115 protein-coding genes, 3 tRNA genes and 1 pseudogene (1 of these 119 running past the window's edge) are annotated in these 111,878 nt (G+C 62.6%); 35 read left to right on the top strand and 84 right to left on the bottom strand.

From position 1 onward, the window contains the following. The 4 genes from HJA_RS05305 to HJA_RS05290 all read left to right on the top strand — a co-directional run. A protein-coding gene (locus HJA_RS05305) for a F0F1 ATP synthase subunit A (protein WP_035579699.1) crosses the window boundary here: on the top strand, positions 1-588 show its 3' portion. The gene continues 171 nt to the left of window position 1, outside the view; the window shows 588 of its 759 coding nt (coding positions 172-759); its start codon lies off the left edge, out of view; its stop codon occupies positions 586-588. Between the two features lie 119 nt (positions 589-707). After that, positions 708-944, top strand: a complete 237-nt coding sequence (locus HJA_RS05300) for a F0F1 ATP synthase subunit C (RefSeq protein WP_034737903.1) — start codon at positions 708-710, stop codon at positions 942-944. Positions 945-1,030: 86 nt separating this feature from the next. Beyond that, positions 1,031-1,582, top strand: coding sequence for a F0F1 ATP synthase subunit B family protein (locus tag HJA_RS05295; RefSeq protein WP_035579242.1), 552 nt, complete (start codon positions 1,031-1,033; stop codon positions 1,580-1,582). A 4-nt stretch (positions 1,583-1,586) separates the two neighbouring features. Continuing rightward, positions 1,587-2,189, top strand: a complete 603-nt coding sequence (locus HJA_RS05290; protein ID WP_051597394.1) for a F0F1 ATP synthase subunit B family protein — start codon at positions 1,587-1,589, stop codon at positions 2,187-2,189. A gap of 118 nt (positions 2,190-2,307) precedes the next feature. Here HJA_RS05290 and HJA_RS05285 read toward each other — a convergent pair whose 3' ends face one another. The 7 genes from HJA_RS05285 to HJA_RS05255 form a co-directional block, all read right to left on the bottom strand. Further along, positions 2,308-4,029, bottom strand: a complete 1,722-nt coding sequence (locus HJA_RS05285; RefSeq protein ID WP_241764297.1) for an ABC transporter ATP-binding protein — start codon at positions 4,027-4,029, stop codon at positions 2,308-2,310. 40 nt (positions 4,030-4,069) lie between these two features. Further along, entirely contained in the window at positions 4,070-5,188 is a 1,119-nt protein-coding gene (locus tag HJA_RS05280) for an inositol monophosphatase family protein (RefSeq protein ID WP_241764296.1), read from the bottom strand. Continuing rightward, the gene (locus HJA_RS05275; protein ID WP_035579238.1) at positions 5,175-6,521 is read right to left on the bottom strand and encodes a TldD/PmbA family protein; all 1,347 of its coding nucleotides are present in this window, start codon (positions 6,519-6,521) and stop codon (positions 5,175-5,177) included. The genes HJA_RS05280 and HJA_RS05275 overlap by 14 nt, the downstream gene beginning before the upstream one ends. Before the next feature lie 59 nt (positions 6,522-6,580). Then, positions 6,581-6,967: an MAPEG family protein gene (locus HJA_RS05270; RefSeq protein ID WP_035579236.1), complete on the bottom strand. Its 387-nt coding sequence runs from the start codon at positions 6,965-6,967 to the stop codon at positions 6,581-6,583. 82 nt (positions 6,968-7,049) lie between these two features. After that, positions 7,050-7,325 (bottom strand): hypothetical protein, encoded by a 276-nt coding sequence (locus tag HJA_RS05265; RefSeq protein WP_035579235.1) that lies wholly within the window; start codon positions 7,323-7,325, stop codon positions 7,050-7,052. A 122-nt stretch (positions 7,326-7,447) separates the two neighbouring features. Next, positions 7,448-7,777, bottom strand: a complete 330-nt coding sequence (locus HJA_RS05260) for a hypothetical protein (protein ID WP_035579233.1) — start codon at positions 7,775-7,777, stop codon at positions 7,448-7,450. A 76-nt stretch (positions 7,778-7,853) separates the two neighbouring features. Next, positions 7,854-8,573, bottom strand: coding sequence for a fused DSP-PTPase phosphatase/NAD kinase-like protein (locus HJA_RS05255; protein WP_051597393.1), 720 nt, complete (start codon positions 8,571-8,573; stop codon positions 7,854-7,856). Between the two features lie 125 nt (positions 8,574-8,698). Between HJA_RS05255 and HJA_RS05250 the strand changes: the two genes are divergently transcribed. The 5 genes from HJA_RS05250 to HJA_RS05230 all read left to right on the top strand — a co-directional run bounded on the left by HJA_RS05250 (position 8,699) and on the right by HJA_RS05230 (position 11,484). After that, a complete protein-coding gene (locus HJA_RS05250) occupies positions 8,699-9,553 on the top strand; it encodes a COG1361 family protein (protein WP_035579231.1) in 855 nt (284 codons plus the stop codon). 108 nt (positions 9,554-9,661) lie between these two features. Then, positions 9,662-10,036 (top strand): DUF6249 domain-containing protein, encoded by a 375-nt coding sequence (locus HJA_RS18625; protein WP_035579228.1) that lies wholly within the window; start codon positions 9,662-9,664, stop codon positions 10,034-10,036. Continuing rightward, a complete protein-coding gene (locus HJA_RS05240) occupies positions 10,020-10,604 on the top strand; it encodes an RNA polymerase sigma factor (RefSeq protein WP_162177031.1) in 585 nt (194 codons plus the stop codon). Before HJA_RS18625 ends, HJA_RS05240 begins: the two co-directional genes overlap by 17 nt. A 12-nt stretch (positions 10,605-10,616) precedes the next feature. Then, the gene (locus tag HJA_RS05235; protein WP_035579223.1) at positions 10,617-10,964 is read left to right on the top strand and encodes a hypothetical protein; all 348 of its coding nucleotides are present in this window, start codon (positions 10,617-10,619) and stop codon (positions 10,962-10,964) included. 31 nt (positions 10,965-10,995) lie between these two features. Next, positions 10,996-11,484, top strand: a complete 489-nt coding sequence (locus HJA_RS05230) for a GNAT family N-acetyltransferase (RefSeq protein WP_035579220.1) — start codon at positions 10,996-10,998, stop codon at positions 11,482-11,484. A gap of 215 nt (positions 11,485-11,699) precedes the next feature. Here HJA_RS05230 and HJA_RS05225 read toward each other — a convergent pair whose 3' ends face one another. From HJA_RS05225 to HJA_RS05205, 5 genes are all read right to left on the bottom strand, one after another. Beyond that, on the bottom strand, positions 11,700-12,329 hold the full coding sequence (locus tag HJA_RS05225) for a hypothetical protein (protein WP_035579218.1): 630 nt from the start codon (positions 12,327-12,329) through the stop codon (positions 11,700-11,702). A gap of 127 nt (positions 12,330-12,456) precedes the next feature. Next, positions 12,457-14,040: an amidohydrolase gene (locus HJA_RS05220; RefSeq protein ID WP_206741675.1), complete on the bottom strand. Its 1,584-nt coding sequence runs from the start codon at positions 14,038-14,040 to the stop codon at positions 12,457-12,459. 356 nt (positions 14,041-14,396) lie between these two features. Next, positions 14,397-14,984, bottom strand: a complete 588-nt coding sequence (locus HJA_RS05215; protein ID WP_035579213.1) for a Maf family protein — start codon at positions 14,982-14,984, stop codon at positions 14,397-14,399. A 5-nt stretch (positions 14,985-14,989) separates the two neighbouring features. Further along, a complete protein-coding gene (gene infA, locus HJA_RS05210) occupies positions 14,990-15,208 on the bottom strand; it encodes a translation initiation factor IF-1 (protein ID WP_011646371.1) in 219 nt (72 codons plus the stop codon). 201 nt (positions 15,209-15,409) lie between these two features. Beyond that, positions 15,410-15,634, bottom strand: a complete 225-nt coding sequence (locus HJA_RS05205) for a tautomerase family protein (protein WP_035579680.1) — start codon at positions 15,632-15,634, stop codon at positions 15,410-15,412. Positions 15,635-15,740: 106 nt separating this feature from the next. Here HJA_RS05205 and HJA_RS05200 point away from each other — a divergent pair, with 106 nt between their 5' ends. After that, positions 15,741-17,351: a winged helix-turn-helix domain-containing protein gene (locus HJA_RS05200; protein ID WP_206741674.1), complete on the top strand. Its 1,611-nt coding sequence runs from the start codon at positions 15,741-15,743 to the stop codon at positions 17,349-17,351. Positions 17,352-17,368: 17 nt separating this feature from the next. Here HJA_RS05200 and HJA_RS05195 read toward each other — a convergent pair whose 3' ends face one another. From HJA_RS05195 to HJA_RS18675, 7 genes are all read right to left on the bottom strand, one after another. Next, positions 17,369-22,150, bottom strand: coding sequence for a calcium-binding protein (locus HJA_RS05195; RefSeq protein WP_035579208.1), 4,782 nt, complete (start codon positions 22,148-22,150; stop codon positions 17,369-17,371). 150 nt (positions 22,151-22,300) lie between these two features. Then, a complete protein-coding gene (locus HJA_RS05190; RefSeq protein ID WP_035579206.1) occupies positions 22,301-22,789 on the bottom strand; it encodes a UPF0262 family protein in 489 nt (162 codons plus the stop codon). Continuing rightward, entirely contained in the window at positions 22,779-24,089 is a 1,311-nt protein-coding gene (hisD, locus tag HJA_RS05185; RefSeq protein ID WP_035579676.1) for a histidinol dehydrogenase, read from the bottom strand. The genes HJA_RS05190 and hisD overlap by 11 nt, the downstream gene beginning before the upstream one ends. 143 nt (positions 24,090-24,232) lie before the next feature. Then, entirely contained in the window at positions 24,233-24,685 is a 453-nt protein-coding gene (locus tag HJA_RS05180) for a DUF2948 family protein (RefSeq protein ID WP_035579204.1), read from the bottom strand. A 21-nt stretch (positions 24,686-24,706) separates the two neighbouring features. After that, positions 24,707-25,987 (bottom strand): UDP-N-acetylglucosamine 1-carboxyvinyltransferase, encoded by a 1,281-nt coding sequence (gene murA / locus HJA_RS05175; protein WP_035579201.1) that lies wholly within the window; start codon positions 25,985-25,987, stop codon positions 24,707-24,709. 64 nt (positions 25,988-26,051) lie between these two features. Continuing rightward, positions 26,052-27,257, bottom strand: coding sequence for a cytochrome P450 (locus tag HJA_RS05170; protein ID WP_035579198.1), 1,206 nt, complete (start codon positions 27,255-27,257; stop codon positions 26,052-26,054). Next, on the bottom strand, positions 27,254-27,391 hold the full coding sequence (locus HJA_RS18675; protein WP_199285794.1) for a hypothetical protein: 138 nt from the start codon (positions 27,389-27,391) through the stop codon (positions 27,254-27,256). The genes HJA_RS05170 and HJA_RS18675 overlap by 4 nt, the downstream gene beginning before the upstream one ends. Positions 27,392-27,468: 77 nt before the next feature. On the opposite strand from HJA_RS18675, the gene HJA_RS05165 reads away from it, so the two are divergent. Continuing rightward, a tRNA-Thr gene (locus HJA_RS05165) sits at positions 27,469-27,543 on the top strand. A gap of 103 nt (positions 27,544-27,646) precedes the next feature. Then, positions 27,647-29,047, top strand: a complete 1,401-nt coding sequence (locus HJA_RS05160) for a dicarboxylate/amino acid:cation symporter (protein ID WP_051597392.1) — start codon at positions 27,647-27,649, stop codon at positions 29,045-29,047. Positions 29,048-29,061: 14 nt separating this feature from the next. Here HJA_RS05160 and HJA_RS05155 read toward each other — a convergent pair whose 3' ends face one another. After that, complete coding sequence (locus HJA_RS05155; protein WP_035579195.1) at positions 29,062-31,266, bottom strand: M3 family metallopeptidase; 2,205 nt, start codon at positions 31,264-31,266, stop codon at positions 29,062-29,064. A gap of 231 nt (positions 31,267-31,497) precedes the next feature. Continuing rightward, a complete protein-coding gene (locus HJA_RS05150; RefSeq protein WP_035579193.1) occupies positions 31,498-34,494 on the bottom strand; it encodes a TonB-dependent receptor plug domain-containing protein in 2,997 nt (998 codons plus the stop codon). A 301-nt stretch (positions 34,495-34,795) separates the two neighbouring features. Here HJA_RS05150 and HJA_RS05145 point away from each other — a divergent pair, with 301 nt between their 5' ends. Next, positions 34,796-36,817, top strand: coding sequence for an alpha/beta hydrolase family protein (locus HJA_RS05145; protein WP_035579191.1), 2,022 nt, complete (start codon positions 34,796-34,798; stop codon positions 36,815-36,817). 70 nt (positions 36,818-36,887) lie between these two features. Here the strand turns inward: HJA_RS05145 and glpK are convergent, their stop codons facing one another. The 8 genes from glpK to HJA_RS05105 all read right to left on the bottom strand — a co-directional run bounded on the left by glpK (position 36,888) and on the right by HJA_RS05105 (position 43,818). Further along, positions 36,888-38,375 (bottom strand): glycerol kinase GlpK, encoded by a 1,488-nt coding sequence (glpK, locus tag HJA_RS05140; protein ID WP_035579189.1) that lies wholly within the window; start codon positions 38,373-38,375, stop codon positions 36,888-36,890. Between the two features lie 53 nt (positions 38,376-38,428). Then, positions 38,429-38,896 (bottom strand): hypothetical protein, encoded by a 468-nt coding sequence (locus HJA_RS05135; RefSeq protein WP_035579186.1) that lies wholly within the window; start codon positions 38,894-38,896, stop codon positions 38,429-38,431. Further along, positions 38,884-39,303 (bottom strand): D-Ala-D-Ala carboxypeptidase family metallohydrolase, encoded by a 420-nt coding sequence (locus tag HJA_RS05130; protein ID WP_051597390.1) that lies wholly within the window; start codon positions 39,301-39,303, stop codon positions 38,884-38,886. The genes HJA_RS05135 and HJA_RS05130 overlap by 13 nt, the downstream gene beginning before the upstream one ends. 128 nt (positions 39,304-39,431) lie before the next feature. Continuing rightward, positions 39,432-40,427, bottom strand: a complete 996-nt coding sequence (locus HJA_RS05125) for an NAD(P)H-dependent flavin oxidoreductase (RefSeq protein ID WP_035579184.1) — start codon at positions 40,425-40,427, stop codon at positions 39,432-39,434. 132 nt (positions 40,428-40,559) lie between these two features. Then, positions 40,560-41,861 carry a hemolysin family protein gene (locus tag HJA_RS05120; protein WP_035579182.1) on the bottom strand — a complete coding sequence of 434 codons (1,302 nt, stop codon included), beginning with the start codon at positions 41,859-41,861 and terminating at the stop codon, positions 40,560-40,562. A gap of 153 nt (positions 41,862-42,014) precedes the next feature. Next, a complete protein-coding gene (locus tag HJA_RS05115) occupies positions 42,015-42,830 on the bottom strand; it encodes an SDR family NAD(P)-dependent oxidoreductase (RefSeq protein ID WP_035579180.1) in 816 nt (271 codons plus the stop codon). Further along, positions 42,827-43,390 (bottom strand): carboxymuconolactone decarboxylase family protein, encoded by a 564-nt coding sequence (locus HJA_RS05110; RefSeq protein WP_035579177.1) that lies wholly within the window; start codon positions 43,388-43,390, stop codon positions 42,827-42,829. Before HJA_RS05110 ends, HJA_RS05115 begins: the two co-directional genes overlap by 4 nt. Before the next feature lie 74 nt (positions 43,391-43,464). After that, positions 43,465-43,818: a hypothetical protein gene (locus HJA_RS05105; RefSeq protein WP_035579175.1), complete on the bottom strand. Its 354-nt coding sequence runs from the start codon at positions 43,816-43,818 to the stop codon at positions 43,465-43,467. A 133-nt stretch (positions 43,819-43,951) separates the two neighbouring features. Here HJA_RS05105 and HJA_RS05100 point away from each other — a divergent pair, with 133 nt between their 5' ends. The 4 genes from HJA_RS05100 to HJA_RS05080 all read left to right on the top strand — a co-directional run bounded on the left by HJA_RS05100 (position 43,952) and on the right by HJA_RS05080 (position 49,168). Next, positions 43,952-45,862 (top strand): methylmalonyl-CoA mutase family protein, encoded by a 1,911-nt coding sequence (locus HJA_RS05100; RefSeq protein ID WP_035579174.1) that lies wholly within the window; start codon positions 43,952-43,954, stop codon positions 45,860-45,862. A gap of 340 nt (positions 45,863-46,202) precedes the next feature. Next, positions 46,203-48,365 (top strand): methylmalonyl-CoA mutase, encoded by a 2,163-nt coding sequence (scpA, locus tag HJA_RS05090; protein WP_035579170.1) that lies wholly within the window; start codon positions 46,203-46,205, stop codon positions 48,363-48,365. Between the two features lie 81 nt (positions 48,366-48,446). Further along, entirely contained in the window at positions 48,447-48,767 is a 321-nt protein-coding gene (locus HJA_RS05085) for a YbjQ family protein (protein ID WP_035579168.1), read from the top strand. Positions 48,768-48,769: 2 nt separating this feature from the next. Next, a complete protein-coding gene (locus HJA_RS05080) occupies positions 48,770-49,168 on the top strand; it encodes a metallopeptidase family protein (RefSeq protein WP_035579165.1) in 399 nt (132 codons plus the stop codon). 4 nt (positions 49,169-49,172) lie between these two features. Here the strand turns inward: HJA_RS05080 and HJA_RS05075 are convergent, their stop codons facing one another. The 14 genes from HJA_RS05075 to HJA_RS05010 form a co-directional block, all read right to left on the bottom strand. Then, complete coding sequence (locus HJA_RS05075) at positions 49,173-49,568, bottom strand: GFA family protein (protein ID WP_035579162.1); 396 nt, start codon at positions 49,566-49,568, stop codon at positions 49,173-49,175. A 19-nt stretch (positions 49,569-49,587) separates the two neighbouring features. Continuing rightward, complete coding sequence (locus HJA_RS05070) at positions 49,588-51,036, bottom strand: amidase (protein WP_035579159.1); 1,449 nt, start codon at positions 51,034-51,036, stop codon at positions 49,588-49,590. Positions 51,037-51,093: 57 nt separating this feature from the next. Continuing rightward, positions 51,094-51,627 carry a periplasmic heavy metal sensor gene (locus HJA_RS05065; protein WP_035579156.1) on the bottom strand — a complete coding sequence of 178 codons (534 nt, stop codon included), beginning with the start codon at positions 51,625-51,627 and terminating at the stop codon, positions 51,094-51,096. After that, positions 51,624-52,097 (bottom strand): hypothetical protein, encoded by a 474-nt coding sequence (locus HJA_RS05060; protein ID WP_035579153.1) that lies wholly within the window; start codon positions 52,095-52,097, stop codon positions 51,624-51,626. The genes HJA_RS05065 and HJA_RS05060 overlap by 4 nt, the downstream gene beginning before the upstream one ends. Then, positions 52,094-52,636 carry an RNA polymerase sigma factor gene (locus HJA_RS05055; protein WP_035579663.1) on the bottom strand — a complete coding sequence of 181 codons (543 nt, stop codon included), beginning with the start codon at positions 52,634-52,636 and terminating at the stop codon, positions 52,094-52,096. Before HJA_RS05055 ends, HJA_RS05060 begins: the two co-directional genes overlap by 4 nt. Before the next feature lie 100 nt (positions 52,637-52,736). Continuing rightward, positions 52,737-53,342, bottom strand: a complete 606-nt coding sequence (locus HJA_RS05050; protein WP_051597389.1) for an EF-hand domain-containing protein — start codon at positions 53,340-53,342, stop codon at positions 52,737-52,739. A 69-nt stretch (positions 53,343-53,411) separates the two neighbouring features. Further along, complete coding sequence (locus tag HJA_RS05045) at positions 53,412-56,099, bottom strand: bifunctional [glutamine synthetase] adenylyltransferase/[glutamine synthetase]-adenylyl-L-tyrosine phosphorylase (protein WP_035579150.1); 2,688 nt, start codon at positions 56,097-56,099, stop codon at positions 53,412-53,414. Positions 56,100-56,101: 2 nt separating this feature from the next. Continuing rightward, on the bottom strand, positions 56,102-57,502 hold the full coding sequence (locus tag HJA_RS05040) for a sensor histidine kinase (protein WP_035579147.1): 1,401 nt from the start codon (positions 57,500-57,502) through the stop codon (positions 56,102-56,104). A gap of 32 nt (positions 57,503-57,534) precedes the next feature. Then, the gene (locus tag HJA_RS05035) at positions 57,535-58,209 is read right to left on the bottom strand and encodes a response regulator transcription factor (protein WP_035579144.1); all 675 of its coding nucleotides are present in this window, start codon (positions 58,207-58,209) and stop codon (positions 57,535-57,537) included. 38 nt (positions 58,210-58,247) lie between these two features. Continuing rightward, complete coding sequence (locus HJA_RS05030) at positions 58,248-59,783, bottom strand: Do family serine endopeptidase (protein WP_035579141.1); 1,536 nt, start codon at positions 59,781-59,783, stop codon at positions 58,248-58,250. 671 nt (positions 59,784-60,454) lie between these two features. Further along, positions 60,455-62,068: a sulfotransferase family protein gene (locus tag HJA_RS05025; protein WP_035579138.1), complete on the bottom strand. Its 1,614-nt coding sequence runs from the start codon at positions 62,066-62,068 to the stop codon at positions 60,455-60,457. A gap of 118 nt (positions 62,069-62,186) precedes the next feature. Further along, positions 62,187-62,585 (bottom strand): cytochrome c-type biogenesis protein, encoded by a 399-nt coding sequence (locus HJA_RS05020; RefSeq protein ID WP_035579137.1) that lies wholly within the window; start codon positions 62,583-62,585, stop codon positions 62,187-62,189. Further along, positions 62,582-64,462 (bottom strand): heme lyase CcmF/NrfE family subunit, encoded by a 1,881-nt coding sequence (locus HJA_RS05015; protein WP_035579134.1) that lies wholly within the window; start codon positions 64,460-64,462, stop codon positions 62,582-62,584. The genes HJA_RS05020 and HJA_RS05015 overlap by 4 nt, the downstream gene beginning before the upstream one ends. Then, entirely contained in the window at positions 64,459-64,884 is a 426-nt protein-coding gene (locus tag HJA_RS05010; RefSeq protein ID WP_035579131.1) for a cytochrome c maturation protein CcmE, read from the bottom strand. The genes HJA_RS05015 and HJA_RS05010 overlap by 4 nt, the downstream gene beginning before the upstream one ends. Before the next feature lie 115 nt (positions 64,885-64,999). Here HJA_RS05010 and HJA_RS05005 point away from each other — a divergent pair, with 115 nt between their 5' ends. Beyond that, positions 65,000-65,272: a hypothetical protein gene (locus tag HJA_RS05005; protein ID WP_035579128.1), complete on the top strand. Its 273-nt coding sequence runs from the start codon at positions 65,000-65,002 to the stop codon at positions 65,270-65,272. 37 nt (positions 65,273-65,309) lie between these two features. Here HJA_RS05005 and HJA_RS05000 read toward each other — a convergent pair whose 3' ends face one another. The 17 genes from HJA_RS05000 to HJA_RS04920 all read right to left on the bottom strand — a co-directional run bounded on the left by HJA_RS05000 (position 65,310) and on the right by HJA_RS04920 (position 78,423). Next, positions 65,310-65,909 (bottom strand): tetratricopeptide repeat protein, encoded by a 600-nt coding sequence (locus HJA_RS05000; protein WP_051597388.1) that lies wholly within the window; start codon positions 65,907-65,909, stop codon positions 65,310-65,312. Next, entirely contained in the window at positions 65,906-67,333 is a 1,428-nt protein-coding gene (locus tag HJA_RS04995; RefSeq protein WP_035579125.1) for an ATP-binding protein, read from the bottom strand. The genes HJA_RS05000 and HJA_RS04995 overlap by 4 nt, the downstream gene beginning before the upstream one ends. Before the next feature lie 25 nt (positions 67,334-67,358). After that, on the bottom strand, positions 67,359-68,042 hold the full coding sequence (locus HJA_RS04990) for a response regulator transcription factor (RefSeq protein WP_034768792.1): 684 nt from the start codon (positions 68,040-68,042) through the stop codon (positions 67,359-67,361). A gap of 34 nt (positions 68,043-68,076) precedes the next feature. After that, positions 68,077-68,391, bottom strand: coding sequence for a PepSY domain-containing protein (locus HJA_RS17890; protein WP_051597387.1), 315 nt, complete (start codon positions 68,389-68,391; stop codon positions 68,077-68,079). A 111-nt stretch (positions 68,392-68,502) separates the two neighbouring features. Then, a complete protein-coding gene (locus tag HJA_RS04980) occupies positions 68,503-69,141 on the bottom strand; it encodes a hypothetical protein (protein ID WP_035579122.1) in 639 nt (212 codons plus the stop codon). Between the two features lie 4 nt (positions 69,142-69,145). Continuing rightward, complete coding sequence (locus tag HJA_RS04975; RefSeq protein WP_035579118.1) at positions 69,146-69,760, bottom strand: hypothetical protein; 615 nt, start codon at positions 69,758-69,760, stop codon at positions 69,146-69,148. A 102-nt stretch (positions 69,761-69,862) separates the two neighbouring features. Beyond that, complete coding sequence (locus HJA_RS04970) at positions 69,863-70,777, bottom strand: DnaJ C-terminal domain-containing protein (RefSeq protein ID WP_051597386.1); 915 nt, start codon at positions 70,775-70,777, stop codon at positions 69,863-69,865. Positions 70,778-70,791: 14 nt separating this feature from the next. After that, positions 70,792-74,406 (bottom strand): baseplate multidomain protein megatron, encoded by a 3,615-nt coding sequence (locus HJA_RS04965; RefSeq protein WP_051597385.1) that lies wholly within the window; start codon positions 74,404-74,406, stop codon positions 70,792-70,794. A 2-nt stretch (positions 74,407-74,408) separates the two neighbouring features. After that, positions 74,409-74,840, bottom strand: coding sequence for an NlpC/P60 family protein (locus HJA_RS04960; RefSeq protein ID WP_035579115.1), 432 nt, complete (start codon positions 74,838-74,840; stop codon positions 74,409-74,411). Next, positions 74,837-75,484, bottom strand: a complete 648-nt coding sequence (locus HJA_RS04955; RefSeq protein WP_035579113.1) for a DUF2163 domain-containing protein — start codon at positions 75,482-75,484, stop codon at positions 74,837-74,839. The genes HJA_RS04960 and HJA_RS04955 overlap by 4 nt, the downstream gene beginning before the upstream one ends. Before the next feature lie 3 nt (positions 75,485-75,487). Then, positions 75,488-76,105, bottom strand: a complete 618-nt coding sequence (locus HJA_RS04950) for a DUF2460 domain-containing protein (protein WP_035579110.1) — start codon at positions 76,103-76,105, stop codon at positions 75,488-75,490. Further along, the gene (locus HJA_RS04945; protein ID WP_035579107.1) at positions 76,102-76,467 is read right to left on the bottom strand and encodes a phage tail tape measure C-terminal domain-containing protein; all 366 of its coding nucleotides are present in this window, start codon (positions 76,465-76,467) and stop codon (positions 76,102-76,104) included. The genes HJA_RS04950 and HJA_RS04945 overlap by 4 nt, the downstream gene beginning before the upstream one ends. A gap of 70 nt (positions 76,468-76,537) precedes the next feature. After that, entirely contained in the window at positions 76,538-76,759 is a 222-nt protein-coding gene (locus tag HJA_RS04940) for a phage tail assembly chaperone (protein WP_035579105.1), read from the bottom strand. Then, positions 76,759-77,052 (bottom strand): GTA-gp10 family protein, encoded by a 294-nt coding sequence (locus HJA_RS04935; protein ID WP_035579103.1) that lies wholly within the window; start codon positions 77,050-77,052, stop codon positions 76,759-76,761. Before HJA_RS04935 ends, HJA_RS04940 begins: the two co-directional genes overlap by 1 nt. Further along, entirely contained in the window at positions 77,049-77,462 is a 414-nt protein-coding gene (locus tag HJA_RS04930) for a phage major tail protein, TP901-1 family (RefSeq protein WP_035579101.1), read from the bottom strand. Before HJA_RS04930 ends, HJA_RS04935 begins: the two co-directional genes overlap by 4 nt. Continuing rightward, positions 77,462-77,839 carry a DUF3168 domain-containing protein gene (locus tag HJA_RS04925; RefSeq protein WP_155839870.1) on the bottom strand — a complete coding sequence of 126 codons (378 nt, stop codon included), beginning with the start codon at positions 77,837-77,839 and terminating at the stop codon, positions 77,462-77,464. Before HJA_RS04925 ends, HJA_RS04930 begins: the two co-directional genes overlap by 1 nt. A gap of 35 nt (positions 77,840-77,874) precedes the next feature. Beyond that, complete coding sequence (locus tag HJA_RS04920; RefSeq protein ID WP_035579096.1) at positions 77,875-78,423, bottom strand: head-tail connector protein; 549 nt, start codon at positions 78,421-78,423, stop codon at positions 77,875-77,877. A 26-nt stretch (positions 78,424-78,449) separates the two neighbouring features. Here HJA_RS04920 and HJA_RS04915 point away from each other — a divergent pair, with 26 nt between their 5' ends. Continuing rightward, the gene (locus HJA_RS04915; protein ID WP_035579094.1) at positions 78,450-78,665 is read left to right on the top strand and encodes a hypothetical protein; all 216 of its coding nucleotides are present in this window, start codon (positions 78,450-78,452) and stop codon (positions 78,663-78,665) included. Here the strand turns inward: HJA_RS04915 and HJA_RS04910 are convergent. From HJA_RS04910 to HJA_RS04890, 5 genes are all read right to left on the bottom strand, one after another. Beyond that, complete coding sequence (locus HJA_RS04910; protein ID WP_035570668.1) at positions 78,662-78,865, bottom strand: hypothetical protein; 204 nt, start codon at positions 78,863-78,865, stop codon at positions 78,662-78,664. The two genes, HJA_RS04915 and HJA_RS04910, sit on opposite strands and share 4 nt — an antisense overlap. 164 nt (positions 78,866-79,029) lie before the next feature. After that, positions 79,030-80,205, bottom strand: coding sequence for a phage major capsid protein (locus HJA_RS04905; protein ID WP_035579092.1), 1,176 nt, complete (start codon positions 80,203-80,205; stop codon positions 79,030-79,032). A 122-nt stretch (positions 80,206-80,327) separates the two neighbouring features. After that, positions 80,328-80,735, bottom strand: coding sequence for an HK97 family phage prohead protease (locus tag HJA_RS04900; protein WP_035579091.1), 408 nt, complete (start codon positions 80,733-80,735; stop codon positions 80,328-80,330). After that, the gene (locus HJA_RS04895; RefSeq protein ID WP_035579088.1) at positions 80,728-80,958 is read right to left on the bottom strand and encodes a hypothetical protein; all 231 of its coding nucleotides are present in this window, start codon (positions 80,956-80,958) and stop codon (positions 80,728-80,730) included. Before HJA_RS04895 ends, HJA_RS04900 begins: the two co-directional genes overlap by 8 nt. After that, complete coding sequence (locus tag HJA_RS04890; protein ID WP_035579087.1) at positions 80,958-82,079, bottom strand: phage portal protein; 1,122 nt, start codon at positions 82,077-82,079, stop codon at positions 80,958-80,960. The genes HJA_RS04895 and HJA_RS04890 overlap by 1 nt, the downstream gene beginning before the upstream one ends. A gap of 223 nt (positions 82,080-82,302) precedes the next feature. On the opposite strand from HJA_RS04890, the gene HJA_RS04885 reads away from it, so the two are divergent. Then, positions 82,303-83,187: a ParA family protein gene (locus HJA_RS04885; RefSeq protein ID WP_051597384.1), complete on the top strand. Its 885-nt coding sequence runs from the start codon at positions 82,303-82,305 to the stop codon at positions 83,185-83,187. Then, positions 83,184-83,657 (top strand): hypothetical protein, encoded by a 474-nt coding sequence (locus HJA_RS04880; protein ID WP_035579084.1) that lies wholly within the window; start codon positions 83,184-83,186, stop codon positions 83,655-83,657. The genes HJA_RS04885 and HJA_RS04880 overlap by 4 nt, the downstream gene beginning before the upstream one ends. Before the next feature lie 125 nt (positions 83,658-83,782). Here the strand turns inward: HJA_RS04880 and HJA_RS04875 are convergent, their stop codons facing one another. The 5 genes and pseudogenes from HJA_RS04875 to HJA_RS04860 form a co-directional block, all read right to left on the bottom strand. Then, a complete protein-coding gene (locus HJA_RS04875; RefSeq protein ID WP_241764295.1) occupies positions 83,783-85,123 on the bottom strand; it encodes a DNA-packaging protein in 1,341 nt (446 codons plus the stop codon). A 145-nt stretch (positions 85,124-85,268) separates the two neighbouring features. Then, positions 85,269-85,403, bottom strand: a pseudogene (locus tag HJA_RS18860) (helix-turn-helix domain-containing protein); the annotation flags it as partial. A gap of 476 nt (positions 85,404-85,879) precedes the next feature. Continuing rightward, a complete protein-coding gene (locus HJA_RS04870) occupies positions 85,880-87,685 on the bottom strand; it encodes a SulP family inorganic anion transporter (protein WP_035579081.1) in 1,806 nt (601 codons plus the stop codon). 27 nt (positions 87,686-87,712) lie between these two features. Further along, positions 87,713-88,579 carry an MBL fold metallo-hydrolase gene (locus tag HJA_RS04865; RefSeq protein ID WP_035579079.1) on the bottom strand — a complete coding sequence of 289 codons (867 nt, stop codon included), beginning with the start codon at positions 88,577-88,579 and terminating at the stop codon, positions 87,713-87,715. Positions 88,580-88,590: 11 nt separating this feature from the next. Further along, the gene (locus tag HJA_RS04860) at positions 88,591-88,941 is read right to left on the bottom strand and encodes an ArsR/SmtB family transcription factor (RefSeq protein ID WP_081814539.1); all 351 of its coding nucleotides are present in this window, start codon (positions 88,939-88,941) and stop codon (positions 88,591-88,593) included. Positions 88,942-89,227: 286 nt separating this feature from the next. Between HJA_RS04860 and HJA_RS04855 the strand changes: the two genes are divergently transcribed. Both HJA_RS04855 and HJA_RS04850 read left to right on the top strand, forming a co-directional pair. Continuing rightward, positions 89,228-92,026, top strand: a complete 2,799-nt coding sequence (locus tag HJA_RS04855; protein ID WP_035579077.1) for a TonB-dependent receptor — start codon at positions 89,228-89,230, stop codon at positions 92,024-92,026. A gap of 87 nt (positions 92,027-92,113) precedes the next feature. Further along, complete coding sequence (locus HJA_RS04850; RefSeq protein WP_035579075.1) at positions 92,114-93,136, top strand: phytase; 1,023 nt, start codon at positions 92,114-92,116, stop codon at positions 93,134-93,136. On the opposite strand, the gene HJA_RS04845 is transcribed toward HJA_RS04850, so the two are convergent. From HJA_RS04845 to HJA_RS04835, 3 genes are all read right to left on the bottom strand, one after another. Beyond that, positions 93,137-93,787 carry a hypothetical protein gene (locus HJA_RS04845; RefSeq protein ID WP_155839869.1) on the bottom strand — a complete coding sequence of 217 codons (651 nt, stop codon included), beginning with the start codon at positions 93,785-93,787 and terminating at the stop codon, positions 93,137-93,139. Positions 93,788-93,871: 84 nt separating this feature from the next. Further along, on the bottom strand, positions 93,872-94,270 hold the full coding sequence (locus HJA_RS04840; RefSeq protein WP_051597382.1) for a hypothetical protein: 399 nt from the start codon (positions 94,268-94,270) through the stop codon (positions 93,872-93,874). A gap of 2 nt (positions 94,271-94,272) precedes the next feature. Further along, on the bottom strand, positions 94,273-94,584 hold the full coding sequence (locus HJA_RS04835) for an ElaB/YgaM/YqjD family protein (RefSeq protein WP_035579071.1): 312 nt from the start codon (positions 94,582-94,584) through the stop codon (positions 94,273-94,275). A 143-nt stretch (positions 94,585-94,727) separates the two neighbouring features. Between HJA_RS04835 and HJA_RS18510 the strand changes: the two genes are divergently transcribed. After that, positions 94,728-94,868: a hypothetical protein gene (locus tag HJA_RS18510; RefSeq protein WP_155839868.1), complete on the top strand. Its 141-nt coding sequence runs from the start codon at positions 94,728-94,730 to the stop codon at positions 94,866-94,868. A 76-nt stretch (positions 94,869-94,944) separates the two neighbouring features. Here the strand turns inward: HJA_RS18510 and HJA_RS04830 are convergent, their stop codons facing one another. Then, positions 94,945-95,727: a response regulator gene (locus HJA_RS04830; protein ID WP_035579069.1), complete on the bottom strand. Its 783-nt coding sequence runs from the start codon at positions 95,725-95,727 to the stop codon at positions 94,945-94,947. A 172-nt stretch (positions 95,728-95,899) separates the two neighbouring features. Between HJA_RS04830 and HJA_RS04825 the strand changes: the two genes are divergently transcribed. From HJA_RS04825 to HJA_RS17885, 3 genes are read left to right on the top strand one after another with little or no spacing between them, the layout of a single operon-like run. Continuing rightward, positions 95,900-96,091, top strand: coding sequence for a NepR family anti-sigma factor (locus HJA_RS04825; protein ID WP_035579067.1), 192 nt, complete (start codon positions 95,900-95,902; stop codon positions 96,089-96,091). A 9-nt stretch (positions 96,092-96,100) separates the two neighbouring features. Then, a complete protein-coding gene (locus tag HJA_RS04820) occupies positions 96,101-96,703 on the top strand; it encodes a sigma-70 family RNA polymerase sigma factor (RefSeq protein ID WP_035579065.1) in 603 nt (200 codons plus the stop codon). A gap of 6 nt (positions 96,704-96,709) precedes the next feature. After that, positions 96,710-98,380, top strand: coding sequence for a sensor histidine kinase (locus HJA_RS17885; RefSeq protein ID WP_051597381.1), 1,671 nt, complete (start codon positions 96,710-96,712; stop codon positions 98,378-98,380). Positions 98,381-98,437: 57 nt separating this feature from the next. Here HJA_RS17885 and HJA_RS04810 read toward each other — a convergent pair whose 3' ends face one another. From HJA_RS04810 to HJA_RS18350, 5 genes are all read right to left on the bottom strand, one after another. Then, positions 98,438-98,947 (bottom strand): Dps family protein, encoded by a 510-nt coding sequence (locus HJA_RS04810; RefSeq protein WP_035579063.1) that lies wholly within the window; start codon positions 98,945-98,947, stop codon positions 98,438-98,440. Positions 98,948-98,988: 41 nt separating this feature from the next. Continuing rightward, positions 98,989-99,252, bottom strand: a complete 264-nt coding sequence (locus HJA_RS04805; protein WP_035579061.1) for a hypothetical protein — start codon at positions 99,250-99,252, stop codon at positions 98,989-98,991. 35 nt (positions 99,253-99,287) lie between these two features. Then, complete coding sequence (locus tag HJA_RS04800) at positions 99,288-100,091, bottom strand: metallophosphoesterase family protein (RefSeq protein WP_051597380.1); 804 nt, start codon at positions 100,089-100,091, stop codon at positions 99,288-99,290. Further along, positions 100,088-100,954 carry a diacylglycerol/lipid kinase family protein gene (locus tag HJA_RS17880; protein WP_051597379.1) on the bottom strand — a complete coding sequence of 289 codons (867 nt, stop codon included), beginning with the start codon at positions 100,952-100,954 and terminating at the stop codon, positions 100,088-100,090. Before HJA_RS17880 ends, HJA_RS04800 begins: the two co-directional genes overlap by 4 nt. 409 nt (positions 100,955-101,363) lie before the next feature. After that, the gene (locus HJA_RS18350) at positions 101,364-101,525 is read right to left on the bottom strand and encodes an entericidin A/B family lipoprotein (RefSeq protein ID WP_081814537.1); all 162 of its coding nucleotides are present in this window, start codon (positions 101,523-101,525) and stop codon (positions 101,364-101,366) included. 145 nt (positions 101,526-101,670) lie between these two features. On the opposite strand from HJA_RS18350, the gene HJA_RS18345 reads away from it, so the two are divergent. Beyond that, positions 101,671-101,844: a DUF1328 domain-containing protein gene (locus HJA_RS18345; RefSeq protein ID WP_034764149.1), complete on the top strand. Its 174-nt coding sequence runs from the start codon at positions 101,671-101,673 to the stop codon at positions 101,842-101,844. 121 nt (positions 101,845-101,965) lie between these two features. Here HJA_RS18345 and HJA_RS04780 read toward each other — a convergent pair whose 3' ends face one another. Both HJA_RS04780 and HJA_RS04775 read right to left on the bottom strand, forming a co-directional pair. Further along, a complete protein-coding gene (locus HJA_RS04780; RefSeq protein ID WP_155839867.1) occupies positions 101,966-102,412 on the bottom strand; it encodes a hypothetical protein in 447 nt (148 codons plus the stop codon). A 485-nt stretch (positions 102,413-102,897) separates the two neighbouring features. After that, complete coding sequence (locus HJA_RS04775; RefSeq protein ID WP_155839866.1) at positions 102,898-103,206, bottom strand: hypothetical protein; 309 nt, start codon at positions 103,204-103,206, stop codon at positions 102,898-102,900. 140 nt (positions 103,207-103,346) lie between these two features. On the opposite strand from HJA_RS04775, the gene HJA_RS04770 reads away from it, so the two are divergent. Beyond that, entirely contained in the window at positions 103,347-103,538 is a 192-nt protein-coding gene (locus HJA_RS04770; protein WP_035579050.1) for a hypothetical protein, read from the top strand. 149 nt (positions 103,539-103,687) lie between these two features. Further along, on the top strand, positions 103,688-104,014 hold the full coding sequence (locus tag HJA_RS04765; protein WP_035579047.1) for a hypothetical protein: 327 nt from the start codon (positions 103,688-103,690) through the stop codon (positions 104,012-104,014). Between the two features lie 128 nt (positions 104,015-104,142). On the opposite strand, the gene HJA_RS04760 is transcribed toward HJA_RS04765, so the two are convergent. Continuing rightward, positions 104,143-104,216: transfer RNA gene (locus tag HJA_RS04760), tRNA-Gly, on the bottom strand. A gap of 25 nt (positions 104,217-104,241) precedes the next feature. Next, a tRNA-Tyr gene (locus HJA_RS04755) sits at positions 104,242-104,325 on the bottom strand. Positions 104,326-104,433: 108 nt separating this feature from the next. Here HJA_RS04755 and HJA_RS04750 point away from each other — a divergent pair. Further along, positions 104,434-105,270 (top strand): TrmH family RNA methyltransferase, encoded by an 837-nt coding sequence (locus HJA_RS04750; RefSeq protein WP_035579044.1) that lies wholly within the window; start codon positions 104,434-104,436, stop codon positions 105,268-105,270. A 50-nt stretch (positions 105,271-105,320) separates the two neighbouring features. Further along, complete coding sequence (locus tag HJA_RS04745; RefSeq protein WP_035579041.1) at positions 105,321-106,208, top strand: hypothetical protein; 888 nt, start codon at positions 105,321-105,323, stop codon at positions 106,206-106,208. Positions 106,209-106,263: 55 nt separating this feature from the next. Here HJA_RS04745 and HJA_RS04740 read toward each other — a convergent pair whose 3' ends face one another. Then, positions 106,264-107,223: an aspartyl protease family protein gene (locus HJA_RS04740; RefSeq protein WP_035579038.1), complete on the bottom strand. Its 960-nt coding sequence runs from the start codon at positions 107,221-107,223 to the stop codon at positions 106,264-106,266. A gap of 176 nt (positions 107,224-107,399) precedes the next feature. Between HJA_RS04740 and HJA_RS04735 the strand changes: the two genes are divergently transcribed. The 3 genes from HJA_RS04735 (at position 107,400) to HJA_RS04725 (ending at position 111,820) form a co-directional block, all read left to right on the top strand. After that, the gene (locus HJA_RS04735; protein ID WP_035579034.1) at positions 107,400-108,650 is read left to right on the top strand and encodes an acetyl-CoA C-acetyltransferase; all 1,251 of its coding nucleotides are present in this window, start codon (positions 107,400-107,402) and stop codon (positions 108,648-108,650) included. Positions 108,651-108,851: 201 nt separating this feature from the next. After that, a complete protein-coding gene (locus HJA_RS04730) occupies positions 108,852-111,071 on the top strand; it encodes a TonB-dependent receptor (protein ID WP_051597378.1) in 2,220 nt (739 codons plus the stop codon). Between the two features lie 62 nt (positions 111,072-111,133). After that, positions 111,134-111,820 (top strand): Fe2+-dependent dioxygenase, encoded by a 687-nt coding sequence (locus HJA_RS04725; RefSeq protein ID WP_035579031.1) that lies wholly within the window; start codon positions 111,134-111,136, stop codon positions 111,818-111,820. Positions 111,821-111,878 lie beyond the last annotated feature (58 nt).

The raw sequence follows: 111,878 nt of genomic DNA, 5'->3' as shown, positions 1-111,878 counted from the left end.
CCATCCCGCCTGCAGTCGATGGCCGAGATCGGTTACGGCTTCGTGGCCGACATGGTGCGCGGCGCAGCCGGTGAAGAAGGCCTGAAATTCTTCCCGTTCGTCTTCACGCTCTTCTTCTTCATCTTCTTCGCGAACATGATCGGCATGGTGCCATACGCCTTCACCACGACGAGCCACATCATCGTGACTGGCGCCCTTGCTCTGCTCGTGATTTCGATCGTGATCGGCTACGGCTTCTACAAGAACGGCCTGAAGTTCCTGAAACTGTTTGCACCTTCGGGCGCTCCCTGGCCGATCTACATCATTCTGATCCCGATCGAGATCATTTCATTCGTCGCCCGTCCGCTGACCCTTTCGCTGCGTCTGTTCGCCAACATGCTGGCTGGTCACATCATGCTGAAGCTCTTCGCAGGTTTCGCGGTGGTCGGCCTGACGGCAGGCGGCATCGGCTATCTCGTTGCGCCGCTCGCTTTCGGCATGGGCGTCGCACTGAACGCACTGGAACTCCTGGTCGCCGGCCTTCAGGCTTACGTCTTCGCGATCCTGACCTGCGTCTACATCAACGACGCGCTGCACCCGTCACACTAGGACCCTGTTCGCCGGTGCGGCGTCTCAGCCGCACCAAAACCGCTTGACGCCTCCCACCGAACACGCTTCACGGGCGGCAAACTTTAGAAACCTTAAGCATTCCAACAAGGAGACACCCAATGGAAGGCGATATCACCCTCGGCCTCAAATATGTCGGCGCTGGCCTCGCAACGCTCGGCATGATCGGTGCTGCAATCGGTGTGGGCAACATCTTCGGCTCGTTCCTCGACGCCGCGATGCGCAACCCGTCCGCTGCTCCGCAGCAGACCGGCAACCTCTTCATCGGTATGGCCCTCTCCGAGGCTCTCGGCATTCTGTCGTTCCTCGTCGCCATCCTGATCCTGTTCGTCGTCTAATCTAGACTGACGCACATTCTGAACGGGCCGGCGGCATTCATGCCGGCCGGCCCGATCCTGTCGTATTCCGACGCAGAGGTAACCTGATGCTGATCGCATTGCTTGCTGAAGGCGCTGCCCACGGGCACACGCCGGACGACGCACCGCCGGCCTTCCCGCCGTTCGAGACCTGGCACATGCCGGGCCAGCTGTTCTGGCTCGTCATCCTGTTCACGACGCTGTACCTGGCAATGTCGCGCTGGATCCTGCCGAAACTGTCTGACACGCTGGAAAAGCGTTCTGACCGGATCGCTTCGGATCTCGATCAGGCGGCCCGCCTGAACGATCAGGCCACCGAAGCCCAACAGGCCCTCGAACTGCGTGTCGCGCAGGCTCGTAACAAGGCCCGCGAAACCTCGGAAAAAGCCAGCGAGAAGATGGAGGCCGAAATGGCCGCCGAAACCGCTCGCGTCGATGCCGAGATCGCCAAGAAACTCGAAGCTGCCGATGCCCGTATCGCAACGCTTCGGTCCAATGCCATGACGAATGTCGAGCAGATCGCCATCGATACGGCTGAGGCCATGACCGCCCGGTTCGGTCTGAAAGCCTCTGCCGGCGATCTGAAGTCTGCCGTCTCGGCCGCGATGGAGAAGAAGTAAGACCATGAAACGCATTGTCCTCTTCTCCGCCATTGCTGCTTCGGCCCTGCCAGCCTTTGCCGCTGAAACCGAACATGGCGCCGCTGGCGGCCATGGCGGTGGCGGCTTCCTGGGCGGCCTGGCTTATGCCGCGACCGACCCTGTCACCTTCACCGCCTTCCTGGCCCTGTGTGGCTTCATTGCCATTGCCTGGCGCATGGGTGCCTTCAAGACGGTTCTGGGCGGCCTTGATGCCCGCGCAGACGCCATCCGCAAGGAACTGGAAGAAGCGGCCAGCCTGCGCGAACAGGCGGCTGATGCCCTCGCCGCAGCTGAGCGCAAGGCCCAGGATGCCGACAAGGAAGCCGAGGCCATGATCGAACAGGCCAAAGCCGACGCCAAGCGCATCATGGAAGAGACCCGCAAGGACATCGCCGAGCGCCTCGCCCGCCGTGAAGCCCTTGCAGAAGCCCGCATTGCGCGCGCTGAAGCAGAAGCGACTGAAGAAGTCCGCCGCGCCGCTGCGGATGCTGCGACCGAGGCGGCCCGCCGCCTGCTCGCTGGTGACACGGCTGTCGACCAGTTCGAGAAAGCCGCGCGTGAAATCGAGAAGGCCCTGACCAACTAAGGTCCCTTCCGGCAAACGATACAGAAAGCCCCGCGAAGCCTGCTTCGCGGGGCTTTTGTTTGGTGTCTCCTCAATTCCTCCCCTGCGAAACGGGGGAGGATGAAAAGATAGGCCGGTGTCAGCTCAGCTGCAGCTTCACGAGACGGGCATAGGCGCCGTCGGCAGCAAGCAGGTCTTCGTGATTGCCCTGCTCCACCACACGGCCATCCTCGACCACCAGGATGCGGTCAGCGGCGCGGACGGTGGACAGGCGGTGGGCAATGATCAGGACGGTCCGGCCGCGGCTAAAATCGCTGAGTGCCTGCTGCACACGGGCCTCGCTCTCGGCATCGAGGGCGGAGGTGGCTTCATCGAGCAGCAGGATCGGCGCACCCCGCAGGATCGCCCGGGCAAGCGCGATGCGCTGGCGCTGGCCGCCGGAGAGGTTCCGGCCCATCTCGCCGGCAGGCGACTGATAGCCCTGCGGCAGGGCCATGATGAACTCATGCGCAAAGGCTGCGCGGGCAGCCACTTCGATCTCTGCCTTGGTGGCGCCGAGCCGGCCGAGCGCGATGTTGGCTTGCACCGTATCGTCGAACAGGGCGGAATCCTGTGCCACGAGGCCCATATTTGCGCGCAGGCTTTCGCCCGTCATGTCGCGGATGTCCTGATTGTCCACACGGATCGCGCCGCTTTCCGGATCGTAGAGACGCAGGAGCAGGTTGAAGATGGTGGACTTGCCGGCACCGGAGGGGCCGACAATGGCGACCGTTTCGCCCGGCGCCGCCTTGAAGCTCAATCCCTTCAGGGCCGGCGTACCGTCCGGATAGGAGAAGATGACATCGTCGAAGGAGACATCGCCCGACACCTTGCCGAAGCGCCCTGCTCCCGGCTTGTCAGCCATGACCGGTTTTGCCTCGATGATCTCGAACACGCGATCAGCTGCCGCGCCGCCTTCCTGCGCGACCGAATTCAGCGTGCCAAGCGCCCGGATCTCAGGAGAGGCCACGCCGAGGGCGGCAATAAAGGCCAGCAGGTCGCCAAGCGACATCTGCCCCTGGGAAATGCGCCAGGCTGCAAAGCCCAGAATACCTGCCAGCGCAACGCCGCCCGCGATCTCGAGGATCGGATCGACAGCGGCCCGGTCTGCCAGCACTTTCAGGAACAGGCGCGAGCGTTCGGCGAAGCCGCCGCGGGCACGGCCCTTCTGATAGGATTCGAGACCATAGGCCTTGATCACCCGCGCGGACTGAAACCCTTCGGACAGGAGAGAGGTCATCTCGCCGACCTGTTTCTGCGCCTTGCGGGAGCGCTTGCGCACCCGGTTGCCGAGGCTGATGACCGGCGCAAAAGCGATCGGATAGGCAACGAGGATGAGCAGGGTCAGCTGCCAGTCGATCCAGGCCATCACACCGAGACAGCCAATCGTCGTGGCCGTGCTCTTGGTGAAATTGTTGGCAAAGCGCAGGGCCGCGTCGCGGATCGCGTTCACGTCATTGATGAAGCGCGAAACGAAGCCGCCGGAGGCATCTGCCGACAGGCGCGCGAAATCGCCATCGACCAGCGCTTCGAACTCATGCGTCTGCATGGTGACGAGACCGCGCTGGACGCCGGTATTGTTCAGCAGCGTCATCAGATACATCGTCAGCGAGCGCGCCGCCGCGAGGCCGACAATGGCCGCGCCGATATGCAGGATCCAGCTGGAATCGGCATTTCCGGTTTCACCGAAACTGGCCTCCAGCCGGTCGCCCATCAGCTTGAGCACATAGGTATAGGCCATGGCACATACAGATGTGCCCAGCGCCATCAGCGTGCCGCCGACGAACCAGCCGAGGTGCGGCCGGAAATAGGCCGCGAACAATCTCCGCAGGCTCCCCCGCTGCGCCTTCGGGTGTTCCGGATCAGACGTGATGGTGATCCCCTGTCAGCGGATCCAGCAGCTTGTGGGCATGCAGGATGAAATAGCGCATTTCGGCGTGGTCCACCGTGCGCTGCGCCGCCGATTTCCAGGCGTCGTAGGCGTCTTTGTAGTTCGGGAAGGCGCCGATGAAATCGATCTTGGACAGGTCTTCGAATTCGACTCCGGTTACGTCCTTCAGCTCACCGCCAAATACGATGTGCAACAGCTGCTGCTGGCTTTTCGGGGCGTCGCCCATATTCTTTTGCTCCGTGGTTGTGGCGGTGCAGGCCGCCCTTTCCTGTGGGTCAGGTATACCCACAAATTCTGTCCTGCGCACTAACAGAGGGTGAAGCCGGGCGCCAGCCGCGATGACACTGCGTTGTGCCGGGACTTCCTGATTGAACACAAGGGGTTCACCCTTGTGGGTGGTGACCACGCCGCCTGCCTGTTCGACGAGCACTGTCCCTGCGGCAAGGTCCCAGTCGGACTTGCCCGCCAGCGTCACCGTTGCGTCCCATTCCCCGGTCGCGACGAGGGCCATGCGCAGAAGGGTCGAGTTCGGCTTCGGACGGGCGATAACGACCTCCGGCCAGGGTTCCGGCCAGGCCGGGTGATCGATCATGCCTTCATTGGTGATCAGCCGGCAGCCAGACTCTGCCACACAGGCCGACACGCGGATCGCCTGCCCGTTCAGGAAGGCCCCGCCTTCATGCCAGGCTTCGTAGAAGCGGTCCTGCCGCGGCGCGTAGAGTACGCCGGCCACGGCGCGGCCTTCCTCGATCACGGCGAGCGCGACGCACCAGTTCGGATCGTCGCGCATATAGGCACGCGTGCCGTCGATGGGATCGACGACCCAGCAACGCTGCTTCCGGCGCGCATCGAGACTGTCGGTGGTCTCTTCGGAGAGCCAGCCATATTCAGGGCGGGCGCGCTGAAGGTGCGCGGCGCACAGCCGGTTCACTTCGATGTCCGCTTCAGTAACAGGACTGCCGCCCTGCTTGTGCCAGACGCGGTTCTTGTGGCTGCGGACCTGATAGGAGACTGCCAGCTCGCCGGCCTCACGGGCAAGCGCCCGCATCGTGTCCATGTCTTCGAGGAGCGTTCGCTCAGCTGCCCGCAAGACTCATTCCTTCCACCAGAATACTGGGCGCATCGCGCGTCCCTCGGAATTCGAGGTTCGACGCCGGGACGAGCCGCGAGAACATTGACGGCAGGTCGCCTGCGATCGTCACTTCCGACACCGGATAGGCGATCTCGCCGCCCTCGAACCAGAAACCGGCCACGCCGACCGAATAGTCACCCGTGTTCGGATTGATCGACGGGCCGAACATGTCGGTTACCAGCAAGCCTTCGCCGACGCCGGCCATCAGCTCTTCCGGCGTCTTCTCTCCGGCGCGCAGATAGATATTCGATGTGGTCACGCCCGGCGGATCGCCGAAGCCGAGCGAGGAGAAGCCATTCGGCTCCAGCCCCAGCTGTTTGGCCGATGGCGTGTTCAGCAGCCAGGTCGTCAGGCGGCCATCCTCGATCAGGTGCGTTTCGCGCACCGGCAAGCCTTCGCCATCATGGCTGCGCGATCCCATGCCCAGTTCGCGGAACGGGTCATCGGTGATGTAGACGCCCTTGGCGAACACCTGCTCGCCCATCCGGTCTTTCAGATAGGATACGCCGCGCGCAATGGACGGCCCGGAAATCGCGCCCAGCAGCGCACCTACCAGGCTGGCGGACACGCGCCGGTCGTAAATGACAGCGGCCTTGCGCGTGCCGAGCTTGCGGGCGCCAAGGCGGGCGATGGTCCGATCCCCTGCCGTTTTGCCAATGTCTTCCGGAAGCGGCATGTCCTTCGAGAAACGGACGGACCAGGAATCATAGTCCCGCTCCATCTTGCCGTCTTTCTCCGCAACGGCGGACAGGCCGAGGCTGGTGGACGACCCGGTCTTGCAGGCGGAGAAGCCATTCGACGCAGCGACCCAGCGTTTTGAGCGGTTCCAGGAGGCGCCGCACCCGGCCACTGTCTTGATGCCCGGAATGGCCAGCGCAGCGGCTTCAGCCGCCAGCGCGCGCTCTTCCAGTGTCTCGGCCTGCATTTCCGGCTCACCCGACAGATCCATGTCCAGATCGCCCGTGGCGAGCATCGAAGCCTCCGGCAGGCCGCAATACTTGTCTTCCGGCACCGCCTTCGCCATCGCAACGCAGCGTTCGGCCAGCATCTTCAGCCCGTCCGGCGACAGATCCGCGCTGGAAACGTGCGCCTGTCGCTTGCCGTAGAAACAGCGCAGCGCGACGGACACGCTTTCCTCGCGCTCGATGCTTTCCAGCTTGCCGTCGCGCACCGCGACGCCGACGCCGTCGGCTTCGCCGATCCGGGCGTCTGCTGCGTCCGCGCCGGCTTTGCGGCACTGTTCGATAAGTCCGGCGAGGAGGTCTGCCGGTGGAATTCTGAAATCAGCCATGCGCGCTAGATGGCCTGCGGGCCCTGCAGGCGCAATCCCCTCTGTCAGATATGGCCGCGTCAGAAACTGCCCTGCCAGACCAGCAAGCCAGCGATAACCAGCATGGGCACCCAGGTCAGCAGCATGCCCAATGCCCGCGGCCCCATCTTCGAAGCTGACAGGCCAAAGGCGTGCAACAGGCGGCCGAGCGTGAAGCTGGCGCCCAGCGCATGGACCAGAATGGCAGACGTACCCATCGCCGCTGTCATGAACAGGCCCACCATGAAGGCCGGCACGTATTCGCTGGCATTGCCATGCGTGCGGATACGCCGGGAAAGGTCGTCATCTCCGCCATCGCCAAGCGAAACCTGCGCCGAGCGCCGCCGCCCGACGACCCGCACCGCCAGCAACACCAGAAGTGCGAGGTTCAGGCCAACATAAAGCGCGGCCACTTGTGTCGAATTCATCCCGGTCCCTTTCCAGTCAAAAGGCCAAATAAAAGACCGCCAGCGTTGCCGCCGGCGGCCCAATTACCCCCGCAAAGACGGATCAGTCGTCCCGGCGCGCATCCGGCAGCCGGTCGTTGATGTCGTCCCGGATGTCGAGCAGCGTCACGATCAGGCCGCAGATCAGGCTGGCCGCGATCCAGCCGCCCACGGTGAACACCGCGAAATCGGCCACCTGGGCCAGCGTGCCCGTCAGGCCAATGAGTTCGCCCGTGAATTCGCCCTTGTTGTAGATGCCCAGTGCGATTCCCGACACGATGACGGCGATATAGGCCACATAAATCATCGTGCGGAAGCTGTTGATAATAAAGAACTTCATGGTCTTCCCCTTTCTGGAGCAAGTCGGAATCTAAGGGGATTAACCCTGTTCGTCACGTAAATACTCGTCAGAAACGAACCTGTCCCCCGTCAGCTGGTGCAGATTTGCACTATCCTGCGCGCTCAGTCGCCCTCCGTGGCCGACAATTCGCACTTTTCCATCTCCTGCTCGGCCTCGAAAAACTGCATCTTCTCCTCGTCGGAGAGGCTCAGAATATAGTCGCCGACCGGCCGTTTCTCACGGGCGATGGCGACGGCGGAGCGTTTGAACAGGTCTGCGCTGAGCTTCGCTTCCATCGCATCGACGATACAGCTGCAGGTTTCCGGAACCTCGCCTTCCGTAATGCAGGTCCGCACGAGCTGGTCGTGGCCGTCCTTCATGCCGCCGCATCCCGCCAGCAGGCCCGCCCCGGCCGTTGCCAGGGCCCAGCCTGCAAGAGTCATTGCACGCATCGGCGTCTCCCTCACCGTACAGATTGCGGAGCGAAGCATGAATCCCGCATTTGGGGAAGCGGCCTCGCGTGCGCGCCTATTCGCGCTGAAGGATCTTGTCGACCTGGATGCCCTTGCCGAACTCGCGCAGGAAATCCTCTTTGACCTGCATCCGGTCATAGTCTTCGGCGATCCAGTCGAGGAAGGGCTTCCACTCCTCCTCCGGCAGGCCGGCATTGAAGTCGGCATAGGCCTGGAAGAAGGCGTCCAGCATGCCCGTCTTGCCGTGTTTGACGTGCAGATATTTCAGGGAAAGCTGCTCAGTCGCCTGATGGAACGGCACTTTTTCCTTCAGCAGCATATACAGTACAGACATCAGCCCGGCCCGATCCGCGCCGGATTTGCAATGCATCAGCGCCGGATATTCGATCGTCTCGAACAGGTCGCGCGCCGCAAAGATTGCTTCGCGTGTCGGCGTGTCGCGGGAGAAGACCTGGAAGTCGATCAGCGTAATGCCAGCCTGTTCGCAGGCTTCCTTTTCAAGCAGGTAATAGCCCTTGGTGCTTTCGCCACGCAGGTTGAGGATCGTCCGCAGACCCAGTTCCCGGGCGTATTTCATGACCTTGGCCGGAGACGGCTGGTTCGACCGGTACATGTCCGGCGAGATCTGGTGGAGGTTCTGGTAGATCGCGCGCAGGAAACCATGGTCCTGCCACACCATTTCGCGCCGCGCCCGCGCCCGGCCCTCGCGGGTCGAGAGATCGGCGGCGATGTGCTTGCGCTTCTTGCGCTTTGCTTTGGGAGTCAGTTTCACCATGGACCCTCGCGCTTAGCCTTCCCCCCTGTTTCCATCAAGCGCCGGTTCGCAGGGAAATCTAAACCGGGCGGTAAGGTTCTTTTACGATCATGTCATGAATTGCTGGCCCACCGGGAACCTGAGCCATGCCTGCCAAAATGCCATTTCGCACCTTCCTTGCGGCAATCCTGGCCGCCGGGAGCGCTGCGTTCATGGCGGAGGCACAAGGCAGGATCGGGCTTCAGCCCGCCAGCGTGGAACTGGAACTCGATCCCGGCCAGCCCACACGCCAGGTCGTCACCATCGCGAACCTCGATCCCGCGCATCCCGTTTCCGTTTCCCTGGCGCTCGCCGACTGGGCCTATGACGCCGAGGGCGCGCCGGTTTTCACCCCCGCCGGAGAAAGCGACGCCTCCGCCGCCGGCTGGGCCCGTTATGGCGCGCCAACCCTGTCACTCGCGCCTGGCCAGTCGAAACAGGTGGCGGTCAACCTCTCCACGCCAGAACAGCTGGCCCGGACCGGTGACCACCGCGTCGCCCTCCTCGTCTCCTCCGTTCTGAAAGATGAGACTGGCCAGTGGGAGAAACACCAGATCGCGTCACTCTTCAGCCTGACGGCTGGCCAGGCCGCTTCCCGCCCGAGAATTACCGGCAGCCGGCTGACGGTCACCGCCGACGGCGAGCCGGCCATCGAACTGGACCTGACCAATACCGGCAACGCCCATGCCCGCCTGGATGGCGTTATCGAGATCCGCAGCGGCGCAGAAACTGTTCTGACGCAGACACTCCGCGGTGTGATCGTGCCCGATGGGGGGGCGCGTAGCCTGCTGATCCCGCTGGACCAGCCGCTTCCCGGAAGCCCGGAAATCGAAATCCGCCTGACCAACCGGTTCGCCCCGCAGACAACCCGCGGCGAGAAGGCGCTTCCGGCTCACAAGGTGAAGACCGAAGCCGGCACCGAAGTGGCCGTCCTCACCCTCCCGGTCGGTGGGCAGAACTAACCACCTCTAAAAAAAATCACATCGCCTGCATCCATTCAGGCCCTTCACTGCATCTGACAGTCAAACAGCGGCAATTCCGCCGCACGAGTTTGCAAGAAGGAGCCAGAGATGGCCGAAGAGATCTTTGTCCCCGCCATATTGTTCGGGTCTATCGTCGGGATTGTGTGGCTGGTCAGCTATTTCAATTCCCGCAAGCGCAACACGATCCATGAGACGCTGCGCCATGCCATCGACAAGGGACAGGTCCTGTCCGACGACATGATGGTCCGCCTGTCGCTGGCCAATGACCCGGTGCGGGCCGACCTGCGCCGCGGCGTGCTGTTCATTGCGGCCGGTCTTGCCTTTGCCTTCCTTGGTACGATGGTGGGCATGGAAGACGGTGAAGCGATCCGTCCGATGCTGGGCGTTGCCGCCTTCCCGGTTTTCCTGGGTGTTGCATATCTGGGCCTGTGGGTGTCGGGTCGTAATGAACGGAAGGCCTGACCTCTTTCTGGTCACGGACGAAGGACGGGACATGCGCACGGATCCGGACCTGGCTGCAGATGCAGTACGCGGCAACGAGGCGGCTTTCGCTGAACTCGTCCGCCGCCACCAGGCCCGCGTGCGCGGCATGGCCCGGCGCCTGACCGGATCGGCGAGTTCGGGTGACGATATTGCCCAGGCCACCTTCCTGACGGCCTGGCAGAAAATCGCCACCTATGCCGGCGGCACGTTCAGCGCCTGGATCTGCGCCATCTGCTGGCGGGAGTTCCTGCAGGTGCGCCGCAAAACCCGGCCGGAGATCGAGTTTGACGAAACCGCCGAGATCATCCCTTTCGGCGCTCAGGGGTCCCGCCCAAGTGACCAGCAGGACGACCGGATGGATCTCAGCCGGGCGCTGGAGAAACTGACAGAGGCCCAGCGCGTGTGCGTCGTCATGTGCGTCGCCGCCGGCCTCACCCACCGCGAAGCGGCCGAAGCCACCGGTTGGCCGCTTGGCACCGTAAAATCCCATGTGTTGCGAGGCGTCGAAGCCCTCCGCAAACACCTTGCGAAGCCCGAAGTGGCGTGATGGAGTAGAAGCATGCGCGAAGAAGACACCTTCCAGGACCTATCCAGCCTGTTCGCCGCCGAAGACCGAGAGCTTGAGGCCAAGCCCTTCGTGGACGAGGTGATGGGCAAGGTACGCCGCCGCGCCCTCATCCGCCGGGGCGTTCTGCTGGCCGTGGGCGGCATTGGCGCCGTGGTCGCCGCGCTCCAGCTGCCAGGCCTGCTCGGCGAATGGGTGACGCTGGACAGCACCGTGACCAACACGATCTCCTCGGCCCAGCAGCAGGCTGGTCTTCTGGCCAATGCCGATCCGCTCTGGCTGGGCATCGTCGCGGTCGTCGGCCTGTGCGTCGCCGCCGTGACCACGCTGGAACGGACATAGGAACCGGCTGGCCGGTGAGCGAAGGAAACGCATGATACGCCTCCGCCCGATGCTGGCCGGCGAGTTCGCCGACTATCTCGCCTATTTCATCCCCGACTATGCCGCGGAGATTTCCGCGAATTATGGTCAGGATATGGACAGCGCGCTGGCGACCGCACAACAGGATGTCGAGAGCAGTTTTCCGCAAGGCGTCGATACGCCGGGTCAGGACATTTTCTGCATCGTCGGCGATGATGATACCGCGCCCCTCGGCTATCTCTGGTGCAAACCGGACGCGGACGGCCCGTGCATATTCATCAGCGACTTCTGCATTCTCCCAGCCCATCGCGGAAAGGGCCACGCCAAGGCTGCGCTCTCTGCCCTGGAAGACATCTATGCCGGGATGGGACACAGCGAAGTCCGGCTGCGGGTCGCCGCTGACAATGACATCGCCCAGCGACTGTATCTGAGCGCAGGCTTCGCTCCAACCGGCATCAATATGCGCAAGCCCTTTGGCCGTCCGGCAAAGTCGCGGAGCTGAACGAAGCCCGCGCTCGTACTTCGACTTCGCTCAGCATGAGCGCTTCGAATAACGGACTCATCCTAAGCGAAGTCGAAGGATACCCCCGGGACCAACGCCCAACTGGACCCAGAATATTTGCTTTGCAGATTCCGGGATGATGCCGAGGAAGGCCCAGCACCTTTGCCCGGACACGCTGTCGCGCTCCGGCAAGAATTCCAAAATTCAGGAGAAGCTCAGCCCGTGTCGTTCCACGCGACGGCGAGCACATCATTCAGGCGCAAACTGACGGCCCGTCCGTATATTTCGGTCAGGCGGCCGGCGCGAAAGCCGGGGATCACATCGAGGCTGACCGGTGACAGTTCCCCCGCATCGCGCCAGCGCTGCAGCGTGCGGGCCATACGGCGCGCATAGGGTTCCGGGTCTGCAAGGATGGCGTTCAGCGCGATGACCTTGTCGATCAGGCGCCAGGCGGGCACCTCTTCCGGCTCCGGCTTGCGGGGCACATCCGGCATGGCGGGCATCGGCGTATAAGGCGGCGGCGCAAGCGCCAGACGCCAGGGGCGCGGGCCGGACGCCGCCAGAAAGCTGGCGGTCACGTCTTCCACGCCATCCGGCAACGGCGCAGGCGCAGCACGCTTTCGCGGCTTCACCGGCGGCAGCGTGTTCATCATGCCGGCCGCCAGAAGGAAAATCAGCTGACGGATATAATTGATCAGGAAGGTGAGACGCACACGGCACTGCCGCGCCACACCGCGGGGCAACATGCCGGGCCGCAAATGCAGCCCGCCCCGCACCAGCACATCGGCCAGCACGTCCTGCGCAACATTTACCGCCTCAGAAAAGAAATCGCCTGTCTCATCCATGCAGGAAAGGATCAGGGCTGCGTGGGCCTGTCGGATTCGGATGCTTGGATGCGGCATGGCTGTTGGGTTATAGGTGTGGATAGGGCGATCCCTGTCCCCGGCACACGGTCCCCGATATTGCCTTGCCTCAGGCCAGGAAGGTCTGCGTGCCGCCCATCCAGGTTTCCAGCACCTTGATGTTCTTGATTTCGTCTGCAGGCACAGACGAGGGATCGCCATCCAGAATCACATAGTCCGCAAACTTGCCCGCTTCCAGGCTGCCGATTTCATGATCGGACCCCAGTTGCCAGGCAGCTTCTGACGTCATGGCGCGGATCGCGGCTTCGCGGCTGGCGCACTCTTCGGGCGCAAGGACGAAGTCCGGTTCCTTCCATGACTGTCGGGTTACCGCCATTTCGATCATGTGCAGCGGGTTCGGATCGGTCACGAAGAAGTCCGAATGAATTGTGTAGCCGACGCCCGCACGCTCGCAACTGGCGCAGCGGTCAAGAAGGCGCGATTTGTCGGGTCCGAAAATCCTGTCACGCATGGCAACGCCCCAATAATGCACGTGGCCGATAAGGAAACTCGCCGACACGCCGTGGGCCTTCATGCGTTCGATCTGCTCGTCATGAAGGATCGAGCAGTGTTCAATTCGTATACGCAGGGATTTGACATCGATCCCTTCCGAGGCGACCTGTTCGACCGCGTCGAGTATATTGTCGATGGCCTTGTCACCGTTGCCGTGCACGGCGATCTGCCAGCCCTGAGCGGCTCTCTTGCGCATCAGCGCGGTCAGTTCTTCCGGCGCCATATAGGCAATCCCGGTCGAGTCGACTGTGTAGTAAGGCTCGCGCTGAAGGCCCGTGAATCCCTGATTGGATCCATCGGCGATCAGTTTGTAGCCCGCAATCCGCACAAGGTCGTCGCCCTCCCCTGGGCTGAGCCCCGCTTCGTCCCACGCATCATCGAACACATACATCGGGTAAGCCCGAATGCGCTGAGACAAACGCCCCGTTGCGCCTGCCTGTTTCAGGACCTCCCAGTCCCCCGCGCCGCGTAGAAGTCCGCCAAGCCCAAGTTCTGACACGGTCGTCAGGCCGAGCGAGGCAAATCGCTTGCAGGTTTTCAGGACTGCGTCGGCGGGCGCCGAGCCGGCCCCGCTGGGACGCGCGCCGAGCACTTTTGAGAAGGTCGTCTGGTTCCGCATCTCGCCGGTCAGGTTCCCGTTCGCATCCCGCACAAATTCGCCGCCGGCCGGGTTGGCGACATCCTCCGGAATGCCGGCCGCCTGAAACGCAGCCCGATTGGCATAGGCGATGTGGCCGGACGCATTCAGGACCATGATCGGGCGTATACTGGAAATCCTGTCGAGTGAGGAAAACCCCAGCGGTTCCTCAAATGCCTGCAACATCGGGTAGTAGTTGCGACAGACGATCCACTCGTTTTCCGGACGCTCTGAATCCAGGTGCCGGATGTAGCCCAGGATTTCACCCGTTGTAGAAAAACGTGTGATCCCGACATAGTCCATCGCCTGGTCCATCAGGGCACCGATGAGAATGTGGGTATGTGGATCGATCAGGCCGGGCATGACCGTGCGGCCCTTGAGGTCAATAATATCCGCGTCCTCGCCCGCTGCGGCCCGGACGTCTTCGAGGCTGCCGGTTGCCAGGATGCGATTGCCCTTCACCGCCATGGCTTCGGGTTTGGAAAAGCCGGGATCGACCGTCATGACCGTTCCCCTGGTATAAATCCTGGTGCGGGCTTCCAGTTCAGGACCAATCGGGACTTCAGAAAAGAGGCTGCTTCCGCAAGCGGTGGTCGCAACCGTGCCGGCAAGGGCTGACGCCCCGGCCATGAACTGGCGGCGGCCGATTGGAAGAATCCTTATCTCCGCAGCCGTTGCATCGGCAGGATTGTAGGCAAAGAGATTGCCCAATCCTGCCTGGCAACATGGGCACCCATGTTCTTCATGCGCCATTGTCCCGAACCTCCCTCCGATTTTTCTGCGATTACTTTGGCAGAGTTACGGAGCGAAAGCCATTTCCATTCAGGTCAGGGCCGGGGCTTGCCCCGGGCCACCCGTTTTCAGGGAGAGGCCTTCTTCCAGCCCATGCCTTCCAGCAAGGCTTTCGTCTCATACAGCGGCAGGCCGACAATCGCGGTGTAGCTGCCATTGATGCCGGTGACGAAGGCGCCGGCGGCGCCCTGGATGCCGTAGCCGCCGGCCTTGCCCTTCCAGTCGCCGCTGGCGACATAGTCGGCGATGTCGCGGTCGGTGAGGCGTTTGAACTTCACACGGGCAAGCACGGTGCGGGCGCTGAGGCGGCCATCGGGCGCGCGTACGGCAATGCCGGTAAGGCATTGGTGTGCCCGGCCGGAAAGCAGCCGCAGGAAGGCCTCGGCCTCGGCCGCATCTGCCGCCTTCTCGAGGTTCCGGCTGCCCAGCGCGACGACCGTGTCGGCGGCCAGCACATAGCCCTCTTCCGGGCAGGCCAGCGCCTTTTCGCGCGCAAGCCGCTCGGCCAGCGCGCGCGGGCTTTCGTCCTTGCGGCGGGTTTCGTCGATGTCTGTGGGGCAGATGGCGTCCGGCACAATGCCGATCTGGGCGAGCAGGTCCCGCCGCCGGGGGCTTGCGCTGGCAAGGATGAGCCGCGCGGCCCCGGTGGACGCCATGACGCTTACTTGAAGCGGTAGGTGATGCGGCCCTTGGTCAGGTCATAGGGCGTCATCTCGACCATGACTTTGTCGCCGGTCAGCACGCGGATGCGGTTCTTGCGCATCTTGCCCGCGGTGTGGGCGATAATCTCGTGGTCATTTTCGAGTTTCACGCGGAAGGTCGCGTTCGGCAGCAATTCCACTACCGTTCCCTCGAATTCGATCAGTTCTTCCTTCGACATGCAGTCTCCAAAACAGGACGGTCCAACGCGCCGCCATCCGTTAATGTAGGGTGCGCCTTACAGCTTTGCAGGGATTCCGGCAAGGATTCGAGTCATCCGGCGGCCCGGAACGCCGCATCTGCGCCGAAAAACGCAACCGGATGAGAGGCGGGAAACCTCTCATCCGGCGCGGGGGAACTACAGGTGCAGGGACTGGATTTGCTAGGCCGCGTTGGCTGACGCCAATGCGTGAACATCCGCCGCTTTCAGGACCTGGCCGCCAATGGCCCAGTCACCCTGCTCCACTTCCATGATGCGGACCCAGGTCACCGGGCGCATCGCTTCGCCTTCCACAGAGACCATGGCGTCGGTGACGCGCTCGACGAGGTCTTGCTTCTGGGCCGGGGTGAAGACGTCTTTGATGATATCGATCGTAACGAGTGGCATGTTGATTTCCTTTTGTTTTTTGTCTGGAGCCAGGACCATCCCGGCGCCGATGAGAGGAACTTACGGCAGGCCGGCCGGACAGAATTGGAGGGGGTCTGGAGAAATTGTGGAGAAATTCCGGATTCCGTCTAATCTGGCCCGGATGATCTATCGATTTGAAGATTTCGAACTGGATCAGGCCAGGTTCGAGTTGCGGCGCGGTGGGGAAACGCTGCCGACCGAACCTCAGGTATTGTCCCTGCTGCTCCTGCTGGCGGCGAACCATGACCGGCTGGTGAGCAAGGATGAGATCATCGAAAAGATCTGGGACGGACGGGCAATTTCGGACTCGGCCCTTTCCAGCCGGATCAAGTCGGCCCGCAAGCTCCTTAACGATGACGGACGGGCCCAGCGCCTCATCCGCACCATACACGGGGTCGGCTTCCGCTTTGCGCTGGCGCCGGACATCCAGCTCGCAAATACGCCGCTGGCGGTGGTGACGGAAGTCATGGAGGCGCCGCCTGAGCCAACCCCGGCTGCGCCGGTATCCGGGGGCAAACCCGCAATTGCGGTCCTGCCCTTCCGCCTGATTGGCATTGCGGGCGAATACGCCCCGCTGGCTGATGCCCTCCCGCACGAATTGATCACAAGCCTGTCGCGCCTGCGCTGGCTGTTCGTCATCGCGCGCGGATCGACCTTCCGCTTCCGCAGCTCGGAACCGGATGTGCGCAATATCGGCGAAGTACTCGGCGTGGGTTATGTCCTCTCCGGCGCCGTGGAGATTCGTGGATCCCGCCTGCAGGTCACGGTCGAGCTGGCGGAAACGAAGAATGGTGGCGTGCTCTGGGGCGAGCAATATGCCGGCGAGGTTGGCGACGTACATGAGTTTCGGGAACAGATCGTCTCCGCCATCGTGTCAGAACTCGACGTGCACATCCCGCTCAACGAGGCTCGCCTGGCAAGGACCCTGCCCGCCACCAGCCTAGATGCCTGGGCGTCCTACCACCTCGGCCTCAACCACATGTTCCGCTTCACCCAGAAGGACAATGAAATCGCCCAGGGCCTGTTCCAGCAAGCGCTGGAGCGTGCGCCGGACTTCACACGCGCACATGCCGGCATGTCCTTTACCCGGTTCCAGAATGCGTTCCTTCACTATGTTCCGGATACGGATGCAGAGATCGCCGGGGCCCGCGCCGCAGCCGAGAACGCCATGGCCTGCGATCCGATGGACCCGTTCGCCAATCTGGTGATGGGCCGCACCCACTGGATCGAGAAGGACCTCGACGGCTCCTATCACTGGCTGGACCGGGCCGTCTCCCTCAATCCCAATTATGCGCAGGCGGTGTACCTGCGCGCCCTGTCGCAGACCATGTCCGGACGCGGCGCCGAAGGCGAACAAGATGTTGATCTTGCGATCCGCCTCAGCCCACTGGATCCGCTGCACTATGCCATGCTGTCGACACGCGGCCTGACTCACCTTCTCAGGGATCATCACGAAGACGCCACGCTATGGGCCGAACGGGCTGTGCGCACACCAGGCGCACACGTTCATATCACCGTTATCGCCGGTATGGCCCGTAAACTGGCAGGAGACGATGAGGCCGCCGCCCGCTGGATCGAGCTGGCTCGCAAGCGTGATCCGGATATTAGCGTTGACGGCTTCTTCAGAGCGTTCCCATTCAACGACCCCATCCAACGGTCAAAGATCGAAAGTGCTCTTAAATCCCTGGGGCTCTAGGCCGTCGCGCCAACCGATCAGTTGAGGAACCAGCCCGGATCCAGGGGGGTGTCACCCGGCGTGATGACCCAATGATCATGGGCATCCAGTTCGTAATCGACAGTCAGGACGGGGTGAATCGCGACTTGATCTGCCGGCTCAGGCAACCCGTCCGGGAACAGGTCCTCGAACACGACCGGCTTGTCCACGGATTGCGCCTCTGCGGCGGTGTTGGCCGGTTCCGGGAGGGCGATGAAACTGTCGTCAATGTCATCCACGAAGACGAAATGCCCGGCATGCAGGGCCTCGGCGGATGTATCGTACAGGCGGACTTCCAGCCCCTGCCCGGTGATCACCACATCCCGCCCGTCCTGCGTGATGGTCAGATCGTTCATGCCCTGCAGACCGTCGGCGCGGACAATCTCGATATGGTCTTCCCGGAAGTCGAAATCGGAGATCGTGTCCGCAATGCCGTCGGCCGTGAGGACAAAAGTGTCCGCCCCCTTGCCGCCCAGCATCTTGTCGCTGCCGCCGCCGGCAGTCAGCCGGTCCAGCCCGTCCCCACCGAGAATGTGGTCGTTGCCTGTGCCGCCGAACAGGTCGTCATCGCCGGACAGGCCGGTCAAATAGTCATCGCCGGCAAAGCCCCGGATGAAATCGGCCAGGCTTGAGCCATCCAGATGCTCGGCGCCATCGCTGCCATCCAGCCGAGTCATGACGGGTGGCAGGTCGAACGTGTTGACCTGAAATTCGTAACCGGCACCACTGCCGAAAAGGAGCGAGAACGAGGTGTCCGACAGGGCCGTCAGATGCACGTTGCGGGAGGCGTTCCAGTTCGAATACTCTTGGGTTGCTTCCCCCAGCAGCGTGCCATCGCTATCAAAGCGGCTGATCTGGACACCGTCAGGACCGGTCGTGGCCGTGACGATGGTGCCATCCGCCATGCCGAGCACATCAAAATCATAAGTACCTGGCGTACCGCCGACCGTGCCGATCGACACTGGTCCGCCACGAGCAGTGCCATCAAGGTCAAAGAGCTGAAGCTCGTAATGTGTGCCCATGGAGCGTAGGACCGCGAAGCCACCGTTCACCGAGGTAACAACCGCGTCACGATCCGAGAAGCTCAGGTCCGGCCCAGCGAGAACGCCGGGATTTGCCGAACCAGCGGGGTCGATGAAGCTCGTGTGCTGGGTCAGTCCACTTGTCGCCGAACTTTCGATCCAGGTGACAAGGCGCTCGCCGGTTTCCAGCAGGACAAGGGTCGGGTCTGAAACGCTGGCGCCATCAAGAGACGCAACGAGCGTTACGGCCTGGACCGTTCCGCTGCTTGCAACGTCAAGCAGGTAGAGCTGCGCCCCGTCAGGCGTATTGATCCCCGCCGTGATGCCAATCGACCCGTCTGCATTCCGGATAACGCCCAGTTCCTGAGTCAGTCCGCTCTGCGTGCCTGTGATTCCGCCCAGGACGACTGGCTCTCCCGTCTGGGTCCCGCTCTCGTCAAAAAAGGCGGCCATCAATGTCGATGTCGACGTATCGTAGTCGGCGATGATGTAGACAGCGGCAAAACCGCCATCGAAGCTCTGCAGGGAGGAGGCCGTAACATTCGCCCCATCGACCCCCAGTCTGACAGACGAAAGCTGTTGATCCGCCACCGGATCAATAATGCCAACACTCAACTCCAGATCGCCATTGCTTCCCGTGAGGATGAGTGCAGTTGCCAGCAGCCCATCCGGCAACCCTGTTGTGCCGATCGAACCGTAAATCCCCCCTCCGGCATGGATACTTGTGCCATCGCTCGTGGGCAGAGGCGTGCCGTAATCCAGCGGCGTTGCCGTCAGACTGTAGAAGCCCGTATTCGTGTTGCCGCCTTCCACGGCCACATAGTAACGCCCTGCATGGTCAGCGTGCAGGAAGCCGTTTCCGATGAGGTCGTAATTCCCGTCATATTCCGGCCTGCCTGTACCGATAACATTGCCCGCCTCATCATAGAATGTCAGAGTCAAACTGGACGTCCACAGACTATCCTGGTCACCCGTTGCCAGGAAACGGATCGTCTGCGGCCCGGCCACATCGATGGCGAACCAGTCAGAATCTCCCGCGATTTCCAGTTCACCAAGAATGGTTTCGCCGGGCTGGACCAATATGGCGGTCGTGCTGACATCGGCCGGAATGTCATCCAGTTCGGACATCGACACTGTATAGGAGGCATCAAAACCGGGCTCGGAGAAACTCCCATAGAGCCGGAGGAAATACTCGCCCGTTGATGGCACCTCGAACGTGAAATATTGCTCGCCAGTCGCCGGATTGGTCGTGACATTCTGGCCCAGGTAACCCGGTAAATCCACCAAATTCCCGGATGCGTCATAGAGCGCGGGACCATAGCCATCTATAACACTGGAAGACGTATTAAAACTGAACCGGAGCACCTGTCCCTCGACACCGTCAAACCTGATCCAGTCCTTGTCACCTTCGAATGCAAAGGTGCTCTCAAGTGTGTCGCCAAGGGCAATGTGGCCAGTGGTAGAGGTATCGGCAGAAAATTCGTCTTCCAGTATCCGCGCATCGATCGTGTATGCCCGCGAACTGTAAGCACTGAGATCCAGGATATAGTCACCTTCGGGTAGATGCTTGAGAAGGAGGACCTGATTGCCGGTAACGGGGTCGTAAATTGTCTGGAACCGCGTGGTCGAGAGGTTCAGCTCATTTCCTGAAGCATCCCGGATCGTCGTTTCGAGATTACCCTCAGCGGAAATTTCTATTGCGAAATATTCGTCGGCACCGACGGAGAACCGCAACCAGTCGGAATCGGCTGAGCTCTCGATTTCAGACGAGAGCGTCTCCCCCGGGACGATCCAGGCATCCGTGCTGGTATCGCCTGGTATATCCGGTTCAGCGGGCGCCCCGACAAGCTGGTTTTTGGAGAAGTCTTCAGAACTTACGTTCTGTAGACGGATTGAATCGCCATCGGAAAATGACAAGACAATATCATTGCCTTCTATCTGGCGCCCTGAATAAGCAGCATCAATTTCAGCGTCTGAAAACCCACGAAGAATAATAAGATCCCAAAAGGGGTCGAAATTCGTGATCGTATCGTTTCCGTCGCCATGGAAGAACTCGAACCGGTCCATGTCTATGCCACCGGTCAGCAGATCATCTCCCCCGCCACCGCGGATGATGTTGGAATACGAAGTGCCGATGATGGTCTCGTTCGCATCGTCACCAATGATCATAAGGGAATCGCCGGTCGCGCCATAAGGCGTGTAGTTATTCCAGTTGGCATCGAATTGCAGCGCGGACAGGTCCACTGTTGTCTCATCACCCATCAAAACCGTGATGTTGAAGTGCGAGCCATCTGCGTTATGCGCATTCGAACGAATGTTTGAGATCTGATTGGCCTGAAAAAAAGCGGCGTCCAATTGCAGGTTCAGAACCGGAGCCGGCATATTTGCAGAGCTTGTGGCAAAAAAGCCCTCGATGACCTCGAAGCCGACCACGGATGAATTTACGTGAACATAGTCCCCGTTCGCCGGGAAAGCGACAAATTGAGCCGTGTCGACGCCATCACCACCGTCGATAAAATCATCGACCTCGCCATCATCGCCTCCGAAACTGACAATATCGTCGCCGGCTCCTGCATCGATCGTGTTCTGACCAGATCCGTTTTCGATCCGGTCGTTGCCTTCGCCCCCGAAGACCGCGTCATTACCAAAGCCCCCAGACAGGTAATCGTCCCCGGCCCCACCGATCAGAGTGTCATCACCGAGGCCGCCATAAATTGTATCATTGCCGCCCCCGGTATCGATCTCAGCGTTGACCTCGGACCCGATGATGGTTTCCGATGAGTCGTCACCTATGATTTTCAGAGTGTCGCCCACCTCACCATTCGAGGCAAAATCGTTCCAGTTCTCGCTGAACTGTAAAGCGGAGAGATCGAGAAAGACCTCTTCGTCCATATCGATTTCGATACTCACGGATTGTCCCTGAACCTCGTGCTGCCAAGGATCAATCATCGTAATCGAATTGTTCCGGAAAAATTCGGCATCGAATATCAGGCGCTGATCTTGCTGCCCCGCACCGAAAACAATGCTGATCTCCTCAAATCCGCTGATGGAAGAATCGAATGAATAATAGCCAGGGCCTTGCGCGACCCAGACCAACTGAATCCGGTCTGTTCCATCGCCTCCGTCGACCGTGTCCAGGATTTCGCCTTCATTCGACAGGAATGACACGGTGTCATCACCGGCACCTGCATCGATGATGTCCGTGCCCATACCACCAGCGATACGGTCATTTCCTGCGCCGCCGACAAGCGTATCATCACCTGATCCGCCGCCGAGGAAATCGTCGCCGTCACCGCCGCTCAGGTAGTCATCACCGGTCTGGCCGTAGACGGTGTCGTTCCCGTTCGAGCCAACAAATGTGTCATTGCCATTCGCCAGCCAGAATGTTTCGATGCTGGTGAATGTTTCGGTTATCCAATTATGGGATGCGGTGCCCGCTGTGACATCGACAACAATGTCAGAATCCTGACCACCGTCTTCCAAGTCTTCGTAAGCCCCGAAATAGAGGGAATCTGTTCCCTCTCCGCCATCAAACGTATCCGTTCCGGCTCCGCCGAAGAAAATGTCCTGTCCGTCTCCACCGACCAAGGTGTCATCCCCGTCACCGCCAATCAGCACATCGTGACCCGCGTCCCCTTCCAGCAGATCGTTTCCATACCCACCGTCAATCCGGTCATTCCCATCGCCGCCAGAAATTGTGTCATCATCGCTGGTACCGTCCAGCGTATCATTGCCGCTGGTGCCAGTAATCTCGGTCATGAAAAGCGTCCCCGTTGCGCGCCTGGATTCCTGCAGGTTTCATTGCGAATTACAGGCTAGCCAGAAATGGCACGCACAATTTCAGGTCGCAACCCGGTTTCACCCGAGACGCGAAGAAGCTCTGTGAATTCAGGAGGACTTTTCTGCCGCCTAGCCCGCGGCTCTCGCCTGCCCTGCATGGAGGGCGCAGATCAGGGTGAAGAGGCGCCGGGCGGTGAGGAAATCGACTTCCACCTTGCCCTGCAGGCGCTCGGCCAGAAGTTCCGAGCCTTCATTGTGAACCCCGCGCCGGGCCATGTCGATCGCTTCGATCTGGTGCGGTGACTGGGTCCGGATCGCGTCATAATAGCTGTCGCAGATCATGAAATAATCGCGGATCACGCCCCGGAACGGGTTCAGCGAAAGGATGAAGGTGTGCACATCCTTGCCGTGTTCGTCGCGCACGGCGAAGACGAGGCGCCGCTCCACCTTCGACAGGGCCAGGATGAACGGGCCTTCGCCATGTTCCGGCAGGGCGAAGCTGTTCTGCTCGATCAGGTCGAAGATGGCGACGCGGCGCTCATGCTCCGCATCCGGGCCGGACGCGCCAAGCGTATCCTCGTCGATCTCGACGGCGATGAGGCGGTTCTTATCCGACATCACCGGGTCCTGCGTTCGAGCGAATGGAAACGGAGCGCGCATGCGCCGGCAGGCGCTCAGCCTCGGCCAGGCGCAGGGCAGCCGGCGCGAGGGCAGCAAAGCCTTCGGGGCTCGCCCGTTGCACGCTCATCCGCTTGAGAAAATCATAAAGGCCAAGGCCGGAGGAGAACCGCGCCGCGCGGCTGGTCGGCAGCACGTGGTTCGACCCGGTCACATAGTCGCCCAGCGCTTCCGGTGTGTGGTGGCCGAGGAACACTGCGCCTGCGTGGCGGATCTTCGGCAGCATGGCGTCGGGATCTGCCACAGCGAGTTCCACGTGCTCTGCCGCGATCCGGTTGGCGATGGTGGCCGCCTCATCCAGGTCGCGCGCAATGATGATCGCCCCGTGGGACGACCACGAGCGCGCTGCGCGCTCGCCCGTGGCCAGCGTTTTCAACTGCTTATCCACAGCGTTATCCACAGCCCTGCCCACAACTTCGTCCACAGCAATCAGGATCGACTGGGAAGACGGGTCATGCTCGGCCTGGCTCAGCAGATCTGCCGCGATCCAGTCAGGGTTGGCCGTCTCGTCCGCGATCACGAGAATTTCCGACGGCCCGGCAATCGTGTCGATGCCGACCCGGCCGAACACCTGCCGCTTCGCTTCCGCGACGAAAGCATTGCCGGGACCGACAATCTTGTCGACCGGCTTCAGCCGCCCTGCCCCGAAGGCCAGCGCACCGACGGCCTGCGCGCCGCCGATGGGGTAGAACTCATCCACACCCGCCCGCAGCGCCGCATAGGCGACGGCAGGCGCCATCTCTCCTTTCGGTGCAGGAGCAACCATGACGATCCGGTCCACGCCCGCGATTTTAGCCGGGACCGTGTTCATCAGGACCGAGGACGGATAGCTCGCCCGTCCGCCCGGCACATAGACGCCGACACTTTCCAGCGACGTCCACCGCCAGCCAAGCTCGACGCCAGCCTCATCCGTAAACGAATGGTCTGACGGGCGCTGGGCGCTGTGATAGGCGGCAATGCGATCATGCGCGAAGTCGATGGCTTCTTTCAGGTCTGCCGGGCATTCGGCAGCGAGGGCCGCAAGGTCCACATTATCAGACTGAAGCGTGGTCGGGTCGATCTGCAGCTCGTCGAACTGAGCTGTATAACGGGCCACGGCTTCGCCGCCTCGCGCCTCAACCTCGTCCAAGATCTTCGCGACGATGCCGCCGACATCATGCCCGTCCGCCCGCTGTTCCCCAAGGAAGCGGCTGAACCGGGTCTCGAAATCCGGTGCGGATGTGTTGAATGTACGGGCCATGGGCGCGGAATTCCGTTTGTCTGAACCCCGCTTCATGGACTCTCCATCCGCCGCTGGCAAGGCGCTGAGTCGGCGCATCCCGCCCCGCGGGCTTGGCCGCCCCCGCTTCCCGGCGATGTTACCCCCAAGCGGAGGAGTAAACCCTACCGCTTCCGGCGTTCGTGGCTGGGCGTGTGGCGGGTGTTCCAGATGTAGTCGCTGTCGAGCAGGGTCGCGTCGAGGGCTTCGACGGTCAGCTCAATTTCGCCGTCGCCGGCGAAAAGGAGCGTGATCTTGCCCCCGGGCGGTTCGGCGTCCGGCGTGAAGGTCACCTGAAGCAATGACAGGATCAGTTCCGGGTCGGCCTTGGTCACGGCGCGGGTCTTCACGCCCAGCACGCCGTCGAAGGCCAGGAGCGAGCGCACGCGCTCGCCATCACGGCGCTTCGTAACGCCCTCTTCCCAACGGTAACGGTTGATCTCCAGCGAGAAGCGGCGGATGCGCGCCTCGTAATTAAGGTTCTCGGCCTTCACCACGGAATCCTGCACCGCGGCGGAGATGATTTCGAGATCCTCGGCCTCTTCAGCCAGGAGGCGGAGTGGTTTCAGTTCAGACATGCCAGCCCCTTCAGACCCAGATTATTCCTCTTCCCCAGACCGGCGCTCGATCTTCGCGCCGCAGGCGGTCAGCTTTTCTTCCAGCCGCTCAAACCCCCGGTCGAGGTGGTAGATGCGGTTCACCACGGTTTCCCCCTCTGCCGCAAGCCCTGCGATGACGAGCGAGACCGATGCGCGCAAATCTGTCGCCATGACAGGCGCCGCCGTCAGCTGGCGCACGCCTTTCACGATGGCTTCCTGCCCGCGCACGGTAATGTCTGCGCCAAGGCGGGACAGCTCCGGCGCATGCATGAAACGGTTCTCGAAGATCGTTTCGCGGATGACGCTGGTGCCGTCGGCAATCGCCATCAGGGCCATGAACTGGGCCTGCAGGTCTGTCGGGAAGCCGGGGTGCGGCTGAGTCGACAGGTTCACGGCTTTGAGGTGCGTCCCGTTGCGGCGGATGCGCAGCGTGTGGGCGGCTTCGTCCGCGTCCACAGTCACGCCCGCTTCGCGCAGCTTGGCGATCAGGGCACCCAGCGCATCGACCGGGCAACCGTCCAGCGTGACGTCCCCGCCTGCAGCGGCCGCGGCGATGGCATAGGTACCCGCCTCGATCCGGTCGGGCATGACCGGGTGGGTCGTCCCTTTCAGGCTCTCTACGCCTTTGATGCGGATGACAGACGTGCCGGCACCGGAAATATCCGCGCCCATGCTGTTGAGGCAGACGGCGAGGTCTTCGATTTCCGGCTCGCGCGCGGCGTTTTCGAGGACGGTCACGCCCTCGGCCAGCGTGGCGGTCAGCATCGCATGCTCGGTCGCTCCGACGCTCGGCATGGAGAAGTTGATGTGCGCGCCCTTCAGGCCATGGATGGCTGCGGCCTTCACATAGCCCTGCTCAACCTTCAAGTCCGCGCCCATGGCGGCGAGCGCCTGCAGATGCAGGTCTACCGGGCGGGCGCCGATGGCGCAGCCGCCGGGCAGCGAGACAGTGGCGTGGCCAGAACGCGCGATCAGCGGGCCAAGCACGTTGAAGCTCGCCCGCATCTTCCGCACCTGGTCGTAGGGCGCGATCGTGCTTTTCAGCTCGGCGGCATTCAGGTGGCAGGTCGACTCGCCCTTCGGCCAGTAGACTTCCACGCCGAGCGTCTCCAGCAGCTGCGCCAGGAAGCGCGTATCTGCCAGGCTCGGCATGTTTGTAAGGGTGATCGGCTGGTCCGTCAGCAGGCAGGCGACCATGAGCTTCAGCGCCGAATTCTTCGCGCCGGAGATCGGGATATGGCCATTCAGCTTGTGGCCACCTTGAATAACGAGTCTGTCCATGAGGGCTCTTATACCGTGCTTCGCGGTTTTGGGAGGGCCGGAATGTGTTGATTTTCAGCGGGTTTCAGCGAGGCACGAGCGGCAGACGTTTCAGCCCCCTGAGGCCGGCGCGGGAGATCCATTTCACATTATCGGCGGCGCCTTCGATGGCGAGGCCCGGATAGCGGTTGAGCAGGACGTCCAACGCAGCCTCCGCTTCCAGCCGGGCGAGGTGGATGCCGAGGCAGACATGCGGGCCGGAGCCGAAACCGACATGCCGGTTCGGGCGGCGGGCGAGTTTCAGCGTCAGCGGGTCGTCGAACTCGGCCGGGTCCATGTTGCCGGCAGCGAGGAAACCGAAGACGCGGTCGCCCCGTTTCAGCGCCCGGCCCTCGAACTCCATGTCTTCCTTCACGAAGCGTGGCTTGGTCATCTGGACCGGCGTGCAGTAGCGCATCAACTCGTCGACAGCGACGAGGCGGGCGTCTTCATCCATCGCGCGGACCTGATCGGCGACGCCGGGCTGGGTCAGCAGCGTCCAGACGCCGGACGAGAGCAGATGCGTCGTCGTCTCATGCCCCGCCACGAAGAGGACGAAGACCATGGCGAGCAGCTCGTTCTCGCTCATCTTCTGGCCATCGGCCTCGGCATGGACGAGTTCCGAGACGAGGCCTTCGCGAGGCTGCACGTGAAGGGCGCGGAATTCCTCGCGCAGCATGTCCTGGATGTGACCGAGCCGGAACAGGCCCCAGAGCATGGTGAGCGGCGAATCGGTGGCGGTCAGGTTGCTGAGCGTGCGGGAGAGATTCGCCTCGGTCTCTGGCCGGAAGCCGAGCAGGCCGTAGATCACTTTCAGTGGCAGCGGACGGCAGAAGCCTGACACGAGATCCGTGTTCCCGTCCGTTTCCATCAGGTCCAGCAGCTCATGCGCATAGGCGACGATCTTCCGGCGCTGGGTCAGGATCGCGGCGCGGCGGAACGGGGCATCGGCGAGGCGTCGCAGGCGCGAATGGTCCGGATCGTCCATGGAGAGGACATTGTCCGCCATGATTTTCAGGGACTTCGGCAGGAGCGGCATGCCGAACGGCGATTTGTGCCCTGCATGGCGGGCATCCACGACGAAACGTTCTTTATCCTTCAGCACAGCATGAATCGCTCCGTGCCGGGTGACGAGGTCGATTTTACCCAGAATCGGCATCTTTGTCCGGCACCAGGCGTCGCCGGCCACAATCGCGGCCAATGTCTCATGCGGGGCCGAGAGATAGGCCTGCGATGAGAGGGAAAGCGTCACTTGGGTTTGCCCGGTTTGGCCGCAGAATCAGCTGCAGGCTTCCGGGCAGCAGCCTTGCGGCGGCGCAGATTGGCCCGCAGCGCGGCGGCCAGTCGTTCGGCTTTCTCGTCCTTTGGAGGGGATTTGTCTGTCATGTCAGGTGCAATTCGCGGCGAAACGGTCTTTTCATGTCGAGTGGCTTAAGCTAAACGCCGCTTTCCGCACCTGCAATGCCGCGGTAGCTCAGTGGTAGAGCGCATCATTGGTAATGATGAGGCCGAGAGTTCAATTCTCTCTCGCGGCACCAGCTTCCCTCCGGAAAATTCACGCCACCTAAGGGGCCTTACAGGCTTTCATTCCCCGTGGCGGGCTCATATGGATTGGGTATCCAATCCACGAGACACAAGCCCATGGCCTCCGTAAAGAAGCCCCGCTTCACCTATAACCGCCTCAACCGGCGGCTGGATGTGCTTGTCCGGGGCAAGCTGTGGCTGCAGGTGATCCTGGCCCTGTTGGCCGGCATCGGGGTCGGCCTGATCCTTGGGCCGGACCTGGATTTCGTCCCACGCGACCAGGCCGCCGTAATTGGCGACTGGCTGGGCCTGCCGGGTAATCTGTTCCTGGCGCTGGTACGCATGGTCATTATCCCGCTGGCGGCAAGCTCGATCATTTTGGGCATTGCCGGGACAGGCGGCGGTGAAGCCCTGCGCACGGTGGGCCGGAAACTGCTGACCTTCGTCCTGCTGACAACAGTCAGCGCCACGATGATCGGTATTTCGCTGGCACGGTTCATCCGTCCGGGCCGGGGCCTGGAGCAGACCTACCCCTCCGCGCCCAGCCTGAAACCGGAAAACCTGCAACTGGCCGAGCCGCAGGTCTCGCCGCTGGAGGGCATCACGCGGGAACTGCCGGACATGATCACCGGCCTGATCCCGCAGAACATTGCCGCTTCCCTGCTTGAGCAGGACATGCTGGCCATTGTCATGTTCTCCCTCTTCGTCGGGATCGCCACGGTGACGGCTGACAAGAAGGAACTGACCCGCCCGCTGGTGGCGCTGGCCGAGGCAATGCTGGAAGTCTCCATGACGGTGATCCGCACGGCGATGCGGTTTGCCCCATTGGCCGTGTTTGGCCTGATCGCCGAGACCACCGCCACAAACGGCCTCAGCACGCTGAGAGACCTCGCCACCTATTGCGGCATTGTCCTGTCAGGCCTTGCCTGCCTGCTGGCGCTGTACCTTGTCATCGTGACCGTGTTAGGGCGCATGAACCCGGTCAGATTTATCCGGGCGGTCGTGCCAGTGCAGCTGCTGGCCTTCTCCACATCCAGTTCGGCCGCCGTGATGCCGCTGACCATGAAGACGGCGATCGACAAGCTGAAAACGCCCGCCTCGCTCGCGGGCGCAGTGGTGCCGCTGGCCTCGACGGTGAACATGGCCGGCACGGCGCTTTACCAGTCCGTGGCGATCATGTTCCTGGCGGATATTTCCGGTACGCCCCTGTCGCCGGGAGACCTGGCACTGGTGATGGTGACGCTGACCGGCGCCTCCATTGGCGCGCCTGCCGCGCCTGGGGCCAGTATCGCCATCCTCGCCACCACGGCGACCAGTTTCGGCGTGCCGCTGACAGGCCTGCCGCTGGTAATGGGCGTCGACCGAATCCTCGACATGGCGCGCACGCTGGTCAACGTGACCGGCGACCTTGTCCTCTGTCGCATCGTGACGCCGAAAGGGCAGCGCACAAATGAAACGCCGGAACCAGAGGAGGCTCCGGTCCCGGCGCAAAATGTATCGGCGGATAGCCCGGCCTGACCGGCCGCAGCGCCTTACTCTGCGAAACCGCGGTCGCGCATGAGGGCGCCGATCTCGGCATCGCGTCCGCGGAACAGGCGATAGGCCTCTGCGGGGTCCATCGAATTGCCGGCGGCAAACAGGTATTTCACCATCGCGCTGGCAACATCCTGATCGTAGAAACCGCCCGAGGCTTCGGCAAAAGCTTCTGCGGCATCGGACGTCAGCACATCGGCCCAGATGTACCCGTAATAGCCGGCGGCATAGCCCTCACCCGAGAAGACGTGTCCGAATTGCGGCGTGCGGTGGCGCATCACCAGTTCCGTCGGCATGCCCAGCTCATCCAGCGTTTCCCGTTCGAACTTGTCCGGGTCCAGGCCTTCCGGATCCGCCATGTGGAGCTTCATGTCGATCAGGGCTGAGGCGAGATATTCCGTCGTCGCAAAGCCCTGATTGAAGGTGGACGCCTTGCGGATCTTCTCAACCAGTTCCTCCGGCATCGGCTCCCCCGTCTCTGCACTGACGAGATAAGTGTCGATGACATGATCGGTCGACAGCCAGCGCTCCAGCAACTGTGACTGGAACTCGGTATAGTCGCGGAGGCCGCCGGTCAGGCTCGGATACTCGACCTGCAGCGACAGATAATGCAGCGCGTGGCCGAACTCGTGGAACATGGTCTCGGCATCGTCCCAGGACAAGAGTACGGGCTCGCCCGGCGCCGGCTTGACGAAGTTCGAATTATTGGCCGCCAGGACGTTCTTCTCGCCCCGGAAGCTTTCGTGAGAACGATAGGTCGTCGCCCAGGCGCCGGAGCGTTTACCGTCCCGCGCAAAGGGATCGAAGTACCAGAGGCCGACATTGCGGCCGGTCGCCTTGTCATTGACCTCATACACCGTGACATCCGGATGGAAGACCGGCACTGAGCCATCTGTGATCGGCACGAACTCAAATCCGAACAACTGACCGGCCACGTCGAACATGGCGCGGCGCAGATTGTCGAGCTGCAGGTATTGTTTCACTTCCTCGGAGTCGAGTTCGTATTTCGCCTTGCGGACTTTCTCTGCATAGAAACGATAATCCCAGGGCTCAATCGTGATGTCTGCGCCCTCCGCATCGGCGAGCGCCTGCATGTCGGCAACTTCCTCATTCACACGCGCGACGGAGGCTTTCCACACCTGCAGCATCAGGTCGAACGCCCGCTCCGGCGTCTTGGCCATACGGTCTTCCAGGCGCCAGGCCGCATAATTGTCGTAGCCAAGCAGCCCGACCCGTTCATCACGCAGCTTCAGGATCTCCGCAATGATGGCATTGTTGTCGTGCGCATCGCCATTGTCGCCGCGATTATAGTAATTGCGCCAGACCTGTTCGCGCAGGTCACGCTCGGTAGAGAAGGTCAGGAACGGGTCCATGGACGAACGCGTATTGCGCACCGCGTACATGCCCGGCTTGCCCAGTGCTTCAGCCGCGGCCGCGGCAGAGCTCAGATAAGACTCCGGCAGACCGCCTGTCTGCTCCGGGGTCAGATAGGTGACCCAGCCTTCCTCGTCAGCCAGAAGGTTGCTGGAAAACTCGGCGTAAAGCCCCGCCAGTTCCTTGTTGATCGCAGCGAATTTCTCCGCCTTTTCCCCCGTCAGTGTCCCGCCGTTGCGGGTGAAGCGCTGATGGATAATTTCCGTCAGACGCTGTTGCGCCGGGGTCAATGTTTCATACTCATCGCCCGTCCGGACCGCATCGACGCGGGCAAACAGGGCCTGGTTCTGGTTGATCGAGTCGTAGAAAGCCTGGATCTCCGGATCCATCCGCGTTTCGATTTCGCGGAATTCCGGTGTCGAGAGGTTCGAGCCCCAGAGATAATAGTAGACCAGTGCCCGCTCCAGTTCGCGCGCGCTGTCCTCCATGGCGGCAATGGTGTTTTCGAAGGTGGGCGCATCCGGGTTCGCCGTGATGTCGTCAATCTCGGCCTGCGCCGCGTCCATCCCTTTTTCAAGAGCCGGTTCGATCAGCGCGATGTCCATCTTGTCGAACGCCGGCACACCGCCATACGGGCCTTCAAATACATCGCCCGGGCTCCAGGCCGCCTTTTCCGTCACCGTTTCTGCGGTCTCCTCCGATGACGGTCGGGTCGTGCCTGCCAGCTCGGTCGGATCGCTGCCACCTGCGTCTTCCGGTGTAATTCCCGCGCAGGCGGTCATCATGGTGGAACCGAGGATGAAGGACAGAAAAGTTCTGGAACGGGTCATGGCAGGTCCTGACTGTGTCTGGTGTCGTAGAGGGCTGGCAGCGCGATACGCCGCGAAACGTTTCGTTACTTTATATCAACAGGATTTCCGGGACAGGCAAGCGCGCAACCCACAACCTGTTTAATTTATTCCTCAATTTCAAACAAAATGAGCCTGGGTGCAAATCAAAAAGAAAAGGGCGGACCTTCCGGTCCGCCCTTCCCTGATTTCAATTCCAAAGTCCGGATGGACTTAGAAGGTTTTCGACACGCTGACGAAGGCGCGGCGACCACGGAGGTCGTACGCTGTCGCGTTCAGCGGGGTGTTACCGGCGCTGGTCGTAACGATGTCAGACACCTGCGGCGGATGCTCGTCGAAGATGTTGCTGATACCACCGGTGATCGACCAGGTATCGCCCTGCCAGCGAACCGACGCACCGTGGGTCCACTGTGCTTCGGTGTACACTTTGTACAGACCAGTCAGACCGAAGTAGTTCTGCGGATCGTTGTAGTCAGCAGCGAAGTAACGGTTGTCGTCCTGGCGGCCAGTGAAGTCGGTGAACCAGGTGTAGGTCCAGTCACCACGGTCAAGGCGAAGCGACGCGTCACCGACAACGCTCGGATAACCGATCGTGCCGTTGAAGTCATTATCCTCAATGCCAGAGACGAAGTCCGAACCGAAGACGTTGATGTAACGCTCGAGAGCCCAGTTGACGGAGCTGTCGAAGGTAACCGTACCGAAGTTGAACTCACCAGTGTAGCGGACCTCGAGGTCGAGGCCGGACTGCGACTGCGAGTCAACGTTCAGAGTCGGCGCCTGGATGTTGTCCAGGTTAAAGGCACCAATCGTGGCATCACCCGGGTTACGATCGAACAGGTCACAGAAATCGTTCGGATAGGTCGTCGTTGCATAACAACCGCCAACGATCTGAGCACCGGTCAGGCTGGTAATCTGATCGGAGATCTCGATTTCGTAGTAATCAAGCGCGATGTTGATGTCTGCGAAAGTCGGGGTCCAGATCACACCAGCGGTGAACGTGTCGCCGGTTTCCGGCTCGAGCAGATCGCCACCACCAGAGGTAATCACGAGCGCCGAGGAACCGGTACCGGTGTAGTTGTCCGGGATACCAGCAGCCGCACAGTTTGCCCGGATGTTCGGGTTGGTTGAGTCAGCCCAGTTGATACATGGGTCGATGCTCGTCTGGCTCAGGAAGCCCGTCTGGTCTTCCAGGAACAGTTCGAACAGCGCCGGAGCACGGTAGGACGTACCATAGCTCGAACGTGCACGGACGGTCGGCGTGATTTGCCAGTTCAGACCGACTTTGTAGATCGAGTCCGTACCACCGAGGTCGTAGTCAAATGCACGGACAGAGCCCGAGAACTCGACATCTTCAGCCAGCGGTGCACCCTTGATGAGCGGAACGCTGATTTCTGCGAAGATTTCCGACACGCTATTCGTGCCTTTGGTCGGACCAGCGGTCGAGGAACCCCAGATGTCGCCAGTCTGGGTCAGCTCACCTGGTTTGTCGTCGATCGAGAATTCGCGGTACTCAGCACCGAGGCCGAGGCCCAGCGGACCGGCCGGCAGATCGAACAGTTCGCCAGCAAGAACGGCCGTGAAGGTCGTCTGCTCGTAAACCGTGTTGCCGGTCTGGTAGCCACCAACGGCAGCGACAAGATCGTCGACGCGGGCACCAGACAGGATGTCCGGATCCAGGAAGTCGATCGAAGGCGGAGCCAGGGCATCGGCAACACCGTCGCCGTTGTAGTCGGCAACGCCGTCATAGTTCCAGTCACCCGACTTGGAGAGCAGGATTTCATTGCCCTCATAGGTGCCTTCGCCGCGCGAATAGGTGCCGTCAACTTTCCAGGACCACTTGTCCATGAAGCCCGGGGAGAAGCCGCCAGAAAGCGACGACGATACGTAGTAGTAATCGATCGTCACTTTGTCGGTGGTCGGGAACGGAGCAACCATCTGAGCAAGGCCACCGGCCGAGTTCAGGTAACCCGGGTCGAGGATGTAGCTGTACAACGGGCTGCCAGCCGCGTTGTCAGCGGTACCGATGACCGGGAAGAACTGACGCCAGCCTTCCGCTTCGGTTTCACGGCGGCTGTACAGGACTTCCGTATCCCAGGCCATGCCGCCGAGATCGACATCAGCCGTACCGAACAGCGAGATGTTCTCGTTGCGCGGGAAGAAGTCTTCGTTGTCGAGCAGAGGCGAGTCGAGGATGTCTTCGAAGTACAGAGCGCCGGTGTTCGGGTCCGTGCCGGTACCAACGCGCGGGCGGTAACCCGGGATGCTCGTGCCGTAGATGGACGGAATCGTCGCGCCGTTCGGAGACGGGACAAGACGCTCGCCGGAGAACGCATCGATAACCGTATTGTAGTAAAGGTTGCTACAGTTACGGTTCGGGTTGGTTGCGGTCGCCGAGTAGTTCAGGCGGTCAAGAAGACCACCGCCGTTCGGGTCGGCAACATAATCACGTGGGCACTCGAGGTAATCACGCTCAGAAGCGTCGAGTTCTTCGGACAGACGGTATTCAGCCGAGATGGTGAAGTTTGCGCTGTCGCCGAGATCGAAGCCCCATGCGCCGCTGACGCCATACTGTTCACCACCGGAGTCGAACGGACGCGAAACGTCGAAATTCAGCTCGAGGCTGTCGACCGAGTCGCGCGTGATGATGTTGACCACGCCGCAAACAGCGTCTGAACCATAGATGGTGGACGCACCGTCCTTCAGGACTTCAACGCGGGAAATGATCGACTGCGGCAGGACGTTCAGGTCGAGCGCCGCAATCGCACCACGCGTACCGGAAGCACCCGGGCGCTTACCGTCGATCAGAACCAGCGTACGCGTGTCGCCACAACCGCGAAGGTCGATCGTCTGCGCGCCAAGGCCACCATTGGTGACGTAGTTCTGGAACGTGTTGTTCAGCTGGGTCGAGCCGGCAGCGAGGGAGGAACCTTGCAGCAGGGCAGCCGTGTCGACGAGACCTTCCAGCGTTGCCACTTCGGCGGTGATCACCTGGATCGGCGAAGAAGATGCGAATTCGTCGCGTGCGAGCAGCGAGCCCGTGACAACGATTTTTTCCTGACGGGCTTCGCTTTCGGACGGCGTGGTGTCGATCGTCGTGACGACGTCTTCGTCAGCCGCATCCGTTTCCTGTGCGTTTGCAGCACCCGTCATGATCAGCGCGCCAATAGCGACACCACTGAACACAGACCGACGGAACAGTCTCTTATTCATTTTATTACCCCTAACCAATTAAGCCTGAGCTTGCTCAAGTCCGCGCCTCACACGCGGATGCAACCAGCGGACGCTGGCGCTTGGTGCAAGGTTTGTCCGGCAGATTGCGAACTGACAAGGTTTCGTGACATTAAATTCATCTTCCGGACAAATTCACCCACATAGTGTGCCTTTTCTATCACAATATGCCCGTAAGCCCCCTTTGGTCTGGAAGATGACTGTGGCAATCACCTGTCGTGGGCGCTTGACCTGCCTCGCGCCCCTTTAAATATTGCATACTTGCAACTTGGAGAGGTTCCACATGATGAGACGCTTATTTGCAGCCGGGTCAGTGGCCCTGCTGGCAGGCGCAACAGGCGCCAGCGCAGACCCGATACCGGCCGAAGATTTTTCAAAAGCACCTTCTGTTTCAAGCGTCTCGATGTCTCTGGAAGGCGACATGCTCGTCGGCGTGATCGCAGACCCGACCCAGGACGGTGACATGCGTGCGGCGGCCTATTGGGACCTCACCGGAAACATCGATCCGAGCAAGCCGCTCCTTCCCTCCAACGTGACCCCGACAAGCGGCAAAACCCTTTTCTACGGGGCGACGGCGCTAAAGGACAAAAAATCTCTCTGGTTTACGGTCCAGCCCTATATCGGCGCTCTGTACGGTTGCGGCGAGGGACGCGACACCGGCGCGACAAAAAAATACCTCCAGAAGGTCTATATGGGGAATGAAAAGATCAAGAAGATCGACGATCTTCCTGATGGCCGGGCAGAAATTGGCGCCAACAAGGATACACTCCGCTGCTTCGAACTGGTCGGTGAAACCAATATCGAATCCCTGCTGCCGCTGGATCCGACAAAGATCGTGATTTCCCGCGCATCGACCAAAAACGGCACGAGCTTCTTCGAGCATGATCTCGCCAACAGCCGCGAGAAATTCCTGTTCAAGGCTTCGGACACCGAATCGGTTCTGATCAGCAATCGTGACGGCAGCCAGATCGCCCTCACCAAGCTCGAATACGAAGATGGCGCATGGCGCCAGTACTTCAGCCTGATCGATCAGAATAGCGGAGAAATGACGACCGAAGCGCCGCTGACGACCGAGATCGCCAACCGCTACACGATGGAAGTGGATGGCCGGCAAAACGGTACCGGCAAATACTACATCGTCACCGACAAGTTCTCCGACAAGTCGGCGGTGTATCTCTATGACCCTTCCACCGACTCGTTCAGCGACCAGCCGCTGGTGGCCCATCCGGAGTACAACGTTTCCGGCCTCGTCTATTCGCACCGTCCGCAGGACTTCAACGAGATCCTCGGCTTCAGCTATGCCGGCCCGGTCTCCTCGACCTACTGGATCGATCCGGACTTCCGCGCGATCCAGGACGGCCTCGAGTCCGCCTTCAAGGACAAATACGTTTCCATCGTCGACTACAACAATGACCTCAGCCGTGTGCTGTTCCAGGTTCAGGCCGCAGACATGCCGCCCGCTTGGTACCTGCTGCTGGACAAGACCAAAGTGGTTGTCATCGGCTCGCTGCGTCCGTGGATCGACCAGAACTCCCTCGGCAAGGGCGAGTTTGTCCACTATCCGGCCCGCGACGGCATGAGCATTCCGGGCTTCGTCACCTTCCCTGCCGGCTGGAAAGAAGGCGACAAGGCCAAAGGCGCCATCATCGTTCCGCACGGCGGCCCGTGGGCCCGCGACAGCGGCGGCTGGGACGACTCCGGCTGGACCCAGTATTTCGCAAGCCGCGGATACATCGTCTTGCAACCGCAGTATCGCGGAAGCGACGGCTGGGGCCGTGAACTCTGGCTGGCCGGTGACGGCGAGTGGGGCCAGAAGATGCAGGACGACAAGGACGATGGTGCGGCCTGGCTGGTCTCGCAAGGCTATGTTGACGCCGACAAAATCGCCATCCACGGCTATTCCTATGGCGGCTTCGCAGCCATCGCGGCCTCCGTTCGTCCGAACAGCCCGTATCGCTGCGCCATTGCCGGCGCCGGCGTGTCCAACCTTGCCAAGCTGGGCAATGAATGGGGCGACAACCGCATCCAGCGCATCGTTCAGGGCAACACGGTGAAGGGCATGGACCCGATGCAGAACACCGACAAGGTGAACATCCCGATCATGCTGTACCACGGCGATTATGACGTCCGGGTGCCAATCTTCCACAGTCGCGAGTTCTACAACGCGATCAAGAAACGGGAGCCGCAAAGCGAGTTCCTCGTGATGGAGAAGATGGGTCACCAGTCGGTCAAATGGCCGCCGGAAAACAAGAAGAAAGTGCTCGAGGAAATCGAACGCTTCCTGAATACGACCTGCGGTATGTAAGCAACCTCAGGGAACCAAAGACGAAGGGCGGCCTGAGAGGGCCGCCCTTTTTACATCCATCCGGGAGAACTCAGGCCAGTGTCCGGCGGAGTGCCGCCGACCAGCCTTTCAGCAAGGCAGCACGTTGTTCTTCATCCATCTCGGGTTCGAACCGGACACCTTTCGCTTCCCGCGCCTGCCAGGCAGCGGCGTCCAGCCAGCCGAGTTGCATCGCCGCCAGCGCAGCTGCACCAAGCGCCGTCATTTCCCGGTAGTCAGGTCGCACGACCGGACGGTCGCAGATGTCTGACAGGAACTGCATCAGCCAGTCATTGGCCACCATGCCACCATCTACGCGCAGCTCCCGGATCTCCACGCCATCGGCCTCAAATGCGTCCAGCAGGTCCCGCGTCTGGTACGCAACAGCTTCGAGACCAGCTCTCACAAGATGGGCGGCTGTGGTCGCGCGGGTGATGCCACTGATGGTACCGCGTGCATCGGCGTTCCAGTGCGGCGCGCCAAGTCCTGTGAAGGCCGGAACGATATATACACCACCATTGCCCGGCAGCGCTTCGGCCATGGCTTCGCTCTCGGCCGCATCGGAAATGAGTCCCAGATCATCGCGCAGCCATTTCACCACGGTTCCCGCATTGAAGATGGAGCCTTCCAGCGCCATCGCGCCAGCTACTGCCGTCTCATAGCCGACGGTGCCAAGGAGGCGGTTTTTCGACTCCGGCTTTTCAGTACCGGAATTGGCGACCAGGAACGCGCCCGTACCATAAGTAATTTTCGCCATTCCGGGCGAGAGACAGCCCTGCCCCACCAGCGCGGACTGCTGGTCCCCGGCAGCTGAAAGGATTGGCAGCGCCTTGCCGAACAGGGCTTCATCGCTGAGACCGAAATCTGCCGCGTTGGGTCTGACATCCGGCAGCATATTCATCGGAACACGGAACAAGTTACACATCGCCTCGCTCCAGCCGCCCTGTTCGCCAAGGCCGAGACGATAGAGCAAGGTCCGCGAGGCGTTCGACACATCTGTTGCGTGAACCCGCCCGCCTGTCAGATGCCAGATCAGGAAAGTCTCGATGGTGCCGAACGCAAGCTCCCCCGCTTCGGCGCGTTCGCGGGCGCCGGTGACGGTGACGGTGTCGAGTATCCAGGCGATCTTGGTTCCTGAAAAATACGGATCGATCAGCAAGCCGGTTTCGGCCTGGACAGCATCTTCATGCCCGGCCGCCTTCAGCGCGTCACAGGCGCTGGCGGTTCGCCGGTCCTGCCAGATGATAGCAGGGGCCAGCGGCTTGCCGGTCTTCCTGTCCCAAACGAGCGTCGTCTCGCGCTGGTTTGTGATGCCGATCCCGGCGATCCGTTCCACACCGCCGACCTCCGCAAGGGCTTTGCGGCACACCTCAACCGTTTTCTCCCAGATAGTCTCACCATCCTGCTCGACCCAGCCATCGGCTGGATAGGCCAGCGGTACTTCCTCCTGCGCCAAAGAGACCTGGTTGAAGTCCCGGTCAAAAACAATGGCCCGCGTTGAAGTCGTGCCCTCATCGATCACCAGGATAGCATCGGCCATGTGTTTGTTCCTCCGGGATTTTCCGGGAGGATGGACTGGTCTGCCCGGTTCCGTCAACGCATGTCACGGCGTGGGCCCCGGTCTCCAAACCACCAGAGCGTTGCCGCCGTTGCCGCAAAGGTGGCCGTATCCACAATGCCCGCCTGTCCCGCCTCATCTGCGCCCAGAAAAACCGCACCTGTGATCCCCCAGAGCAGAACAGTCAGAACCGGCCGGGTCAGCGACCGCACGGCGTTGACCCATTTATAGCTCTCACCGATTGCCGCCTCGGCAGCCAGCGATGCAGACAGCCCAGTCCAGGCACCGGATGTCTCCGTCTGGCGAAGGTCAGCCGCGCGCCCGGCGGCATCAGCTTCGACCCTCAGCTTTTGCATCTCCGCTTCATGCACCCAGCGCGCGCGTTCTTGTGCCTGCGCCTGCCGGGCTTCCACCACGCCGGCGATACGGCCGATGACCGTACCCACAAGACCGAACAGGCCGCCGCCCGCGGCACTCGCCGCCAGTCCTGCTATGTCCGCCATGATGTTTCGCTCCCCGGATAAAACCAGCGGGCCGGACGCGGGCGACGGTCCAGATGCAGAAAGGTCTTCGCGAGGCCGAGCCCGGTGAAGCCATGCTGCTCCGCCGCCGCCAGCAGCATGTGGCGGTCATGCCAGGCCAATGAGATGTCCACAGCCATCGCCCGGTGCAGGCTGAAGCGGGCCCCGCCCACATAGCTGTTCCAGATGGCGCAGCGATGGCCGGAGTTGACGATAAGCGGCTGGCCGGCGTCCGCCCTGAGGGCCTCCAGCGCATCGAGGAAATCCGGCGCGTGCCAGTACTCGCCCGCGCAGAACCGGCCACCACAATGGCAGGCCAGTTCCCGCGGCGTGAAATGCGGCCAGCGCCAGCCGTCCGCATCAAAGTCAGAGACGTTTTCTATCAGCATGCGCACAAGTCTGCGTGCTTGCTGTATCAGGTGGATAAGGATCGTCTGGACAGAAATGCGCGGCCCGTGTCACCGCAGGCCGCGCCAGTTGCCGGTGTCGGATAGGCCCGGCTTTATCCCCTTAAAACTCAGCCTGCCGTTACAGGCGTTGCGCCCCAGGTGCGCGGCTGGTTCAGCTTTTTGATCGCGGCCTTGTACTCCGATTCCAGCTGGTCGACATAGTCAGCGACCGGCCCGCGCTTCTTCACGGCGCCAATCCCCTGGCCACAGCCCCAGATGTCCTTCCAGGCCTTGCTCTTGGTATTGCCACCGGAACCGAAATTCATCTTGCTGGGGTCGCTTTCCGGCAGATTGTTCGGGTCGAGCCCGGCCGCCTCGATCGACGGCTTCAGATAGTTGCCGTGCACGCCGGTGAAGAGGTTCGAATAGACGATGTCTTCAGCCCCGTAGGACACGATGGCGTCCTTGTAGCCCTCGACCGCATTGGCCTCGTCACAGGCAATGAAGGCAGACCCCATATAAGCAAAGTCCGCCCCCATCGCGATTGCAGCGGCGATTGCCCCGCCATTGGCGATGGAGCCCGACAAGGCCAGTGGCCCGTCGAAAAATTCACGGATTTCCTGGATAAGGGCAAATGGCGACAACCGGCCGGCATGACCGCCCGCCCCGGCGCAAACCGCGATCAGGCCATCGGCCCCCTTCTCGAGCGCCTTCTTCGCGAAGAATGTGTCAATCACATCGTGCATCACCACGCCGCCATAGGAGTGGATCGCATCATTGACCGCTTTCTGTGCACCGAGCGAAGTAATCACCAACGGCACCTTGTATTTTACGCAGGCTTCAACGTCGTGCTCCAGACGGTCGTTCGACTTGTGCACGATCTGGTTCACGGCGAAGGGCGCAGCCGGGCGGTCCGGATTCTTCTCGTTATGCTCAGCCAGTTCCGTCGTGATCCGGTCCAGCCACTCGTGCAGAACGGGGCCAGGGCGGGCGTTCAGCGCCGGAAAGCTGCCGACAATCCCCGCCTTGCACTGGGCGATAACCAGTTCCGGACCGGAAATAATGAACAACGGCGATCCGATCAGCGGCAGGCGCAGATTCTGAAGCACGGGCGGCACGGCCATGGGCTTTTCCCTTTAAAGTGAACAGTGTTTACATTGACCCTGAAATTTAACGCATGAGCCAGCCCTCGCAAGTCTTAACGTGGGGAGAAGCTACAGCGAGCTAAGTACGTACCGGCTGTCCGTTCAGACGACTCAGACGTTCTCACCGGCGCCCGGCGGCGTGACCAGCACCTTGTCGACCCTGCGCCCGTCGAGGTCCATCACCTCGAACCGGTATCCCGAAATGTGGACGACATCCCCATCCGCTGCGAGGCGCTGAAGGTGGTGGATAATCATGCCGCCTACCGTCACCGCGCCGCCATCGGCCTCGCCGAAGTCCGGCGCAGACAGCAGGATTTCCAGGTCTTCGACCGGCATCAGCCCGTCGATCAGCCAAGACCCGTCGGCACGCCGCGCCGGACGGTCGATCCCTTCACTGGGTGAGAATGCACTGTCGCCGGCAATGGCTCCGAGCAGATCCGCTGCCGTGACCATGCCCTGAATGGAGCCATGCTCGTCGACCACCAGCGCCATGCGGACTTCGCTTTCCTGCATCGATTCCAGTAGCCGCATGACCGACAGCGTCTCCGGCACGAATGTGACCGGACGTGCCACCTGTTTCAGGTCCGGCCCGTCGCCGCTGAGGTCACAGGCCAGAAGGTCCTTTGTCTGAACCACGCCGAACACCCGGTCCAACCGTTCATCGGCCACCGGGAAACGCGATTTACCACTTTCAAGAATTTCTTTCTTGATCTCTGCCCACGGATCATCTGTATCGATCCAGACAATGTCAGGCCGCGGGATCATAATGGAACGAATATCCCGGTCGGCCAGCCGCATGACGCCGCGCATCATTCGCTGTTCTTCCAGATCGATCACGCCGCTGGTCGCGCCTTCATCCAGGATGGCGTGGATCTCTTCCTCGGTCACAGGCTCCTGCCGGATACCGGCCAACCCCAGCAGGCTGAGCAGCCCGTCTGTCGAAACGCGCAACAACCAGACTACCGGAAAGGCCAGCCTGGAGATGAAGGCCATCGGCGGCGCCATGATTGTAGCGATTGCCTCGGGCGCAATCAGTGCGATCCGCTTGGGCACCAGTTCGCCGATCACCAGAGACAGGAAAGTGGTGAACACGATCACCAGCGCGAACGCGATCTCCCCTGCCTCGGCTTCAATGGCTGGCACCTGTTTGGCGATAAAGGGCGCCAGTTCGTCCGCTATGGCCGTGGCACCATAGGCACCGGCAATGATGCCGACCAGCGTGATCCCGATCTGGACCGTGGACAGGAACCGCGACGGGTCATCCTGCAGGCTGATGACCGTCCGCGCGCCCCGGTCGCCCTGGTCCGCCTTCGTCTGGAGCCGCGCAGGCCGGGCCGAAACGATGGCCAATTCCGACATGGCAAACACGCCGTTCACCACGATCAAACCGAGGAGAATGAAAAATTCGATCATGTCAGGCCGGGCCTTTCAAACAGAGGAGACCAGCCTGGGCGAGCCCCGACCGGCAAGAACGCCGCGATGGCGCAGAAAGATGAAAGACCGAAGCCTAGAGACCTTGGTCTCCGGGCTCAATGCCCAAGCGGCAAGCGTGTTCCCTGACCGATCTCAACCGACCCGCACGCTGCCGCCGCCATCCACGGGCAACAAGGCCCCGGTAATGAAGCGCGCTTCATCGCTGGCCAGGAACAGGGCTGCATGCGCCGTATCCCAGCCGGAGCCCATGAACCCCATGGGCACGCGGGCCGCACGTTCATTCCGAAGCTCGTCTTCCGGAATGCCCCGCATCTTTGAAATACCCCGGATCGCCATGGGCGTATCCATCAGACCCGGCAGGATCGCATTGCACCGGACACCGCGCGATGCCCCGGACATGGCGACACTCTGCGTCATCCGGTTCATGCCCGCTTTGGACATTTCATAGGCCATCTGGAAGCCACCTGCCAGCGAAGCCAGCGACGAGATATTCACGATGGCGCCCGCATGGCGCTCCCGCATGCCCGGAAGCACGGCTTTGGTAACCAGCCAGGCGCCTTTCAGGTTTATATTCAGCGTACGGTCGAAGGCCTCCTCCGTCAGCTTGTGCGCCGGGCCATCGCCAGCGTCGCCAATACCGACATTGTTGACAAGAATGTCAGGCGGGCCGAACGCCGCTTTAGCCGCCTCCGCGATCGATGCGGCGCCCTTCGTATCGCTGACATCTGCGGCGAAAGCCTGCGCTCTGCCACCCTCCGCGACAATCTCCGACACGGTGGCTTCTGCGCGGTCCTTGTCCTGATCCACACAGAGGACGCTCGCCCCGGCCCGGGCGAAGAGCAGTGCGATCGCCTTGCCATTGCCGACCGTTTCGCCCGGCGTCTGGCCTGCGCCGGTGACGATGGCGACCTTGCCGGGCAGACGGCCGGTTACGTCGCCGAGGCTCATTTTGCGAGATCCGGATCGAGCGTCAGGTCATCGTCCAGAGGGACGCCAAAAGAGTTCAGCATCATGGACACTTGCGTGTACTGGCCGACGGTCATGACCAGGTCCATCTTCTGCTTCTGCGTAAAGCCGGAGAGTGCCGCCCAGGTTTCATCAGTGATGAAGGCGTCGGATGTCAGTTCGTCCGTCGCCTGCAGCAGCGCCTTGTCATTGGCGCTCCAGCCCGGCGCGTCCGGTCCGGCCTTGATGCGCTCGATCTCTTCTTCCGTCAGGCCGCAGTCGAGGCCGATACGCTTGTGCTGGGCCCATTCATAGCCGGACTTCCAGTTGTATCCCGCACGAAGGATGACGAGTTCGCGGTCACGCTCGCTGAGGTCGTTGTATTTGGACAGGATATAGCCGCCCCAGCCCATGAAGCGTTTGTAGGCCTTCGGCGCGCGGGCGAGCGTGCGGAAGACGTTGAACACAGGCGCATCGCCGAAACGGTTCGCGATCATTTCCTTCACTTCCGGCCCCATCTCCGAATCGGTGAGTGGCGCGATACGCGGCGTCTTCAGTCTCATGGCTTTCCTCCCGGCTTTTTTGTCTACCTGGAACTAAACCCGGCGGCCCGGGACACCGCAAGCCGGACGTGAGGTCAGCCCCGGTCCATGCGGGCCTGCATCATGGACAGCCAGGCGTGCTGTCGGTGAATCATGGAGACGAGATCGGCATCGTCGCCTTCCTCAAGAAGGCGGTCCAGCCACAGCCCCAGAATGCGGGTGTGAGACCCCATCCATTCTTTCAGCAGGTCATGGCGCACGCCGCGGGCTGCATCGCCGTCACTCTGCAGCCTGCCACACGGACTGGAAGCGTCCGCCGGGACAGATCCCGCACTCCCATCCTGGCGTGTTTCCCTGCGGCGCGCGCCAATTCCAAAATCCCCGGAATCGCCCGTACTGACTGCAGGATCGGAAGGAATGAGCCTCAGAACTGCACGTGCGTTTCTCATGGGAATCTCCTATTTGCGACTAATTCTCATTCGCATCTATTGGGATGTCCGTCAAGCCGCTGAACGGGCGCTACGGAATGCCGCCAAGGAAGTGGTTCACTTTTCCCGATCTTTGCGCCAATAACTGGCCATCATGGCTGACGACATCCTCCCGCTTTCCAGCACCTTTCCCGACGCCACCGAAGCCGAATGGATGGCTTCGGTCGAAAAGGCCCTCAAGGGCCGTGGCATTGACGCAATCACCCGCACCACGGCGGATGGGCTGAAGATTCGCCCGCTCTACCGTGAGAGCGACTTCCCCAGTTCTGAGGACCCGCTGGGCACGCCCGGCGAGGCGCCTTATCTGCGCGGGCCGACGGCAGCGCCGGACAAGTGGCTGCCCTGGGATATTCGCCAGGCCTTCACGCACGCCTCCCCCTCGCACACGCATGGCGAGGTGCTGCGTGACCTGGAGCGCGGCGTCAGCTCGGTGGAACTTTGCGTCGATCCGACCGGACGAAACGGTGTCCAGGCCATGACTATGCCGGACTATGACATTGCCCTGAACGGCGTAGACGCGTCTATCGCCGGCGTTGCGCTTGACCCGGTCATGACTTCCGGCACACGCGAAGCTGCCTTCCTGGCCGAGTGGGCCAGAAACAAGACCGACGCGAAACTCGACTTCAACATGGACCCACTCGGCGCCCTCGCCCGCACCGGCACGCTCGCTGGCGGGCTCGACGCCGCCTTCGCCGAGGCAGGCGCGCTGGCCAAAGTGCTGGCCGCGAAATACCCGGCTGCGAACCTCTTCCGCATCGACGCGCGGGCCGTGCACGAGGCGGGTGGATCGGAAGCGCAGGAACTGGCCGCGCTGATCGCGTCTGCCGTCGACACGCTGCGCCGCCTCGCCCCGCACATGGAGGCCGCGGACGTTGCCGCGAAGACGATCTTCTGCCTCGCCCTCGACGCCAATTACGGCATTGGCGTTGCCAAGCTCCGCGCGGCCCGCCGCCTGTGGGCGCGCGTCGAAGAGGCCCTCGGCCTCGACGCGAAGCCGATGCGCCTTCAGGGCTACAGCTCTGCCCGGATGCTGACGCGCTATGACGCCTGGACCAACATGCTCCGCAATACGGCCGCCGCTTTTGCCGGTGCTGTCGGCGGGGCGGACATCCTGACCATCCGCGCCTTCAACGAGCCGCTGGGCACGCCGGAAGAACTCGGCCGCCGCATCGCGCGCAACACCCAGCTGATCGCCATGGAAGAAAGCCAGCTCGGCCGCGTGGCAGACCCGACGGGCGGCGCCTGGTTCACCGAGACCTTCGCCAATGAACTGGCCGAAGCTGCCTGGGCCGAATTCCAGAAAATCGAAGGCGAAGGCGGCTATGCGGCCTCCCTCACCTCCGGTGCGTTCCAGGTCCGCGTGAAAGCGATCCGCGACGCCCGCGCCAAGGACATCGCCAAACGCAAGATCCCGGTTACGGGCGTTTCCGAATTCCCGCTGCTGGAAGAGATCGCCGCACCGGTCGCTGACGCGCCGCACCTGCGCTCCGGCGCGGAACTGACGGACGAAGCGCTGCAGGCGCTGGTGCCCGACCTGCCGCCTGTCACGGGTGCGGATGCCACGGCCGAGCCGCTTGAGCCAATCCATCTCGGCGCAGACTTTGAAGCCCTGCGCGACAAGGCCGCCGCCGCTGCGAAACAGCCGGCGATCTTCCTCGCCACGCTGGGCCCGCTCGCTGAATACACGGCGCGCGCAGACTTTGCCCGCAACCTGTTCGCCGCTGGCGGACTCGCCGCCAAGGAAGCCCCGGTGCCGCCGAAGGATGCTGCCGAGATCGCGGCCGCGTTCAAGGCGTCCGGCCTCCGCATCGCCTGCATCTGCGGCGCCGACGCCCGCTATGCCGACGAGGCAGACGCTGCCGCCAAGGCCCTGAAGGACGCGGGCGCACAGCATGTCTGGATCGCCGGCAAGCATGAAGGCGACGGCATCGACTCGAACATCTTCATGGGTTGCGACGTGCTGCACACATTGAAACTCGCCCACGCAGAACTGGGGCTGAGTTGATGTTGGCGTTCACACCGGACAACTGGCAATCGCATCCTTGCGTGAATGGCCGCCCCGCAATCGAACAGGATGTAATAGAGAACCGCGCGACCTTTTATGTTCCGAACTCTACCGTGGAGGATGTTGCATCTTTGCATTGCCCTCTCCCGGGCGTCTTAAAAAACAGCGATGGCGAGACTGTCCCAGTATTGATCCTTCAAGCTCAAATCTCTCCCACCTCTGACACATATATAATAGGCGCGATCGATCAAAGCGGCCAACACTACGTAACCACGTCCGATGATGTCGAAGTCCTTACAACTCCGACCTCGGACTGGATGGCGAAATTGGAGACGTCTCAATGACCCAGTTCCCTGACTTCACGAAACTCGACCTTGGCACGCCTCATGCGAAAGCCGCTGTGCCAAAACTTGGCGAGGCATGGGAGACCCCCGAAGGCGTCGAAGTGAAAACCGCCTATACCGAGGCCGACCGCGCCGGGCTGGATTATCTGGACGATTTCCCCGGCCTCGCCCCGTTTGGCCGCGGCCCCTACCCGACCATGTACACGAACCAGCCCTGGACAATTCGTCAGTATGCGGGCTTCTCGACGGCGGAAGACTCCAACGCCTTCTATCGCCGGAACCTCGCCGCCGGCCAGAAAGGCCTCTCGGTCGCGTTCGACCTGGCCACGCACCGCGGCTATGACTCCGATCACGTCCGCGTGTCGGGCGATGTGGGCATGGCCGGTGTGGCCATCGACTCCATCTATGACATGCGCACGCTGTTCTCCGGCATCCCGCTGGACAAGATGTCCGTCTCGATGACGATGAACGGCGCCGTGCTGCCGATCCTCGCGCTCTACATTGTGGCGGCTGAGGAACAGGGCGTCGGGCCGGAAAAGCTGGCCGGGACGATCCAGAACGACATCCTCAAAGAATTCATGGTGCGGAACACCTATATCTATCCACCCAAGCCGTCGATGCGGATCATTTCGGACATCTTCGCCTATACCTCGCAGAATATGCCGAAGTTCAACTCGATCTCGATCTCCGGCTATCACATGCAGGAAGCGGGCGCTTCGGCGGATCTGGAGCTGGCCTACACGCTGGCCGATGGCATTGAGTATATCCGCGCCGGTGTGGCCGCGGGTCTCGACGTCGATGCCTTCGCGCCGCGCCTCTCCTTCTTCTGGGCAATCGGCATGAACACGTTCATGGAAGTCGCCAAGATGCGGGCCGCGCGCCTGCTGTGGGCGAAGCTCGTGAAAGAGAATTTCAGCCCGAAGAACCCGAAATCCCTCAGCCTGCGGACGCACTCGCAGACATCCGGCTGGTCGCTGACCGCGCAGGACGTCTACAACAACGTCATCCGCACCTGCCTTGAGGCCATCGCGGCCACGGGCGGGCAGACGCAGTCGCTGCACACGAACAGCTTCGACGAAGCCCTCGCCCTGCCGACGGACTTCTCCGCCCGCATCAGCCGGAACACGCAGCTCTTCCTGCAGCAGGAAGCCGGCGCGTGCCAGACGGTCGATATGTGGGGCGGCTCCTACTATGTCGAACGCCTGACACACGACCTCGCCGCCAAGGCCCTCGCCCATATCGAGGAAGTCGAGAAAATGGGCGGCATGGCGAAAGCCATCGAGGAAGGCCTGCCGAAGCTGCGCATCGAAGAAGCCGCCGCGAACACGCAGGCGCGCATCGACAGCGGCACGCAGACCGTGGTCGGCGTGAACAAGTTCCTGCTGGACGAAGACGAAGACGTGCCGGTGCTGAAGGTCGACAATGCCGCCGTGCGCAAGATGCAGCTGGACAAGCTGGCGCGCCTGAAGTCCGAACGGAACGAAGCCGAAGTGCAGGCGAAGCTGGATGCGATTGCCGAGGCCGCAGCCGGCACCGAAGGCAACCTTCTCGCCCTCGCCGTGGATGCGGCCCGCGCCAAGGCGACCGTGGGCGAAATCTCCGAAGCGGTCGAACGCAGCCAGGGCCGCCACCAGGCCGTCATCCGCTCCATCAAGGGCGTCTATGGCGGCGGCGTGAAAGGCACGGAGAAAGCCGACGAAGCGCTCAGCCTCGCCGAAGCCTTCGAGAAGCAGAACGGCCGCAAGCCGAAAGTCTACATCGCCAAGATGGGCCAGGACGGTCACGACCGTGGCCAGAAGGTCGTCGCCTCCGCGCTGATGGACCTTGGCTGGGACGTTGTGATCGGCCCGCTGTTCCAGACGCCGGAAGAGGCCGCCGCCGATGCGCGTGAAGCGGGCGTCGACATCGTCGCCGCCTCCTCGCTCGCCGCCGGACACCTGACGCTGGTGCCGGAACTGAAGCGCGCGCTCGGCAATGAAGGCGCGGCCAACGCCCGCATCATCGTGGGCGGCGTGATCCCACCGCAGGACTTCGACGCGCTCTACGCCGCCGGGGCCTCCGCCATCTTCCCGCCCGGCACCGTCATCGCCGACAGCGCCCTGAAGATGCTGGAAATCCTGACGGACGGCGACGACGGGGCGAAGACGGCGGCGGAATGACGACACCGAAAGGCTCTTGAAACAGACGGGCGGCCTTCCCAAATATATCGTTATTCGATAATTACAAAAGGATCGCCGCCCATGCTCGTCACCACCACGCCCACGGTTCAGGGCCATGAGATCACGAAATATCTCGGCGTCGTCTGCGGCGAAGTCGTGGTCGGAGCGCATCTTGGCAAGGACATCCTGGCCAGCTTCACCAATATCGTCGGCGGGCGGTCCAACGCTTATGAGAGCACGCTGCGCGAGACGCGCGATAACGCACTGGCCGAGATGATGGAAGAAGCCCGCAAGCTCGGCGGGAATGCCATTGTCGGCGCGAAGTTCGATTACACCGTCATCGGCCAGGGCGGTTCGATGATGATGGTGGCCGTCTCTGGCACGGCCGTGACACTGGCCTGAACATGCTCGACCAGACCGCTCCAACGGTGGAGGACATCCTCGCCCTCGCCGAGGCCTGCATCGCCCGCCTGCCCGGCCACATGCAGGCGGCGGCCGGGGCGGTCCGCATCATCGTGGAAGACTATGCCGAGGACGAGATTCTCGACGAGATGAAGATTGATGACGCGCTGGAACTGAGCGGGCTCTATTCCGGCGTACCGTTGATCCATGAGAGCGTGACACACCCGTCGATGCAGACGCCGCTGGTCTATCTCTACCGTCTGCCGATCCTGTTCGAATGGGCGGCGCGGGGCGATGTTACGCTGGACGAGCTGGTCAGCCACGTCACCATCCACGAATACGGCCACCATTTCGGCTGGTCCGACGAAGAGATGCACCGCCTGCTGGACAGTATGGACTGACGCCTCAGTCCTTCGATTTGTGCGCCAGCGTGTGGGCGTGCTTCTCCCAGTTCTGCCCGTCGAACTTGTTCACCGTGACATTCAGGTCCTGCCAGTCGTCGATACACCGCCAGGTGACGGCGACACCGTCCGGGTTGGAGCGCGGGATGTAGAAACTCTTCACACCGCACGTCTTGCAAAACAGGTGTTTGGCCACGCCCGTATTGAACGTGTACTCGGCGAGATTGTCATTGCCTTCAGTCAGGCGGAAGCGGCTGGACGGCACGATGATGTGGATGTTCCCCGACATCGCACACATGGAGCAGTTGCAGTCCTCCACTTCGAACGCATCCGGCAGGTCCACTTCCCACCGCACAGCGCCGCAATGGCATCCGCCGGTATGCGTCTTCAACTCGCTCATCGTCTTTCGTCCGTCTGGTTCAGCCCACCCAGTGCGGCGGGCGCTTGCCTGCCCATGGCCGGGCCTGCTCCAATTGTCCAGCCAGGCGGAACAAAAGACTTTCAGCCCCAAGGCGACCGCCAAACATCATGCCAATCGGCAGGCCGCCTGGCGCTTCTTCGGTCGGCTCGGTCCAGTGCAGCGGCACGGACATGGCCGGGCAGCCGGTCTGGTTGAAGATGGGGCAATGCGCACCAAAGCCGGCAATTGCCTTGCCCATCGCATCACCGTCCTGCGTCAGCGCCATCGTGCCCAGCTTGTCCGGCGCGCGATGCGTTACCGGCGACAGGGTCAGGTCGAAGCCGCCATCGATCAGGAATTGCTCATAGTCGATGGCCACCGAATTGAAGAGGTTGTTCGCCTTGGCCAGTTCGACCATCGGCACGGTCCGGCCGAGCGCCACCATCGAGGCGGTGATCGGCTCCATCTCGTCCTCGCGCACAGGCCGGCCCAGCATGTCAGAGCGATCATCGAAAGCCGCGGCGATGTTCGCGGAGATCGTGAACAGGGCGTATTTCGCCAGTTGCTCGCCATCCAGTTCCGGGCCTGCCTCAACAACTTCATGCCCAAGGTCTGCCAGCAGTTTCGCGGTCGCCATAAGCCCCGCATCGGCATCGGCGTCCGGCATGGTGCCGTTCGGCGCCCGCTTCCACAGCGCGATGCGCAGCTTGCCGGGCCCATGGGAGACTTCCTCCAGATACGGACGGTCCGGCGCCGGGGCCACGTAGCGGCTGCCCGTTTCCCGGCCGTGGCAGGCATCGAGCAGGGCGGCACTGTCGCGCACGCTGCGGCTGACGGCGTGGACGGTCGACATGCCATTCCAGCCTTCGGTGCGGCCGGGGCCCATCGGCACGCGGCCGCGCGACGGCTTGATGCCGAACAGGCCCGTACAAGAGGCGGGAATGCGGATGGAGCCGCCGCCATCGCTGGCCTGCGCCACCGGCAGCACACCGGCCGCCACGGCTGCGCTCGCCCCGCCGGACGAGCCGCCCGAGGTGCGCGTCAGATCCCATGGGTTTCGTGTCTGCCCGTAAAGCGTGGACTCGGTTGTCGTCGTCAGGCCGTATTCCGGGCTGGTCGTCTGGCCGAAGAAGACGAGACCCGCCTCGCGATAACGCCCGGTCAGGACCGAGTCCCGCTGGGCCACATTGCCTTTCCATGCGACGGAGCCATTGGTAAGCGGCGCGCCTTTGACCTCGACGGCAAGGTCTTTCGTGACGAAGGGCACGCCCGCAAAGGGCCCGTCACCGGTCCCGCCTTCAAGCTGTCTTTTCGCAAGATCCGGATAGAGCGCACTAAAGCAGTTCAGCGTCTCCTGCGCAGCTTCGGCCCGCGTGACGGCTGCATCCAGAAGTTCTGCGGCGCTGACCTGTTTGCTGCGGACAAGTTCCGCCAGCCCCAGACCATCATAATCGGCATATTCTCTCATTCGGCCCTCCCGTTCTGTCACCACTGTGGAACGGCAGGCGCCGAAAGGAAACCCTGATCAGGGCTCCATTTCAGGTGGGGGGGGCGGGCCGCGTTCCCCGGGGTCGCCCGGTCGACCGGGCCGCATCCGGCGCTCCGCCCGCCTGTCCCCCGGGCCATGTTTCAGAAACCGCGCCATCTTTGCGCGTTCGTCCACGGGCATCGTGGCGAAGAGATCCACCATGGCCTCATGCATCGCTTCATTGACGGTATCGTCTGCCGCCCTCAATTCCCGGAACGCCTCGCGGACGGCATCGGCATCATATGGGTCAGCCGCCACGGCATCTCCCAGACGCGCACGGGCTTCTGCACGCGCTGTACGTTCCTCGCCGGATGCCTCGAACGCCTGCCGGAACACACGCCGCATGATGTCCCGGCTCCCGTCATCGCGGGAGGCCCAGGAGGGCCGTTCCGATGGCGCTCCATGAGGCTTCCCCGTTGGGCCAGCTTGCAGAAGGAAACCGGCCAGCAAGCCAAGCAGGATCATGTTCGCCATAAGCGACACGATCAGCCAGCGCGGCCACCGGCGGGAAGTTTCAGGCGCATCGCTCATTCTGCGGCCTCATTCATCAGTTCGTAGTTCCCAAAACCGAGCGCGGCATACATCACAGCATCCGCCTCATCATTGGTGTCGGCATTCGCGACGGAAGCCGGCAACGACACGTTCACACCGATCAACAGCCCCATGACCAGCGAAGCCACCGCGCCGGCCGGCAACCAGCCCGGCAGGAACCTGCTGAAGCCGGTTTGCGCCCGTCCGGTGCGTGCCGCTTTCGGTGCGTCGGCAATCAGGCTGTTCCGCAGGGAGGCGGGAACGTCGACTTCAGGCACAAGATTCAGGACATCGTCCAGACGGCGGGCTTCCTCCAGCGCCTGGGCAAACAGGCCCGGCGCTTCAGCCATCCGGCGCGCCGCAGCGCCCTGCTCTGCCTCAGGATAGGCAGAAATATCTGACCCGTACGTCTCGATCAGCGCGATGATGCGCTCATCCGACACGATGGGTGTGTTCCCGCGATCCTTCATGCCACGCTCCGTTCGGCCAGTGTCGCCCTCAAGCTGCGCCTTGCGCGTGCCAGAAGGCTTTCCAGCGCCTCTTCACTTGTTTCCATAATTTCCGCCGCCTCGACCTGAGAGTGTCCTTGCAGGGCACAAAGCGTCAAGGCAGCTGCCTGACGCTCCGGCAGGGCGGCGATTGCCGTTTCAATGGCTTTCACGCGTTCGCTCTGCATCAGGCGTTCAGGCGGGGTCAATTCCGGGTCCGTCATCTCCGGCAATTCTCCGGGAAGAGATTCCCGACGTTTGCGCAGGATGTCGTAACAGAGGTTCAGCGCGACCCGGTGCAGCCAGGTCGAAAACTTTGCCCTCGGCTCCCAGCCCGGCAGTGCTTTCCAGGCGCGAAGAAAAGTCTCCTGTGTCACGTCTTCTGCTTCCATCCGATCACCGAGCATCCGCGTCGTCAGGCCAAGAACACCGGGCGAGTACCGGTCAACCAGCCACGCCACGGCAGACGGATCGCCCGCCGCCGCCCGTGTGATCTGGTCGAGATCCGATACGAAAGCCACGGAACCGAGCTTACTCCGTTCAGGCGCGGGTGCACGCATTCAACACATCTTGCCGGCTGAATGCGTGCAGAGCCGCCCTACCGGGCCTGAGCCCGATCTCTTATTCGTCTTCCGGCGGTGGGGGCGGCATCATTCCATTCATGCCCCGCCGGCCGAAATCACCGCGGCCGCCAGGACCCATCCGGGCAGATTCGAACTCTTCCTGGCTGATCGTGCCATTCCCGTCCTTATCCATGTCCGCAAACCGCTCGGCCTGCATCTGGGCGCCCTTCTGCGCCCAATCGGCTTTCCTTGCCTTCCAGTCGTCCGCTCGTGCCGCCTGAACAGCCGTCACTTCGTCGCGCGTGATCGATCCGTCCTTGTTGGTGTCATACCGCTCGAACATGTTGTCGACACGGTCGCCGCGGCGTTCCTCGAACCGCGCCTGCATCTGGGCGCGCATGACTTCGTGATGCGCAGACAGCTCATCCTGTGAAAGCTGGCCGTCACCATTGGTGTCGATCCCCACGAACATTGCCGCTTTGTGCGCCTTGATTTCCGCGTCGGAGACCTTGCCGTCACCGTCCGTGTCCATCATTTCGACCATGCGGTCTTTCATCATGCCCGGGCCGGAGCCAGGGCCACCGCCGCGCGGGCCAGCCATTGCAGGCGAAGCAATCATCGCCACTGCAGCAAAGGAAGCTGTCGCGAGAAAGATACGTTTCATAGGGGGTAACTCCTCTCGTTGCGGCTACCGCTCGTTCAGGGCAGCCAGTGTTTATCAAACGGAGGAGGATCAGCTTTCCGTCGCATCGAGGTGCAGTTTTTCCACAGCCATCTGATGAAGCCTTGATTTTGTGGAAGATAATTCAATTTCCAGATCCCGGAACGTGTCCGCCTCCACAGCGCGGCAAAGCCGGTCCCGCAGGCCGGCCGGCATCGCATCCGAGCGCGTTTCCGTTCCGATGGCGATGCGCTGAACCTGTTGCAGCGCCTGCAGCAGGCCGAGCCCCTCGGTAAGGACCAGGCGCTCCTCGACATTAAAGCTCGCATAGGCAATGGCATCCCGCGTCGAGGCCCAGATGGCATCCGGCCTGCCGCTCAGCAGCATGTCCTGCTGCACCATGAATTCCACATCAATCAAGCCGCCCTCAGCGGTCTTGAGGTCCCACAGGCCCTTGCCGGGCTTTTCCCGGTAAAGCCGCTGGCGCATGTCGGTGATGTCGGCCGGGATGGAGGCCGCATTTGCCTGTGCACGGCTCGTGATGGCGTCGATCGCGATCTCCATCACCTTGCTGCCGAGCGCCGTATCGCCGGTCACCGGACGCAGGCGGGTGAGCGCCATATGCTCCCAGGTCCAGGCATCCTTGTTCTGGTAGGAGGTGAACGCCGGCAGGCTGACAGCCACCGGCCCGGCCCGTCCGGAAGGACGCAGGCGCATGTCGACTTCGTAGAGCGCGCCCTCCGCCGTCGGCGCTGACAGGGCGGTGATCAGGCGCTGCGTGAAACGCGTGTACCAGGTCTGTGCCTCCATCGGATCGGCATCATAGATGACGAGGATGTCGAGATCGGAACCGGCTGTCAGTTCCTTCCCGCCAAGCTTGCCCATGGCGAAGACGGCCCATTCGCCCGGCTGGGGTCCGTTGCGCCGTTCGGTTTCCCACTTTGCGGCAGCGGCCATTTCGGTGATCGTGTCATCGGCCAGCGCGGTCCAGTATTCTGCCGCGTCCCGGGCCGGGATCAGTCCGTGCAGCAACCGGTGGCCGGTCAGGAAATGCTGGTCGCGGTGATACCGGCGCCAGGCGTCGAGCGCCGTATCGAAGCTTGTGTCCGGGCCGAGTTCCGGGCGCACCGGCGCCTGTCCGCTGACGAGCGACTCCAACAGGTCCGGCCGGCGCGAGAGGATTTCCGCAAGGCGCGGCGCCAGCGCCAGAGTGGCCACGAGATCGTCGAGCAGGTCCGGCTCTGCCAGAAGCATGGCCAGCGTCTGCACACCGGAGGACAGGCCGCTGAAGAACCGGGAGAACCAGCGGAAGGCCTCGTCCGCCTCACCGGTCTTGCCCATGTCTTCCAGGAGGCGCGGCAGGATCGCCGTCAGCAGCTCGCGCCCGCGCGCCGTGCGCGTCGCAGGCACACGGCCGCGGTGCCAGTTTCGGATGGTCTCGATCGCCGCGCTCGGATCGCTGAAGCCGAGCTGGCTGAGGGTTTCAACCGTCCCCGGATCATCGTCGACGCCGGTGAAGACAAAGTTCCCGGACCGGGACTCCCCCGCCGCCCGGTCTTCCGCCGCGAACAGGGCGTCATAGGCCGACTGCACAAGACGCCGCGTTTCGAGAAGGTCCCGGTCGAAGTCCTCCAGATTGCCATAGCCGCTGAGGAAGGCGACCGCTTCGCGCGCTTCCGGATCTTTCGGCAGCGTGTGGGTCTGTTCGTCATTCCGCATCTGGATACGGTGTTCGACATTGCGCAGCTGGCGATAGGCTTCGGTCAGGTCACGTGCCGTTTCATCGGCCACCACCCCGCCGGTGCGCAGGGCTTCCATTGCGCCGAGGGTCGTGTTGTCGCGCAGCTCCGGGCGCCGCCCGCCGAGGATCAGCTGCTGCGTCTGGACAAAAAATTCGATCTCGCGAATACCGCCGGGTCCAAGCTTGATGTCCGGGTTCGGAATACTGAACTCCCGGGCCTTGGCCTTGGTGTTGATCATCCGCTTGATCGCCTGGATGTCACCGATGGCCCAGTAGTCGAGGTTCCGGCGCCAGACATAGGGCTCCATCCCCTTCAGGAAACGCTTTGCCGCAGCAATGTCGCCGGCAGCAGGCCGCGCCTTGATCCAGACCATCCGCTCCCAGTTCTGGCCGACGCTCTCATAATAGACTTCCGCCATGGCCGTGGACACAGCCAGCGGTGTCGAGGACGGATCCGGCCGCAGGCGCAGGTCGGTGCGGAAGATGTAGCCGTCTGCTGTAATCTCATCGAAGATCCGCACGATCTCCCGCGCGACACGCTGGGCCGCTTCACCCGGGGAACGCTCCCCGCCATCAAAGACGACCGGATCGTAGAAGATGCAGAAATCAATATCGCTGGAATAGTTGAGCTCGAACGCGCCCATCTTGCCAAGCGCGATGGCAAAAATGCCGTCGCCCGACAGGCCATAATGCGCAAGCGCCACCTTGAGCGCCGTATCGACACATTCGCAGGCAAGCTCGGTCAGCACCAGTGTGACGTCCATCACATCCAGACTGCCGGACAGGTCGTCCCCGGCGAGGGACAGATGCGTCGCCTGCTTGGCTCGGCGCAGGATGCGCATGACCTCTTCCACCGGCCGCTGTCCGAGTTTCGGCAGCATACGCACTGTTTCGAGCGCCTCGCGCCAGTCGGCGTCTTCCAGTTCCCGGCCGGCCAGCCGCCGGAGATAAGGCGCGCGGTCGAAGGCGAGTTTCAGGGCGGCTTCAGGCGTGTCCGCAACCGGTCTTACGTTCAGCATGCCTAGGCCCTCGGCAGTCTCAGCGTCGCTTTCAGGCCGGGCGATTCTGCCGGGCCATTGCCATCCGACAGAATGAGTTCCCCGCCGTGCATTTCCGCAACCGACACGACAAGCGCGAGGCCAAGCCCGCTGCCGGGCTGGGTGCGTGCAGAATCCATCCGCTGGAAGCGTTGCACAACGCGTTTGCGCGCATCCGCAGGCACGCCAGGGCCCGTGTCGACAACCGTCAGATCGACCGTGCCTTCCGGCCCGCGTGCGACCGTGAAGTTTATCGTTCCTCCGGCGGGCGTGTATTTGATCGCATTGTCGAGCAGGTTGGAGAGCGCCTGCCCGATCAGGTCCCGGTCGCCCAGCACCATGAGGTGTTTTGCGATCTGGCTGCGGAAGCTCTGTTCGGCTTCGTCGCTGGCCGGCTCGAACAGTTCGGCGAGTTCCTCTGCCAGTTCGGACACATCCATCCGCACACGTTCGCCTTCGGCACCTGCCTCCAGCCGGGCGAGGCGCAGGATGGCGTTGAATGTTCCCAGCACGCGGTCCACTTCCTCGACCGTTTCGCCCAGCGTTGCCTCGGCACTTTCGCGTGACATCGGCTCGGAGAGCGCGATCTCCAGCCGGTTACGCAGGCGCGACAGCGGCGAGCGCAGATCGTGCGCAATGGCATTGCCCGTATTGCGGGTGGATTCGACCAGCTTCTCGATCTGGTCGAGCATGGCGTTCATGCGCTGGCCCAACCGGTCGAACTCATCACCCGACCCGCGCACGGGCACACGCCGGCCAAGTTCGCCGCCCATGACCATCTCTGCCGTCCGCGCCAGTTCGTCCGCCCGCCTTGCCGCCCCACGGGAGATCAGCAGGCCGCCCAGAAGCGACAGGACCAGCCCGATCGGCGCGGCGATATAGATCGCGTTCTGGATACGCCCGACAATCGCTGTCTGCTGCGCCGTATCGAAGGCGACCAGCAGCGCGCCGCCATTATCCCGCAGGCGCACGATGCGGCCAGCGACAGGGCGGACAACTTCAGAGCCGTCCGGTTCTGTCTGGGTGATTTCGAAATAGATCGTCTGAACATCCAGGTCCGGATTGTGCTCCGGCATGCGCTGGAAGTGGCCGGCGATCCGGCGGCCCGATGCGTCTTCAAGATAGTAGAAGAAAGTCGACCCGTTACGGGTCATCCGCTCGAACACCGACTCGCTGAGACGCTCCATGCCCCCGGTGAAGTAGGCATTGCCCAGCTGCTCAAATTCGAGATCCATCCGCCGGTCGGATTCAGCGCGGATGTAATAGACCGTCGAATAATAGAGGTAGACCAGCAGCGCCGCTGAAAACGCCGCAAACATGGCGCTGTAGAGCAGCGCCAATTTGAAGGTCGTCGTTCGCAGGAAAGTCGGGAGGGCGAATTTCATGGCTCGCTAGTGCCAGCGCCCTGCCCGTCCGTCTAGCCCTGCAGCCGGTATCCGGCCCCACGGACCGTGTGCAGCAGCGGCTCGTCGAATTCCTTGTCGATCTTTGCCCGCAGGCGCGAGACGTGAACATCGATCACATTGGTCTGCGGATCGAAATTATAGTCCCACACCTTTTCCAGCAGCATGGTGCGGGTCACGACCTGTCCGGCGTGACGCATCAGATATTCCAGCAGGCGGAATTCGCGCGGCTGCAGGTCGATCTTCTGGCCGGCCCGGGTGACCTTGCGGGTCAGCAGGTTCATCTCCAGGTCGCCCGCCTTCAGCACGGTGACCGGCGGTTCCTGCCCAGGTGTGCGGCGGCCGAGGGCCTCGACACGGGCGGCCAGTTCTGCCGGGGCAAATGGCTTGGCGAGATAGTCCTCGGCACCGGCCTTCAGGCCTTGCACCTTGTTCTGAACATCGCCCAGGGCCGACAGGAACAGCGCAGGCGTTGTGCCGCCTGCATCGCGGAATTCCCTCAGCAGGGTCAGGCCATCCTTTTCAGGCAGCATCCGGTCGACGATCATGGCGTCGAACTCTTCGGAGCGGGCCTTGGCAAGGCCGCGCTCGCCATCGTCTGCCTTGTCCACCGAGTGTCCGGCCTCAGTGAGGACCTTCTCGATGAAGCCGGCCATTTCTGCGTCGTCTTCGATCACCAGCACACGCATGGGATCCTCCTGAACTGTGTCTAGCATATGCGCCTCACTTAGTCTTCGCTGATGTCGATCGTGCGGTAGGTCGTAATCTGGCCGACACGCACGGCGATCAGAACTTTGGTCCGGTTGGCCTTCTTGGCCGCATCGATCGCCTTCTTCAGAACGTCGACGCTGGAGACCGGTTCATTATTGGCCTCCAGGATAACCATGCCACGCTGGAGACCAGCCTCTTCGATGGCGCCGCCACGCTCGACTTCGGAAATCACGAGGCCGGCTTCGTCTTCATCAAGACCGAGGCGCTGGCGCATCTCGTCATCCAGCGGCACGAAGGTCACGCCGAGGGACGACATGGTGGCTTCAGCACCCGTATCGCCGGAATCCTCTGACAGGGCCGAGGCCGGAATGCGGCGGGCATTGAGGCTGTCGCCCCGTTCACCGACCACGACATCAATCGTCTGGCGCTTGCCGCCGCGCATGATGTCGAACTTGTTCGACGTGTTGGCGATCAGGCGGCCAACCAGGCGCGTGGTGGAGGTCGCATCGCTGACCTTCTGCCCGTTCACGGACAGGATGATGTCGCCGCGTTGCAGGCCGCCCTTGTCGGCCGGGCTGTCTTCGGTGACGTCGGCGATGATGGAGCCGTCATTGTTCAGCATGCCCTGGGCTTCGGCCATGTCTTCGGTCAGGTCCTGGATCTGCACGCCCAGCCAGCCACGGGACACATGACCATCCTTGATGATGGCCTGGGTCACTTCCTGCGCCAGTTCCGCCGGGATGGCAAAGCCGATGCCGACAGACCCGCCGGTCGGCGAAAGGATCTGCGTGTTCACGCCGACCACATTGCCGTGCAGGTCAAAGGTCGGCCCGCCCGAGTTGCCCCGGTTGATGGCTGCGTCGATCTGGAGAAAGTCTGTGTACGGGCTGTCATTGCCCAGCTCACGGCCATCAGCTGACAGGATGCCGGCCGTTGCCGTGCCGCTGAAGCCGAACGGGTTGCCGAGGGCGACAACCCAGTCACCCTTGCGCAGATTGTGAGAGTTGCCGAAACGGACATAGGGATAGGTGCCTTTGTCCTTCACCTTGATCACGGCGAGATCGGTGTCGGGGTCGGTGCCCACCAGTTCCGCTTCCAGCTCCGCGCCGTCCTTGGTGACGACTTCGATCTGAACGGCATTCTGGACCACGTGATTATTGGTGACGATATAGCCGTCCTGCGAGATGAAGAAGCCGGAGCCCAGCGACCGCGCTTCGCGGGTCTGAGGCTCGTCGCCCTGTTCTTCCTGCTGACGGCGCTGTTCCATGAATTCGTCAAGGCCGGGAAGCCCGCGGAATTGCTCGAAGAATTCCTGCATGTCGCCGAGATCATTCACTTCGCGCTCGGACAAGACATTGACGCTGACGACCGCCGGCTCAACGCGCTCGATCAGATCGGCAAAACTCATGGGCGCGCCCGCGGGCGGCTGGATCGCAATCGGCTGGGCGCCTGCCTCAGGACTGAGAATCTGAGGTGCGATCGACAAGGTCCCAACCGCGGCGGCTCCGAAAAGCGCTGCAACCAGTGCCTGCCGAGAAATGCCAAGTTTCATGATTTCTCTCTCCAACTCTCTGAAAAATCGTCGTTTGTCCGGACGACCGTTACATAATCATACGAGACCGAATGTGGTCATTAAAAGACAGTAAGTCGAATGGATTCAGGCCTTCAGCGAGCCGTCAGACGGTCCTGCCCAGCTTTGCGCACGGCCTCATCAGGCTTGCCGTCAGAGCGGGCGAGGCCTGGAAGTTCGGTTATTCACCTGTATCATCACTGAAAGGCTCTGTGTAACTTTCACGAATATACTGACACTTCGAGTGTAATCACGGTTATTCATACCGTCGGAAGCAAAATAACGAAAAATCCCTTGAAATACTACAGTTTGCGAGACATACTGATTTTCAATAAGGATCAGAAGGGGCTGATTAGTGCGCTTGATACACCGCATGCCAAAAAGGCTATTGCGTCGTCGCGCCTGTGCCTCGGAACAGTTGCCGGCGCTGGAAAGGCCCAATCCCCGGGCCCACCGGTGTCAATCACCACTTCGTGATGCCCGCCTACTGCCAAGGTGGCTCAGGAAGTCCCATTCAGACGTCAAGCAATGTCCCCACCCAGCCTGACGGCTATTCCCACGGGGGTGCGGCGCCGGCAAACCCTTCGTCCCGAATCCGACATGGTTGTAGATGATCGCTTTATAGCGACGGAAAATCTCCCGCCGTATTCTGGCTACAAGCGTCCACGATCACGGAGGACGGCAAGGGCTGGCTGAAGCGCAGCTTTGTATTGCGTCCAGCGACCTATCGCAGATGTGTAGATTGGTTGACGCACCTGGCTGACGCTGGCTGTGGCGACCGGGGCTTCATTCTTGTGAAAGTCCAGGCAGGCCGCCTCAAAACCAAGCCCGGCAAATGCCAGAATGTCCCGGATCTCACTGTCGGGACTCCCGACGAGCCTCTCATAATTTACAATACGGAATCTCGTTCCCGGCAGCTTTTGCTCATATGTGTCGGCGAGATCATGAAAGTCCGCGACGTATCGAGCCAGCCTCTCAAGATCATAGGCATAACTATAGAGCGATGCTGACGCCGAGAAATGCTGCTTGTAAATACTAAGCACACTGTCAGGCGCCTGGCGCCGGAGGCAAATCACCCGAGACGAGGGCAACGCCGCAAGGATGGCAGGAACGAAGAACGCGTTTACAGGCATCTTGTCAGTGAAACGCTGGTGACTCTCCAGGATGGCCCGCACACTTTTGAGATAAGCTTGTCCGACGGCAGTCAGGTCTGTATTCGCTGCCCGGGAAATTACTTCTGCATCGTATGTATGTCCTGCGCTCACTCCGGTGGCACGATGAAGGCAAGCTCCAAACTCGTGACGTTCTCCGGCAGACACAATCTGTGAGTGGCTGGAAAGTACCCGATCGACCAGCGTCGTGCCGCTTCGGGGCAGGCCCACGATAAACACCGGGCCATCAGCGGGTGTGGAACCCTCCACGTGCAACGCCCCCGCCAACGCCCCGGCTGCCTTGTAGATAAACTGATCTTCCATCTGCCGGTCAGGCAGCTGTGGACGGACAAGTGCCTTACCCCGGTCCAGCCAGAGCATGACCGACTCCGGATCTCCGAGGTCTTCGTGAACCTTGGCAATCGCATGCGCCAGAACAAGGCCACCTTCGGCATCCCGTGGATTGCGTTCTGCCCAGGCCTTTTGAAGCACGGCCAGGTCATTTCGCTCAGGCGTCTGCTTTGTGATCTGCGTCAAATGCATTTGTGCCGCGGTGAAGCCGGGATTCAGCTTCAACGCAGTCCGATAAGCTTCCCGGGCGTTCTCAAAATCCCCAAGGAATTGAAGGGAAGATCCGAGATTGAAGAAGCTCAGTGCATCGCCGGGCGATGCCTGCGTAGCCTTTCGGTGAAACGCAACCGCTTCCTCATGGCGGTCCAACTTGCTGAGAGTCGAACCGATCAGGGCAAGCGTGTATCCATCGCGCGGATTCCGTTTCTTCGCCTGTTCCAGACATTTAAGAGCCTGAGCAGGCTGGTTGAGGCCGACCAGGGATCGCGCCGCCTGAACAAACGGACCGGCCCCTGGATAGCCTTTCCGAACGGCGCCTTCGAACAGGCCAAGTGCATTCCGGTAATCATGGTTTTCACAGGCAATAATGCCCATGAGAAAATAGCCCTCTGCACTTTCAGAATTTTGCTCCAGAACCCTCCTGCAGCAATCCAGCGCTTCCTTGTATTGCTTCTGTTGCAGGAATTCTTTCGCCCGGTGCAGCAGCTGTGCTTCCTGGTCTCCCGCGCGACGCCGGACACCTTCGGTAGAATAATTCAGGACCATACAGGCAGCGTATGCCCGATGGCGCCTCCTCCTTCAAGTTGCCGGAACAGAAAAAATAACTATCTTAAATGGTATATATAAAGGCTCGGCAGAGGCCAGTTTGCGGAAGCAAATTCGGTCAGACGTCCTCGGCTTCGATGTCCCGGGCCACGGTCCGTTTGCGCCGGGCTGTGAGGAAACCGATCAGCCCGCCAATGGCCAGCAGGGCAAAAGGACCGACCCAGAGCAATGCACCGCTCAGGCTGTTCCCTTTCGGGCGGAACAGGACGAACTCGCCATAGCGGCTTTCGAACCAGTCCCGGACCTCCTGGTCTGTCGAACCCTCGCCAACCATTTCGCGAATCCGGGTGCGCATGTCTTCGGCAATCGGCGCGGCAGACTGTGAGACCGGCTCGTTCTCGCACGCCACACAGCGCAGCTCCCGCATCAGGGCCTGCGCCCGCGCCTCTTCGTCGGCATTGTCGAGCGGGACATCCGCGGCAAGCGCGATCACGAGAGACAGGAAGAGCGCCTTCATCGTTTCCCCTTCACCATGCTGAGCGCACCACCGAGGCCAATCAGCAGAACGCCAAGATACACGAAATCGATCAGCGGATTGAAGTAGACCCGGAACACCCAGCGCGCCTGCCCGTCCACCACACGCTGTTCGCCCAGCGCAGCGTAGAGGTCGCCCGTGCCGGTCTTGAAGATGGCCGTCTCCGTCGTCGGCATGCGCGCGGCCGGATAGTAGCGCTTCATCGGCTCCAGCACGGTTTTCGTGCCGCCTTTGACCGCTGTCAGCACGGCCTTGTCGGCATACCAGTTCGGCCCTTCGATAGAGCCGACATCATCCAGTGTGAAGGTCCAGCCAGCCGCCTGACCTGAGCCGCCTTCGGCAAGGGCCACGGTGGTTTCATAACGCTGCGTGGTTTCCACAACGGCACCGATGATGAACAGGCCGATGCCCATATGCGCAAGCGTCATGCCCCAGACACGCGGTGAGACACGGAACACGCGGTTCAGCGTGACAGCCCGGCGCTTCAGTTCCCACAGGGCCCCGCCGATCAGCCAGACGCCGAGCGCCAGGCCGAACGCGGCCCCGATCGAAATGTCCCAGACGGCAATGCCAAGCGCGGCAAACACGGCAACCAACGCGGCGCCGGCGATGGCCCAGCGCGTCCATTGCTTCATGTCCGCCTTGCCCCAGGCCCAGCTCTGGGCGACCGGCAACAGCAGCAGGAGGATCGCCAGGATTGGCACAAAGGTCAGCCGGAAATATGGCTCGCCCACAGACATGGTGCGCCCGGCGGCTTCGGCCATGAGCGGGAACAGCGTGCCCAGCAGAACGGTCAGCGCCGCCACGATCAGGACGATATTGTTGGCCATCAGCGCGCCCTCCCGGCTGCCGATCAGCCAGGGCTTTGCCCCTTTGAGGGATGGCCCGCGCCAGAGGAACAGGCCGAGCGCCAGCACGCCATAAACCAGCAGCCCGAACAGGAGGATCGTGCCCCGCGTCGGATCGACAGCAAAGGCATGCACCGAGGTCAGCACGCCGGAGCGTACCAGGAAGGCGCCCATGATCGAGAACAGGAAAGCCAGCACCGAGAGAAGCGCCGTCCAGGCGGCGAAATTCTCCCGCTTCTCCGTGACGATGACAGAGTGCAGCAGCGCCGCCCCGATCAGCCAGGGCATCAGCGAGGCGTTTTCGACCGGATCCCAGAACCACCAGCCGCCCCAGCCAAGCTCGTAATAGGCCCAGTAAGAGCCGAGCGCGATGCCGAAGGTGAGCGGCACGAAAGCGGCCAGCGACCAGCGCCGCGCTTCCTTTGCCCAGACCCGGTCAATCCGGCCTTCCATCATGCCGGCCGCTGCCAGCGCGAAAACGAAGGAATAGCCGACATAGCCGAGATACAGCATCGGCGGATGGAAAGAGAGCGCCGGGTCCTGCAACAGCGGGTTCAGCCCCGCACCCTGGAAAGGCGCCGGATCCAGCCGCAGGTAAGGCGAGGAAGCGAACAGCAAATAGCCCATGGCACCGGCGGACAGGAATCCCTGCACGCCCAGTGCGCGCGATTCGAAGCGTTCCCGGCCGGTTTTCATCAGGGCCGCCGCAGCCGCGCCGAACGCCAGCGTCACCAGCGCCCAGAGCGCCATGGAGCCTTCATGATTCCCCCAGGTGCCGGCGATCTTGTAGAGCATCGGCTTCAGCGTGTGGGAATTATTGGCCACCAGTGCCAGCGAGAAATCCGACACGGCAAAGGCATGCACCAGCGTCAGGAAGGAAAAGGCCATCAGGCCAAAACCGGTGACGGCCGCCATGCCCGCCCAGCGGCGGTCGCCCTTCAGGCCGAAGATCGTCTGCGCCAGCGTGGCGCCCAGCGCCAGGAACGCCGCAAAATGACCGGCTTCGATCATCCGCCGATTGCCTCGGGGCGCAGTTCGCGTGGCTGATAGTTTTCATCGTGCTTGGCCAGGATCTGCCGGGCCGTGAACGTGCCGTCTTCATTGAACTGGCCGATGGCCACAACGCCCTGCCCTTCGCGGAACAGGTCCGGCGCAATGCCCGTGAACGAGACCAGGATCTCGGCATCGCCATTGTCCATCACGCTGAACAGCATGGTCGCGCCATCATCTGAATAGGTCAGCGAGCCAGGCTCGACCCAGCCGCCGACTTTCACCTCACGTCCGGCTTTCGGCAGGCCTTTCTCGGCCAGCGTCTGCGGTGTGTAGAACAGGTTGGCATTCTGGCGCAGGGCCACAAAGGCCAGCCCCGCCGCAGCCAGCAGCAGAACGGCAGCAATGCCAAACGTATAGAGTCGTCGAGTCCGTGCGCGCATGCCCGTCTTATAATGCGCCCCGCACCGAAATGGGAGTGCGGCAGATGCATCGCACCCGCTCCTGCTTTCCGATTGTTTGTTCCAGGTGCCCGCTCTGTGCTAAACAATGAGGGCAATGAGCGATGCCCTTGGCCCCGGCGAACTGGTTCTCTGCGTGAACGCGGCCCCCAACCACGTGACCGGACAGCCTGTGCCGCTCGTGGCGGGCGAGACGTATCGCGTTCTCGAAGTGATGGACTTCGCCTGCCCGTGCGGGCGGTCGGACGCGCTACTGGATGTCGGCGTCGGCTTCGCCTGGTGCCAGACGCGCTTCCGCCACCTGCCGAAACCAAAGGCAACGACCAGAACCCGCCGCGCCTCGACACCGAAGAAGTTGCAGCCGGTTTGATAGTCCGCTCACGCGGGCAGTCGTCAGTCGGTACGACTCAAGGCGCCGGAGCCGCTTCATCTCCCTGCCCGATGGCTTCGATCATGCCGCGGAAGCGGTCGCGGCGGGGGTCGCCCTCGGGGAGGTTGTTGTAGATGTAGCGCATGGCCTGTTCGGCCTTGTCCTGATCGCCCGCCTGCGCGGCGCCCATCGCGGCCCACATACCGGCGCGCACCTGCGTCTGGTCCAGCTCATAGGCCCGGCCATACAGCCGGGTCGCCTGCGGGCTGACGCCCCCGCCCGACAGGGCCACCAGCGTGTCGGCGAGCGCCACCAGCGCGGGGACGAAATTCTCATCGCGGCGCAAGGCAGACTGATAGGCCCGCGCGGCATCTTCCGGGCGGCCCTCGGCGCGCAGCATCTCGCCGATGAAGAAATGCGGCTGCGGGTCGTTCGGGCGTTTCTGGGTCGCCAGTTCCAGGCGCGACAGGGTTTCTGCCGGGGTCAGCGTCTCCGGGGCGTTCTTGATCTTCTCGGCCAGGCCTGCCTGGCGCTCCGACATGGGATTGTCCGGCATGCCAGGCTTGCCGATAGCCAGATAGCCCGCCACCGCGACGGCCAGACAGATACCGGCGACAGCAATATTCAGGCGGTTCATCGTTTCGGAAACCTCAGGCGTGCGCGCAGGCCCCCGGCCGGGGCCACATCCAGTTCAAGCACGCCCTTATGCAGCTCTGCCAGCTCTGTGACAATCGACAGACCCAGCCCGGTGCCCGGGGTTGTTTCATCAAGTCGCACCCCGCGCTTGAGGGCGCCTTCGCGTTCTTCCCCGGTCAGGCCGGGCCCGTCATCGTCGACCTCGATACGCAGTTCCGCCGCATCGTCCGCCACATTCACCTGCACATCGGCCCGCGCCCATTTGCAGGCGTTTTCCATGAGGTTGCCGACCATTTCCTCAAGGTCCTGCTGCTCCCCGCGAAAGACAGCGGCCTCCGCGCCGGTCACGGTCACATCGATGCCCTTGGAATCGTAGAGCCGGTTCATCAGGCGGGCGATGCCGTCCAGCACCGGGCGAACCTCCGTCCGCGCGCCCAGCGCTTCGGCCCGGGCCGCCATGCGGGCGCGCTTCAGATAGTGCTCCACATTGGTCTGCATGGAATCGACCTGGCGGCGCACGACATCGTCCAGTTGGGTTTCGCCGGTCGCCTCGTTGCGCAGCACCGCGATCGGCGTCTTCAGCGCGTGGGCGAGATTGCCGACATGCGTCCGCGCCCGCTCCACCACCTGCCGGTTGTGATCCACCAGCTTGTTCAGTTCTTCCGTCAGCGGCTGCACTTCGGACGGGTAGTCGTCGGCCAGTTTCAGGCGCGTGCCTTCCCGGATCTCGGCAATGTCGTGCCCCAGCTTCACCAGCGGGCGCAGGGAATAGCGGATACCGGCCACCATGGCCGCGAAGACGCTGCCGAAGAGAACGACCATTGTGCCGATCAGCAGGTTCCGGAACCGGGTCGCCGCCGCATCGTTCTGCGCCCTGTCCGCCGCCGCGACGAGCACGAGCGGCGTCTCCCGGTTCTCGACCAGAATGGCCTTGGCCGCTGCGAACGTCCTCTGGCCGGCCGGCCCGGGTCCGATGCCGAACTGAGTCGTACCCGGCGTGGCGAGCGCGCGCTTCAGCAGGCGCGGTGACATCGGTACCGGCTCGTCCCACAGGCTGCGAGACCTGAGATCGCCGACCGGGTCGCCACTCTCATCCACCGCGACAATCGCCCAGTAACGGCCGGAATATTGGGTCTGGTAGCGGGAATCCGTCGACAGGAAGACGTGATTGTCATCGGTCACCCGCCCATCCGGCAGGAAAGCCCCCTCTCGCGTCATATCGCGGGTCAGCGTGATGAGCGTCTGATCCAGCTCATCCGACAGGAGGGACAGCGTCTGCGCCCGGTAAAGCGCCGACAGGGCCAGCGCCCCGCCAATCAGAACGATCAGCCCCCAGATGGCTGCTGCCAGCATGATCCGCCGGGCCAGCGACAGACGCGTCCAGCGGTCGAGGAATGTCACGGGTTTGGGATCGGCCTCGCTCATACAAGGCATTCAGCACGGGCCGGCATCAGCCAGCCACGCGCGCTTCGTTCTCCGGCACGACAAGGCGATAGCCGAGGCCGCGTTCGGTCTGGATCCGGTCCTGCCCGATCTTCCGGCGCAGGCGGCCGATGAACACCTCGATCGTGTTCGAGTCGCGGTCGAAGTCCTGATCGTAGATATGTTCGACCAGCTCCGTACGCGGAACGACGCGGCCCTGATGGTGCATCAGGTAGGACAGCACGCGATATTCATGCGCGGTCAGCTTCACCGGCTCGCCATTGATCATGGCGCGCGCGGCGCGGGTATCGACCATCAGCTTGCCGGCTTCCAGCGTCGCAGCGGAGTGGCCAGCCGCGCGGCGCAGCAGGGCCCGCAGGCGCGCCAGCAATTCTTCGGTGATGAAAGGCTTGGTCAGATAGTCATCGGCCCCGGCATCGAAGCCTGCCACCTTCTCGCTCCACGAATCGCGGGCGGTCAGGATCAGGACCGGGAAAGACTTCCCGTCTGCGCGCCACTTTTTCAGCACGCTCACCCCGTCCATCTTGGGCAGGCCAAGGTCAAGGATCACCGCGTCATACGGCTCGGTATCGCCAAGGAAGTGACCATCCTCGCCATCGGCGGCCAGGTCCACAGCATAGCCTGACTGGCCCAGCACATCGGCCAACTGGCGGCGCAGGTCCGCATCGTCTTCAACAACCAGGATACGCATGGTTCAGCTACTCCCTGAAAAGGCTAATGTCGGCTCAGGCGCCGCGGCGGTCAAGGACAGCGCCGGTCTGGGCATCGACCACAAAATGCATTTTGCGGCCATCCTTGGTCATCCAGTCTATCTCATAGACCGATTTACCATTGCCCTTGTCGTACAGATCGGCGCTCAGCTGGTAGCCGCCATATTGCTGCTTCAGTTTATTGAAAATCTGGCTGAGCGGCACCGTCCGCCCCTGATTGCGCGAATCGCGCGCCTGGCCGGGCGAGAACTGGTTCATCCAGCCCTGCGCCGACGCGGCGGGCGCGACGACGAGGCCGAGTGCCAGAAAAAGGGCAGCAATCCGTTTCATACCCTGCCGTATAAGGGCGCAGCTCTGAATGTGAAGTGAACGATACCGTTCACTTTCATTCAGTGCCTACCGGCCCTCAGATGCGGGCATATAAAGCCCCGGCACCCCGCCTCAGGGCGGGCCAAGTGTCCAGGACGGGCTGAAAATCACCAGCTTCATGTCCCGCGGTGTCATCGACATGGTAAATCCGGCCCTCGGATCATTGTACGGGCGCGCGTCACTCCAGCTTTCCATGGACAGGGCAATCCGCGCTCTTTCGTACAGGCCAAGCGTCTCGCCTTCCCTCTGGATTCTCACGAATCGCTCCGTCGTGCCCTGGCTGCCTGTATCCCGCTCAAAGCCGGCTTCGCCGCTCTCCAGGCATGGCTGCAGCCATCCGAGCGCTGACCTCAGCCGCGTCTCGAATGCGGCCCGGTCCGAAACCATCATCTCTGCGCCGTCTTCACTGCCCGGCATCTCCCGCAAGTGGCACTCATACGCCGTCGTGACATATTTCGGGTTCGCCTTGCCGATCGGCCCATCCACCAGACGGCAGTCGTCGAACCCGTCCAGAACCCAATTGCCGGTCAGCGCCACATCGCGGTGCAGCCAGCCAGTGGCCAGCGGAAAGTCCGCCGTCAGCGGCCGGGGGGCCTCCAGCTTGTCTGCGACCTGCTTCAGCTCCGCGCAATCGGCCAGCGCCGCGCCTGCCGGCACAAGCGCCGCAGCCAGCACGAAGGCCGTTCTGAGAATTCCTGCTTGTTTCCGCATCTTCCTACTCCTCCGCCGGGGCGTCGATCTGCGCCTGAAACTGCAACACGACCTGCCAGCCCGACGGCCCGCCCCGCCCGCGCATGAAGGGCGTATAGCTCATCTCCAGAAAGGCGGGATCGACCGTGAAACCGCTTGCGCTGTCGGCCATGGCCACCGGTTTGTAGGTGAATTTGTGGTACACCTGATAATCCCCGTTCTCGGTGTCCTCGGCGGTTTCCCATGCCTCGCCAAGACAGGCCCGCATTTCACTGGCTGCCATAGCGAACGCCGCTTCAGCGTCTGCGCGCTCGGCATCCCGGCCCATGGAATTACCCTCGAACAATGGACAGCTGTAGGTGTAAATCGTCGAGCCGGCGCCAAAACCGTCCATAACACTGGCGGTACAGGCCGCACCGAAAGCCTTGTGCATCCCGATAAACGTGTCCGGCAGCGGCGTGTCACCCATCATCTTGTTGGCGCCCTGCAGGCTGCCAAAGGGTTCGCCTTCGCTGCGCGCGTTGAGGATGGGCTGGATATTGCCGCACGGCCCAACTGCGTCTTGGGTCCCGGTTTCGGAACCGGCCGCCCCGCAGGCCGAAAGTGTGAGTATGGACAAGCCAATGATGACTACGCGCATGACAGGCGCCCCCTTCAGGATCAGTTTCCGGAACCATCCTGTTTAAGGGCAAGCGCCCGGCCGCCTATCCCCGGAACAAGGGAGGCCAGCCTCAAGGCACGCTCAGGACTTTTCCGCCCATTTGCGCAGGCCTTCGTCCTTCGGGTTTTCCAGCACGATCTCCAGCCGGACATAAAGGTCGCCCGGCGGTGTGGTTTTCACGCCCTTGCCCTTCAGGCGCAATTGCGCCCCGGTATTGGAGCCCGCAGGCACTTTCAGGGTGACATGGCCAGACGGCGTTTTCACTTCTACGCTGCCGCCGAGCACAGCCTCTTTCAGGCCGATGGGCAGCTTCATGCGCAAATCCTTGCCGTCCCGCTCCCACACTTTCGACGGGCGCACCTCGATTTCCAGCAGCGCATCGCCGGGCGGGCCGCCATAAGGCGATTGCTGGCCCTGGCTTTTCAGGCGCAGCGTCTGTCCGGACTCGATCCCGGCCGGAATGTTCACGTCGAGCGCCCGGCCGTCCGCCATGGTCATGCGGCGGCGTGCGCCAAGCACGGCGTCCTCGAACTCGACCTGCACGCGGTAGCGGACATCACGGCCCTTTTGCGGCCCCGGTCCGCCCCGGCGCGACCGGCCTCCGCCGAACATGCCGGAGAGAATGTCTTCAAACGGGTCGCCCTGCGCGCCTTCGAACGGGCTGCGGCCGGACGTGCTCTGCCAGCGGAAACCGCCGCTTCCGGGATGAGCGCCCGGATGACCGCCTCCGGCGAATCCGGTGGGATTGCCGTCGCCGTCAATCTCGCCACGGTCGAACTTCGCCTTCTTTTCCTTGTCGCCCAGAATTTCGTAGGCCGCAGAGACGCGTTTGAACTCGTCCGCCTTTTTCGGGTCGTCCTTGTGCTGGTCGGGATGCAGGGCTTTCGCCTTTGCCCGGTAAGCCTTCTTGATCTCGGCCTCCGTCGCCGAGCGCGGAACGCCGAGCACGATATAGGGGTCGATGGCCAAGTGAGTCGGATCCTTCTGGTATTTCATTTGCTGACATACAGTTAGGGTGTCCCGAGGCTTATTGGAACCCATGGACCGGTGCGGCCATCTGCGCCGATTTCAGCGACGCGCGCCGCAATGGCCTCCGCCGGGATGGCGGCCAGCGGCGTTTGCAGCCGTGTCTCGTCCGCGAAGCCTGCGCCGGTATCGAACTGAACGGCAAACTGGCCCGTATTGCTGCCCTCCGGCAGGGCCCAGCTTTCCGGCAAATCCGCCCCGCGGCGCACCCAGCTCAGCTGTCCGTCCTCAGCGCGAACATGGCAAACCGGCCAGGGGCGCCCGCCTTCGTCAGCGAAAGAGACCGGCTGAGGCTCATCCCAGGGGCTGCGCCAGTCCAGCGCGATGCCGATTTCCTCCGGGGACACAGTGGCCAGTTTATCCGCGCCGTCCAGCAGCAGGACCCGCGCCCCGGCCGCAGCAGCCGCGCTGACGCAGCCCCGCTGCCCCCGCAACAGGCCTGATAGCGCCCATTGGTCCGACCCGGCCAGCTCCGCTGTCTCGAACTGAAGAAGTTCCCATCCTTCGGCGGTTTCCAGAAGCAAAAGGTTGCCCCCCGCCAGCACCTGCGCCCGCGGCAGGCTGGCGAAGCTGCCGGATGTTTCCACAAGGAGCATATTGCGCCTGTCCCACCGGCCGACCGGCCCTGCGGCCGCCGCTTCGACAAGAGTTCCGGTCACAGCCGGACGTGTCAGCCTCGCCCGTTCGGTCATCGCGCCGGCGTCCGACCCGGCCAGAATGGCGACCTCTCCCGGCCAGGGATCGGCCCAGGCTGCGACACGCACACCGGACGCCTCACCAGCAAGACGCGGGCCGTCGATCAGCACGAGGTCCACGCCGCCAAACACTGGCGCCGGCGCAGGCACGCCCCCGATCCCGGCCGCGCGAACCCGGTTCGCTTCCGGCGGGTCTTCCCTGAGCGACAGGACACGTTCCGCGCCCCGGTCCACCACCTCATCCACCCGCCACAGCGCACCGCCATCCAGCCGCAGCGCATCGCCCGGTTCGACCGCAAGACCGGACAGTGGCAGCGTCACCTCCGCCGTTTCGCCCTGTGTGGCCCGGGCCAGCAGCCGCCCGGCAATTTCCTCCGCCTCGGTGGATGAGAGAAGCAGCGGCAGGCTCGCATCGGCGACCAGCCGCATGTCCCCGACCGTCCGGCGCGCTTCCGCCAGAGCCGGACCGAAACGCTCCGCCCCGTCGACAAATTGCAGGCGCAGCCGGCCGGGCGCCTTGTCCAGCAGGTGCCTTGTGGCAGAGACGCCGTCCTCACCGATCCGCTCACTGTCGATTTCGTGAACCGACCCATCGCCTTCCATACGGAACACGATCGCGCCATCCCGCTCCACAGCCTCAAACCCGAAGGCCAGCTTCAGCGGCTCCAGCGCCCCGCGCACGCTATAGACGCCGTCGAGCGTGAAGCCCTGTACCACACCGTCGAGCGTACTCGCGTGCACGTTTTCCACGCCGCCGCGTAGACAGATGTCCCGCACCACATCGCCAAGCGCTGCAAGACCCGCGCGCCCGTTCAGCCAGTGCCCGAGCGCCCAGTTGGCCCCGTCGCCCCAGAGGTCATCCCGCAGCGGCCAGGCCGGGAACGGCCGCCCGTCCCAGGCCCAGACCATCGCGGCCTCCACCAGCGGGCTCGCCTCCCAATGCGCCAGCGTCACCGCCAGCGCCTGACGCTGGAACAAATCATCCCGCGATCCGCTGGAATATGGCGGCAGGGCGCTCTCGGTGCTCTTGGGATCATGGAAAAGGTTCGGCGCATTGCCGCCCTTGTCCACCGCGCCGAAGCCGATCTCACTCAGACGAACAGGCTTCGACCCGGGCACCCAGCCCGTCGGCGCCCCCGCCCGCACACCGCCGGGGCGCGGGTAATGCAGGTTCCCGGCCCACCCCGAAAGGTCCTTCGCGCGGAACGCCCAGTGCTCGCCATACGCCGTGTCATTGATCGGTGTACGCACCTGCGCGTCCCGGTCCGCCTGGCTGGCATAATACCAGTCATAGGCCTCCCCGCCGCTGATCTGATAGGCGAGGTAATCCGAGTCATCCGGTCCGGCATAACCCGCCAGCGCATCCAGATGATCCGTTCCACTGCGCCAGTCCCCCATGGGCGGATACCAGTCGATCCCGACGAAATCCACGTCGGCGCTCGCCCACAGATCATCCAGCGGGAACAACACATCGCCACTGCCATCGCCGGGTACATAGGCGCCATACTCCGTCCAGTCCGCGGCATAAGATACCTTCGCTCCCGGCAGGATCGCCTTCACTTCCGCCGCCAGCGACACCAGCGCTTCTACAAAAGGAAACGCACCCGCCTCGTCCCGCACACGCGTGAGCCCCACCATCTCGCTGCCGATCAGAAACGCCTCCACGCCGCCCGCCGCCGCGCAGAGGTTCGCATAGTGCAGGATGAAATGCCGGAAGCCGTTCGCCCCATTCACAAAGGCGTCGATCTCGCTGCGCGCCGCCGCCGTGCCATCGGCGCTCACGCCAATCCGCCCGCGCCAGGGGAATCCCTCGCTGTCCATGAACAGGAAGGGCGAGAAGGTTACCGCGATCCCCCGCGCAGTCATCTCCGCAATCGCCTGTTTCACGCTGGCATCGGAGGGCGTGCCGCCATAGTTCGGCCGGTCGCTCTCATCGCGCGAGACGAGATACGCCTCCGCCCGCCCGATGCCCGCCACGCGCCAGCTCTGCGGCACAGTCACCCGTTCCCGCGTCTCCACACCCGGATGGATCTGGCAATCGCCCGCCGCCACGCTGGTGCCGAACCAGCCAACCGTCAGCGCCGCCCGGTTCACGCGCGGCAGGTCCGCCTCCAACTGGTCCAGTGACACAAGAAAGTCTGCCCGCGCCTCACCGGAATTGGCATTCAGCGCCCGCTCCTGCCCGCGGCGCACCCGCTCGCGCACGATTTCCGTTGCATAGATAAACTCGCCGGACGCCGGGATGACGTTCACCCCGGTGACAGACGCGTCCAGCCCCGGCGTGTCACTGCCCGGCGGCACACGGACGATTTCGAAACTCAGCTGCGGGATACGATTGCCGAAATCGCCCAGCGGCAGGTCCTCGAACACGATATAGGCCGTGCCGCGATAGGCCGGCGCGGCGCCTTCAATCATCTCGATCAGCGGGTCCGGCGGCTGATCCGCCTCCCCGCGATACAGGCGATGCGTCACCTGCGACAGGTCGAACGCCTCGCCATTTGCCCAGGCACGCTGCACGGCCAGCACCGGCCCCTCACCCAGCGCCACGGCGAGGCTCACCGTATAGTCATAACTGGTCACGCGGGGGCCGCCCTTGCTGCCGCTGGACTGCGTCGTACGATGCTCCCGGAACCTTGACGCCCAGATCACCTGCCCGGCCACCCGCATCCGCCCGTAGACAGACGGTATGCCGACGCCCTCCCGCGACTCCATCACCGGCAGCGTCTTCACGCGCGGGCCTTCCACCGGCGGGACGAGACGCGCATCGATCAGCCTGCCCGCCAGTGAGCCAACAGTCCGCCCGATCGCCGCGCCCGCCACCTGCGTGCCCAGCAGTTTCAGCCCCTGCGGCAGCAAATGCCGCCCCAGCGCCGCCCCGGCCTGGGATAGAACGATCTGTGCCATGCCTATTCCTCCACCCCCGGAAAGCGGAACGCCGCCACTGCGCGCCGCTGCCACCACGGCACCAGCCGCGTCTCCACTGCCGACCGCCCCCAATAGGCGTGCACCAGCGTGCCTTCGCCGGTGGCGATGCCGCAATGCTTTACCGGGACGCCCGCCGCCATGCGGAACAGGAGCACATCGCCCGCACCCGCTGCCCCGACTGGCACTTCCAGCAGATGCCGCCGCGCCGCCTCCATGAGCGTTTCCTCGCCCAATGCCTCGGCCCAGTCCGGCGAATAGGCAGGTGCCGCTTCCGGCTCCGCCCCGACCAGTTCCCGCCAGACGCCCCGAACAAGGCCCAGGCAGTCACAGCCTGCGCCTTTCAGGCTGGCCTGATGCCGGTAAGGCGTACCGATCCAGCCGCGTGCGGCGGCCACAATCTCTGCCCGTTTCATCGCTTGCCCCCTGTGTTACCGGTCGCCGCCGGGCCTTCAAGCACGAACTCCGCCCCCGGAAGATGCGGGAAGCCCCGGAAGTTTTCCTGATTGCCGAACACATCCCGGCAGGTCGCGAAGCGCTGGTCGCAGGCAAGGCCCGGAAACGCGCCCGTCTCCACGCCGCAACGCGCATCGCCCAGCACCGCATCGCAGGCCCGCGCATAAACGCGCCCCACTGGCCGCTCCAGATCGGCCTTGAGAGAGATGAGCTCAGCCTCGAACCCGCCAGGGCCGCGCGTCACCTCGCTGAGGCGCCCGCTCCAGACCTGCACGAACAGGTCTGGCCGTTCCCAGTCCACGCGCAGAACCTCAACGCGCGCACCATCCCACAGACCGGCGGCAAGATCCGCCTCGGTGATCGCGTCGTCGGCCAGCACACCGCCCGCCGCGGCCTGTCCCGGCTGCAGGCCTGCGCTCTGCGTGAAGCTGCCCGCGCTGAGCGCCCCACCCGGTGAATAGGTCACGCCGTCCACAAGCAGCGCGCGGTCATGCTCCGTCGCCGCCAGCACGAAACCGTCGCCACGCGTCAGGCGCCAGCAGAGGCAGGTCATCGTCGCGCCGCTTTCCAGCCGCGCCGTAAGTTCATTATCGATCAGCCGCATGACTCAGCCCACCAGTTCGATCAGGGGAATGCTCAGCACACGGCCCGCGCCAAAAGCTTCGAGGTTTACGTCCAGCCTGTCCGTGTCGAACCGCACCGGGCAATCGAAGCGATAGCCTGCCGTAATGCTCGCGCCCTCTGCCGGGGCGGAGGCCAGCGTGACGATGCCGGTTGTCTCGTCCACGTCAGCGGAGGCCGGCACGCCATCGACCGCCACAAGCACGCTGCCCGCCACCGGCTTCAGGATGCGCCGGGCATAAGTGCCGTAGGCTTTCACCAGCTGGAAGGCCGCCGTCTCGCTATCGCCCGTACCGATCACCTGGTCGGTGGCACTCACGGCCACGCCCGGCGCGCAGCTGCGGTCGTCGAGCGCATCGCGGAAACGGAAGCCGAAAAGCCGGCCGCCGCGCACCTCAAAGAAAGCGACCACCGACTGCAGCGTGTCCAGCCGCGTGATCGCACTGCCCACATCCCAGCGTCTGCGGGACCCCGCCCACAGCGCATTGCGCGCCTCCGCCCCGCTCGCCAGCGTAACGACTTCGGTCTTCCGCTCCGGCCCGCCGCTTGCCGCCAGCGCCAGCGGTACGGGGAAGCTCACTTCGTGAAAATTGCTGAGGCTCACAGGAACCGCCCTCCCTGACTGACCAGACGTGCCAGCACGGCGCCGATGGCATTGCGCCCGGTCACGGCAGATTGTTCCGTACCCTGCGCAAAGTTCATGTTGACGTTCAGGGCGGAAGAGGATTGCCCGCCATTGAACACGGCTTCGGCGGCCACCCGCGCAATGTCGCGCAGGATGGCATCGGCCATGCGCTGGAAATCCAGCTCGCCGCTACGCGCCGCCTGTGCCAGCGTCGCCTCGATGCGCGCGCCGGCCTGCCCGAAGGTCTCTTCCAGCGCGCCCGCCGCTTCCGCCCCCGGCCCCTCTGCCAGCGCCCGCAGCGCATCGGCGGCTGAGGCGAGATCACTCTCGAAATTGTCCACTTCTTTCTCCAATTGCTGCGTGATTCCGAACAACCCGCGCTCGTGCTTCGACTTCGCTCAGCATGAGCGCTCAAAAAGTGCGGGACTCATCCTGAGCGAAGTCGAAGGATGAAGCGGCACGCACCTCCCCATCCGGATATGCCCCCATCAGCGCCGCGAGCCGTCCCCGGCTCATTGCTTCGCCACCTTCACCGGCCAGCCACCGCCACTCGCGCAGGGACAGCCGCCAGAACGCGTCCGGCGTGACCCCCGCAGACAGCGCTGCCCGCAACATCACCGCCCACGGAAGCATCACGCCGCGAGCCCCAGCCGGAACGCCTCCGCCACCGCCCGCGCCGCTGCACCGGGGGAGACGTCTGCGCTGCCGAGACGCGTTGCGGCCTCGTCTTCACCGCCGCCCCGCAGCAGGGCGGCCAGCACCAGCATCAGGTCCGCCGCTGACAGGCTGCGCAGCCGCGCGTCCAGCTCGCTCATCCGCTTGCAGCCAAAGGCCGCCTCGATCTCCGCCAGCGCACCGAGCGTCAGGCAGAGCCGCCGCTCGGTGCCGCCGATCATCAGGCTGGTCTCTCCCCGGGCGGCGTTCATGGTATCGCCTCGAAGCTGACGAGGCCCGCGCTTTCCAGCGTGACGGAGAACTCCGCCTCGCCATCATGCTCGCCGCTCCAACTGAGTTCGCTGACCTGGAAGGCGCCTGACAGCGTGCCGAAGTCCGGCAGGATGAACTGCCAGCCCGGCGTCTCGCCTGCGAAGAAGACGGCCCGCATCCGCGCATCGCTGGCCGCGTCCTTGAACACGCCCCGGCCGGTGACTTTTGCCGCTTTTGCGCCCGCCCCGGCCAGCAGTTCGCGCCACGCCTCCGGGCTGTCGGCGCTGGTTGCGTCCACCAAAGCGGCAGACAGCTGGATCCGGCTCGCGCGGATGCCCGCCAGCGTGACGAAGCCGCCCGCGCCATCTGAAATTTTCAGCAGGATGTCCCTGCCTTTTTGCCCCGCCATCAGGCCGCCTCCTCTGAAATGATCCGCACCCGCACCACGCCGCGAAAGGCGCGCTTGTCCGGCGTGCGCATGGCGTCCGCGAAGATCACCTGCGACAGCACCACATGCTGGCCCTCCACCGCCCAGTCCGCGCCCTCCACCGCCGCACGAAGGGCCGAGAGACATTCCTTCGCGCCGCGCACGCCATAGTCGCGTGAGTAGCAGGCCAGCGTGATGCGATGCTCCAGCCCGTCCACCAGGCTCGCCCCGGCCGGGCTCGTCTCGTGCCGGTCGATCAGCGCGTAGGGGTAGAGCGGTTCCTCGCTCTCCGCGTCCAGCACGCGGGCGGGCGTTCCGAAGACGGACTTGACGCCCGCATCCGCGCGCAGCAGCGCCATCAGTGCCGCCTGCACGGCCTCCTCCGCCCGCCCACTCACAGCCGCACCTCAGTGCGGGTGTTCAGGATCGCCGCGACGTCTTCCGGCAGGTCTGCGCCCTCGCCGCGCTGATAGGCGACCAGCACCAGCCGCTTCAACGCCTGCACCAGATCCGCCGGCACATCCGCCGCCGCGCCATAGCCCGCCACGAACGTCACCTCCACGCGCCCGCCAAGCGGAATGCCCGGCAGCGGCACGAAAGGCTTCAGCTTCAGCCGCCCGTCTTCCAGCACAAAGCGCGTGGTGACCGTCTCCGTGCCGCCTTCCAGCCCGATGATTTCCACCGCGACCAGCGCCGAGGCCGGCCCCGGCAGCAGGCGCACGCCATGCCGCGTCACGCCCGGCGGCCAGCAATCCCAGCCGCGCTTCAGCGTCTGCGTCACGAGGGCAAACCCGCCCACAATCTCCAGCCGCGCCCGCGCCGCCGGGATCAGCGCAGCCACCAGCCCATCCTCCCCATCATGCCCGATGCGGAGATACTCCTTCGCCGCGCCAAGAGACAAAGCCTCCTCCGCTGGCGGTGTAATCACCGTCAGATTGCTCATTTCAAATTCCTTGTTAGTGTCGGGCGATGCTCGACTTTTTGTGGAAGAACGCCGTCTTCAATCTCGTCTACGGACCGCTGATCCTGGGCGTCGCGATCCTGCTATCGATAGAGGACCGGACGATTGCCCTCTTCCTCGGCGTGCCCCTGATCGCGGCCAGCCTGTTGACCATCACGATCAGGGTTTATCTTCGCCGCCGGGCAAGGAAGAGCGATCCACTTGCGCCCGACGACACCGCCTAGACCAGCGTTCCCAGTTTCTCGACCACGGCCGAGCCGATCGGCAGGCCGATGGAGCGGATCAGTTCGTCGTCGATTTCGGTCTCGGTCGAATTGATCAGGGTGGCGACGGCTTCGGCCACTTTCGTGGTGAACTCGTCCTGCTGCGCCTTGGTCAGCAGCGCGGCCTGACGAATGATAGAGACGATGACAGATTCGAACATGTTGGTTTCCTTTGTTGAGAGAGAGTTTTGTGGTGGCGTCACCCCCGACGGGCCCCGCCCGTCTGGGGCCCATCTCCTGCCGGCCCCTCATGCACATGAGGAAGTGACCGGAGATGGATCCCCAGACCGCTGCGCGGTCGGGGATGACGCGATAAGGGACGCCGCTAGAAGACCATGACTTTCGCGGCGTCGAAGTTCTGCACGCCGCCGCCCACACGCTTGGTCGTGTAGAAGAGGACGTAGGGCTTGGCGCTGAACGGATCCCGGAGGACGCGGGCGCCCTGCCGGTCGGCGATCAGGTAGAAGCGGCGGAAGTCGCCAAAGGCGATGGCCGCGTTGCCCGTGCCGATGTCCGGCATGTCTTCGACTTCCGTCACCGGATAGCCGAGGATGGTCGCCGGGTCCCCGCCCGTGCCCGGCTGCCAGAGATAGCGACCATCGCCATCCTTCAGCTTGCGGACGGCTGCCACCGTGCGCCGGTTCATCACGAAGCGGCCATTGGCGCGGAACTGCGATTTCGGCGTGTAGATCAGGTCGATCAGCTGGTCGGCGGCATTGGCCGCCGTGAAATCCCCGGCGACGGAACCGACCTTGCCCCAGACATGGCTGGCCTCGGCGACGATCTCATAATCGAGAAAGCCCTTCGGCTTGTTCGTGCCATCGCCCGTCACGAAGGCGGCAGATTCCTGCGCGGCGAAGGCATTCTCCACCTCGTCCGCCAGCCAAGCGTCGATGTCGGCATAGGAGTCCTCCAGCAGGGCCTGCGTCGCTGCGGGCATGGCGTAGAGCTCGCCCGCGGGGAATTCCAGCAGGGAGAGGCCGGAATGCGCCGTCTCCGTCCGTGCGCCTTCCTCGGCCACCCAGCTCGCCGCCGCGCCGAGGCTGACCGGCTTGCGATACGTGCCGGCAGAGGTCTGCCGCACGGTCGCGATCTGGCGCATCGGGCTTGCCGCCAAGAGGCGCGCTTCGATCAGGCGGTCGAGTTCCGGCGGAGCGACATAGCCGCCCTGCGCATCGGTGCCGGTGTTCAGCGCCTTCACGTCCAGCTTTGCGAGGCCGCTGTCGTCACCCTGGCGCAGGTAACGCCCCCACGCTTCGGTGCGGGCATCGGGTTCAGCCGCCGGTGCTGCGCCTGCCTCAGGCCGGGCCATCTTCAGGCTCAGCGCCTCCAGCCGCCGGTCGATCCGGGCGAGCCGCTCATCCGTCAGCGGATCGCTTGCGCCTTTCGATTCAATCTCGGCCAGCCGCGCATCATTCGCCTCGCGAAAGGCTTCGAACGCCGCCATCAGGTCGGCCTCCGCCGCCTTGTTGCCGCCTGCCATCTTGGTTTCCTTGGTCATTGCCACTCCTTCGAAAAATCTTCCCTGTCATCCCGGAAAGCGCGCAGCGCTTATCCGGGACCTTATTTGCTCCTGCCGCCGCAGGGTCCCGGATCGCTGCTTCGCAGCGTCCGGGATGACACTCAGGCGGCGCGTGTCTCCGCCCCCACCACACCAAACCGCGCCCTGACCTGCATCGGCGCCTGCACCAGCGACACTTCCACAAGATCCACTTCGATCAGTTCCCGCCCGCCGCCGGGCAGCGGCTTCCACAGGCGCGGGCGGAAGCCGATGGAAAGACCGCTGAGGCCCTCCCGCACCAGCTGCTGCACGCCCGGCTTTTCGATCAGCCCACGCATGAACAGGCCACGCCCGTCTTCGGTGATCCGCGTCCAGCGCCCGGCCAGCGCGCCCTGCCGATGCTGCAACAACATCGGCAGGGCGGCCCCGGACCGGAGCGAGTGCGCGAACGCCCCCGCGCGCACGACGTCTCCCGACTGGTCCGGTATCCCGAACAGGGCGGCATAGCCTTCGATCAACAACTCACTCATCGCGCGCCTCCATGCGGCGCTCGATCCGGTTGAGCTGTCCACTGACAGCTTCCAGCTGGGCCTCAACGCGCACGAGGCGCTCGGAGACCATCTTGCGGTCGTCCAGCTCGGTCTCCACGGCGCGGATGCGCTCTGCGGCAGAGCCTGCCCAGACAAGCGCCCCGCCCGTCTGCACGAGGATCGCGACGATCAGGCCGACCGTGACTTTCTTCTCGATCTCCATCAGCCGAGCCCCGCCAGTTTGCGTTTCTCGTCCGGCGTCACGAAGGAGGCCGCCTCCAGCCGCGCCCACAGGGTTTCGCGTTCGGCAGAGAGCGCGGGCACGCGGTCGAGGTCGCAGCGTACCTCCACATCGCCGCCCAGCGGCTCGTCCAGCCAGACGGACAGCGAGACCGCCATCTTCTCGGCCAGCGGCAGCACGGTCATCCGCCAGAAGGCAAGATTGGCTTCCTTGTAGTTCGTATACGTATTGTCCCCCGGAATGCCGAGCAGTTGCGGCGGCACGCCGAGCGCCAGCGCAATCTCCCGCGCGGCGCTGTTGCGGGCCTCCAGGAAATCCATGTCCGCGGGCGACAGCGACATGGGCCGCCAGTCGAGCCCGCCTTCCAGCAGCAAAGGCCGCCCGGCATTGGCCGCGCCGGAATAGAGCGCGTCGAGATCCTGCTTCAGCCGGTCGAACTGTTCGGGCGGCATGCGGCCATGACCGGACCAGATCAGCGCGCCGGAGGGCTTCGCCGAATTGTCGATCAGGCTCTTCGCCCAGTCGGCGGAGGCATTGTGAAGGTCCAGCGCGCGGCGGGCCGGGGCCAGCGCCGGCAGGCCGAGAATGTCGTCCTGCGGGTGGAACAGTTTGAGATGCAACACCGCCTCGCGCGGCAGCATGCGTTCCCCGCGCCGTTCGCGCACCGCCCAGCGCTCGGCCCAGCCGCGGCCATCGGTGATGGGGCGCACGCGGCCCGGCTGCAGCGGATAGAGCGCGTCGATGCCGTCTTCCTCGCCAGCCCCTTTATCTGGCAAGGTCACCGCCTCGATGAAGGCGTTCCCGTGCAGCTGCAGCTGGGTGTAGACGCCTTCGAGGAAGGCCGGGCCAACCATGTCCGGCGCGGGTTTGCGGATCAGGCGGGCGGCGGCTTCGTGCGCCGTCACCAGCGGCACGGAGGCGGCGGCTTCAGCCACCATGCGGATGCAGCGATAGGCGACGGCGTTGCGCAGATAGCCGTCCCGCGTCAGGGCCGAACCGTCCCGCGCGCCCCAGTTCGGACCACCCGGCCCCGTCAGGGCTACCAGCGGTGGAGCCGATTTCGACTCATGCCTGTTTTTTCCGGGTCTCCAGTTCCACGCCATGCCGCCGCAATCGCCTCCGTCATCTGATGACGGTAAGTTAAGATGCAGGCGCCTCCGGAGGATTGGATTCCAGATACTTCAATTTTTACAAAGCACTTCTTGATAAACCCTGTGGGAGAGGCGCTGAATTGTCCCACAAAACAGCAGCGTTCGGGCGTAGCCACCGGGGCGCAAATCTGCTTTCTCTCAGGCTTCCGGTTCAAGGGGTTGAGGAGCTGCAGCCATGTCAGCGCGCGTCATTTCTATTGCCAATTCCAAGGGCGGCGTCGGCAAGACGACCACGACGGTCAGCCTCGCGGAAGCCTTTGCCGCAGAAGGCCGCCGCGTGCTCGTGGTCGATCTCGATACGCAGGCCAACGCGTCCCTGCTCGTCTTCGGCCATGAGGGCGACGAACACCTGTTCCAGGCGATCAATGACTACGCCACCATCTCCGACTGGCTGCTTGAGAATTTCGAGGCGAACGAGCAGAAGCGCCTGTCGGAATTCATCGTCACCGACGCCTCGGACGTGACCTCGGGCGGCAAGCCGCTGCCGCTGGACCTGATCCCGTCCAGCCCGCGCCTGCGCAAGACCGAGAAAGAGCTGATCTACCATCTCACCGAGCAGGGCTATTCCATGCAGGCCCTGGAAAACCAGGTCGGCCGGCGCCTGCGCGACGACTTCAACCTGCTGAAAGCCAAATACGACGTCATCCTGTGCGACTGCCCGCCCGGCATCTCGACCATGACCGAATCCGTACTGGCCGCCAGCCACCTCGTGATCGTGCCCACCATTCCGGACTTCATGTCCACGCTGGGCCTCGACCTCTTCACCGGCGACGTGATGGAAGGCCTGCGCGACCGCGACGTGAAGAGACTCCCCATGGTGCTGGCGACCCGGTATGACAATTCTTCCCACCAACAGGTCGTCCTCAACGCCATGCGCGAAGCGGCCGCCGCGCAGGAAGCCGAGTTCGACATGTTCAAGACCATCATCCCGATGAAAACGGGCTTTGCCACCAACCCGATCGAGCTCGGCCCCGAGCCGACGATCGAGGCAAAATGGGCCGATGGCGCCCTGCCCGTGATCAAGGATCTGCTGGCCGAAGTGAAAGCGGCCCTGGCATGACCGGCGACGCACACAAGGCCGGCGCCGAGGCGCTGAAATCCCTCCTCGCCATGGCGTTCAGCGCGCTGGGCGAAAAGGAATACGCCGCCGCCGCAGGCCTGCTCACCAAGAAGCTGATGATCTCCGCCGGGCAGACGGTCGACGTCATGCGCGCCCTGCGCGACGCCGTCGGCAAGGACATTTTCGAGGCGCAGCTGAAATCGCTGACGGCGCATCAGGCCCGCCTGCTCGCCCGCCGCCTCGACAAGAGCGTGCCGGACATCGAAGTCTCCACCGCCGGCGCCGCCTGCGCCTGGATCCGCGATCTGATGGACGGCAAGACGCCGGAGGCCGCGCCAGCCCCGGCTGAGACGGCGCCCGAGACGCCCGCGGAAACTGAAGCTGAAACACCAGCCGAACCCGAAGCCCCGGCAAAGCCCGCGTCTTCCGGTTCCTATTTCGGCCGCAAGAGCTTCCGCACCGGCGGTTAAGCCCCTCTCCCTGGGGAGAGGGGTTGGGGTGAGGGGCAGCAAAGCTTCCGCACATCCACACATCGCCGCAACGCCTTTACCCCTCATCCCCCGCCCTTCTCCCCGAGGAGAAGGGAGGCACAGGTTCACAACTGCCGCACGCCGAGCACGGCCTCGTCCATCATCAATGCCCAGACGGCCCAGACGAGCGCGTCCACGCGGTCGGGTGAGCCGGTGAAGCCGTCTGCGCCGAAGGTGCACATCTCGTCCTCCAGCTCCCCCAGCTGCCCGGCATGGTGCACGCGGCCCTGCTCGTAGAGCGTCGCCACGGGAAGCGCCCTTGCCCGCTTCGACAGGCGCGCATTGACCAGCCGCACCGGCACGGGGCACCCGGCCGTCTCCAGCACCTGCCGCACCATTTCGCCGCCCTGGTTTGCTTCCGCAATGACTTCCCGCGCGCCCGTCCGGCGCACCAGCGCCACCGCCCGCCCGGCCCAGTCCAGCGGGCGCAACCCCCGCGCGGAAGCGTCGCCCAGCACATAGGCATCATTCCCCGCCCGGCCTGCCGCGACGATGCCGCAGGCGTCTGCCGTCTCGCCGCTGGTTGCGGGCGGATCGACCGCCACGACCACATCCCAGAGCGCCGGCACAATACTGATCCGCGCCTCATCGATCCGGGAACGGAGGAACAGCGCGCCTTCCGGGTCCTCCACCATCCGCCCTTCCAGTTCCTGCCGCCCGAGGCGTGTTCCGCCATAGGCCGCCTCCATCGCTCTCAGGAAGCCGGGGGCGAGATTGCCTGCATTCTCCCGCGTCGTGCTCAGCGTCACCACCGTATCCGGCGCCGCATGCAGCCGCCGCATCAGCGCCGTGGGCCGGGGCGTCGTCGTGACCAGCGCGCGTGGATCTGTCCCAAGGCGCAGGCCCATCTGCAGCATGTCCCATGTCGCCTGCCCATAGCGCCAAGCCGCGGCTTCGTCGCACCAGGCGGCGTCGAATTGCGGCCCGCGCAAACTGTCCGGATCTTCCGCCGAGAAGACGTAGGCCCGGGCCCCGTTCACAAACTCCAGCATCCGGCGGGAAGCATGATAAACCGGGCGCCAGCGGGTTTCCGGCTCCACATTTATCAGGCCGCTTTCGCCATGGATCATCACTTCGCGCGCATCGTGCAGCGTCGGTGCGACCAGCGCGATCCGCCCTGCGCCGCTGATCGCCCGCCAGCGCACCCATTCGGCCCCGGCCCGCGTCTTGCCTGCCCCGCGTCCGCCCTGGAACAGCCAGGTGCGCCAGTTTCCCGGCGGGTTCACCTGCGCGTCCCGGCAAGTCAGCAGGAAGGGAAAATACTCCACCATTTCCCTCAGCTTCAGCTGGCCTGTCGCCCCAGCGGCCACCCAGTCCTGCACTTTTTGTCTCGATCCCTGAGTCCAGAGATCCGAATAGTCTGTCGAGGTGCTCCCTCCGCTCCCTTGCGGCTTCTGCATTCGCATTGGCTTGCTCCCCTCTTGCCTCATGCATCCGGCGCACCTCCCCTGCGGTGCGCACGATCATGGCCGCTGCGGCATTGATCTCATCCGTTCCCTGAGCGCTCACCAGCGCATCGATCTGCAGATCAGATGCGTATTCCAGCGCCAGCGTCTGGCGCTCCAGCGGCGCCTCGGGCCGCTTCAGGTCGTGCCGTTTCATGTAACGGGAAATGACCGCCGCATCGCGGCCGAGCTGCCGCGCGATCTCTGCCACGCTGCGCCCGCTGAGATACAGCAGCCGCATCGCCCGCCCGTCCCGCTCGGTGATGTCTCGTCTTTGTGTTCGCTTCGCCATGCGGGGAGTGTGATGCAAGTGCGTATGGGGTGAATTGGAAGAGTTACGCTGTCATCCCGGAAGACGCGCAGCGTCTATCCGGGACCCAGTATTTGTGGGCGATGTCTCAAGCTGGGTCCCGGATATTTGCTCCGCAAATTCCGGGATGACAGGGGGAGAGAGCGCTCTTTTTCCTCTCACCAAGCCCCTCACCTCCCACGCCCTTTGGGCGCGGGCCCCTCCTCTCCCAGAGGGAGAGGGATTATCCGTGCTCCGCGACGCACCCCTCTCCCTCTGGGAGAGGTGGCCCGCAAAGCGGGTCGGTGAGGGGCGCCTGAAAGGCGCACGAGGTGAGGGCTGCCGAGGATCAGAAATCGCACCGCGATTTCCCCGAGAAGGCCCAAGCGTAAGCGCAGGGCTCGAAGCACGCGCGCGGGCTCTCGCCCTCAGCTCATCTCCCTGACGCCCGCGATGCATTGCGAGGGGCATGGGTCGGAGGCCGGGTCGGTTACGTCGCCTGTCTTCTCGATGGCGGATTTTGCACAATCATAGTCGAGATCCACGATGGCATCGAACTGGTTCAGGTACACATTGCCCGTCAGTTCCTCGAGGAAATGCGTGCGTTTCAGCCGGTCCATCACCGGCCCTTTCACTTCGCTGAGATGCAGCGTCACGCCCGCATCCTTCAGGCGCCGGTTGATGGCTTCCAGGCTTTCCAGGCCGCTGACGTCGATATGGTTCACCGCCGGGCACATCAGCACGATATGCTCGACATCCGGCCGGTTCCCGAGGACGCAATAGACCGTATCCTCAAGGAAGCGCGCATTGGCAAAATAGAGGCTCTCGTCAATCCGTATCGTGACGATGTGCTTCGGGATCACAACCGCATGGCGGTTCACATTGCGGAAATGGTGGGTGCCCGGCACCTGCCCCACAATCGCGAAGTGCGGCTTGGAGGTGACATAGAGGTGCAGGCCGATGGAGACGATGATGCCGGTGGTGACTCCCAGTTCCACGCCCGCCAGCAGCGTGACGAGGATCGTGCCCAGCATGGCGGCAAAGTCCCGCTTCGAATAGCTGAGCGTGTGGGCGAGTTTCTTCAGGTCCACGAGGCCGAGGACGGCGACGATCACCGTCGCGGCCAGCACGGCTTGCGGCAGGTTGTAGAGCAGCGGCGTCAGGAACAGCGCGGCAAGCGCGATGCCGACCGCGGTGAAAGCGCCAGCGGCGGGCGTCTCGGCGCCTGCGTCGAAATTCACGGCAGAGCGGGCAAAGCCGCCGGTCACCGGATAGCCGCCGGAGAAGCCCGCTGCGAGGCTGGAGGCGCCGAGCGCGACCAGTTCCTGGTCCGGGTCAATCCGCTGGCGGCGGCGGGCGGCCAGCGTCTGCGCCATGGAGACGGATTCGATAAAGCTGATCATCGCGATCAGGGCGGAGGAGCCGAGCAGCGACTGCCACAGGCCGGGGTCGAACTGCGGCACCGTCAGGCCCGGCAGGCCTTTCGGAATGTCGCCGACAATCTGCACGCCCTTGGCTTCCAGCCCGAAGGCCACGACGGCCACACCGCCCAGCGCCACGGCCAGAACCGGCCCGGACCGGGCCAGCGTGCCCGCGATATTCTCTTTGAGGCCCAGTGCCAGAAGCAGCGGCTTCAGGCCTTTGCGTGCCCAGAACAGGAAGGCCACCGCCGGGGCACCGACGGCGACGGTGTACCAGTTCACATCACCGAGATGGCTGATGATGCTGGCCAGTGTCTCGATGATGTTGTGACCGCTCGCCTGCACACCCAGCAGGTATTTCAGCTGGCTGACGGCAATCAGGATACCGGTCGCGGTGACAAAGCCGGAGACGACCGGGTGGCTCAGGAAATTGGCGAGGAAGCCCAGCCGGAAAATGCCCATCACCACCAGCATCAGGCCGGAAATGATAGCGAGGATGATCGCGGCAGTCAGGTATTCCGGCGTGCCCTGCTCCGCCACCTTCCCCGCCGCGACCGCCGTCATCAGAGACAGGATCGCCACCGGGCCGACCGCCATCGTCCGGCTGGTGCCGAAAATGGCATAGACGATGAGCGGCAGGATGGAGGCGTAAAGCCCCACCTGCGGCGGCAGGCCTGCCAGCATCGCATAGGCCAGCGATTGCGGGATCAGCATCACCGTCACGATCACCGCCGCCACCATGTCATTGGCGAACGTGCCGCCATTATAGGTGCGGCCCCATTGCAGAATGGGCAGATGATCGGACAGTCTCACGCGTTCAGCCCCCGGCTTTTTCAGGCACTATAGAGCGTTCAGCGGAATTTTCAGATAGCTGGTGCCATTGTCGTCCGGCTCCGGCATCTGGCCGGCGCGCATATTGATCTGGATCGAGGGCAGGATCAGCCGCGGCATGTCCAGCGTCGCGTCCCGCGCCTCGCGCATGGCGACGAACTCGTCCTCGGTCACCCCGTCATGGACGTGGACATTGTGCGCGCGCTCCTCCGCGACCGTGGTTTCCCACTTGTACTCGTCCCGGCCCGGCGCCTTGTAGTCATGACACATGAACAGGCGGGTTTCAGGCGGCAGGCTGAGGACTTTCTTGATCGAACGGTAGAGCGTCCGGGCGTCTCCGCCGGGAAAGTCTGCCCGGGCCGTGCCATAGTCCGGCATGAACATGGTATCGCCAACGAAAGCCGCATCGCCGACGACATAAGTCATGCAGGCCGGGGTGTGGCCGGGCGTGTGCAGGGCGTGGGCTTCGATATTCCCGATACGGAACGTGTCGCCGTCCACCATCAGCTTGTCGAACTGGCTGCCGTCGCGCTGGAACCTCGTGCCTTCATTGAAGATCTTGCCGAACGTGTCCTGCACGGTGCGGATCTCGGCACCGATGGCGATCTTGCCGCCCAGCTTTTCCTGCAGGTATGGCGCCGCCGAGAGGTGGTCGGCATGGACGTGGGTCTCCAGGATCCACTCGACTTTCAGGTCATTTTTCTGAATGAAGTCAATGATCTCGTCGGCGGACTCGGTGTTTGTTCGGCCGGACGCCGGATCGAAATCCAGCACGGAATCGACCACGGCGCAGACCTTCGTCTCCGGGTCGGTCACGACATAGCTGACCGTGAAAGTGGGTTCGTCGAAGAAAGCTGTCACAACAGGATTGGTCATCACGGGGCTCCTTAATTTCTGGCTTTGGCTGTCTGGGTCATGCGCACATCCGGATCGGCCTGCTTGCCCAGCATGACCGAGCAAATGGCATCCACCATGGAATGCGCGCGCGTGTCTGAAAGTGTGTAGAAAACCTGCCGCGCATCCCGGCGCGCCGTCAGCACGCCCTCCTCGCGCAGCTTGGCGAGTTCCCGCGACAGGCGCGGCTGCGGAATGCCGAGGTCAGCCTCCAGCTCCGAAACCGCCATTTCCCCGCCGCGCAACTGGCAGCAGATCATCAGCCGGTCCGGATGGCTGAGGGATTTGAGCAGGCTGGTCGCTTCGGCCACCAGCGGCTCCATGTTCTCACTGTCCCTGATCATTTTCCTGATCTCTCTGGTCTCACTTTACACTTTACATAAGTGTAAACTAACAGATTCCAAGAGGCGAAACCCTGCGTCAAATCCACTGGCTTGAATCGGCATCCAGGTTTCAGGCTCCCCGAGCCCGGCCTGTTGCCGGAAAGACGCACAGGCGGGCCAAAAGCGACTTTTGGGCCGCCCGATGCCCGGCAACCAGAGCGCGTCACACAACGGTGACAAATCCGATACAGGCCCGTCAAGAAACTGTGGGAAGGCCGCCTCGGTTCACCGAACAGAGGGGTCTGTCATGCCAAAATCTTATCGTTCACTACTCGCGCTCGGGGTTGCGTCCGCCGGGCTTATCCAGGTGGCTTCCGCCGACATCATCACCGGTCAGGTGACCGACGCATCCGGCGAAGCGCCGCTGCAGGGCGCCATCGTCACCATTGAGGAACTCGGCCGCACCGCCGCCTCCGACCGCTATGGTGACTACCGTTTCACCAACATCCCGGCCGGCGACTACACGCTGTCCGTGTCCTATATCGGCGCGGACAAAGTCACCTCCGATGTCTCGCTCTCCGGCTCGGCTACCGTGAACTTCACGGTCGGCAGCGACACCCGCTATATGGACAACGTCCTCGTGGTCGGCTCCACCGCCGCCCAGGCTGGCGCCATCAACCAGCAGCGCGCCTCCAATGCGATCATCTCCGTGATCGACTCCGACGGTCTCGGCAACTTCCCGGATACAACCGTTGCCGACTCGCTCTCCCGCGTCCCGGGCCTCTCCATCGAAAACGACCAGGGTGAAGGCCGCTACGTCTCGATCCGCGGTCTCAACACCGACCTGATCGCCTCCTCGATCAACGGCGTGCGGACCCCGTCCCCGGAAGACCGCCGCGGCGTGCTTCTGGACGGTGTGCCGTCCGACCTGCTGGACGGAATTGAAGTCCAGAAATCGCTGACACCGGATGTCGACGCCGACACGCTGGGCGGCATCATCAACATGAAAACAATCTCCGCTTTCGACCGCGACGGCCAGTTCGTCCGCGCCAAGCTGGAAGGCGCCTATAACGAGATCACCGAAGAAGTCTCGCCGAAAGCCACGCTGACCTATTCCAACACGTTCGGCGACCGCCTCGGCGTCGCGGTGTCGGCCAACTATCAGGACCGCCGCATCCAGGCACACAACAACGAAACCGGCGGCTGGGGCTTCAACGACGACGTCGGCGCAATCGTCCCGGACGACGATTACGAAATGCGCTGGTACGACCTCACCCGCGAGCGCATCGGTCTGGTCGCAAACATCGACTTCAAAGCCTCTGAAAACACCGAGCTTTACCTGCGGACGCTCTATAACCAGTACACCGACGACGAAGTCCGCAACAAATTTGAGTTCCGCAGCCTCGACGAAGAAGATCCGACGGTTACCGATAACGGCTTCGCGTTCGACTATGCTGAAGCGGACGCTGAAGTCCGCCAGCGTGAAGAGGTCCGCAACATCCAGACCTATGCGCTCGGCGGCCAGACCTATGCCGGCGCATGGCAATTCGACTATGAAGTCTCCTACGCCTATGCGGAAGAAGACGACTCCAACAATCACGACGTCACGTTCCGATCCGGTGACATGGAAGGCGACGGCATCCTGCAGTTCGATCTGTCCGACCCGAAAAAGCCGCGCCTGTCGGGCCCTGGCTTCGACTTCCTGCTCGACCCGTCGTCGTATGAAATGGACGCCTTCGAGCGCGAATACACCACGAACGAAGACACCGAATGGTCCGGCAAGCTGGACATCTCCCGCGACAGCGTGATCGGCGACATTCCAGTCACCTGGAAAGGCGGCGTAAAACTGCGCGACCGTGAAAAAGTCCGGGACCAGAACCTCGACGTGTATGAAATCGACGATGTTCTGATGACCGACTATATCCGCCCGAACGCCGCAATTTCCGGCTGGCGGATGAACAACCCGATGTTCAATTGGCCGGATGCCGGGCTGACCTATGGCCTGCGCTCGGTCGTCACGGCCGACGACCTGAACGAAGACGACACAAATGTCGAAACCATCGCCGGCGACTACACAATCGACGAACAGATCCTGGCGCTTTACGGCATGGGGACGTTCGAGATCGACAATGTCACGGTTGTGGCCGGTCTGCGTTTCGAAGGCACCAGCGTCGACTCCACCGGCTACATCTTCGCGGAAGAAGATGACCCGAGCAATGTGCTGACGCGCAATTATTCGGACGACTACCAGCACATCCTGCCGAGCGTGAACCTGAAGTACTCGCTTTCGGACAATCTGTTTGCCCGCGCCGCTTACTATGGCGCGGTCGTACGTCCTGCCTTTGGCGACATGGCCCCGATTGCCCTGTTCAATGATGACCGCGACGAGCTGGAGATGGGCAACCCGAACCTGAAGCCCTACGAAGCCGACAACTACGATCTGTCGATTGAGTACTATCCGACGAAGCTGGCCGTTCTCTCGGCGGGCGTCTTCTACAAGTCGATCGACAATGCGATCTTCCCGGCGACGTATGACATCAGCCAGCTTCCGGCTGAGGTCGACCTTTCCTTCCTGCCAGCGTCCTATGTGGCGAACCTCGAAGAAGTCTCGACCTATATCAATGTCGACCGGTCCTATGTCCGCGGCGTGGAATTCAACTATGTTCAGGGCCTTGGCTTCATCAATAAAAGCCTCGACGGTTTCCTGCTCTCGGGCAACCTGACCCTGGTCGAGTCCCAGGCCCGGATCCCGGACGAGGATGACCCGCGCGGCACCCGCGAAGTGCCGCTGCTGAAACAGAACGATGTCGTGTGGAACGTCGCCCTCGCCTACGACAAGGGCCCCTGGGACCTGCGTGTGTCGGCGAACTATCGCGGCGACTATCTGGATGAACTCTTTGGCGAGAATATCGACCGTTACACGGACGGCCACCTGTCTGTTGAAGCCTCTGCCAAGTATGAGATCAACGACCATGTCCAGGTCTATATCGAAGGCAAGAACCTGACCGACGAACCGGAATACTACTACCATGGCAGCGAGCGCCGCCTGTCGCAGTATGACGAGTTCGGCTGGACCGGCGTGTTCGGCGTGCGGCTGACATACTAATCCGCCTCCGCTAATAATCAGACTCAAGGGGGCCGGGATTCGCCATGCGGATTCCGGCCCGGTCACACAAGATCAGGATATTATTCAATGAAATCCACCTACTTGATCGCCGCCCTGTTGCCGCTTGCAGCCTGCGCCACCACTCCGCCGCCCTATACCGGCGAGATCGCCGCCGTCGTCCCCATGAACGAAACCGCGCCGATGAACGGCGAAGGCGACCTTGCAGACGACCCGGCCATCTGGGTCAACACGGCCGATCCGGCAAGCTCCCTGATCCTCGGCACCAACAAGGATGAGGGCGTCTATGTCTACGCCCTCGATGGCGGCGAGCTTCAGGAACTGCCCGTCGGCCAGGTCAACAATGTCGACCTGCGCGGCAATATCGCCATCGCCTCCAATGACTCGCACAATGTGATTTCCTGGTTCGACATCAATCCGCAAACCCTGACCGTGTCCCACATCGGCAACTCCCCGACCGGCAAGGAAGAACCCTACGGCATCTGTGCAGGCCTGACCGGTGAGACCTATCGCGCCGCGGTGACCTACAAGGACGGTACGGTCCAGCTCTGGTCGGCCACCTGGGAAACGGTGAACAAGCTCACGCCTTCTCTGGACCGCGTTGTAAAACTGCCCTCGAAACTGGAAGGCTGCGTCTTCGATGACGCGAATGAGCGCCTGTTCGTCGGCGAGGAAGCGTTCGGCGTGTGGGCCGTGGACCTCAAGGACGAGACGGCTGACCCGCGCGTTGTGGACACGATTGCGGCGGCCAATGGACTGGTCGAGGATGTCGAAGGCATGAGCCTGTGGCTCGGTGACGATGCCCAGTCGGGCTATCTGGTGGTCTCGGCACAAGAGGCTGACCGCTATGTCGTGTATGACCGCGCTCCGCCTTACGCACCGCGCGGCGTGTTCTCGATTGTCGACAATGACGCCACCGGCATTGGCGGTGTGACCCACACGGACGGTCTCGACATCACCTCCGCGCCGCTGCCGGGCCTTCCTGGCGGACTATTGGTTGTGCAGGACGATGCCAACCCGGTCTCCGAGTTCAATCAGAACTTCAAGATGGTCGACTGGACCGCGATCTCCGAAGCACTCGATCTCGACTGATCAGTAGTGCACCAGGATCCAGACGCTGGCGCTGTAGATCAGGGCCAGCGTCCCGATCCGCAGAACAGCAGAAATGATGTGGGGCCGGATGTCGTCCCAACTCGTCTCACGGGCAACACCGGCAACAGCTGTGGCGACGTCGTGGTGCATCTGGCTGCGGTCTTCACCAGCCAGCATCAGCATGATGGCCCCTGTGCGCGTCTGTTTCTGATTTCCCGCCTCCAGCAGCACTTCCTCGAAGACACGGGCGGCGATCGTCTCGCTCAGCGCGCGTTTGGGGTGCCAGCCATGGCGGTGCAGCTCTGAGAGCGTCAGCTTGATGGCCGGATAATTGATCCAGAGGTCGCGGATCATGAAGACCGCGAGCGTGATCACGGTGATCGCTGCAAAGACAGGCCGCGGCATACCGGCGAAATGGTGCAGCCCCCAGAGCCACAGCAGGATCAGGAGTTTGATGCCTGTGGCGATGGCAAACCGCCGGAAACTGCGTGAGACAAACAGCATCGTGTCGGCACGGATCCGGTGGCGCGCTTCCTGAGCGGCCGCCTCGATCGCCTTGTTTTTCCGGCCGCTGATCTCCTTGCCCAGCAGTTTGCGGCCGGCCACAAGCCCGGCGCCAAGCGCTGAGAGGATCATGAGAGGTACGCGCATGCGTTTTATGTAGGGTGCGTCGCCGGAAATGTCGCGCCTGCCCTTCACCCGCCGCCGTAATCAGGCAGCAGGCCTGCAGTATCGCTACAGCATGGACATGAAGAAGCGCTCGGCGTGACGCTGAGCCGTTTGCGGGTCCCGCACGACCGAATAGCCGAGCACCATGGCCAGCGCCGTGGTCGTCAGCGGGCGGCGCTCAACAAAGCTGCGGAGCGCGTCGATGGGGAGGTCCGCAAGGGCGTCAGCAGTGGCGTCCTCAACTTCATCCACTTCGTCCTCCATGGACCGGAAAGGCTGAAGACAGAACAGCAGGCACGCCGCTGCCAGCAGCAGGCCGACGCCGGCGACTGTAAATGCTGCCGCCGCCAGCCCCATGACCTCGGCAAGCGCGATTGTCGACGCAACGAACAGCGCCAGCACACCGCCGAGCCCGAGAAGGACGCCGACGGTGGCTGCAAAGAGGCGGAGCTTGGTTTGGTCCACGGTTATTTCCGTCCCAGCAGAGCAATCAGCAAACCGGCGCCAAAGGCCATGCCGACAGCCGCCATGGGCTTCTCGCGAATCTGGGACTGAAGGTCGATACGAGCCGACTTGATCTGTTCACCTGCACCGGCTGCAAATTCCTTGCTTTTGCTGACGCCATCGCTGGCTTTGGACTCGGCGAGCCCCTTCAGGCTGCCAAATGTCGACTGCAGATCTTTGCGCAAGGTCGCCATATCTTCCTTGAGCGCATTGAGATCATCCTGCAGGCCGGCATCGTTGGCAGCCGTCTGTTTTTCTTTCGCAACCGTGCTCATGTCTTGTTCCTTTCCGTTTTCCTGCACGATCAACGGACACACCGCCACACAGTTCCATGATGGCTCAAATTTAATTACTCAGTTTACAGATTTACTGGAACTCGCGCCCTTTGGGCGCGTTGATGACGTGAAAGGAGACGAACATGCAGACGCAACAAGATACTGACCTGACGCCCAATGAAGCCCGCCAGGGTGAACGTGTGGGTCTGGTCTGGGTTCTGACCGCCGGTACGCTGATTGCCATTCTGGGCATTGGCGCGGTCATGCTGCTACAGGCCATCTAGACCGGGCACTGACGCCTGAAACCAAAACGCCCTCCCTGAATCAGGGAGGGCGTTTGCTATTGTGGTGACAACTGCCTCAGGCGGTCTCTCGGGCCGGGTGGAAGAACAGGGCCTGGCCGATCGCCGCTTTCACCGTATTTTCCTGGAAGGGCTTCGGGATCAGGAAAGTCGGCTCCGGACGGTCGCCCGTCAGCAGCCGTTCCGGGAATGCGGTAATAAAGATGATCGGCACATCCATTTCCTTCAGGATGTCATTTGCCGCGTCGATTCCGGACGACCCGTCCGCCAGCTGGATGTCACACAGGATCAGTCCCGGCGGATTGGATTTCACCATCGCCATGGCTTCGGTATAGGTCGTTGCGTTGCCGGTCACCTCGTGACCAAGTTCCTCAACCAGGCTTTCCAGGTCCGCGGCGATGATCGGTTCGTCCTCGATCACCAGCACCTTGGTAGACAGTTCGGCCTCGATTTCAGCAATCGCTGCGCGCTCAAGCTCGGCCTGCTCACCTTCGGTGACGCCCAGAATGTAGGAGGCTTCAGCCCGGGAAAATCCTTCCAGCGACGTCAGCAGGAAGGCCTGGCGCTGGATCGGGGCGAGCTTGCGCAGACGCGCCGTGGCAGCATCGCCACCCTCCTGCCCGCCTTCAAGCTGGGCACCGGTTGAGCCCCAGACGACATGGAAGAAACGATACAATGCCACCCGCGGGTCGCCCTCGGTGTCCATTTTGTCAGGTGAGGCCACGAGGGCCTCCAGAGACGCTCGGATATAGGCGTCGCCGCTCTCCTGCCTGCCCGTAAGTGCCCGGGCGTAGCGTCGCAGATAAGGCAGGTGCGGCGCCAGATTTTTAACAAGACTCATGGGAAAAACTCCATCAACTCTGCGTTAACAACCCGCGTGCCGCGAATTGGTTGCATGCAAAATCAAATTTTTTGCATTTTTCGCGGAACCTTTGGTGAATTCAGGATTTATAATGGCAGGAAAGCGCGTTCTCCGCGCGCTCTGATACCGAATTTCTTAGGGCAAGATAATTATGGACGATAAGAGAACCGACGGCCGCAAGGAGGCCGATACGGAACGAAAGCGTCGCGGTGACCGCCTGGGGGAACAGCTCCGCCGTCTTTATGACGACGTCACTCATGAGAGCGTTCCCGACGACTTCATGCGCCTGCTGGAAGAGGCAGACCGTAACCGTACCCCCGACACTTCGTCTAAGCCTTCGTAGGTGAACCGTATGAGCGAACCCACCGAACGGCTTGACGACGCCACGTTCAAACAGGAACTGGCGTCCCTCATCCCCCACCTTCGTGCCTTTGCCCGAAGTCTTTGCGGTGACTCGACCCTCGCGGACGACCTGGCTCAGGATGCCATGCTGAAGGCGTGGCACGCCCGCCAGAGCTTCCAGGCAGGCACAAACATGAAGGCCTGGGCTTTCACCATACTGCGGAACATATTCTATTCCGAGAAGCGCCGCTCCTGGAGACGCTCATCGCTGGATCCGGAAGTGGCCGAAGCAACCCTCGTTTCGCCCGCGAATGCCGGGGATGAACTGGACCTTCTTGCCCTCCGGAACGCGCTGAAAATGCTGCCCGACGACCAGCGGGAAGCGCTGGTGCTCGTCGGTGCCGGCGGGCTTGCCTACGAAGAAGCTGCCGAAGTCTGTGGCTGTGCCGTCGGCACGATCAAGAGCCGCGTTTCCCGCGCCCGAAAGGCCGTGGCCGAGCTGCTTGAAAACAACGAGACCGGCTTCAGCAGTGATGACGACATCAGTGCGGGCGAAGCCTTCGACGACATCATGAACCAGGCAGCGGCCATCTCTGCCGCGAATGGCAGCTGACCCTGCGTGCCTGACAGGGCCGCCTCATCCAGCCTGCGGCGGCGCCTGGTCGCGACGCTGGCAATTGCGCTGACACCGGTGCTGCTGCTAGGCGCAGCCAGTGCCTATATGGACGCACGTGAAGCGCTCAGGACCAGAAGCAATGAACTGCTCCTGATCGCTGGTGCCTCCGTTGACGGGGTCGACCAGACCATTGATGAGGCCGAGCTCCTGCTTGGTCTGTTCAAGGATGAGGTCGGCAGTCGCAACTGTTCGGAAGTCTACAACAAACTCCTCCCCAGCATTCCCGCCCTTTCAAGCATCATCCGGTTCGATGCCGACGGTGTAGCCCTTTGTGCGTCCAACCGCGATGCCGGCTTCACGATGTCCGATATGGACTGGAACAAGCGACTGAGACACGAAGTCTCCAGTCTGAGAACCGATGCCTTCTTCGGGCAAGCTACGGAAGACTGGGTTTTCGGTATTTTCTCGCGGGTGGACAAAGCCGACGGCACGTTCGACGGATCGGTTGCCCTCGGGCTGCGGTCCCGCTCTCTTGCAAGCTTCGCCCGCGCCAGCGTTCTCTCGGATGATGTGGAAGTTGCGATCGCTGATGGGGATGGCCGCGTCTTCGGCTCTACACACTTTTCTCAGATCGATCAGAAATGGGTGACTGAAGCGGCTGAAACCCGGTCATCAAAAATGTTCGTCCTTCGCCGGAAGGATGCTTCCCCGATGGATGTGGTGATCCGGCCGGTCGGACCGGCAAATGTGTTTGCGGTGATCTCAAGGGAATCCCCCGGCTTCTGGAGCGAGTTCACCCTGCAGCCGGTGTCGTCTTTCGGCCTGCCTCTGCTTGCTTTCTCGATTGCGCTCCTGGCCGTCTGGCTCGCGATTGACAGCCTTGTCCTGCGCTGGCTTTCCCGCCTCATCCGCATCGCGCGGGTTTACGGGGCCGGCCGCTACGCATTCCGCGCTGGCGATGCCATGGCCTCCGCGCCTGCGGAGATCAAGGAGCTTGCAGACGCGCTGGAGGACATGGCCGCCGACATCGACCAGCGCGACAGCGACCTGAAATCAGCCATCAGTGTCCGGGACGCTGCTGTGAAAGAGATTCACCACCGGGTGAAGAACAACCTCCAGATTGTCACCAGCTTCCTCAATCTGCAGGGCCGCCAGCTGCAGGACCCTGAGGCCCGCCAGGCAATTGCCGCCGCGCGGCACCGCATCGATGCCCTGGCGATCGTGCACCAGACCCTTTACCAGCATGAACGTCTCGAACTCGTCAGCATGCAGCCCTTCCTCGAAGGTCTGATCAACCACCTGGCAGAAGCGCTGGGAACGGAAACACGGAATATCGGCCTCTCCCAGACTTACGAAGATCTTGAGCGGCCGGCAGATGATGCCATCCCGTTTGCGCTTTTCCTGGTCGAGGCTGTAACCAATGCGACCAAATACGCTTTCAACGATGATGAAGGCGGCATGATTTCCATCACCCTGGAAGAAGACAATACCGGCGGGATCATCCTGAAGGTCATGGATGATGGCGTCGGCTTCGACCCAGGCGGCGGCGCACGGGTCGGCCTTGGCTCCAAACTGATGAAAGCCTTTTCCCGCCAGCTGCACGCAGAATTGACAATCGACTCAGCGCCAGGCGAAGGCACCCGTATCACGCTATTCATGCCAGGCAGCAAATAGGCCCCGGCCTTTGAGGGGCGCGGGGCCTGTTTGATGATCCGTTGTCCGGATTCTCTGTTATTTCTCGGCAGCCAGTGACTTGAGCATCCAGACGGCCTGCTCGTGCCAGGACATGCGCTCCGTCAGCATATCTGCCGTCACATAGTCGTTCTTGTCTTCACACCACTCCGTTGCAGCGCGCATGTTCAGAACGGCCGTTTCGTGGTCTGCAATCAGCATTGTCAGCATCTGCTCAACCGAACGCTCTTCGTCCTTGTCATTGATCGACGACAGTTCGCCATATTTGGTGTAGCTCGCCGGCGCCTTGTGGCCGAGGGCACGGATACGTTCGGCAAGCTCGTCGATGGCTTCGTACATGTTCTCGTACTGCTCTTCGGTGAGCTTGTGTACGCCCATGAAGGTCGGACCGGTCACATTCCAGTGTACGCCCTGCGTCTTGATGAACAGCATGTAGGTATCGGCAAGGACAACGCCGAGCGCATCGGCAATCTTCTTGCGGTCTTCCGTGGAAATACCGTTACGGGTGTTGAAGTCGGGTTTGCTAATATTCAGGGCCTCGGTGGCCATGATAATCTCCTTTCGTGTCCTGAGTGAATATTTGCCGGATCTTACTGCGGAGGATCGGCAGCTTCCTCCATCGCCTCACCGGTTTCGTCGATAGCGCCATCCACATCGTCTGCAGCATCTTCGACAGCCTCTGCCGTATCTTCAGCTGCCTGATCGATGGACTCGCCGATCGTATCGGGCTGATCGATATTATCGACCGCTTCATCGATCGACTCGCCCGCCTCTTCCATCGGGCCGTCATTCGTGTCGCAGGCAGCGAGCACACCGGTTGCGACAAGTGCAGCAGCAATAATCTTCATACGCATCTCAAATCTCCTTTGATGATGTGCCCCCTTGAGAGTCACGCCAATACAACGCCCGGCGGACGCAACTGTTCCATCCTTGAGAGATTCCACGCACTGTTTATTTTGCGGACGAAACGCCTTCCATCATGGATGAAGGCAGCGACGCTCATGATGTCTCCATCAAAATCAAGGACGTTGAAGGATGGCGGCACATCGCGCAGGCGCATCGACAGCGTCCCGGCCGTCACGGAGACATATCCACCTTCCGTTGTCCGGATTAATTCTGCCTGCGGCGCATGCACATGGCCAGTCAGCAGGACCTGTACCGGGCTCTCACCGAGCTTGCGGCTGGCCCGCCGGCCCCGCCGCGTCTCCGTATGGAGCGGCGCATCCGTCGGCGGCACAAACGGATGGTGGCAGGTCAGCAGCCGGATTTTCTCCGGCGCGTTTTCTGAAAGCACCGCATCCAGATCGTCCAGGTCAACAGAGCCTTCCGCCCAGTTCCGCCGGACCTGCCACCCACGGGCTGTGTTCAATCCGTCAATCCGGATGGGTCCGGTACGCACGGGGAAGGCAAAGCCGGACAGGTATTTCTGATAACGTCCAAACGGGTTCAGGACACGGTGGTGCAATTTGAACATCGGCGTGTCGTGATTGCCCGGCGTACAGGCGCATGGCAGCCCAAGACGTCCGAGCCATTCTTCCGCGGCCTCGAATTCCCGGTGTTTCCCGCTCTGTGTCAGGTCGCCGGAGACGATGACCATGTGCGGGGCCACATCCCCGATTGTCCGGACCGCAGCTTCAAGCACATGCGGGTCTGCCGCGCCGAAATGAATATCTGCCAGGTGAACAAGCCTCAATGGCTCGTCTCCGCACACAGGACCCGCGCCGCCTCTTCCACGAGCTGAATATGAACCGGGGAGGTGAAGCTGACCTGCTCGCCATCCAGCGTCGCAGGAATATCACCCCCTTCAAGCTCATGAACGGTGACGGTTTCGGAAACGTCATGCTCAACGGGCCCGGCTTCTTTCCAGCCATGGACCATCGCATCCAGCGCGGTGGAAACAAGATCCATCGTGTTGTTCGGATCTATGGCGGCAACTTCGAAAGCCGGCACGGGGCTGCTGTTCAGGGCGACGGCCGCCGCCACAGCGCTGATCGTCTGCTCCGTATTCCCGGGCCTGCCGGACATTTTGGTCCAGGACAGTCTGAGCCGGGTTTCCACATCCAGCACGTCACCTTCCACAAGCGCCTGTGCGGCATTGACCAGTTCCCCCTTGCGCACTGCTTCGCGGGTCTCAGCAAGCCCGGTCAGCCGGCCGAACAGGGCCGCAATGTAGAAACGCTGGCCGTCCACATCACCCGCCGCGAGTGTTTGGCTTACCGGCCCGGACAGGACGCGTTCCAGAACCTCATACCAGGGGCCATCCCCATGCAGCCGCTTCGGCAACATGTTCATCGTTCCCCCCGGCAAGGCCAGAACAGGCAGGCCGGTAACGCCGCACGCATTCAGCGCGCAAGCAATGGTGCCGTCGCCGCCCCAGACGATCACGGCATCCGCATCGTTGTCGGCAGCTGCACGGACACCTCTCGCCAACTGACCGGAACTGCAATGCAGCCGGGTAATGTCGTGCCCCGATGCACGTATCGCCGCCTCGATCTCGTCCGCAGCGCCTTTCGGCACGGTCCGGGACAATGGATTGATGACCACTGAGAATTTCATGATGGAGTCTCCGTCAACACGGCTCTAACGCGCGATGCCAGATCATGTTCCATGATGCTGGCGCGGAACTCATGCCGGAAGCGCGCGTTGCTCCGCCATGAAGAACACATCTCCCATCCGTTTGAGCCCGATCTGCCACCTGCCAATCCGTTCGGCCTGGCAGGCGACCTTAGGGTCTTTTGCGCGGATAAAGGGACCCCGTGCCTTCAGCGCGGCAACGGCCCTGATGCTGGCGGGTGTTCTTTCCTTTCTGACCTGTCTGCGCGCCGGCGGAGCAAACACAACGCCGCGTGACACGACAGGCACCGTTCTGCTGCTCAGCCATACCCGGTCCTGAAGGCATTCTGTTTTCCGCATACAGAAAGGGCGCGCCAATCCGGCGCGCCCTTTCCTCCCCGATGCCGAAACCTTATTTCGACATCTCTTCCTTGACTTCATCAGCCGAGTCTTCAATCGCATCACCACCGGCCTGGATGTCTTCACCTGCACCGGCAACCGTGTTGCAGGCAGCAGCCATCAGAGTGAACAGACCGAGACCAGCGATTTTCAGGGCATTCTTGGCGGTTTTCATGAATATATCCTTTCTTTTTAACTATGCCCCAGCAACGCCCTGCCAGCGGGAATGTTCCTGAATCTTTTCACGGAACACTTTTACGTTGCATCCGTTACTTGACTATCGGCACCAACGCCGACAGGAACAAATAAAGGAGACTCTCATGCTTGGCTGGGCCATTGCATTTTTCATTCTCGCCATTGTCGCTGCGGCATTGGGCTTTGGCGGTATCGCCGGCGCTTCCGCCGGCATCGCACAGATCCTGTTCTTCGTCTTCCTCGCCCTCCTTGTGCTGACCTTCGTGGTCCGCGCGGTGAACGGGCGCAGCGTCACCTGACGGTCACTGACGACACGCAAGAAACAAGAGGCGCCCGTGCGGCGTCTCTTTTTTTGCCCTGAGTTGATGCGTCCCAACAGCCCGGCCCGGCTGAACAGAACATGAGTTTGCGGATTGGTCTCTACCGGGAGGCCACGACAGTTTCGCCGTGCTCACGATAAGGCGCCATCAGCTGCATGACGTCTGCGATTTCCCGCGTCCCGGATTCGACCAGAACAAGCGAGCGGCCGAAGCGCCATGTTTCCAGGCCGTCGGCCTTCAACTGCGTCTTCAGGATCACCGGAAATTCGGCGGGCATGTCAGGCAGGCTGGATGGAACAGGCTGGCCTTTCGCGAGGGTGTTTTCGAAGGGTGAAGCATCGAAGCAAATTTTCTTTCGCTTCAGCCCGACCTCGCAAACAGCTCCATCGAATACAAAGTCCCGGTCGAACGCCTGGTAGTCCGCGCGTGTAAAGTGATCAGGCCGTTCAAGTCGCGGCTCGCCGAGCACGGAATCCGCGCCCGCGCCACACATGAGCGCAACGCCCATGGTGATTGCGGCAGCGCCTAATTCAATTCTCCAGGTCATGGTTCAGCCCGTTGTCAGCATGCTGAGACAACGTGTCATTGTCGGATTGGTTCCCTGACCGCCGCCCCGCATCCTTCCTGAACATGGCAACCATCACCGGTAGCGCCCAGGTACCCTGAAGCTGCAGACGACAGGGTGGGCAAGAGCGAACGAAGGTGAAAGGCTGGAGCGGGTAGACGGAATCGAACCGACATACTCAGCTTGGAAGTCATGGCTCACCTCACCGGCCAGACGGTTTCCATTCGTTTCAGCGATACGCTTAAGCCGTGCTTCTATGAGGAAATCACGCCCGAACGGCTGGTGGTCAAATATTCACGCGGCGCGCCTGTAGGCAGTGGGAGCGGATCGTGGGCCGCCGGTCAGAGTCGCTCGACTGCGTTGTGTACGGATAGGCTGTGAGAAGCCTGCTTGCCGGGGTCAGGTCCACTGAGACGAAAGATGCGCCCAAGGCATCGGGCAACGGTGCGGTAAAATCGAAATGGCTTTCAAATTAGAAAGTCGCTGAGCAACGTTCCATCTTCAAGTAGGAACTGCGGCAGTCGATCAACATCGGCCCCCTTCGCCTCAAAGATTCCCAGTGCTGTTTTTACCCACATCGAGAATCTCATAAAATAGTGCTCAAAATCTTCACCGGGGGCAGCCTGATATTCAGATCGCAACGCTGGCTGCTTAAGTGCGTTTAGGCGCGAGTCAATCCGCGTGCGCATATCTGCCAACTCGCGATCAGACAACTCGCCCGCAAGCGCACTAGCCGCAATATCGTAGATGGCTTTGACATAAGGGTGCATTGGCATTCGGAATGGTCCTCGAATTAGTATCTGCCTTTCAAGCTCTATCCGCAAAAGGCGAAAGGCGACAGATCGACTTTGCAACAAAAAGTTGACGCCCCCCTTTTCTGTTTTACGCTGATGCCACTCTCAACAAGGATCGGATTATGCCGAAAACGCACCAGTTCACACGAATTGAAAATGACACAAGAGTCGATGTTGTAATCGACAAGATCGTCACTTTTGAAGTCAATGAAGTGAATGATGGCGAAGGCGCAATCATTCATCTGAGCGATGGTAGTTCGATTGCGGTCGCTGAAAGTCTGGACGAGGTAAGACGAGTTGTGAATCAACAATAGGAACACTCGCCCCTACGGAACGGGCCCACACATTAAGTCACGCGCTCCCGGCTAAGCGCTTGGGCTCGACAAAGGTTCTGAACTCGCATGTTTACGTTATGTTCCGAATCTGCCATCACGCCCATAACGGGAATCAAGGAGCATCCCAAATGAGCAATCCATACTCGGACCGCACTCTTACCGCAGCAGATGTGTACTCTGTGTCCTGGCAACCGGGCGACGCCAGTTCCCCTTGGGACCAAGGTGTGGTGAACTTCACATTGTCCGCGCCAGATGGATCGCCAATTGGCCCAGCAGCCAAAGTGGAACTCATGGTCCGTCACGACCCTAACCGGACTCTCCCTGACGCCGAAAAAGCGCTTCTTCATGCGGCACATGCCATAATTCAAAAGCTCGCTCAGTACGAATTCAAACAGGTTGAAAAGGCTTATCTGGATCACAAGGCAACCAGCATTCTGGCGATACACGCGCCATAAATTCAGAGTTTTGAGAACGGAAAAAGCACAGGCGTGTAATACCGCCTGTAAAACTCGACTCTGAAAATCCTGCTTTCTGGCTTTGTCCCACCCCCTCAATCTGGCGCATTTGCTACACATTGAGAGGATGGAGCGGGTAGACGGAATCGAACCGACATACTCAGCTTGGAAGGCTGCTGCACTACCATTGTGCTATACCCGCGTCACAAGCATGCAGCGGCATGAGGTGGTGGAGGGAGCTGGATTCGAACCAGCGTACCTTGCGGACCAGATTTACAGTCTGGCGGTTTTAACCACTCACCCATCCCTCCACGGGACCTCACGGGCTGCACGGCGTTGACGCCGTCCGGCCGGGGCTTCACATAGGCGCCGCAGCACCGCCGATCCACACCGGAAGCGGCCTTATAAGGAAACACCAAATGGCGCGCAACCATGGAAGACGGCGAAATGCACAAGGCCGCCAGGGACGCCCACAGGACGGCAGCCCGCCGCAGGGTCACCGCCCCGGCCCCCGGCATCCCAACAAGGGCCACACAAACGACGATTCAGGCGTCTGGATCTGGGGGATCCATGCGGTCGAGGCTGCCCTTGGAAACCCTGAGCGCAAGCTGATCGAGCTGCTGGCGACCGAAAATGCCGCAGCGCGCCTGCCCGCTGACGCACCGAAACCGCATATTGTGACAGCCAGGGACATCGACACCCGGCTGCCGCCCGGATCGGTCCATCAGGGGCTTGCCCTGCGCGCCGAGCCGCTGGACCCGGTCGCGCTGGAAGACCTGATCCATGAAGGTGTAGACCGGATTGTGGTGCTGGATCAGGTCTCCGACCCCCATAATCTGGGCGCAATCTACCGCTCGGCAGCCGCCTTCGGCTTCGGCGGACTGGTGCTGCAGACCCGGAACGCCCCGCCGATTACGGGCATCGTCGCCAAAAGCGCCGTCGGCGCCATCGAAACCGTGGCCGAAGCGCGTGTTGTGAACATTTCCCGCGCGCTCGAACAGCTCGGCGAGGCGGGGTACCACACGGTCGGCCTGGCGGGTGAGGGCGAAGCGGACATCGCGCAGGCCGTCAAAGGCGCCGGCAAACTGGCGATCGTGCTGGGCGCCGAGGGCCCCGGCCTGCGCCCCGGCGTGGCCAAGGCCTGCGCCGAACTTGCCCGCATCCCGATCAGCGCGACCATGGAAAGTCTCAACGTGTCCAATGCTGCCGCAATTGCGTTTTACGAAGCAGCGCGGAACAGTTTTCCCGGCGACTGAACCTCTGCTAGGGTCGGCCCGGGATTCACCGAACGGAGCCATTGTTCGCCATGCTGAGATTCCTCTCGATCCTCGTCCTTCTGGCAGGCCTTCTGGTGGCGGGATATGGCGGGGCGCGCCTTATGGAGGTGTATTCCCCGAAATCCGAAATGACGGTCGCCGCCGCTCCGATTGAGGCACCTGAGGCGATAGAGGATGACGTGCTGGTCGAAGCACTGCCTGATGCAGAAGCCCTGCCGCCTGGCCCGGAGGAAGAAATCATCGCCGAAACGGCCTCCGCGCCGAAACTGTCCCGCTCCATTCCTGCCCCGACGCTGGACGAGCCGATGTTCTCCACCCAGGGCGCGGAAGAGACGCGCGCGTTGGACACGGAAACCATGGCCGGCATCGCAGTCGCCCCCGATGTCATGGCGCCAGATGCCTCCGATGCCTTTATCAACAGCCTGAAGTCCGTCCCGGTCGCGCATGAGACGCCTTCGGCCGCAGAATACAAGCGCCCCTTCGAAGCCGTGCTCGCCATCGACGCGACCGGCGACGATACCGCCGTCGATGCCCTGCCGGGCCATGGCAATATCTCCGAAGGGACGGCGCAGGTTTCCAGAACGGTGGAAGCGCGCCTGTCCGGTTCCGGCTTTGCGATCAAGGCGATGACGCCGGAACAGCAGACAATCTCCCCGCTGACTGAAAACACCTGGCGCTGGTCGGTCACGCCTCTGACGGCCGGCAATCAGGAACTGACCTTCGACATCTATGCCATCGATGACGGTCCGGCCGTGCCGCTGCGGACATTCCATAATACGGTCACCGTGAAGGTGACCGGCCTCAACCGGGCCATCGCCTTTGCCGACCAGGCCAACCCGCTGGCCGTGTTCCTTGGCGGTGTCGGCTCAGTCCTCGCGGGCCTGTTCGGCGCGATCAAATTTGTCCGTCGGCGCTAACACGCCCTGAAGGGCCCGGGGTCATTCAGGCTTACGCGTGCGGGTGTCTCAGGCGCTAACGATAATCCGGGATCCGCGTGTCACGTGCGTTCAGATTGACGCCGCTGGAGTAGCGGCCGCTGTCCGGCATGCTGAGCACCACCCGGTTCCGGCGACGGTCGATCTGCAGCCGGAAGGATGACAACAGGTCCAGCCCGAGCACCATAGCCGGTTCTTCCTCAAGGCCGAGATATTCGAACAATGGCGGATCGCTGACCAGAACATCGATACCGGAAACCCGGTAATCCCCGATGGCCAGCATCCGGACTGACGCGATCCGCAGGGACTGGTCGCCGCCCGTGGCGCCCTGCAGCATCTTGGTCTTCTCTTCATTGGCTTTGGTGTGGGACGATTCCGCAAACCGGCTGTTGATGAAGGTGACGCTGGAACCGGTATCGACCAGGGCCCGGCCTTTGCGGCCATTGATTCGGACATCCACGAAGATAAGGCCATTCTCGTCGTCATACTTCAGGGAGCTCGGCACCAGCCGGGAAGACCTGTCCGGTCGGCCGTCATAGACCATGACGCGCAAATTCTCGAAATCGAAGTCTATGACATCGCCCTCAAAGGCATTCGCAGGAAGCACGTTCTGCGCGCCGGTGACATTCAGGTCGACATTCAGCGCCGCCTGTACGCCGCGCTTCATCACATTCCCGATCTGCAGCGTATCGAGCTCGACGATCGGGTAGATCTCCTGCCCGGTCAGCCCGAGCACATTGATCATGGGCGGGTTTTCTTCCAGGTCCGGCAGCTGCGCGAGGCGCGCCGTCCGGCGGTTGATCATCGGAAAGGTCGCCGCCGTGTCGATGACACCGGTCGCCTTGTCGTTTCCGTTCACTTCGAGCCGGACGACCATGTGGTCATACTCATTTACCTCGAATGGAATAACCTGCCGCTCGCTCGCCAGCGCCGGCAGGCTACCCGTCAGGGCCAGCAAAATCAGCAAGGCACCTTTGACATGCCACCCGGACGCCATTTTGGTCGCCCGGCGTTTCGACTCCCTCGTCATATGGCCAATATCCCACACCCGATAGAATATTCAAAATCACACTGAATTGACGTTAGGTCCTCTGCCCCGGCGTCACGACTTCCGTTGCCCCTTACGTTCGCGTAAACCCGCGGCATACAAACTGAGGAAACCGGAGACTCATCATGGCTGACGCCTTCATCATTGATGCCTGCCGTACACCGCGCGGTATCGGCAAAGTCGGCAAGGGCTCGCTTGCCCACCTTCACCCGCAACACCTGGCTGCCACCGTGCTGGGCCAGATCGCCGAGCGCAACAAGCTCGACACGGCGACGGTCGACGATGTGATCTGGGGCACGTCCAGCCAGCGCGGCGCACAAGGCGCCGACATGGGCCGTATGGCAGCGCTCGACGCCGGCTATGACGTCAAGGCTTCCGGCGTGACGCTGGACCGTTTCTGCGGTTCCGGCATCACCACGGTGAACCTTGCCGCGGCGCAGATCATGTCGGGCATGGAAGACTGCATCGTGGCCGGCGGCTGCGAGATGATGAGCTACACGGCTGCTACGGCAGACCCGAAAAACCCGCCGATGATGGACGCCGGCAACCTGCACCTGCGTGAACTGCACCCGCAGTCCCAGCAGGGCTGCTGCGCCGATGCCATTGCCACGCTGGAAGGCATCACCCGTGAAGCCGTCGACCAGCTGGCCGTGGTCAGCCAGGAGCGCGCAGACCGCGCCCTGAAAGAAGGCCGTTTCGATAAGTCTGTTGTGCCGGTCTACAACCGCGACGGCACGCTGGCGCTCGACAAGGACGAGTTCCCGCGTCCGGGCACGTCAATGGAAAGCCTCGCTGGCCTGAAAACCGTCTTCAACATGTTCTGGGACATCCCGGTCGACGACAAGGGCCTGACCTATGGCAACATGATCGAGAAGGTCTACCCGCAGCTGAAAGGCAAGATCCAGCACGTCCACCATGCCGGTAACTCCTCCGGCGTTGTCGACGGCTCCGGCGCTGTCCTGATCACGTCCGAAGATTACATGAAGAAGCACGGCCTGAAGCCGCGCGCCCGGATCGTCGCCACGGCGAACATGGGCGACTGCCCGACGCTGATGCTCAACGCTCCGGTTCCGGCCGCGAAGAAAGTGCTCGCCAAGGCTGGCCTGACGACCGGCGACATCGACGTCTACGAAATCAACGAAGCCTTCTCGGTCGTCGCCGAGAAGTTCATCCGCGACCTCGATCTCGACCGTGAAAAGGTCAACATCAATGGCGGTGCCATGGCCCTCGGCCACCCGATCGGTGCAACCGGTTCGATCCTGATCGGCACCGCACTGGACGAGCTTGAGCGTTCCGGCGGCCGCTATGGCCTGGTCACCATGTGCGCCGCCGGCGGCATGGCCCCGGCCATCATCATCGAGCGTCTCGACGCCTGATTGCCAGCTGACACCCCTGCCTGAGGCAGGCAAAGACAAGCGCCCGGTCCCGATAACGGACCGGGCGTTTTTCGTTCCGGTTGCACAAAAACCACAAATGCGAATGCGTATGAGAATTATTTGCATTATTACTTGCGATTCATTCTCACTTTCATTAGGCCGTCTCCTCAGACCGCAAAACCGGTTCTCAGGGAGAGATATATGAGAAAAGCCATTCGCAAACCGCGGAGCCTCCGCGCGCAGGTCGGCATGTATGCGGCTGTTGCCGTTGCCGCCGCCACCCCCGCATTCGCGGACGAGTCCGAGGAGCCCGAACTTCGCAACGAGACCATCACCGTGACCGACGTTACGGCGGACACCAACCCATATGGTGACCCGGATGCGCCCTACCGCGCCATTCGGTCGGCCAGCGGCCTCTTTACCGAAGACCTGCTGGACACACCGAAGACCATCACGGTCATCACCGACGAAACGCTGCATGACCTCGGCGCCAAGTCCTTCCGCGACCTGTTCCGTGCCCAGCCCGGCATCACGCTCGGCACCGGCGAGGGCGGCAATGCGTTCGGCGACCGGATCTTCATCCGTGGCTTCGATGCGCGCAACGATGTCTATGTCGACGGTGTCCGCGATCCGGGCGTCGGCTCGCGCGAGACCTTTGCCGTCCAGCAGGTCGAAGTCCTGAAAGGCCCGTCCTCGGCCTTTGGCGGCCGCGGCACGACCGGCGGCGCCGTCAGCCTCGTCTCCAAGAAGCCGGGTGAGGGCGATTGGGGTGATGTCGAGTTCACCCTCGGCTCCGATGCTACCCGCCGGGCAACCCTCGACGTGAACCACGAAGTCACCGACACGTTCACCGTCCGCCTGAACGCCATGACCCACGATTCCGAAGTTGCCGGCCGCGACAATGTCTTCAACGACCGTTGGGGCATCGCCGCGGCAGCCGAATGGACGCCGACGGACGCCCTGACACTGGGCTTCGATTACTACCATCTTTCCACCGACTACATGCCCGACTGGGGCCACCCCTACGACATCGACAACAATCGCCCGTTCGCGGTGAACCGGGACAATTTCTACGGCGTCCTGTCGCGCGACTTCGGTGAGACCTTCGCCGATGTTTACACCGCCAATGCAAACTGGATCATTTCCGACACCGTCGAATTCGACTCGATCCTGCGCTATGGCCAGAGCAAGAATGCCTACACCGCTTCGGCCCCGGAACGTCCGGATCCCGTCGCCCGGACGGTCAGCGCCAATGCCAAGCGCCGCGATGCTGTCACCGATTACTGGACGAACCAGAGCCGGTTCACCTTCCGCTTCGACACAGGCTCGATCGGCCACACGCTGGTCACCGGCATCGAACTGTCGCGTGAGGAAACGCTGAACCGCCAGCGCGCTTTCACCGAATGTGCCGAACTGCCCTGCACCGGCGAAGCCTCCAACCCGCTGCTGAACCTCGACAATCCGGACAATTCCATTCCATGGGGCAGCGATACCGAAGTGACCGGCCGGCCGACGATCGAGACGGAAACGGCCGCGCTCTATGCCCTCGACACGCTGACCTTCAGCCCCCAATGGGAGGCCTTCCTCGGCATCCGCGTCGACTCCTATTCCGCCGACGTCACCGGCCTGACCAATCGTGACGGCACACCGGCACCGGATCGCAGCGCCGACAGCGACTTCTTCAACTGGCATGCCGGCCTTGTCTACAAGCCGGTGGAGAATGCCTCCATCTATGCCAGCTACTCCTCCGCCTCGAACCCGCCCTGCGAACAGCTCGACGCCTTCGCGCTGGACTATGGCGGCTGTGACGACCGGATCACCACGATGGACCCGATCGACAACAATTCCTTCGAACTCGGCGCGAAGTACAATCTGGGTGGCCACCTGGACCTGACTGCGGCGGTGTTCCAGATCACACGCGACGGCGTGCCGATCTCGCTTGGCCGGGGCACCACCACGCTGGGCGTCCAGGAACAGGAAGTGACCGGCGTGGAGTTCGGCGTGGCCGGCAACATCACCGAGAACTGGAGCCTGTTCGGCGGCCTGACCCTGTTCGAAACCGAAGTGACCGACAGCACCATCGAATCCCAGATCGGCGAGATGTTCCCGAACGTGTCGGAACAGAGCTTCACGCTGACCTCCCGCTATCAGGTCACCGACCGCCTGCACCTCGGCGGCACGGCCGGGTACAATAGCGAGAAGTTCGGCGGCACCGTCGCGGCCGGGTCAACCGAAGTGCCGGACTACTGGCGCTTCGACCTCTTCGGCGGCTACCAGCTGACCGACAATATGGAAGTGACCTTCAACGTGCTGAACGCCACGGACGAGCTCTATTATGACGCGCTCTACCGCTCCGGCACGCCGTTCTCCTATGTTGCGCCGGGCCGTTCGGCCCTTGTGACACTGGACATCGACTTCTGATCATCCGAAAGAGGGGCGGCCCTTGCCGGGGCCGCCTTTCATCCTTCCTGTAGAGTCCGCCCATGCTGATCTGTATTCCCCAAGTCCTGACCAAAGCTCAGGTGAAAGACATCCGCCAGCTGATCGATGCGGCGGAGTGGGTCGATGGCCGCGTCACGGCGGGCGTCCAGTCCGCCGAGGCAAAGCGCAACACGCAGCTGCCGGAAGAGAGCGAAGCGGCCCGCAAGGCGCAGCAGCTGGTCAGCATTGCCATCGGCAACAATCCCATTTTCCTGGCGGCGGCGCTGCCGCAGAAAGTGTTTCCGCCCCTGTTCAACCGCTATGTCGTCGGCGACCAGTTCGGTGCCCATGTCGACAATGCGATCCGTTCGGTGAAGAACTCCTCCGAGCGCATCCGGACCGACCTTTCCTGCACACTGTTCCTGACCGAACCGGAAGATTATGACGGCGGCGAACTGGTGATCGAGACCCTGTTCGGGGCACAGGAAGTGAAACTGGAAGCGGGCGACCTCGTCCTTTATCCCGCGTCCAGTCTGCACTCGGTCAGCGAAATCACGCGCGGCGCGCGCATCTCGTCCTTTTTCTGGCTACAGAGCATGGTGCGCGACGATGGCGAGCGCACTCTGCTGTTCGACCTCGACCAGTCCATTCAGGCACTGGTGGCGGAGCGGGGCCACAAGGACCCGGAAGTCATCCGCCTGACCGGCATCTATCACAACCTCATCCGCCGCTGGGCCGAGGGCGCCTAGGTCCCGCCCAGCACGTGCGGCCGGAGTGGCAGGTGCCATCCGGTGGGGGAGTCTCTTC

This window comes from Hyphomonas jannaschiana VP2 (assembly GCF_000685215.1).
GTDB lineage: Bacteria > Pseudomonadota > Alphaproteobacteria > Caulobacterales > Hyphomonadaceae > Hyphomonas > Hyphomonas jannaschiana.
The sequence above is the reverse complement of the archived record's forward strand: the minus strand, read 5'-3'. Positions and strand labels throughout refer to the sequence as shown.

Excerpts from the sequence above, each read along its gene's own strand:
- HJA_RS05275 (WP_035579238.1), bottom strand. The coding sequence starts at position 6,521 with ATGGCTGATTTCAGAATTCCACCGGCAGACCTCCTCGCCGGACTTATC.
- HJA_RS05155 (WP_035579195.1), bottom strand. The coding sequence starts at position 31,266 with ATGACCCGTTCCAGAACTTTTCTGTCCTTCATCCTCGGTTCCACCATG.
- HJA_RS04880 (WP_035579084.1), top strand. The coding sequence starts at position 83,184 with ATGACCGGCGACGCACACAAGGCCGGCGCCGAGGCGCTGAAATCCCTC.
- HJA_RS04930 (WP_035579101.1), bottom strand. The coding sequence starts at position 77,462 with ATGGCGGGGCAAAAAGGCAGGGACATCCTGCTGAAAATTTCAGATGGC.
- HJA_RS05145 (WP_035579191.1), top strand. The coding sequence starts at position 34,796 with ATGATGAGACGCTTATTTGCAGCCGGGTCAGTGGCCCTGCTGGCAGGC.
- HJA_RS05225 (WP_035579218.1), bottom strand. The coding sequence starts at position 12,329 with ATGGATGAGACAGGCGATTTCTTTTCTGAGGCGGTAAATGTTGCGCAG.
- HJA_RS05110 (WP_035579177.1), bottom strand. The coding sequence starts at position 43,390 with ATGAGACTGAAGACGCCGCGTATCGCGCCACTCACCGATTCGGAGATG.
- HJA_RS04890 (WP_035579087.1), bottom strand. The coding sequence starts at position 82,079 with ATGGCGTGGAACTGGAGACCCGGAAAAAACAGGCATGAGTCGAAATCG.
- HJA_RS05220 (WP_206741675.1), bottom strand. The coding sequence starts at position 14,040 with ATGACGGTCGATCCCGGCTTTTCCAAACCCGAAGCCATGGCGGTGAAG.
- HJA_RS04940 (WP_035579105.1), bottom strand. The coding sequence starts at position 76,759 with ATGCTTCCGTGGGCGGTGATGTTGCGGGCAGCGCTGTCTGCGGGGGTC.
- HJA_RS04875 (WP_241764295.1), bottom strand. The coding sequence starts at position 85,123 with ATGCGAATGCAGAAGCCGCAAGGGAGCGGAGGGAGCACCTCGACAGAC.
- HJA_RS05190 (WP_035579206.1), bottom strand. The coding sequence starts at position 22,789 with ATGTCGGATAAGAACCGCCTCATCGCCGTCGAGATCGACGAGGATACG.
- HJA_RS18350 (WP_081814537.1), bottom strand. The coding sequence starts at position 101,525 with ATGAAAACCGCCAAGAATGCCCTGAAAATCGCTGGTCTCGGTCTGTTC.
- HJA_RS04750 (WP_035579044.1), top strand. The coding sequence starts at position 104,434 with ATGGCGCGCAACCATGGAAGACGGCGAAATGCACAAGGCCGCCAGGGA.
- HJA_RS05295 (WP_035579242.1), top strand. The coding sequence starts at position 1,031 with ATGCTGATCGCATTGCTTGCTGAAGGCGCTGCCCACGGGCACACGCCG.
- HJA_RS04915 (WP_035579094.1), top strand. The coding sequence starts at position 78,450 with ATGCTCGACTTTTTGTGGAAGAACGCCGTCTTCAATCTCGTCTACGGA.
- HJA_RS05290 (WP_051597394.1), top strand. The coding sequence starts at position 1,587 with ATGAAACGCATTGTCCTCTTCTCCGCCATTGCTGCTTCGGCCCTGCCA.
- HJA_RS05045 (WP_035579150.1), bottom strand. The coding sequence starts at position 56,099 with ATGCTGAACGTAAGACCGGTTGCGGACACGCCTGAAGCCGCCCTGAAA.
- HJA_RS05260 (WP_035579233.1), bottom strand. The coding sequence starts at position 7,777 with ATGCGTGCAATGACTCTTGCAGGCTGGGCCCTGGCAACGGCCGGGGCG.
- HJA_RS05300 (WP_034737903.1), top strand. The coding sequence starts at position 708 with ATGGAAGGCGATATCACCCTCGGCCTCAAATATGTCGGCGCTGGCCTC.
- murA (WP_035579201.1), bottom strand. The coding sequence starts at position 25,987 with ATGGACAGACTCGTTATTCAAGGTGGCCACAAGCTGAATGGCCATATC.
- HJA_RS04810 (WP_035579063.1), bottom strand. The coding sequence starts at position 98,947 with ATGGCCACCGAGGCCCTGAATATTAGCAAACCCGACTTCAACACCCGT.
- HJA_RS05105 (WP_035579175.1), bottom strand. The coding sequence starts at position 43,818 with ATGAGAAACGCACGTGCAGTTCTGAGGCTCATTCCTTCCGATCCTGCA.
- HJA_RS05035 (WP_035579144.1), bottom strand. The coding sequence starts at position 58,209 with ATGCGTGTGCTGGTGATCGAAGACGACGCAGAAATGGCCGGCTTCATC.
- HJA_RS18675 (WP_199285794.1), bottom strand. The coding sequence starts at position 27,391 with ATGACAGACAAATCCCCTCCAAAGGACGAGAAAGCCGAACGACTGGCC.
- HJA_RS05030 (WP_035579141.1), bottom strand. The coding sequence starts at position 59,783 with ATGAAACTTGGCATTTCTCGGCAGGCACTGGTTGCAGCGCTTTTCGGA.
- HJA_RS05180 (WP_035579204.1), bottom strand. The coding sequence starts at position 24,685 with ATGTCTGAACTGAAACCACTCCGCCTCCTGGCTGAAGAGGCCGAGGAT.
- HJA_RS05215 (WP_035579213.1), bottom strand. The coding sequence starts at position 14,984 with ATGGCGTCCACCGGGGCCGCGCGGCTCATCCTTGCCAGCGCAAGCCCC.
- HJA_RS04865 (WP_035579079.1), bottom strand. The coding sequence starts at position 88,579 with ATGACCAATCCTGTTGTGACAGCTTTCTTCGACGAACCCACTTTCACG.
- HJA_RS05130 (WP_051597390.1), bottom strand. The coding sequence starts at position 39,303 with ATGCTGATAGAAAACGTCTCTGACTTTGATGCGGACGGCTGGCGCTGG.
- HJA_RS04780 (WP_155839867.1), bottom strand. The coding sequence starts at position 102,412 with ATGACCTGGAGAATTGAATTAGGCGCTGCCGCAATCACCATGGGCGTT.
- HJA_RS05085 (WP_035579168.1), top strand. The coding sequence starts at position 48,447 with ATGCTCGTCACCACCACGCCCACGGTTCAGGGCCATGAGATCACGAAA.
- HJA_RS04820 (WP_035579065.1), top strand. The coding sequence starts at position 96,101 with ATGAGCGAACCCACCGAACGGCTTGACGACGCCACGTTCAAACAGGAA.
- HJA_RS04925 (WP_155839870.1), bottom strand. The coding sequence starts at position 77,839 with ATGGCGCTGCTGCGCGCGGATGCGGGCGTCAAGTCCGTCTTCGGAACG.
- HJA_RS04825 (WP_035579067.1), top strand. The coding sequence starts at position 95,900 with ATGGACGATAAGAGAACCGACGGCCGCAAGGAGGCCGATACGGAACGA.
- HJA_RS04835 (WP_035579071.1), bottom strand. The coding sequence starts at position 94,584 with ATGAGCACGGTTGCGAAAGAAAAACAGACGGCTGCCAACGATGCCGGC.
- HJA_RS05135 (WP_035579186.1), bottom strand. The coding sequence starts at position 38,896 with ATGGCGGACATAGCAGGACTGGCGGCGAGTGCCGCGGGCGGCGGCCTG.
- HJA_RS05270 (WP_035579236.1), bottom strand. The coding sequence starts at position 6,967 with ATGAATTCGACACAAGTGGCCGCGCTTTATGTTGGCCTGAACCTCGCA.
- HJA_RS05100 (WP_035579174.1), top strand. The coding sequence starts at position 43,952 with ATGGCTGACGACATCCTCCCGCTTTCCAGCACCTTTCCCGACGCCACC.
- HJA_RS04775 (WP_155839866.1), bottom strand. The coding sequence starts at position 103,206 with ATGCCAATGCACCCTTATGTCAAAGCCATCTACGATATTGCGGCTAGT.
- HJA_RS05000 (WP_051597388.1), bottom strand. The coding sequence starts at position 65,909 with ATGAACCGCCTGAATATTGCTGTCGCCGGTATCTGTCTGGCCGTCGCG.
- HJA_RS04885 (WP_051597384.1), top strand. The coding sequence starts at position 82,303 with ATGTCAGCGCGCGTCATTTCTATTGCCAATTCCAAGGGCGGCGTCGGC.
- HJA_RS04770 (WP_035579050.1), top strand. The coding sequence starts at position 103,347 with ATGCCGAAAACGCACCAGTTCACACGAATTGAAAATGACACAAGAGTC.
- HJA_RS04955 (WP_035579113.1), bottom strand. The coding sequence starts at position 75,484 with ATGCGGCTGATCGATAATGAACTTACGGCGCGGCTGGAAAGCGGCGCG.
- HJA_RS18345 (WP_034764149.1), top strand. The coding sequence starts at position 101,671 with ATGCTTGGCTGGGCCATTGCATTTTTCATTCTCGCCATTGTCGCTGCG.
- HJA_RS05250 (WP_035579231.1), top strand. The coding sequence starts at position 8,699 with ATGCCTGCCAAAATGCCATTTCGCACCTTCCTTGCGGCAATCCTGGCC.
- HJA_RS04900 (WP_035579091.1), bottom strand. The coding sequence starts at position 80,735 with ATGAGTGAGTTGTTGATCGAAGGCTATGCCGCCCTGTTCGGGATACCG.
- HJA_RS04910 (WP_035570668.1), bottom strand. The coding sequence starts at position 78,865 with ATGTTCGAATCTGTCATCGTCTCTATCATTCGTCAGGCCGCGCTGCTG.
- hisD (WP_035579676.1), bottom strand. The coding sequence starts at position 24,089 with ATGGCCCGTACATTCAACACATCCGCACCGGATTTCGAGACCCGGTTC.
- HJA_RS04965 (WP_051597385.1), bottom strand. The coding sequence starts at position 74,406 with ATGGCACAGATCGTTCTATCCCAGGCCGGGGCGGCGCTGGGGCGGCAT.
- HJA_RS04960 (WP_035579115.1), bottom strand. The coding sequence starts at position 74,840 with ATGAAACGGGCAGAGATTGTGGCCGCCGCACGCGGCTGGATCGGTACG.
- HJA_RS04935 (WP_035579103.1), bottom strand. The coding sequence starts at position 77,052 with ATGAACGCCGCCCGGGGAGAGACCAGCCTGATGATCGGCGGCACCGAG.
- HJA_RS04980 (WP_035579122.1), bottom strand. The coding sequence starts at position 69,141 with ATGCGGAAACAAGCAGGAATTCTCAGAACGGCCTTCGTGCTGGCTGCG.
- HJA_RS04860 (WP_081814539.1), bottom strand. The coding sequence starts at position 88,941 with ATGATCAGGGACAGTGAGAACATGGAGCCGCTGGTGGCCGAAGCGACC.
- HJA_RS18510 (WP_155839868.1), top strand. The coding sequence starts at position 94,728 with ATGCAGACGCAACAAGATACTGACCTGACGCCCAATGAAGCCCGCCAG.
- scpA (WP_035579170.1), top strand. The coding sequence starts at position 46,203 with ATGACCCAGTTCCCTGACTTCACGAAACTCGACCTTGGCACGCCTCAT.
- HJA_RS04975 (WP_035579118.1), bottom strand. The coding sequence starts at position 69,760 with ATGCGCGTAGTCATCATTGGCTTGTCCATACTCACACTTTCGGCCTGC.
- HJA_RS17890 (WP_051597387.1), bottom strand. The coding sequence starts at position 68,391 with ATGAAACGGATTGCTGCCCTTTTTCTGGCACTCGGCCTCGTCGTCGCG.
- HJA_RS04990 (WP_034768792.1), bottom strand. The coding sequence starts at position 68,042 with ATGCGTATCCTGGTTGTTGAAGACGATGCGGACCTGCGCCGCCAGTTG.
- HJA_RS04740 (WP_035579038.1), bottom strand. The coding sequence starts at position 107,223 with ATGGCGTCCGGGTGGCATGTCAAAGGTGCCTTGCTGATTTTGCTGGCC.
- HJA_RS05025 (WP_035579138.1), bottom strand. The coding sequence starts at position 62,068 with ATGGTCCTGAATTATTCTACCGAAGGTGTCCGGCGTCGCGCGGGAGAC.
- HJA_RS05050 (WP_051597389.1), bottom strand. The coding sequence starts at position 53,342 with ATGAAACGTATCTTTCTCGCGACAGCTTCCTTTGCTGCAGTGGCGATG.
- infA (WP_011646371.1), bottom strand. The coding sequence starts at position 15,208 with ATGTCGAAGGAAGAACTGATCGAATTCGAGGGAACGGTAGTGGAATTG.
- HJA_RS04855 (WP_035579077.1), top strand. The coding sequence starts at position 89,228 with ATGCCAAAATCTTATCGTTCACTACTCGCGCTCGGGGTTGCGTCCGCC.
- HJA_RS05205 (WP_035579680.1), bottom strand. The coding sequence starts at position 15,634 with ATGCCACTCGTTACGATCGATATCATCAAAGACGTCTTCACCCCGGCC.
- HJA_RS04845 (WP_155839869.1), bottom strand. The coding sequence starts at position 93,787 with ATGCGCGTACCTCTCATGATCCTCTCAGCGCTTGGCGCCGGGCTTGTG.
- HJA_RS05040 (WP_035579147.1), bottom strand. The coding sequence starts at position 57,502 with ATGAAATTCGCCCTCCCGACTTTCCTGCGAACGACGACCTTCAAATTG.
- HJA_RS05070 (WP_035579159.1), bottom strand. The coding sequence starts at position 51,036 with ATGAGAGAATATGCCGATTATGATGGTCTGGGGCTGGCGGAACTTGTC.
- HJA_RS04920 (WP_035579096.1), bottom strand. The coding sequence starts at position 78,423 with ATGAGCAATCTGACGGTGATTACACCGCCAGCGGAGGAGGCTTTGTCT.
- HJA_RS04830 (WP_035579069.1), bottom strand. The coding sequence starts at position 95,727 with ATGAGTCTTGTTAAAAATCTGGCGCCGCACCTGCCTTATCTGCGACGC.
- glpK (WP_035579189.1), bottom strand. The coding sequence starts at position 38,375 with ATGGCCGATGCTATCCTGGTGATCGATGAGGGCACGACTTCAACGCGG.
- HJA_RS05015 (WP_035579134.1), bottom strand. The coding sequence starts at position 64,462 with ATGATCGAAGCCGGTCATTTTGCGGCGTTCCTGGCGCTGGGCGCCACG.
- HJA_RS04895 (WP_035579088.1), bottom strand. The coding sequence starts at position 80,958 with ATGGAGATCGAGAAGAAAGTCACGGTCGGCCTGATCGTCGCGATCCTC.
- HJA_RS05240 (WP_162177031.1), top strand. The coding sequence starts at position 10,020 with ATGAACGGAAGGCCTGACCTCTTTCTGGTCACGGACGAAGGACGGGAC.
- HJA_RS05005 (WP_035579128.1), top strand. The coding sequence starts at position 65,000 with ATGAGCGATGCCCTTGGCCCCGGCGAACTGGTTCTCTGCGTGAACGCG.
- HJA_RS05255 (WP_051597393.1), bottom strand. The coding sequence starts at position 8,573 with ATGGTGAAACTGACTCCCAAAGCAAAGCGCAAGAAGCGCAAGCACATC.
- HJA_RS05150 (WP_035579193.1), bottom strand. The coding sequence starts at position 34,494 with ATGAATAAGAGACTGTTCCGTCGGTCTGTGTTCAGTGGTGTCGCTATT.
- HJA_RS05020 (WP_035579137.1), bottom strand. The coding sequence starts at position 62,585 with ATGAAGGCGCTCTTCCTGTCTCTCGTGATCGCGCTTGCCGCGGATGTC.
- HJA_RS04850 (WP_035579075.1), top strand. The coding sequence starts at position 92,114 with ATGAAATCCACCTACTTGATCGCCGCCCTGTTGCCGCTTGCAGCCTGC.
- HJA_RS05010 (WP_035579131.1), bottom strand. The coding sequence starts at position 64,884 with ATGCGCGCACGGACTCGACGACTCTATACGTTTGGCATTGCTGCCGTT.
- HJA_RS04995 (WP_035579125.1), bottom strand. The coding sequence starts at position 67,333 with ATGAGCGAGGCCGATCCCAAACCCGTGACATTCCTCGACCGCTGGACG.
- HJA_RS04805 (WP_035579061.1), bottom strand. The coding sequence starts at position 99,252 with ATGCGTATGAAGATTATTGCTGCTGCACTTGTCGCAACCGGTGTGCTC.
- HJA_RS04735 (WP_035579034.1), top strand. The coding sequence starts at position 107,400 with ATGGCTGACGCCTTCATCATTGATGCCTGCCGTACACCGCGCGGTATC.
- HJA_RS05065 (WP_035579156.1), bottom strand. The coding sequence starts at position 51,627 with ATGAGCGATGCGCCTGAAACTTCCCGCCGGTGGCCGCGCTGGCTGATC.
- HJA_RS04745 (WP_035579041.1), top strand. The coding sequence starts at position 105,321 with ATGCTGAGATTCCTCTCGATCCTCGTCCTTCTGGCAGGCCTTCTGGTG.
- HJA_RS05195 (WP_035579208.1), bottom strand. The coding sequence starts at position 22,150 with ATGACCGAGATTACTGGCACCAGCGGCAATGATACGCTGGACGGTACC.
- HJA_RS05265 (WP_035579235.1), bottom strand. The coding sequence starts at position 7,325 with ATGAAGTTCTTTATTATCAACAGCTTCCGCACGATGATTTATGTGGCC.
- HJA_RS04970 (WP_051597386.1), bottom strand. The coding sequence starts at position 70,777 with ATGAAATACCAGAAGGATCCGACTCACTTGGCCATCGACCCCTATATC.
- HJA_RS05230 (WP_035579220.1), top strand. The coding sequence starts at position 10,996 with ATGATACGCCTCCGCCCGATGCTGGCCGGCGAGTTCGCCGACTATCTC.
- HJA_RS05160 (WP_051597392.1), top strand. The coding sequence starts at position 27,647 with ATGGCCTCCGTAAAGAAGCCCCGCTTCACCTATAACCGCCTCAACCGG.
- HJA_RS05115 (WP_035579180.1), bottom strand. The coding sequence starts at position 42,830 with ATGAGCCTCGGCGACGTAACCGGCCGTCTGCCCGGCAAGGTCGCCATC.
- HJA_RS05075 (WP_035579162.1), bottom strand. The coding sequence starts at position 49,568 with ATGAGCGAGTTGAAGACGCATACCGGCGGATGCCATTGCGGCGCTGTG.
- HJA_RS04905 (WP_035579092.1), bottom strand. The coding sequence starts at position 80,205 with ATGACCAAGGAAACCAAGATGGCAGGCGGCAACAAGGCGGCGGAGGCC.
- HJA_RS17880 (WP_051597379.1), bottom strand. The coding sequence starts at position 100,954 with ATGAAATTCTCAGTGGTCATCAATCCATTGTCCCGGACCGTGCCGAAA.
- HJA_RS05120 (WP_035579182.1), bottom strand. The coding sequence starts at position 41,861 with ATGATCGAATTTTTCATTCTCCTCGGTTTGATCGTGGTGAACGGCGTG.
- HJA_RS04765 (WP_035579047.1), top strand. The coding sequence starts at position 103,688 with ATGAGCAATCCATACTCGGACCGCACTCTTACCGCAGCAGATGTGTAC.
- HJA_RS05060 (WP_035579153.1), bottom strand. The coding sequence starts at position 52,097 with ATGAAGGATCGCGGGAACACACCCATCGTGTCGGATGAGCGCATCATC.
- HJA_RS04730 (WP_051597378.1), top strand. The coding sequence starts at position 108,852 with ATGAGAAAAGCCATTCGCAAACCGCGGAGCCTCCGCGCGCAGGTCGGC.
- HJA_RS05235 (WP_035579223.1), top strand. The coding sequence starts at position 10,617 with ATGCGCGAAGAAGACACCTTCCAGGACCTATCCAGCCTGTTCGCCGCC.
- HJA_RS05125 (WP_035579184.1), bottom strand. The coding sequence starts at position 40,427 with ATGGCCGTGCCGCCCGTGCTTCAGAATCTGCGCCTGCCGCTGATCGGA.
- HJA_RS05080 (WP_035579165.1), top strand. The coding sequence starts at position 48,770 with ATGCTCGACCAGACCGCTCCAACGGTGGAGGACATCCTCGCCCTCGCC.
- HJA_RS04725 (WP_035579031.1), top strand. The coding sequence starts at position 111,134 with ATGCTGATCTGTATTCCCCAAGTCCTGACCAAAGCTCAGGTGAAAGAC.
- HJA_RS18625 (WP_035579228.1), top strand. The coding sequence starts at position 9,662 with ATGGCCGAAGAGATCTTTGTCCCCGCCATATTGTTCGGGTCTATCGTC.